General features: G+C 67.4%; 90 protein-coding genes and 2 pseudogenes (2 of these 92 cut by a window edge). 55 read left to right on the top strand and 37 right to left on the bottom strand.

The window, feature by feature from the left end:
- From J2848_RS13975 to J2848_RS13880, 20 genes are all read left to right on the top strand, one after another.
- On the top strand, positions 1-3,126 hold the 3' portion of the coding sequence (locus J2848_RS13975; RefSeq protein ID WP_211103130.1) for a beta strand repeat-containing protein. 2,844 nt of this gene lie to the left of the window's left edge; only the last 3,126 of its 5,970 coding nucleotides appear in the window; the start codon falls outside the window, past its left edge; it ends in the stop codon at positions 3,124-3,126.
- 198 nt (positions 3,127-3,324) lie between these two features.
- On the top strand, positions 3,325-4,686 hold the full coding sequence (locus J2848_RS13970) for a TolC family protein (protein WP_246193877.1): 1,362 nt from the start codon (positions 3,325-3,327) through the stop codon (positions 4,684-4,686).
- On the top strand, positions 4,683-6,365 hold the full coding sequence (locus J2848_RS13965; protein WP_149231577.1) for an ATP-binding cassette domain-containing protein: 1,683 nt from the start codon (positions 4,683-4,685) through the stop codon (positions 6,363-6,365). The genes J2848_RS13970 and J2848_RS13965 overlap by 4 nt, the downstream gene beginning before the upstream one ends.
- A complete protein-coding gene (locus J2848_RS13960) occupies positions 6,362-7,732 on the top strand; it encodes an HlyD family type I secretion periplasmic adaptor subunit (RefSeq protein WP_149231576.1) in 1,371 nt (456 codons plus the stop codon). The genes J2848_RS13965 and J2848_RS13960 overlap by 4 nt, the downstream gene beginning before the upstream one ends.
- 46 nt (positions 7,733-7,778) lie before the next feature.
- Positions 7,779-10,871, top strand: a complete 3,093-nt coding sequence (locus tag J2848_RS13955) for an ABC transporter substrate-binding protein (protein WP_149231575.1) — start codon at positions 7,779-7,781, stop codon at positions 10,869-10,871.
- A gap of 14 nt (positions 10,872-10,885) precedes the next feature.
- On the top strand, positions 10,886-11,269 hold the full coding sequence (locus tag J2848_RS13950; RefSeq protein WP_149231574.1) for a hypothetical protein: 384 nt from the start codon (positions 10,886-10,888) through the stop codon (positions 11,267-11,269).
- A 2-nt stretch (positions 11,270-11,271) separates the two neighbouring features.
- Positions 11,272-11,760 (top strand): hypothetical protein, encoded by a 489-nt coding sequence (locus J2848_RS13945; protein WP_149231573.1) that lies wholly within the window; start codon positions 11,272-11,274, stop codon positions 11,758-11,760.
- A complete protein-coding gene (locus J2848_RS13940; protein ID WP_149231572.1) occupies positions 11,757-12,512 on the top strand; it encodes a hypothetical protein in 756 nt (251 codons plus the stop codon). The genes J2848_RS13945 and J2848_RS13940 overlap by 4 nt, the downstream gene beginning before the upstream one ends.
- A complete protein-coding gene (locus J2848_RS13935) occupies positions 12,500-15,775 on the top strand; it encodes a type VI secretion system protein (protein WP_246193876.1) in 3,276 nt (1,091 codons plus the stop codon). Before J2848_RS13940 ends, J2848_RS13935 begins: the two co-directional genes overlap by 13 nt.
- Positions 15,776-16,164: 389 nt before the next feature.
- Entirely contained in the window at positions 16,165-16,668 is a 504-nt protein-coding gene (locus J2848_RS13930) for a YcjF family protein (RefSeq protein ID WP_149231571.1), read from the top strand.
- Between the two features lie 34 nt (positions 16,669-16,702).
- Positions 16,703-16,873 carry a hypothetical protein gene (locus tag J2848_RS13925; protein WP_170307039.1) on the top strand — a complete coding sequence of 57 codons (171 nt, stop codon included), beginning with the start codon at positions 16,703-16,705 and terminating at the stop codon, positions 16,871-16,873.
- Positions 16,874-16,881: 8 nt separating this feature from the next.
- Complete coding sequence (locus tag J2848_RS13920) at positions 16,882-17,640, top strand: substrate-binding periplasmic protein (RefSeq protein WP_149231570.1); 759 nt, start codon at positions 16,882-16,884, stop codon at positions 17,638-17,640.
- Positions 17,641-17,647: 7 nt separating this feature from the next.
- Positions 17,648-19,345: an ATP-binding cassette domain-containing protein gene (locus J2848_RS13915; RefSeq protein WP_149231569.1), complete on the top strand. Its 1,698-nt coding sequence runs from the start codon at positions 17,648-17,650 to the stop codon at positions 19,343-19,345.
- A 1-nt stretch (position 19,346) separates the two neighbouring features.
- The gene (locus J2848_RS13910) at positions 19,347-20,660 is read left to right on the top strand and encodes a prohibitin family protein (protein WP_149231568.1); all 1,314 of its coding nucleotides are present in this window, start codon (positions 19,347-19,349) and stop codon (positions 20,658-20,660) included.
- A gap of 7 nt (positions 20,661-20,667) precedes the next feature.
- Positions 20,668-22,341 (top strand): ATP-binding cassette domain-containing protein, encoded by a 1,674-nt coding sequence (locus tag J2848_RS13905; RefSeq protein WP_149231567.1) that lies wholly within the window; start codon positions 20,668-20,670, stop codon positions 22,339-22,341.
- A gap of 61 nt (positions 22,342-22,402) precedes the next feature.
- Positions 22,403-23,566 (top strand): SDR family oxidoreductase, encoded by a 1,164-nt coding sequence (locus tag J2848_RS13900; RefSeq protein WP_149231566.1) that lies wholly within the window; start codon positions 22,403-22,405, stop codon positions 23,564-23,566.
- Positions 23,567-23,599: 33 nt separating this feature from the next.
- Positions 23,600-24,028, top strand: a complete 429-nt coding sequence (locus J2848_RS13895; RefSeq protein WP_149231565.1) for an SET domain-containing protein — start codon at positions 23,600-23,602, stop codon at positions 24,026-24,028.
- Positions 24,025-24,771 carry a hypothetical protein gene (locus tag J2848_RS13890; RefSeq protein ID WP_211103129.1) on the top strand — a complete coding sequence of 249 codons (747 nt, stop codon included), beginning with the start codon at positions 24,025-24,027 and terminating at the stop codon, positions 24,769-24,771. Before J2848_RS13895 ends, J2848_RS13890 begins: the two co-directional genes overlap by 4 nt.
- Before the next feature lie 41 nt (positions 24,772-24,812).
- Positions 24,813-25,997, top strand: coding sequence for a porin (locus J2848_RS13885; RefSeq protein ID WP_246193875.1), 1,185 nt, complete (start codon positions 24,813-24,815; stop codon positions 25,995-25,997).
- A 289-nt stretch (positions 25,998-26,286) separates the two neighbouring features.
- On the top strand, positions 26,287-26,895 hold the full coding sequence (locus J2848_RS13880) for a MarR family winged helix-turn-helix transcriptional regulator (RefSeq protein WP_149231564.1): 609 nt from the start codon (positions 26,287-26,289) through the stop codon (positions 26,893-26,895).
- A 10-nt stretch (positions 26,896-26,905) separates the two neighbouring features.
- Here J2848_RS13880 and J2848_RS13875 read toward each other — a convergent pair whose 3' ends face one another.
- The 7 genes from J2848_RS13875 to J2848_RS13845 form a co-directional block, all read right to left on the bottom strand.
- Positions 26,906-28,270: an MFS transporter gene (locus tag J2848_RS13875; RefSeq protein WP_149231563.1), complete on the bottom strand. Its 1,365-nt coding sequence runs from the start codon at positions 28,268-28,270 to the stop codon at positions 26,906-26,908.
- 87 nt (positions 28,271-28,357) lie between these two features.
- Positions 28,358-29,968, bottom strand: a complete 1,611-nt coding sequence (locus J2848_RS13870) for an AMP-binding protein (RefSeq protein ID WP_246193874.1) — start codon at positions 29,966-29,968, stop codon at positions 28,358-28,360.
- Between the two features lie 103 nt (positions 29,969-30,071).
- On the bottom strand, positions 30,072-30,950 hold the full coding sequence (locus tag J2848_RS13865; protein ID WP_246193873.1) for a p-hydroxycinnamoyl CoA hydratase/lyase: 879 nt from the start codon (positions 30,948-30,950) through the stop codon (positions 30,072-30,074).
- Between the two features lie 73 nt (positions 30,951-31,023).
- Positions 31,024-32,493, bottom strand: a complete 1,470-nt coding sequence (locus J2848_RS13860; protein ID WP_149231561.1) for an aldehyde dehydrogenase — start codon at positions 32,491-32,493, stop codon at positions 31,024-31,026.
- Between the two features lie 116 nt (positions 32,494-32,609).
- Positions 32,610-34,046 (bottom strand): methyl-accepting chemotaxis protein, encoded by a 1,437-nt coding sequence (locus J2848_RS13855; protein ID WP_149231560.1) that lies wholly within the window; start codon positions 34,044-34,046, stop codon positions 32,610-32,612.
- A gap of 174 nt (positions 34,047-34,220) precedes the next feature.
- Positions 34,221-35,240 carry a phosphotransferase enzyme family protein gene (locus J2848_RS13850; protein WP_149231559.1) on the bottom strand — a complete coding sequence of 340 codons (1,020 nt, stop codon included), beginning with the start codon at positions 35,238-35,240 and terminating at the stop codon, positions 34,221-34,223.
- 8 nt (positions 35,241-35,248) lie between these two features.
- Positions 35,249-36,547 (bottom strand): aspartate aminotransferase family protein, encoded by a 1,299-nt coding sequence (locus tag J2848_RS13845; protein WP_149231558.1) that lies wholly within the window; start codon positions 36,545-36,547, stop codon positions 35,249-35,251.
- Between the two features lie 288 nt (positions 36,548-36,835).
- On the opposite strand from J2848_RS13845, the gene J2848_RS13840 reads away from it, so the two are divergent.
- The 7 genes from J2848_RS13840 (at position 36,836) to J2848_RS13810 (ending at position 46,035) form a co-directional block, all read left to right on the top strand.
- Positions 36,836-37,459: a TetR/AcrR family transcriptional regulator gene (locus tag J2848_RS13840; RefSeq protein ID WP_170307038.1), complete on the top strand. Its 624-nt coding sequence runs from the start codon at positions 36,836-36,838 to the stop codon at positions 37,457-37,459.
- Between the two features lie 96 nt (positions 37,460-37,555).
- Complete coding sequence (qhpR, locus tag J2848_RS13835) at positions 37,556-38,593, top strand: AraC-like transcriptional regulator QhpR (RefSeq protein WP_149231556.1); 1,038 nt, start codon at positions 37,556-37,558, stop codon at positions 38,591-38,593.
- A 501-nt stretch (positions 38,594-39,094) separates the two neighbouring features.
- Positions 39,095-40,543: an APC family permease gene (locus J2848_RS13830; protein ID WP_149231555.1), complete on the top strand. Its 1,449-nt coding sequence runs from the start codon at positions 39,095-39,097 to the stop codon at positions 40,541-40,543.
- Between the two features lie 73 nt (positions 40,544-40,616).
- Positions 40,617-42,125, top strand: coding sequence for an aldehyde dehydrogenase family protein (locus J2848_RS13825; RefSeq protein ID WP_246193872.1), 1,509 nt, complete (start codon positions 40,617-40,619; stop codon positions 42,123-42,125).
- 185 nt (positions 42,126-42,310) lie between these two features.
- The gene (locus tag J2848_RS13820) at positions 42,311-43,261 is read left to right on the top strand and encodes a SphA family protein (protein ID WP_246193871.1); all 951 of its coding nucleotides are present in this window, start codon (positions 42,311-42,313) and stop codon (positions 43,259-43,261) included.
- A 14-nt stretch (positions 43,262-43,275) separates the two neighbouring features.
- The gene (locus J2848_RS13815) at positions 43,276-44,505 is read left to right on the top strand and encodes an MFS transporter (RefSeq protein WP_149231554.1); all 1,230 of its coding nucleotides are present in this window, start codon (positions 43,276-43,278) and stop codon (positions 44,503-44,505) included.
- A gap of 87 nt (positions 44,506-44,592) precedes the next feature.
- A complete protein-coding gene (locus J2848_RS13810; protein ID WP_149231553.1) occupies positions 44,593-46,035 on the top strand; it encodes an amidase in 1,443 nt (480 codons plus the stop codon).
- 23 nt (positions 46,036-46,058) lie between these two features.
- Here the strand turns inward: J2848_RS13810 and J2848_RS13805 are convergent, their stop codons facing one another.
- Positions 46,059-47,063: a helix-turn-helix domain-containing protein gene (locus tag J2848_RS13805; RefSeq protein ID WP_246193870.1), complete on the bottom strand. Its 1,005-nt coding sequence runs from the start codon at positions 47,061-47,063 to the stop codon at positions 46,059-46,061.
- A gap of 192 nt (positions 47,064-47,255) precedes the next feature.
- Here J2848_RS13805 and J2848_RS13800 point away from each other — a divergent pair, with 192 nt between their 5' ends.
- From J2848_RS13800 to J2848_RS13760, 9 genes are all read left to right on the top strand, one after another.
- Positions 47,256-47,396, top strand: a complete 141-nt coding sequence (locus tag J2848_RS13800) for an aldehyde dehydrogenase family protein (protein WP_281288580.1) — start codon at positions 47,256-47,258, stop codon at positions 47,394-47,396.
- A 136-nt stretch (positions 47,397-47,532) separates the two neighbouring features.
- Entirely contained in the window at positions 47,533-48,540 is a 1,008-nt protein-coding gene (locus J2848_RS13795) for a LacI family DNA-binding transcriptional regulator (protein ID WP_149231551.1), read from the top strand.
- A gap of 141 nt (positions 48,541-48,681) precedes the next feature.
- Positions 48,682-49,782 carry an ABC transporter ATP-binding protein gene (locus J2848_RS13790; protein ID WP_149231550.1) on the top strand — a complete coding sequence of 367 codons (1,101 nt, stop codon included), beginning with the start codon at positions 48,682-48,684 and terminating at the stop codon, positions 49,780-49,782.
- Between the two features lie 48 nt (positions 49,783-49,830).
- Positions 49,831-50,994 carry an extracellular solute-binding protein gene (locus J2848_RS13785; protein ID WP_211103128.1) on the top strand — a complete coding sequence of 388 codons (1,164 nt, stop codon included), beginning with the start codon at positions 49,831-49,833 and terminating at the stop codon, positions 50,992-50,994.
- Positions 50,984-51,901: an ABC transporter permease gene (locus J2848_RS13780; protein WP_246193869.1), complete on the top strand. Its 918-nt coding sequence runs from the start codon at positions 50,984-50,986 to the stop codon at positions 51,899-51,901. The genes J2848_RS13785 and J2848_RS13780 overlap by 11 nt, the downstream gene beginning before the upstream one ends.
- Positions 51,898-52,719, top strand: a complete 822-nt coding sequence (locus tag J2848_RS13775; RefSeq protein ID WP_149231549.1) for an ABC transporter permease — start codon at positions 51,898-51,900, stop codon at positions 52,717-52,719. The genes J2848_RS13780 and J2848_RS13775 overlap by 4 nt, the downstream gene beginning before the upstream one ends.
- Before the next feature lie 5 nt (positions 52,720-52,724).
- Positions 52,725-53,498 carry an MBL fold metallo-hydrolase gene (locus J2848_RS13770; RefSeq protein ID WP_149231548.1) on the top strand — a complete coding sequence of 258 codons (774 nt, stop codon included), beginning with the start codon at positions 52,725-52,727 and terminating at the stop codon, positions 53,496-53,498.
- 460 nt (positions 53,499-53,958) lie between these two features.
- A complete protein-coding gene (locus J2848_RS13765) occupies positions 53,959-55,719 on the top strand; it encodes an ABC transporter permease (RefSeq protein WP_149231547.1) in 1,761 nt (586 codons plus the stop codon).
- 13 nt (positions 55,720-55,732) lie between these two features.
- Entirely contained in the window at positions 55,733-57,040 is a 1,308-nt protein-coding gene (locus tag J2848_RS13760) for an ABC transporter ATP-binding protein (protein ID WP_149231546.1), read from the top strand.
- Positions 57,041-57,164: 124 nt separating this feature from the next.
- On the opposite strand, the gene J2848_RS13755 is transcribed toward J2848_RS13760, so the two are convergent.
- Positions 57,165-58,082, bottom strand: coding sequence for a LysR family transcriptional regulator (locus tag J2848_RS13755; protein WP_149231545.1), 918 nt, complete (start codon positions 58,080-58,082; stop codon positions 57,165-57,167).
- Positions 58,083-58,206: 124 nt separating this feature from the next.
- On the opposite strand from J2848_RS13755, the gene J2848_RS13750 reads away from it, so the two are divergent.
- The 5 genes from J2848_RS13750 (at position 58,207) to J2848_RS13730 (ending at position 66,912) form a co-directional block, all read left to right on the top strand.
- Positions 58,207-59,361 carry a DSD1 family PLP-dependent enzyme gene (locus tag J2848_RS13750; protein ID WP_211103126.1) on the top strand — a complete coding sequence of 385 codons (1,155 nt, stop codon included), beginning with the start codon at positions 58,207-58,209 and terminating at the stop codon, positions 59,359-59,361.
- Position 59,362: 1 nt separating this feature from the next.
- On the top strand, positions 59,363-59,803 hold the full coding sequence (locus J2848_RS13745; RefSeq protein ID WP_149231543.1) for a RidA family protein: 441 nt from the start codon (positions 59,363-59,365) through the stop codon (positions 59,801-59,803).
- 86 nt (positions 59,804-59,889) lie between these two features.
- Positions 59,890-61,167, top strand: a complete 1,278-nt coding sequence (locus J2848_RS13740; protein WP_149231542.1) for an NAD(P)/FAD-dependent oxidoreductase — start codon at positions 59,890-59,892, stop codon at positions 61,165-61,167.
- A 69-nt stretch (positions 61,168-61,236) separates the two neighbouring features.
- Positions 61,237-62,673 carry an aldehyde dehydrogenase family protein gene (locus J2848_RS13735; RefSeq protein WP_149231541.1) on the top strand — a complete coding sequence of 479 codons (1,437 nt, stop codon included), beginning with the start codon at positions 61,237-61,239 and terminating at the stop codon, positions 62,671-62,673.
- Between the two features lie 666 nt (positions 62,674-63,339).
- A complete protein-coding gene (locus J2848_RS13730; RefSeq protein WP_149231540.1) occupies positions 63,340-66,912 on the top strand; it encodes an AAA family ATPase in 3,573 nt (1,190 codons plus the stop codon).
- Positions 66,913-66,931: 19 nt separating this feature from the next.
- On the opposite strand, the gene J2848_RS13725 is transcribed toward J2848_RS13730, so the two are convergent.
- Both J2848_RS13725 and J2848_RS13720 read right to left on the bottom strand, forming a co-directional pair.
- Positions 66,932-68,026, bottom strand: coding sequence for a glycosyltransferase family 2 protein (locus tag J2848_RS13725; protein ID WP_149231539.1), 1,095 nt, complete (start codon positions 68,024-68,026; stop codon positions 66,932-66,934).
- A 15-nt stretch (positions 68,027-68,041) separates the two neighbouring features.
- A complete protein-coding gene (locus tag J2848_RS13720) occupies positions 68,042-68,995 on the bottom strand; it encodes a tyrosine-type recombinase/integrase (protein ID WP_149231538.1) in 954 nt (317 codons plus the stop codon).
- Between the two features lie 427 nt (positions 68,996-69,422).
- On the opposite strand from J2848_RS13720, the gene J2848_RS13715 reads away from it, so the two are divergent.
- Positions 69,423-69,644 carry a hypothetical protein gene (locus tag J2848_RS13715; protein WP_211103125.1) on the top strand — a complete coding sequence of 74 codons (222 nt, stop codon included), beginning with the start codon at positions 69,423-69,425 and terminating at the stop codon, positions 69,642-69,644.
- 30 nt (positions 69,645-69,674) lie between these two features.
- On the opposite strand, the gene J2848_RS13710 is transcribed toward J2848_RS13715, so the two are convergent.
- From J2848_RS13710 to J2848_RS13630, 17 genes are all read right to left on the bottom strand, one after another.
- Positions 69,675-70,739 carry a malate/lactate/ureidoglycolate dehydrogenase gene (locus J2848_RS13710; protein ID WP_149231537.1) on the bottom strand — a complete coding sequence of 355 codons (1,065 nt, stop codon included), beginning with the start codon at positions 70,737-70,739 and terminating at the stop codon, positions 69,675-69,677.
- Positions 70,736-72,016, bottom strand: a complete 1,281-nt coding sequence (locus tag J2848_RS13705) for a threonine synthase (RefSeq protein WP_246193868.1) — start codon at positions 72,014-72,016, stop codon at positions 70,736-70,738. Before J2848_RS13705 ends, J2848_RS13710 begins: the two co-directional genes overlap by 4 nt.
- Entirely contained in the window at positions 72,017-72,940 is a 924-nt protein-coding gene (locus tag J2848_RS13700; protein ID WP_149231536.1) for an ABC transporter permease, read from the bottom strand.
- Complete coding sequence (locus J2848_RS13695) at positions 72,937-73,773, bottom strand: ABC transporter ATP-binding protein (RefSeq protein ID WP_149231535.1); 837 nt, start codon at positions 73,771-73,773, stop codon at positions 72,937-72,939. Before J2848_RS13695 ends, J2848_RS13700 begins: the two co-directional genes overlap by 4 nt.
- Before the next feature lie 4 nt (positions 73,774-73,777).
- Positions 73,778-74,809, bottom strand: a complete 1,032-nt coding sequence (locus tag J2848_RS13690) for an ABC transporter substrate-binding protein (RefSeq protein ID WP_149231534.1) — start codon at positions 74,807-74,809, stop codon at positions 73,778-73,780.
- A 173-nt stretch (positions 74,810-74,982) separates the two neighbouring features.
- The gene (locus J2848_RS13685) at positions 74,983-75,792 is read right to left on the bottom strand and encodes an HAD family hydrolase (RefSeq protein WP_149231533.1); all 810 of its coding nucleotides are present in this window, start codon (positions 75,790-75,792) and stop codon (positions 74,983-74,985) included.
- Positions 75,789-76,703: a TauD/TfdA dioxygenase family protein gene (locus tag J2848_RS13680; RefSeq protein WP_149231532.1), complete on the bottom strand. Its 915-nt coding sequence runs from the start codon at positions 76,701-76,703 to the stop codon at positions 75,789-75,791. Before J2848_RS13680 ends, J2848_RS13685 begins: the two co-directional genes overlap by 4 nt.
- Positions 76,704-76,712: 9 nt before the next feature.
- Positions 76,713-77,747, bottom strand: coding sequence for an ABC transporter substrate-binding protein (locus J2848_RS13675; RefSeq protein ID WP_246193867.1), 1,035 nt, complete (start codon positions 77,745-77,747; stop codon positions 76,713-76,715).
- A 187-nt stretch (positions 77,748-77,934) separates the two neighbouring features.
- The gene (locus J2848_RS13670) at positions 77,935-79,041 is read right to left on the bottom strand and encodes a CMD domain-containing protein (RefSeq protein WP_149231530.1); all 1,107 of its coding nucleotides are present in this window, start codon (positions 79,039-79,041) and stop codon (positions 77,935-77,937) included.
- A complete protein-coding gene (locus J2848_RS13665) occupies positions 79,038-80,495 on the bottom strand; it encodes an NAD(P)-binding domain-containing protein (RefSeq protein WP_149231529.1) in 1,458 nt (485 codons plus the stop codon). Before J2848_RS13665 ends, J2848_RS13670 begins: the two co-directional genes overlap by 4 nt.
- A gap of 29 nt (positions 80,496-80,524) precedes the next feature.
- Entirely contained in the window at positions 80,525-81,253 is a 729-nt protein-coding gene (locus J2848_RS13660) for an ABC transporter ATP-binding protein (protein ID WP_149231528.1), read from the bottom strand.
- 14 nt (positions 81,254-81,267) lie between these two features.
- On the bottom strand, positions 81,268-82,173 hold the full coding sequence (locus J2848_RS13655; RefSeq protein WP_149231527.1) for an ABC transporter ATP-binding protein: 906 nt from the start codon (positions 82,171-82,173) through the stop codon (positions 81,268-81,270).
- 7 nt (positions 82,174-82,180) lie between these two features.
- The gene (locus tag J2848_RS13650; protein ID WP_149231526.1) at positions 82,181-84,019 is read right to left on the bottom strand and encodes an ABC transporter permease; all 1,839 of its coding nucleotides are present in this window, start codon (positions 84,017-84,019) and stop codon (positions 82,181-82,183) included.
- Positions 84,020-84,039: 20 nt separating this feature from the next.
- Positions 84,040-85,221, bottom strand: a complete 1,182-nt coding sequence (locus J2848_RS13645; RefSeq protein WP_149231525.1) for an ABC transporter substrate-binding protein — start codon at positions 85,219-85,221, stop codon at positions 84,040-84,042.
- A gap of 30 nt (positions 85,222-85,251) precedes the next feature.
- Positions 85,252-86,439 (bottom strand): ABC transporter substrate-binding protein, encoded by a 1,188-nt coding sequence (locus J2848_RS13640; RefSeq protein WP_149231524.1) that lies wholly within the window; start codon positions 86,437-86,439, stop codon positions 85,252-85,254.
- A 168-nt stretch (positions 86,440-86,607) separates the two neighbouring features.
- A complete protein-coding gene (gene groL / locus J2848_RS13635; RefSeq protein WP_149231523.1) occupies positions 86,608-88,239 on the bottom strand; it encodes a chaperonin GroEL in 1,632 nt (543 codons plus the stop codon).
- An 86-nt stretch (positions 88,240-88,325) separates the two neighbouring features.
- Entirely contained in the window at positions 88,326-88,619 is a 294-nt protein-coding gene (locus tag J2848_RS13630; RefSeq protein WP_149231522.1) for a co-chaperone GroES, read from the bottom strand.
- A gap of 282 nt (positions 88,620-88,901) precedes the next feature.
- On the opposite strand from J2848_RS13630, the pseudogene J2848_RS13625 reads away from it, so the two are divergent.
- Positions 88,902-89,711, top strand: a pseudogene (locus J2848_RS13625) (aminotransferase class III-fold pyridoxal phosphate-dependent enzyme); the annotation flags it as partial.
- 228 nt (positions 89,712-89,939) lie between these two features.
- On the opposite strand, the gene J2848_RS13620 reads toward J2848_RS13625, so the two are convergent.
- Complete coding sequence (locus tag J2848_RS13620) at positions 89,940-90,563, bottom strand: TetR/AcrR family transcriptional regulator (RefSeq protein ID WP_149231520.1); 624 nt, start codon at positions 90,561-90,563, stop codon at positions 89,940-89,942.
- A 113-nt stretch (positions 90,564-90,676) separates the two neighbouring features.
- Between J2848_RS13620 and J2848_RS13615 the strand changes: the two genes are divergently transcribed.
- The 12 genes and pseudogenes from J2848_RS13615 to cas1 form a co-directional block, all read left to right on the top strand.
- Positions 90,677-91,771 (top strand): polyamine ABC transporter substrate-binding protein, encoded by a 1,095-nt coding sequence (locus J2848_RS13615; protein ID WP_149231519.1) that lies wholly within the window; start codon positions 90,677-90,679, stop codon positions 91,769-91,771.
- Between the two features lie 110 nt (positions 91,772-91,881).
- Positions 91,882-92,745 carry an ABC transporter permease gene (locus J2848_RS13610; protein WP_149231518.1) on the top strand — a complete coding sequence of 288 codons (864 nt, stop codon included), beginning with the start codon at positions 91,882-91,884 and terminating at the stop codon, positions 92,743-92,745.
- A complete protein-coding gene (locus J2848_RS13605; RefSeq protein ID WP_149231517.1) occupies positions 92,745-93,536 on the top strand; it encodes an ABC transporter permease in 792 nt (263 codons plus the stop codon). Before J2848_RS13610 ends, J2848_RS13605 begins: the two co-directional genes overlap by 1 nt.
- Positions 93,533-94,645, top strand: coding sequence for an ABC transporter ATP-binding protein (locus tag J2848_RS36135; protein ID WP_149231516.1), 1,113 nt, complete (start codon positions 93,533-93,535; stop codon positions 94,643-94,645). The genes J2848_RS13605 and J2848_RS36135 overlap by 4 nt, the downstream gene beginning before the upstream one ends.
- Positions 94,646-94,649: 4 nt before the next feature.
- The gene (locus J2848_RS13595) at positions 94,650-95,402 is read left to right on the top strand and encodes an MBL fold metallo-hydrolase (protein WP_149231515.1); all 753 of its coding nucleotides are present in this window, start codon (positions 94,650-94,652) and stop codon (positions 95,400-95,402) included.
- Positions 95,399-96,823, top strand: a complete 1,425-nt coding sequence (locus J2848_RS13590; RefSeq protein WP_149231514.1) for an aldehyde dehydrogenase family protein — start codon at positions 95,399-95,401, stop codon at positions 96,821-96,823. Before J2848_RS13595 ends, J2848_RS13590 begins: the two co-directional genes overlap by 4 nt.
- A gap of 16 nt (positions 96,824-96,839) precedes the next feature.
- Positions 96,840-97,766 (top strand): DNA polymerase beta superfamily protein, encoded by a 927-nt coding sequence (locus tag J2848_RS13585; protein WP_246193866.1) that lies wholly within the window; start codon positions 96,840-96,842, stop codon positions 97,764-97,766.
- 154 nt (positions 97,767-97,920) lie between these two features.
- Entirely contained in the window at positions 97,921-99,159 is a 1,239-nt protein-coding gene (gene cas7g, locus J2848_RS13580; RefSeq protein ID WP_149231512.1) for a type I-G CRISPR-associated RAMP protein Csb1/Cas7g, read from the top strand.
- The gene (csb2, locus tag J2848_RS13575; protein ID WP_149231511.1) at positions 99,156-100,664 is read left to right on the top strand and encodes a type I-G CRISPR-associated protein Csb2; all 1,509 of its coding nucleotides are present in this window, start codon (positions 99,156-99,158) and stop codon (positions 100,662-100,664) included. Before cas7g ends, csb2 begins: the two co-directional genes overlap by 4 nt.
- Complete coding sequence (gene cas3g / locus J2848_RS13570; RefSeq protein WP_149231510.1) at positions 100,661-103,750, top strand: type I-G CRISPR-associated helicase/endonuclease Cas3g; 3,090 nt, start codon at positions 100,661-100,663, stop codon at positions 103,748-103,750. Before csb2 ends, cas3g begins: the two co-directional genes overlap by 4 nt.
- Positions 103,747-104,763 (top strand): type I-G CRISPR-associated protein, Cas3-extension family, encoded by a 1,017-nt coding sequence (locus J2848_RS13565; protein WP_149231509.1) that lies wholly within the window; start codon positions 103,747-103,749, stop codon positions 104,761-104,763. Before cas3g ends, J2848_RS13565 begins: the two co-directional genes overlap by 4 nt.
- A 131-nt stretch (positions 104,764-104,894) precedes the next feature.
- A pseudogene (cas1, locus tag J2848_RS13560) lies at positions 104,895-105,806 on the top strand (CRISPR-associated endonuclease Cas1); the annotation flags it as partial.
- 822 nt (positions 105,807-106,628) lie between these two features.
- Here the strand turns inward: cas1 and J2848_RS13555 are convergent.
- The 8 genes from J2848_RS13555 to J2848_RS13520 all read right to left on the bottom strand — a co-directional run.
- Positions 106,629-107,378, bottom strand: a complete 750-nt coding sequence (locus J2848_RS13555) for an SDR family oxidoreductase (protein ID WP_149231508.1) — start codon at positions 107,376-107,378, stop codon at positions 106,629-106,631.
- A 92-nt stretch (positions 107,379-107,470) separates the two neighbouring features.
- Complete coding sequence (locus J2848_RS13550) at positions 107,471-108,184, bottom strand: ABC transporter ATP-binding protein (RefSeq protein ID WP_149231507.1); 714 nt, start codon at positions 108,182-108,184, stop codon at positions 107,471-107,473.
- Positions 108,185-108,218: 34 nt separating this feature from the next.
- Positions 108,219-109,421 carry an ABC transporter substrate-binding protein gene (locus J2848_RS13545; protein ID WP_149231506.1) on the bottom strand — a complete coding sequence of 401 codons (1,203 nt, stop codon included), beginning with the start codon at positions 109,419-109,421 and terminating at the stop codon, positions 108,219-108,221.
- Positions 109,422-109,462: 41 nt separating this feature from the next.
- Positions 109,463-110,464: a branched-chain amino acid ABC transporter permease gene (locus J2848_RS13540; protein ID WP_149231505.1), complete on the bottom strand. Its 1,002-nt coding sequence runs from the start codon at positions 110,462-110,464 to the stop codon at positions 109,463-109,465.
- A gap of 3 nt (positions 110,465-110,467) precedes the next feature.
- Positions 110,468-111,385, bottom strand: coding sequence for a branched-chain amino acid ABC transporter permease (locus J2848_RS13535; protein ID WP_149231504.1), 918 nt, complete (start codon positions 111,383-111,385; stop codon positions 110,468-110,470).
- Positions 111,382-112,131, bottom strand: a complete 750-nt coding sequence (locus J2848_RS13530) for an ABC transporter ATP-binding protein (RefSeq protein WP_149231503.1) — start codon at positions 112,129-112,131, stop codon at positions 111,382-111,384. The genes J2848_RS13535 and J2848_RS13530 overlap by 4 nt, the downstream gene beginning before the upstream one ends.
- Positions 112,132-112,229: 98 nt before the next feature.
- The gene (locus J2848_RS13525) at positions 112,230-113,873 is read right to left on the bottom strand and encodes an MFS transporter (RefSeq protein ID WP_149231502.1); all 1,644 of its coding nucleotides are present in this window, start codon (positions 113,871-113,873) and stop codon (positions 112,230-112,232) included.
- 138 nt (positions 113,874-114,011) lie between these two features.
- Positions 114,012-115,343: the 3' portion of an aldehyde dehydrogenase gene (locus J2848_RS13520; protein ID WP_149231501.1), read on the bottom strand. It continues 171 nt past the right edge of the window; the window shows 1,332 of its 1,503 coding nt (coding positions 172-1,503); its start codon lies off the right edge, out of view; the stop codon is at positions 114,012-114,014.

The following is a 115,343-nucleotide window of genomic DNA, read 5'->3' as shown; positions in this document are numbered from 1 at the left end:
CTGATGGTGCGTCTGGTCGACGAGTCCGCGGGCGCCATCGTCAGCGGCGACCATGTCGATCTGAAGAGCCTCGGCGTCGGCGGAACCACCCCCTACAGCGTTTCCGCCATCCTGCTCGACAGCCGCGTGACCGCCGTCAACGACGCACCCGTGGCGACCGGAACGGCGGCCACCCTGGCGCCTGTCGCGGAGGATTCCGCCGATCCCGCCGGGATGACCGTCTCCACCCTGTTCGGCGGCCTGTTCTCCGACCCCATCGACGCGGTTGCCGGCGGGTCGACGGCGAACGCCTTCGCGGGCGTGCTGGTGGTCGGCAATGCCGCCACCGCGGCCGAAGGGGCATGGCAATACTGGACCGGATCGGCCTGGACCGACATCGGTGCGGCCGGCGCCGGCAACGGCCTGCTGCTGGCCGCCGGCACGATGATCCGCTTCCTTCCCGCCGCCGACTGGAACGGTGCCACCCCGGCCCTGACGGTGCGGCTGGTGGACGATTCGCTGGGCGCCATCATCAGTGGCGAGCGGGTTACATCGACCATGGGCGGCGGGACCAGCCGTTACAGCGCCGACACCGTCACGCTGGCCGGCAGCGTCGACGCCGTCAACGACGCGCCGGTCGCCACCGGCACCGCCGCAACCCTGCCGGCGATCGCGGAGGACACCGCCGACCCGGCCGGAGCCACCGTCACCAGCCTGTTCGGCAGCCTGTTCTCCGACGCGGCCGACGCCGTGGCCGGGGGATCCACGGCCGACGGCTTCGCCGGAATCGCCATCGTCGGCAACGCGGCGACCACGGCACAGGGCGTCTGGCAATATTGGACCGGCACCGCCTGGGCGGCCGTGGGCTCCGTTTCGGAAGGATCGGCCCTGGTGATCGCTGCCGCCGACCGGCTGCGTTTCGTGCCCTCGGCCGACTGGAACGGCACCACCCCGGCCCTGACCGTCCGGCTGATCGAGGAGGGCGGAGGCTCCACCCTGATCGGCAGCCATGTCGATCTGACCCAGGGTGTCGGCGGCAGCACGGTCTACAGCGCCGACACCATCGTGCTGACCGGAAGCGTCACGCCGGTGAACGACGCCCCGCAAGTCACCGCCGGCACCACGTCGCTGTCGACGGTGAAGGGTGTGGCAGTCGCCGTCACCGGCCTTTCGGTGTCGGACATCGACGCCGGGTCGGCGCCGATGCTGATCACCCTGTCCGCCGGACACGGGACGCTGACACTTGCCGATGGCGGAACCGACGCCGTTATCACCGGCAACGGAACCGACACCGTCACCGTCCGCGCGACGCTCGCGACCATCAACAGCCTGCTGGGCGCCACCAACGGCCTTCTCTATACCGCGTCCTCCTACACCGGTGCCGACACCGTCCATATCCTGGTCGATGACCAAGGGAATGGCGGGGATGGCGGGCCGCTGACCGCCAGCGCTTCGGTTGCCGTCACGGTGGTGCCGCCCAACGCCTCCCCTGTTCTGGCCGACACCAGCCTGACGCTGTCCGTCGCGGCGGAGGCTCTTGCGGCCCCCACGGCCGGAACCGCGGGCATCGCCGTGTCGAAGCTGGTCGGTCTTAACGGCACCGGTCCGGCGAACGTCACCGACGGCGATGCGGGTGCCGTGACCGGCATCGCCCTGGTCGGCACCAACGAGAGCTATGGGCACTGGTGGTTCTCGACGGACGGTGGTTCGACCTGGAGCCTCGTCGGAACGGTCAATGACAGCGACTCCGCCCTGCTGCTGCGCCCGACCGACCGGCTGTATTTCCAGCCCAATGCATCGGTGCCCGCCACCGTCAACGCTGCCCTGACCATCCATGCCTGGGACCAGACCAGCGGAACAGCCGGCACCAAGGTGGCGATGGACACCAGCACCGGCAGCGCCTTCTCCAGCGCGACCGACAGCGTGACCCTGCACCCCGGCGTGCTGGTCCCGAACGGCTCCTTCGACAATGGGCTGAGCGGCTGGACCTACACCGGCGGCACCAGCATCGGCTCGACGGGCGACGGCCATGAGGCAACGCTCACCTCGGCGGTCGGCCAGACGCCGACCCAGCTTGAGGACTTCCTCGGCCTGACGCACGGTTCCATCGCCGCGGCGACCGGGACGGTTCCGTCGGCCGGCCATGCGATGAAGCTCGGCACGACCGTGACGGTGACGCAGGACACCACGCTGACCTTCGACTGGTCCTTCACCTTCTCCGACCCCGGCTATCATGATTTCGCCTTCGTCAGCGTCAACGGGGTGGTGACGCTGCTGGCCAAGGATGCGAGCGCCAGCGGCAGCTTCAGCGTGGTGGTTTCGGCCAACAGCACCCTGTCGCTCGGCTTCGGCACCTCCGATACGACCGACAACAGCGTCAACCCGATCCTGCGCGTCGACAACATCAAGCTGACCACCGTCGCCAGCGATCCCATCGTGCTGGACATGACCGGGAACGGGCTGGCCCTGCGCCCGCTGTCCGACGGCATCCATTTCGACGTGACCGGCGACGGCATCGCCGACAGCACCGGCTGGATCGGGCCGGGCAACGCCCTGCTCGTGCAGGACAGCAACGGGAACGGACGGATCGACGATGCTCACGAACTGGTCTCCGAACAGTTCGGCAGCGGCTTCAACAGCAGCCTGGACGCGCTCGCCTCCCTCGACCGCAACCATGACGGCCGCCTGGATGCGACCGACGAGACCTTCGCCACCCTGAAGGTCTGGCAGGACGCCAACAGCGACGGCATGAGCCAGGCGAACGAACTGCTCGGGCTGACGGAGGCGGGCATCCGCGCAATCGCCACCACCGCGAGCCCGAGCGACGCCGCCCTGGCCGGCAGCCGCATCCTCGGCACCACCAGCATGACGATGGCGGACGGCAGCAGCCATATGGTCGCCGGTGTCGCCTTCGACGTGAAGGCCTCCTCCGCCGCGCAGGTGCAAATCCAGCCACAGGCGGCACCGGCGGTCACCAACTTTGCGGCCCTGCTGACATCCGGCCTCGGCCTACCCGCCGAGGGTGCGATTGCACCGCAAGATGCTCTTTCTCACTTTTCGGATTCAGTCGCAGCACCTCACCTCTTCGACCAGCATCACCAGCAAAATAGCGACGCATCCAACGTGCAACACATCACGCATGCCTAATAAGACTGACAAATTTAGAGGATTTGTTAGGAATTTGAACACTGTTTTGTCTTAAAGCCCAGTAAGGGTTGTCGGCTATGTTCGCCATTGTCGCTAGCCACTAAGCTTAAGCCGACGGCGATCTCCAGGACCCTCATGCGCAAATTCTTTCTTTTTGCTACGGCCCTGCTTCCGCTTCTTGGCGGCATGACGCAACCTGTGTTTGCGTCACCGCGCGACGACGTGATCTCCCTGATCGGCAAGGCGACGGACACCCATGACCGGCTGAGGGGCGCGGAGGCGGCGGCCGAGTCCGCCCGCAACGCCCTGCGGGTCAGCCATGGCGGCTGGTACCCGACGCTCAGCCTGTCGGCCAATGGCGGGCGCGAGACCACCAACAAGCCGGCCGGCCTTCCCAACACCGACCTGAACGCCAAGCAGCTGTCGGTGCGCGCGACACAGCTGATCTGGGATTTCGACGCGACCAACGCCGATATCCGCCGGGCGCAGGTGTCCGTGGTGCGTGCCGACATCGCCGTGGAACGCACCCGTCAGGAACTGCTGGTGGAGGGACTCAGCGCCTACGCCACCCTCGTCCGCGCCCATCGTCTGCTCGCCTTCGCCCGCCAGTCCGAAGACAACATCCGCCGCCAGACCGGCCTGGAGGAGGTCCGCCTTCAGGAAGGCTACGGCTTCTCCACCGATGTTCTCCAGGCCAAGAGCCAGCTTGCCGGCGCCCAGGCCCGCAGGGTCGCGGCGGAAGAGGCGATGCGGACGGCCCTCAGCCGTTTCCAGGCCTATTTCGGCCATGTGCCCTTCCGGCTGGATGGCGCCGAGGTTCTGGCGATGACCAAGGCCGCCCTACCCGTGTCGATCGATGCGGCGGTGGAGGAGGCGCGCCGCCACAACCCGCGCCTCCAGGAACTGGCGCTGACCACGGCGGCGGCCCAGGAGGCGGTGGCGTCGGTGCGTGGCCGCAGCCTCTATCCGCGGGTGGAGGGCTATGTCGAGCGCAACATGAAGAACAACGTCGCCGGCCAGCCCGGACGGCAAGACGAGCTGCTGTTCAAGCTTCAGGTCACCTTCTCGCTGAACACCGGCCTGACCGCGATCAACAGCGTCCGCCTCGCCGAGGCCGACCTGCGGGCGGCCGATGCCAACTGGGCCGACCAGGAACGCAGCGTGCTGGAGACCGTCCGCAACAGCTGGAACCGGCTGGAAAGCGCCCGCTCGCAGGTGAAGCTGCTGAACGATCAGGCCAGCCTCGCCGCCGGATTCCTCGACGTGGCGCGGGCGGAGCGCGAGCTGGGTTCCCGCTCGCTGATCGACATCCTGTCGGGCGAGACGACGCTGATCAACGCGCGCAGCGATGCCGCCGCAGCGGAGACCGAACTGGTTCTCGCCAGCTACCGCATGCTGGCCGCCATGGGCCGGCTCAACGCCGCCGATATCCAGACCAAACCGATGCCGAAGCTGGCGGCGATGGGGCGCGGCCTGTTTGACGGGCCCGGCAAGACCGAGCCGGCGCCTCCCGCCAACAAGGATACGAAGCGCAAGCGCGGCAAGGGAGACCAGCAATGACCGGCGGCGCCATCGGACTGCTGCTCCTGCGGCTGCGCTCCAACCTGCGGCTGACGGCCCGCGTCTTCGCGGCATCGCTGGCGGCGAACCTGCTCGGCCTCGCCTCCTCCTTCTACACCATGCTGGTGCTGAACCGGTATGTGACGCACGGCGTCGATTCCACGCTGGCGGCGCTGACCGTCGGCGTCGTGCTGTCCATCGCCTTCGAACATCTGTTCCGCCATGTCCGCCTCGGCATCGCCGGCCGCATCGGCCGCACCGAGCATGAGAATCTCGCGACCGGCGCCTTCGGCATCCTGCTGACCGCGCGCAGCGGCGCCGGCTCGGCCGAAGGCGACGCCGCCCGGCGCGAGGCAATGCGGGCGCCCGAGCAGATCGACGCGGCGCTGGGCTCCGCCAATCTGGCGACTTTGTTCGATCTGCCCTTCGCGCTGGGCTTCATCCTCGTGGTGGCGCTGGTCTCCTGGCCGCTGGCGGCGATCTGCGTCCTCTTCACCCTGCTGTCGATCGCCGCCGGCCTGCTGGCCCAGGCCGACATGCGCTCGGTCGGCCGCGATGTGGCCCAGGCCGGCGCCGACGCGCAGGGCCTCGTCACCTCCGCCATCGTCGGCCGCGATGCGGTGGCGCTGTTCGGCGGCGCCAAGCCGCTGCTCGGCGACTGGCAGCGCGCGGCGAAGACGCTGAGAGCCCTGCGCGAACGCATGTCGATGCGCCAGGGCCGCGCCCAGTCGATGGCGCAGAGCCTCCAGGCGCTCCAGGGCGTGGCGGTGATAGCCACCGGCGCGGTGCTGGTGGTTCGCGGCGAACTGGACGTCGGTTCGCTGATCGGCGTCAACCTGCTGGTCGGCCGGGCGCTGGCCCCCTTCACCCGGCTGGCGCAGATCGGAGAATCGCTGGCGATGGCCCGGCAGGCGCAGAGCCGGCTGGAGCAGTTCGCCCGCACGGCGGTGGAGCCGCCGACCGGCACCAGCCTGCCCCGCTACGGCGGCACGCTGGAACTGCGCGACCTGACCTATACCCCGGCCGGCGCCGTCACCCCGCTGCTGCGCCGGCTGTCGCTGTCGGTTCCCGCCGGCAACATCCTGGTGCTGAAGGGCCGCAACGGGTCGGGCAAGTCGACGCTGATCCGCCTGATCGCCGGGCTTGCCGATCCGCAGGAGGGTGCCGTGCTGGCCGACGGCGTCGACATCCGCAAATTCGCCCCCCTCTGGTGGCGCCAGCAGATCGGCTACCTGCCGCAGGAACCCGTCTTCCTCAACCGGACCATCCGCGAGAACCTGCTGCTCGCCAACCCGCGTCTGTCGGAAACCGAACTGCAAGCCGTCCTGCACCGTGCCGGCGCCGACCGCGCGGTGGCCGACTGCGCCCAGGGGCTCGACACGCCGCTGCGCAACTTCGGCAATGAGTTGCCGGTCGGCCATCGCCGCCGGCTGGCGCTCGCCCGCGCGCTGGCGGTCGGCGGGCGGCTGATCCTGCTCGACGAGCCGACCGACGGGCTGGATGCCGACGGCACCGCCGTCGTCTACCGCACGCTGATCGACCTCGCCCGCGCCGGCCATACCGTGGTCATCGCCTCGCACGACCCGCGCATCCTCCAGGGAGCCTCGCTGGTGCTCGACCTCGACCAGCCGCAGGAACCGATGAAGAGCCGCGACCCGGCCGGACTGGTGGCGTCATGAAGCCGTTCCCCCTGCTGACCCGCAAGCCGGTCGCAAGTCCTGCTCTTCCCCTGGGAAGCGCAACGGCAGCGGCTCTGCCCTTCACCACCGCCACGGCACCGGAGACTGACAGCCGTTTCGGCGACGGCCTGTTCGCCGTCAGCATCGCCGCCTTCCTGGCCGCGTTGGGCTGGGCATCCATCGCCGAACTGAACGTCTCCAGCAGTGCGCCCGGCGACGTGGTGCCGCTCGCCTACAACCAGTCGGTCCAGCATTTCGAAGGCGGCATCATCCGCGATATCCTGGTGCAGGAAGGCGATTCGGTGAAGGCCGGGCAGGTGCTGGTCGAGCTGGACCAGACCAAGACCCGCGCCGATCTGGAGGAGCTGCGCCTGCGTCTCGGCTCGCTTTCCGCCGACATCGCCCGGCTGGAAGCCGAAGTGGCCCGGCGCGAAACCATCGACTTCCCGGAAAAGCTGGCCCGCGAACGGCCGGATCTGGTGGCGCAGACCCGCGACCTGTTCCGTGCCCGGCACGACCGGCTGGCCTCCGACCTCGACATCCAGCGCCAGGACATCGTCCAGCGCGAACAGCAGTCGGCCGCCGTGCGCGCCCGCATCTCCGGCTCCCAGGTGGCGCAGGGTCTGATCCGCGAACAGCTGTCGATCAGCGAAAGCCTGCTGAAACGCGAGATCACCAACCGGATGAAACATCTGGAGCTTCTGCGCGACGACGCCCGCATCACCGGCTCCATCGCCGAGGACCGCGCCACCCTGGCCCAGGCCGAGGCCGCCCTGGCCGAAGCCCGCAGCAAGCTGGTGTGGATCGGCCGCAAGTACGAGGAAGAGGGCCGCAACGCGCTGGACGAGGCGCGGCGCAACCACAACGAGCTGTCGCAGCGGCTGACCCGTTACCAGGACAGCCTCGACCGCTCCAGCATGCGGGCGCCGATGGACGGCATCGTCAAGACGCTGGCCGTCTCCACCAAGGGCGCCGTCGTCAAGGCGGGTGAGACGGTGGTGGAGCTGGTGCCGCGCGACGGCAATCTGGTGGTGGATGCCCGCCTGCCGGTGCAGGACATCGGCTATGTCCGCGCCGACCAGCCGGTGGTGGTGACGCTGGCCGGCAGCGACGCCTCGCGCTTCGGCCACATCGAGGGCCGGGTGCGGACGATCAGCCCCGACACGCTGCTCGATGCCAACAAGCAGTCCTACTACAAGGTCCGCGTCGAGCTGCCGGTGACCCGCTTCGACTATGGCGGCAAGACCTACGAGCTTTTCCCCGGCGTGCGGGTGACCTGCAGCATCCTGACCGGGCGCCGCACGATCCTCGACTATGTCTTCTCGCCGGTCCTCAACGGCCTCCAGCACGCGATGCAGGAGCGGTGAGGATGGTCCGGCCGATGAGAAATTCCCCTCTCCCGAGGTTCACCCGATGCTGAGTTCGCTCCAGCCCCGTTCCCGGCCGCCGCTGCGCTGGTCGCACATGACCAAGAAGGCGCGCTTCGCCCTGATCCTGGCGGCGGCGATGCTGGTCACCGTGCTGGTGTCGCTGGTGGTACGCGCCGGCTTCCTCGGCGAGCGGACCGGGGAGCCGCTGGCGCTCGCCGTGGTGGGGCCGCTGAGCGGGCCGGACGCGGCCCTCGGGCTGGCGCTGCGCAAGGGGGCCGCCCTGCGTGCCGACACCCTCAATGCGGCCGGCGGCATCGGCGGACGCCCGGTGGAGGTCAGGCCCTTCGACGACGAGGGCGACAAGGGCAAGTCGCTGGAGATCGCCCGGCGCATCGCCAACGACCCGGCCATCGTCGCGGTGATCGGCCACACACCCGACGCCACCGACAGCGCCACCGCCATCTATGCCCAGAAGAAGATTCCGCTGATCGCCCCGCGCCCGCTGGTCCGTCCGGCGGACACAGCACCCAGCCCGTGGCTGTTCAGCATCGGCTTCGACCGCACCCACGAGATCCGCTTCCTCGCCAACTATGTCCGCAACGTGGTGGGGGAGCCGACGGTCGCCATCATCCGCGAGGATAGCGAACAGGCGGCGTCACTGGCCGGCCAGTTCGACAGCATCCTCCAGCGCTTCGGCACCAAACTGGTCAACCAGTGGACCTACGCCCCCGGACGCGGCGGGACCGGCGCCCTGCCGGCGCTCGCCCAGGCGGTGAAGGAGCGGATGCCGACCGGTGCCATCGTCGTCATCGGCTCCGCGGCGGACAGCGCGCGGGTGGTGGTCGCCCTGCGCGATACCGGCCTGCGCAACCTGATCGCCGGCAGCTCGGAGATGGCGACCGCCGCCTTCCGGACCGAGATCGTCGCCCAGACCCAGGTGAACCCCAAGGCATTGACACCGGAGGCCTATGGTCATGGCCTGCTGGTCGCCTCGCCCGTGCTGTTCGACACGGCGAACGAGCGGGCGCAACGCTTCTACGGCCAATATGTGAAGCGCTTCAACGCGGTGCCCGACTGGGCGGCGGCGCTGGGGGCCGACGGCGTCGACCTGATCGCCGACGCCATCGCCACCGGACATCACGGCGGCGGCAAGCCGGACGGCGACGCGCTGCGCCTCGCCATCGCCGGCCATGACCGGGCCGAAACCGCCTTCCAGGGCAATGCCGGCACCTGGACCTTCGACGCCCGCGGGCAGGCGACCCTGCCGGTGATGATGGCGACCTACAACGGCCTGAACCCGGTGGCGGCGCTGACCCAGCTCCAGCCGATCCGCGAGGCCGGCGTCTCCAATTTCCTGGAGGAGGTGCAGCGCGGGCGGGCGCTCTATGTCAACGACCGCTTCATGTACAAGACGGACGTCATCTACACCGGCGTCCAGCTGCACGAGATCCGCGACCTCAACCCGGATGCCAACGAAGCGACGCTGAACCTGACCGTCTGGTTCCGCTACCGCGGCGCCTTCAACCCGGCCGACGTCGTCTTCACCAACGCGGTCAAGCCGGTGGAACTCGGCAAGCCCTACCGCGAGGAGCGCGGCGAGGTGACGACCTACGTCGCCTACCGGATCGAGGGGCGTTTCTCGCTGAACTTCTCCGACCAGCGGCCGCCCTACGGCAGCCATTCGGTCGGCATCAGCTTCCGCCACCGGACGCAGAACCGGAACACGGTGATGTTCGTCACCGACGTGCTCGGCATGTCGCTGGTGAACACCAATGACTTCGTCGAGAAGCTGAAGGCGATGGCCGCGGCGGAGACCGCGTCGGCCGCCGACCTCAGCCTCGCCGACCGCTTCCGCCGGGCGCTGGAGGGGGAGAGCGAAAGCTCGACCCTGCTTGACCAGCTGCGCGCCAAGCGGGTCCTGGCCGCGTCGCCCGGCTGGCGGCTGGCGCGCGCCTGGATCTCCCAGGACGTCACCAGCGTGAGCAGCGAGGGCGATCCCAACTATGTCGGCTTTGGCCGGCCGCAGCCGGACTTCTCCCGCGTCGATTTCGGCGTGGTGGCGACGCCCGACGCCCCGGCGGCGCGCGACTTCATCCACCGCGACTTCTTCGTCTACATCGCCATCTTCAGCGCCGTGCTGGCGGTCTTCGCAGCATTCATGGACCGGCGCGACCGCGGCCAGTTCTGGAAGATCCAGACGCTGTTCATGCGCATCCTGTCCTGGCCGCTCCTGCTGATGTCGGCCGGCAACATCGCGCTGGACCAGGCGGTGGCGACGCTGCCGCCCAGCGGCATCGCCATGGTGGTGAACGGCATCAACGTGCTGTGGTGGATCGTGCCGGCCATCCTGGTCGACCGCACGCTGGAACGCTTCGTCTGGACCCCGCTGGAGATCCGCACCCAGCGGCGCATCCCCGCCATCGTCCGCCGCTTCTCCACCCTGATCGTCTTCGGCTTCGCCGGCTGCGGCATCATCGCCTTCGTGCTGAAGCAGCCGATCACCAGCCTGCTGGCGGCATCGGGCCTCGTCGGCATGGTCGTCGGCCTCGCCATCCAGGCGAACATCGCCAACGTCTTCTCCGGCATCGTCCTCAACATCGAACGGCCGTTCCAGATCGGCGACAGCATCCAGATCACCGACATCGTCCGCGGCGTCGTGGTGGACATGACATGGCGGACGGTGCGGGTGCGCAACGTCGCCGGCTTCATCGTCGCCATGCCCAACGCCAAGGTGTCGGAGGCCACCGTCGTCAATTTCAGCGCGGTCGAGCGCGTCTCGATGAAGCTGGAATATTTCGCCGACGCCAGCATCGACCCCGGCCGGATGGGCGGCCTGCTGACCGCGGCACTCCGTGCGGCGGACCGGGTGATGCCCAACGCCACCGGCGGGCTGCCCTTCGTCCGCTATGACGGCTTCCGCGCCGTCAACGGCCAGTGGCTGTGCAAGTACAACCTGTTCTTCTGGGTCAAGGACCATGACGCCAGCTTCGCCGTGCCGGAACTGGTCTGGCGGTCCGTCTACCGGACGCTGGCCGACGCCGGCATCGACCCGACCCCGCCCGACCTGATGGAAGCGGGCGCCGCCGCAGCCGCCACGGCCATCGCGATCGGGCCGCAGACGACCGTTCCGGCATGAGCAGGAGCATCCCGATGACACGCCCCCTCCGTCGCTGCCTTGCCGTGGCGATGCTGCTGCCGGTCCTGCTCGCCGGGTCGGCCTGCGCTCCGTTCGGCAGCGAAAAATCCGCCGCGATCCTGGAACGGGTCGCCGACGGCGATTACGACGTCGGCATCCGCTATCCGTCCAAGCGCACCCGCTACGTGATGATCGTGGAGGAGGACGAGGAGTCCTTCGCCCTCACCAACCGCCCGGCGAACGGCCGGAGCACGGATGGCGCTGCACCGGCATCGGCCGCCGAACCGGCCATGCCGCAGCAGAACGACCGCGTCCTGGCGCCTTGTGCGGAGGCGGCAGGCAACTGGTACCGTCACACGCCGGCCGGCTATGTCTGCGCCGGCGGGGCGGGCGGCTGACCATGAGGCGTCTGGCTCTGACGATCGCCCTGCTGCTTGCCGGCTGCGCCGCGGACAAGGCCGCGCCGTCCACCATGGACGGCGGGATGGGAACGGCCCCGATGCTCCGCATCACCGCCGATGCCGACGCCAACGGCCGGCGCCCGGTCGCCGTCGACGTGGTGCGGGTGGCCGACCCGGCCCTGGCGCGCCGGCTCGGTACACTCGACGCCGCAAGCTGGTTCCGCGACCGGGTGGCCCTGAACGGCGAGGCCGCCGGCCGGATCGCCATCGCCTCGTGGGAGATGGTGCCCGGCCAGAGCGTGATCCTGCGCAGCCTTCCCCCTTTCGCCGCAACCCCGTCCGCGACCATCGTCTTCGCCCGGTATGGCACGCCGGGCGCACACCGCGCGTTGCTGGGCCAGTCGCCGGATGGTGCAAGCCAACTGGACATCCGGCTGGGACGCGACGGCTTCACCATGGCTCCGTTGCCGAGGGACACCGCGCCATGACCGTCCGGACCGCTCCTTCACCGGTTGCGCCGCCGACTGCGCCCGTCACCATCCTCGACACAACGCGTAGCGCCGGCCCGAATGTCCTGGCCCTGTTCCGCGCCTTCCACGCCGACCTGCTGGCCGCCTGTGCGCAGGAGCAGGCCGCCGCCGGTTCGGTCGCCGACCGGCTGGTCGCCACGCTCCACGGCATGAGCGCGGCGGCGACCGCCCAGGGTCCCGCTGCTCATGGCATGGTGGTGAAAGCGGTCTTCGCGATGGCGATGCTGGCGGATCAGGCATTGGCCCAGGTGAAGCCGGCGGATGCCGTCGTCGCCGGCCGCCTGTTCGGTGCGAACGCCAACCTCCAGACCCTGTTCGTCCAGGCCGACGACCTGATCCGCCAGGGGGCCAGGGCCGACCGCGGGCTTGCCGCGGTCTATCTCGCGGCACTGGCTCTCGGTTTTCCCGAGGATGCCCAGGCGACGGCGCGGCGCTCGCCGCTGCACCGGATCCTCACCGGCAAGGAGGGTGGAACGGAACCGCAGAAGGCCAGTCTTGCCAGCCCGCGCGCCTATGATCCGCCGGCGGGTGCGGTGCTCGGCAGCTTCCGTCCGTCGGCCCGGCGCTGGTGGATGGCGGTCGGCGGCGTGGCGGCGCTGTTCCTGCTGGTTTCGCATCTGCTCTGGAGCACCGCGGTGAACGATCTCCAGCGCGACCTGCGCGGCGCCCGCTCGGCGGTCGAGGATATGGGGCTGTCATGGTCCTACTGATCCTGACGCTGGAATTCCTGCTCTCCTCCATCGGGTCCGCCGTCGGCTGGATCCTGTCCTTCGTCTTCGCCTACCTGCCCTTCCTGCTGGCGGCGCTGCCGCTCTACATCCTCTACCGGGCGACCCGGTCGGTCTGGCCCAAGCTGCGCGCCCGGCTGCGGCGCATGCGCAAACCCGCCGCCAAGATCGCGGCCCGCGCCAAGGCACCCGCGCGCCGGGCCAAGCCGTCCTCGCCCCTGCATGTGCGGGCGGAGGCGCCGCCGCCGTCGAGGGCTGCCGCCGGCAAGCCGCCGCTGGCCCGTACCTATGGCGAGGGGCTGGACATCCTGACCCGGCAGATGCGCGGGCCCCTGCGGCGCGGCGACATCCCCTGGTTTCTCGCCTTCGGCGTCGGCGGTCCGGCGCTGCTCGCCACCGACCCGACCCATGTCAACTGGCCGGAGGACGGCAACAGCGAGAACGGCTGCTGGTGGTTCTGCGAAGGGGCGGCGATCCTGCATGCCGGCGCTGATTCGGCCGACGGGTCCAGGCTCGACGCCTCCTGGCCGTCCCTGGTCGCGGCGATCCGCAAACGGCCGACGCGCCGGCCGCTGGACGGCATCCTGCTGATGGTCGGCGCCGACGAACTGCGCGCCGCGGCGGAGCGCGAAGCCCCGCGCAAGGCGCTGGCAAAGCGGGCGGAGTCCCTGCGCATGCGCCTGCGAGCGATCCGCGACGAACTGGGCATGGTCTGCCCGGTGCATGTCGTGGTGGTGCGGGCGGAGTCCCTCGACGGCTTCGCCGATCTCTGCGCCGCCATACCCGCGGCCCTGCTCGACGGCGTGCTGGGATGGACCAGCCCGCATGACTGGCTGCTGCCCTTCGAACCCGGCCGGGTGGGCGAGGCGTTCGACGCCATCCAATCCGACCTGGCCCTGCTGGAGGCGGATGCCCTTGCCGGCGGTGTCGCCGGTGTGCGCCTGCCGCTTCTCCCCGCATCGCTGGAGACGGTACGCCACCCGCTGGCGCTGTTCCTGGACGGCGCGCTGGGCGGAGACAACGCTGCCGAGCCCCTCCCGCTGCGCGGCATCGCCCTGACCGGCGCCTGCGCGACGGCGACGGGCGGGCGCCGCCCTGCCTTCGCCCGCGACCTGCTGCCCGGCCGCGCCTTCGCCGAGCCCGGCTATGGCCGGCCGTCCGAAGCCGCCTTCCTGCAGGGCCGTCGCCGGCGCCGCATCGCCCAGGCCACGCTGGCCGCATCGGCAGCGGTCCTGTCGGTCGCCGCGTGGCAGGGCTTTGCCATGGTGTCCGCCGGGAGCGCCGCCGTCGCCGCACCGGTCGCCGACCTGCGGCGGGCCCTGCTGTCGCGCGACGCCGTCGTCGACGGTCCCATGGTAGGCCGCGTGATCGCCGCCACCGCCGTGATGGAGCGCGACCGGCTGGCGACGCCGCTGCTGCCGACCTCGCTGATCAGCGGGTTCGACGAGGACAAGCGGCGGCTCGCCTCGGTCACCCTGCGCCGTGCGGTGCTGCGGCCGATCCGCGATGCCCTGCTGCCGAGTGCCGCCCTGACCGACCTGCCGCCGGTCACCAATCCCCGGCGCGTCGAGGATCTGCCCGCCTTCCGCCGGCTGGCCGCGCAGCTGGATCGCATCGGCGGCCGGCGCGGCGCACTGGAGCGGTACGACCGCTTCCGCCGCAACAGCGGGTTCGATGAATTGCAGGCTCTGGCCGAAAGCGTCTATGACGCTGTGCCGCGCCCGCCGGTGGCGGCGACGGACGGCTTCATCACGCGAATCGCCGCCGGTGCCGACCTCCCCAACCTGGACGCCCGGACCATCGCCGTGGCCCTGCGGGCGGAATCGGTGCAGCTCGCCGCCCCGCTGGCCGAGGAACTCTACACCCGCAATCCCCTGCGCCTGCGGGCACAGGCCTTGGCCGACCGGCTGCGCGACCTGCCGCAAGCACCGGCCGAGGAGGATGTCACGGACCTCGGCCGGCTGGTCGATGCCGTCACCGAGGCCGCCGGCTGGCCGATCGCCGCCGCCTTGCAGGACCCCGCGCGCGGCCTGCCGGATGCCGTCAAGCTGGCTCTCCAGAAGGCGGCGATGGCCGACCTGCCCGGCCGCGACACCGCCGACCGCATCACCGAGGCGCTGTCCACCGCCGCCACTGCCGCCCGTGCCGCCGTCCTGTCGCTGGACACCCCGTCGTCCGGTTCGCTGCTCACCAGCGGCGAGGGAGGCGTGCTGGCCCTGAACCCGGCCGTCGCCGCCCTGCCGGCGCAATTGGCCACCCGCGTGGTCGCCAAGGCCCCGGAAGAGCCGGCACCGGCCAAACCCGCTGCTCCCGAAAGCAGGCGCCCAGAGAGCAAAGTGCCCGCTCCGGCAGCACCGGTTCCGGCTCCGCCCCCGGCCGCAACTCCCGCCGAGCCCAGGCAGGTGGCCGTCGCCAGCCCGCCGCCCGCGCCGATCGACACCCCTCCGCCGGCACGGCTGCCGCCCCAGCTGCCACCTTTGCCATCATTGCCGCCGCTGCCGGTCCCGCCGGCGGAACTGTCGGCGCCAGCCCTCGATGCGGCGGTGACGAAGCTCGACGCCCTCTTCTCGCAATCGCTGGCGGGCCGCTTCCCCTTCGTCCGCTCCGACCTTGCCCGCGGCGCGCCCGATGCCGACCCCAAGGAGGTTCGCCGCTTCTTCGAGCAGCTCGACGAGAACCGCGCCGTCGTCATGAAGGCGGCGACGCCCGAACTCGCGGCGTTCCTGGAAAAGATGGAGGCGGCGCGGCCACTGCTCGACGCGGTCGCCCGCTCCGCACCGGTGAGCGTCCGTTTCACCTACGGCACCAACCGCGCACAGGAACTGGGGGCGGAGCACATCATCGACTGGTCGGCCCGCTCCGGAACCAGCGCGGTCGGCGCGTCGGCCGGTTCCGAACCGCTGGTCTGGAAGGCGGGGCAACCGCTGCTGCTCAGCTTCCGCTGGGCCGCCGGTTCTCCCTATCGCCCGAAGAATGCGCTGGCGAGCGAAGCGGAGGCGGCGGCCGGCGATACGCTGACCCTGGTCGAGCGCGGCCCCTGGGCCTTGCTGCGGCTGCTGAAGGGCCGGTCGGCATCCGCGGCCGGGGACGGTGCGCTGCTGCGCATCGCCCTGCCGACCCAGACAATCGGCGGTGAGCCGGTGCGCGATACCGTTCTGTTCATGACGGCGTCCATTGCCACCGGATCACGCTCTGCCCTGTCAACGAAGACGTTCGACCTGCCGGTCAGGTTCCCTTCCCGGTAGAAAAAATCAATGCTCGCAAGAAAAGCTAATGAAAAATTTCGTCACACGCCGCAACAGGCCGATCCATATCACGGCAGAAAGCCTAATAACCCTGATAGTGACTTAACATGTTTTTAATCAATAAAAACGTATCAACGAAGTATCTTGAATAGCTTGGCGGGTTGATGCCTTCCGTCAAGCTTACGCTCTAATCATCATTAGGTAATTTCTTCGCTGCCGCGAGCAGCCAACGCCTTTCGTTTGTCAATCGCCGTGACTGCAATTGACGATCGGCTGCTGCTTTCCCCGGAAGGCTCGGCTCGGCGACGCGAACCACCCGGAAACGTGTGGTCAGCATCGAAGTTTCCACCACCGATCAACACTTCCCGACCCGAGAAAGGCTTCGGATCATGGTAGACCGTAAGAAGCGTGCCCAGGACCTGATCAAGTACCACAGCTACGCCTCGGGCGCCTTCGGGCTGATCCCGGTGCCGGGCGCCGACGTCGCCGCCGTCAGCGCAGCGCAGCTGAACCTCGTCCACAAGCTCGCCAAGCTCTATGAGGTCGAGTTCGCGCAGGAGCGGACCCGCGCCATCGTCGGCGCGCTGCTGGGTGGCGTCATGCCCGGCGCTCTCAGCTCCAGCGTGCTGGGTTCCGCCGTCAAGGCCGTTCCCTTCATCGGCACCGCACTCGGCATCGCGGTGATGCCGGCGCTGTCGCTGGCCGCCACCCAGGCGCTCGGCCGTGTCTTCGCCCAGCATTTCGAGACCGGCGGCACGCTGCTGGACTTCGACGTCGACACGATGCGCGAGTATTTCCGCAAGGAGTTCGAGGCCGCCAGGGGTGAAGCCGCCGCCGACGCTCCGGCCGCCGCACCGCAGATGGACGGGCAGCCGGTCCAGAAGGCCGGCTGAGGCCTGAACGCCGGGCAAGGAAGGAAGCATCGCCGTGTTCGAGCTGATCTATATCGGTCTCTGCCTGCTGGTCGGGTTCCTGGGGATCGGCCGCCGCGGCGGCTTCCTGCTTTACGCCTTCCTGGCGGTGGTGCTGACACCGCCCGGCGCCCTTCTCGTCATGATCCTGCTGACCACCCGCCGCAAGAAAGCGGCCAAGGCGTGACGGCAGCCATGACCCTGCTCCCCCCCGCCGCGCTTCGGCAACTGCTAGCCATGCTGCTGGCCCCGCTGGCGCTGCTTGTCCTGTGTGGTCCGGCTCGCGCCGAATACTGGACCGTGGCGTCGGAAGACCATTTCCCACCCTACAACTATTCCTTCAACGGCACCCGCACCGGCATCGACACCGAGGTCGTCAACGCGCTGCTGAAGGAACTGAACGTCACCCCGGTCCATCGCCCGCTGTCCTGGTCGGAGGTGGTGCAGTCGATGGACGAGAACACCGCCGACATCGGCTTCCAGTTCATCGCGTCGCCGGCCCGCTTCGCCCAGTACAACATGATCGGCCCGTTCCGCACCGGCACCACCGTGTTCATGGTGCGCAAGGACTCCCCCATCACCTTCGACCGGCTGGAGGATCTGACCCCCTACCGGATCGGCGTGGTCGACGGCTTCTCCTACGCGGCCGATTTCGACGCGGCAACCTATCTCGACAAGGTCGCGTCCAGCAGCAACGTGGTCAATTTCCGCCGCCTGATCCTGGGGCGGGTGGACGTCATCATCGGCGACCTGCATGTGCTGAACCACATGGCCAAGCAGGACGGCCGCCTGAAGGACGTGCGCGTGCTGCCCAAGCCGGTCGGGCTGATCCCCCGCTACATCGCCCTGCCCAAGGCGCGCAAGGAGAAGGCGGAGCGTCTGCAAGCCGCCTTCGTCAAGCTGCGCGACAACGGAACCATCGCCCGCATCGTCGACGGCTGGCTGGCGGAGTAAGCGGACGATGGCCAAGCGCATTCCCCCTCCGAGCAAGCCGCCGTCCTCGCTGCTGCCGCTGATCGGCCTCGCCGACCGCAGCATCCTGACCCGGCTGGTCCTGACCGGCTGCGTCGCCGCCACCGCCAACCTGATCAGTCTGATCAGTCTCAGCGCGGAGCTGAACGGCTGGATGCGCGGCGAGGTGCTGGACACGCCCTTCCTGGTCTTCTGCCTGTCGCTGCTGGTCTCCTATGCCTTCAGCAAGCGCTTCGTCGCCCTGACGCTGACCACAGCCTTCAGCGCGCTGGCCGGGGTGCGGCGGCGCTTCCTGCGCCACGTCACGCTGGGCGGCCACGCCGACATCCTGGATTTGCAGGCCAAGCGGTCCTTCGATCTCGGCAACCATCATCTGGAGCGCATCGCGGCACTGCTGCCCAACCTGTCGATCGCCGCCAACATGATGCTGGTGGCGTCGGTCGCCTATCTCTACCTGTGGACGCTATCCACCGTGGGTGCCACGCTGCTGCTGGTGGCAGCCCTGCTGGTCGGCGGCTGGTACGTGCGCGAGGCGCAGCGGACCCGCGCCCTGCTGGGCGATGCCAAGGTGTCCGAACTGCGGATGCTCCAGGGCTTTTCCGAGCTGGTCGGCGGCAATGCCGAGGTCAAGCTGGGCAAGGCCCGGCGCGACGAACTGAGTCAGGCGGTGGAGGCGGACGTCGCCCGCTGGGAAGAGCTGAAGCGCCGCCACGGCCGCAATTTGGGCGAACTGTTCTCCTGGATCGCGACGATCATCATCGGCTTCTCGGCGGTCTTCGTCTTCATCTTCCCGCGCATGGGCGCGATGTCGGTGGCCGAGCTGCCGCTGGTCACCTCGGTCATCCTGTTCCTGGCCCGTCCGCTGTCGAAGTTCCTCAACGCCGTGCCCGACTATGTGGCGGCGGAGGATGCGGCGGCGCAGCTGACGGCCCTGCTCGCCACCATGCCGGCGCTGGAATACGAGCCGTCGCGCACCGCCCGCGCGCCGCGCCGCTTCTCCAGCATCGAGCTGCGCGGCGTCAGCTTCGCCTACCGCGCCGGGCTGCGGCCGGAACCCTTCGTGATCGGCCCGGTCGACCTGACCATCCCGGCCGGCAGCGTCGTCGGCATCGTCGGTTCCAACGGCTCGGGCAAGTCCACCCTGCTGCGCGTCATCCCCCTGCTGTTCCGTCCCGACGAGGGGCAGGTGCTGCTCGACGGGCAGCCGGTGGAGACCGACCGGCTGGAGGCCTACCGCGACCTGTTCTGCGCCGTGTTCCAGGACCACCACCTGTTCACCCGGCTGCCGCAGGGTCCCGGCTTCGATGCCGAGCTGTTCCGCGAGATGCTGGCCTATCTGAAGATCGACCATCTGGTTCCGGACACCGGCGACGGGCTGCTGAACCGCGACCTGTCGAAGGGACAGCGCCGGCGCGTCGCCCTGGCGGTCGCGGTGGCGGAAGGCCGGCCGGTCATCATCCTCGACGAATGGACCTCCGACCAGGATGCCGAGTTCCGCACCCGCTTCGCCAACGAGATCATCGGCAAGCTGCGGTCGCTCGGCCGCACCGTGATCTTCGTCTCGCATGACGGCGACATGTCGTCGGTCTGCGACGTCACCATTCGGATGATCAACGGGCGCATGGACATGCCGGCCGACACGGCCGCGTCCCGACCCGCCATGGATTGCTTGCAGGAGACCGCGTGACATGGCTGACCAGGCCTTCACCATCGACGACGCCGATGCGCTGCCGAAGCCGAAGTCGCGCCTGCGCGCGCTGCTGGCCCACTGGTACGACGAACACCGCCGGTCCCTGCTGTGCACGCTGCTGGTCGGGATCCTGATCTTCCTCTATTTCGCCCCGTCCATCGTCGTCTTCATCCCCGCCGGCCATGGCGGCGTGCTGTGGAAGCGCTTCCACGAGGGCACCCAGATGGCGCCGGCCCTGCCCGAAGGCGTCCATGTCATCTTCCCCTGGGACAAGATCGAGATCTACGACCTGCGTTTGCAGGAGGACACGCGGTCCTATTCGGCCATCGCCAACGACGGCCTGAACGTCAGCATCGAGATCACGGTGCGCTACCGTCCCTATGCGGAGATGCTGGCCGCCCTGCACAAGAATGTCGGCCCGCGTTACCTGGAAGTGCTGCTGGTGCCGGAGGTCGGATCCGTCTCGCGCGAGATCGTGTCGCGCTTCAAGGCGGACGAACTCTACGCCCATCGCCGCCTGCGCGTTCAGACCGAGACCTACGAGCAGGTCGCCGACCGCGTGATGTACGCCCAGCTGATCGGTGCGGAAAACGTGCCGAAGCCGGACGGGCGGACCAAGACCGGCTACCTGCTGATCCAGGACATCCTGATCCGCAACGTCTCCCTGCCGGAAGCGATCATGGCGTCGATCGAACGCAAGATTCAGCAGGATCAGGCGGCGCAGGAATACCAGTTCCGCCTCCAGCGCGAACTGTTCGAAAGCCAGCGCAAGCAGCTGGAAGGCCAGGGCATCCGTGCCTTCCAGGAAACGGTGCAGGCCAACCTGACCGAGAACTACCTGCGCTGGCGCGGCATCGAGGCGACGCTGGAGCTGGCCCATTCGCCCAACGCCAAGATCGTCGTGATCGGCAACGCCGCCAGCGGCGGGCTTCCGCTGATCCTCGACGCCGCCTCCGGCCAGAACAGCCTGCCCGCACCGGGCACCCCAACAGCGACGCCGGGCGCACCGCCGGCCGGCCCGACCGCCAAGCTGACCTCGGTGCCCACCAGCACCGCCGTGCCGCCGGTCTCGCAACTGCCGTCCCTGAGCGGCGAGGGATCACCGGGGCAGACGCCCATCGGCCAGATGCCGAGCCTGAACACGGGTGGCGAATCCGCTCCCGCCACGGGACATCCGACGGCGCCCGCCCCTGCTGCCAAGCCCGAACCGGCGAAGGACGGAGCCAAGGACGGCTCCAAGACCGCGGCCTCGGCGCCGATCCTGTCGAAGGTGTCGCCGTCCAAGCTGCTCGACATGATCCAGTCGAAGTGAGGCCACGATGGATCTCTGGCGCATCCTGAGACGCGAGGCGTTGCGCAACATCCAGCCGCTGATGCTGCTGGCGGTGCTGGCGGCGGCGCTCAACCTCGCCCTGCTGACCTCGCTGAACGACGCGCTGCTCGCGCTGGACGACCCGGAAGGCTTGCAGCGGCTGCTGATCGTCTTCCTGCTGTCGGCCTTCCTCTGGCGGATCGCCCAGGGCTGGATGATGAACGCGGCGTCCAAGCGCATGCAGACCGCCCTTGCCGTGCTGCGCGTCGACCTGCTGCGCCGGGCCGTGGCCGCCGACCTGCCGGACGCGATGGCGGTCGGTTCCTCCCGCCTCGCCCAGGTGGCGGGACCGGAACTGCAACTGCTGGCGCAGGCGGTGCCGACGCTGGTCATCAGCTTCCAGTCGGTCGCCGCCATCCTGCTGTGCCTGCTGTATCTCGCCACCTTGTCGGGGGCAGCGGTGCTGATCGTGCTCTGCTTCCTGGTGACCGGCGGCATCCTGATCGGCCGTTCGGTCGTCCGGCTGGAACTGATGTCGGAGACGATCCACGAGGCCGAGAGCGCCCTGTCGGAACGGTCGGAGCACATCCTCCAGACCCTGCGGGAATGCAAGCTGAACCGCCGCCGCGCCGCCAACGCACTGGCCGACGCAACATCCTGCGCCGAAACCCTGCGCAAGGAACGCCACCGCTTCGGGGCGGAGTACAGCCACTACTTCACCATCAGCGAGCTGACCTATTACGCCGCACTGGCCGGAATCATCTTCCTGCTGCCGGCGGTCACAAACACCGACATCGCCACCGTCATCCTGGCCGGCCATGCCGCCGCCTTCATCGCCTATCCGGTCATCACCATCGTCGCCTCCTACCCCTCCTACATCAGCGCCGAGACCGCCGCCCGCTCCTATCTGGCGGTGGAAGCCGAGCTGAAGGCGGCGCCACAGGCAGCGGCCCAGGGTCGCAGCGGCGGAACGGACGACACCTTCTCCACCATCGCGCTGGAGGGTGCCAGCTTCCGCCATGCCGGCCGCGACGGGACGGGGTCCTTCACCGTCGGTCCGGTGGACATGTCGATCGAACGCGGCAGCGTCGTCTTCATCACCGGCCACAACGGGGCCGGCAAGAGCACGCTGATCCACATGCTGCTGGGCCTCTATCCGATCCAGCGCGGCAGCCTGTCGGTCGATGGCGTGCCAGTGGGGCCGGACGGCCTTGCCGCCCACCGCGACCGCTTCGCCGTGGTCTTCTCGGACAATCATGTGACCCGCCAGCTTTATGGCGCCACGACGCTCGACGACGGTTATGCTGAGGAGCTTCTCGACCTGCTGGAGATGTCGGACAAGGTTGCGGTCGATGGCCGCGCCTTCACCACCGTCGACCTGTCGCAGGGCCAAAAGAAGCGGCTCGCCCTGATCGCCGCCCTGCTGGAACGCAAGCCGGTGCTGGTGCTGGACGAATGGGCGGCCGACCAGTCGCCCTATTTCCGGCGCAAGTTCTACCGCGAGATCCTTCCCTGGCTGAAGGCGCGTGGCATCACCGTGATCGCGGTGACCCATGACGACGCCTATTTCGATGCGGCCGACGTGCAGCTTCAGGTCGACCGCGGCGGCATCCGCCAGCTCCTCACCACGGTTCCCCCGGGCGGCATTCCTGCCCCCGACCTCCTCCCCGCCTCCTCCTGAAGCGGGTTCCCTTCCTTCTCCCCCTGCCCCCATCCCTTCAGACGCGAGACAGAGGCACACCATGATCCTTCTCACCGGCGGCACCGGCTTCCTCGGCGGCTCCTTCTACCTCGACGCCGTGCGGAACGGGTCCGCGGCGGACTGCCTCCTGCTGATCCGCGGCGCCGACGAGGCCGCCTGCCGCGCCCGTCTCGCCGCAAACCTCGCGCGCTGCGTCGACCGCGCCACGGCCGAGGCCTATGCCGGTCTGTGCCAGATCCTGCCCGGCGACCTGCAATCGCTGGCGACCAGCACCGATCCGCGGCTGGACGCGGTGACCCACATCGTCCATGTCGCCGCCGACACCTCCTTCGACAGCCGCCATTCGGTCTGGCAGATCAACGTCGACGGTACGCTGGCACTCGCCGCCCGCGCCCGCCGGATGAAGCATCTCCAGCGCTTCCTGCACATCGGCACCGCCTTCTGCTGCGGCGAGACGCCGTGGCTGGAAATGGTGAGCGAGGCCCCGGCCCCCGGCCACGACACCCCGCACATCGTCGAATACACCCGCAGCAAGGCCGCGGCCGAGCGTGCCCTGGCGGCCGGCTTCCCCGACCTGCCGATCGTCGTCTGCCGCCCGTCGATCGTCGTCGGCCACACCCAGCTGGGGGTGCGTCCCAGCGCCAGCATCTTCTGGTTCTTCCGTCTGGTCGACCGCACCGGCGTGCTGCCCTGCTCGCCCGACGGCTTCATCGACATCGTGCCGGTCGACTGGGCGTCGGCCCGCCTGCACGACCTGCTGCGCAAGCCGGACCTGAAGCACAACATCTACCACATCTCCGCCGGCCTCGGCAGCCGCACCACCTGGGTCGATTTCCAGGAAGCCTTCGCCAGCCACGGCCATGAGGGCACCCGCCCCTACAGCTTCTTCGACCCGAAGGGACCGGAAGGCTGGAAGCCGTTCGACCGCGCCTATCGTCTCGCCTTCCCGCAACGCGACATCCTGCACCGGACGATGGCCGCCGGCGGGCGCAAGTACCACCGCTTCACCGCCCAGGACATCGCCTTCGACAACAGCCGCCTGCTGGGCGAAGGCTTCGCCCCGCCGCCGCGCTTCGCCGACTATATCGGCGTCTGCCTGCAGCAGCCGCGCACGACCATCGAGGAGCAGTTCGTCGACGACGCCGCCAGCTTCGAGTTCGACGAATCGCTGACGACCGCCGCCACCGACGTCGCAGCCGCCTGACGCATCACTGGGTCGCCGGGAACAAGAAACGCCATGCCGCTCCTCATCCCCACCCGCCTCGCAGCCAGCCCGATCCACGGGCTGGGACTCTTCGCCGAGGAGCCGGTCGCGGCCGGTACGCCGGTGTGGCGGTTCGATGCCCGCATCGACCGCCTCTTCGCCGCCGACGACACCCTGCTGGACGAGTTCCCCCAGGTCGCCCGGCTGGCCGATTTCCATGGCTGCGTGATCGACGGGGTCGGCGTCCTCCTGCCGGGGGACGACGCCCGCTTCCTCAACCATGACGACGAGCCGTCGATCGGACGGTCCGATCCCGGCGACTGGCGGATGTTCGTCGCCCGCCGCGCCATCGCCGCGGGGGAGGAGATCACCTGCAACTATGAGGACATCTGCGCCGATGTCCGCGATGCCGGTGCCGCCAGCTACCTGTCTGCCGGCCACCTGTCCGGAGGGCCGGCATGACGCCGCGCGCGTCCCATACCCCCCTGCGGACCAGCATCGTCGAACCCGCCGCCCTGACGGCGGAGCGGCGGGCGGTGATGTTCGCCCTGCTCAGCGTCTGGTTCGAAGGGTACGGCGAGGATTATTTCAACGAGGAACTGGGCGACCTCGACCACTGCGTCCTTCAGGAGGATCCGGAGACCGGCGAACTGGTCGGCTTCGCCACCGTCTATCGCCAGGAGACCGACATCGACGGCACGCCGGTCGGCGCCTTCCACACCGCCCACTGCATCCTGGAGCGCCGCTTCTGGGGATCGAACGGGCTGGTGCGGGCGATGGTCTCGGAGATGGTCGACCGGGCACGCGCCGACCGGTCGGGACGGCTGTGGTACTGGAGCTACAGCGCCGTCGGCTACCGCTCCTACCGCTACATGCCGATGCTGTTCATCCGCCATACGCCCAATGCCGACCAGACGCTCGACGGGCTGGACCGGGCGTTGCGCGACCATATCGGCCGCGAATGTTTCGCCCAGTATTACGACGCCGACAGCGGCACCGTGGACTGGAAATGGCAGGGCTACGGCCTGACGGAGGAAGCCCGCGCCATCAGCGAGGCCAAGCTCGACAGTCCGGCGGTCGCCCAGTTCCGCCGCCTCAACCCGCGCTGGGCCGACAGCGTCGAGATCCTCTGCCTCGCCCGCCTGACCAACGACAACCTCACCGCCTTCGGCCGCCGCTGGTTCCCTGCCACCCCGCCCGCCTGACGCCCCATCCCACGCCGCCCATTCCTGGAATGACCATCCCCATGCGCCCGATGCCCTCGCTCTCCCTCCTTCGCACCGCAGCCCTGGCCGGCACCGCCGCCGTCGCCCTTCACGCCGCACCGGCCCTTGCCGAGGCCGAATTCAGCCTGACCATCGGCGGCGACGCCTATTTCCAGGGCGCCTATATCAGCCAGAAGCAGGACAGCGGCCTGCGTTCGACCGAATTCTCCAACCGCCTGCGCCTGACCGTCACCCCGTCCGCCACCACCGACAACGGGCTGACCTACGGCGCCCGGCTGCGTCTGGTGTCCGGCAACGGCGACCCGTCGGTGTCGAGCCGGACGGTGGAGAATGACCGCGCCTATCTCTACGCCAACGGCGCCTTCGGCACGGTGCAGGCCGGCGTGGTCAATGGGCTGTCGGACGAATACGGCATCATCGGCCCCAACACCGAGGGCATCGCCGGCAGCCCGGACAGCAACGGCATCCTGTTCCTCCACGGCTCCTCCACCTACGCCGCCCTGCCGCTGGCGGCGACCAGCCTGCGCACGCTGGTGTCCTACGACACCGGGACCAAGTTCATCTATATCAGCCCCAGCTTCGGCGGCTTGCAGGCGGCGGTGTCCTACACCCCGCGCACCGGCGATTCCAACAGCTCGGTCAACCGCCGCAAGGTCGATGCCCTGGGCGACGCGCTCGGCTTCCGCGACGTGGTCGAAGCGGGTGCTGCGTTCCAGAACGCCTTCGGCGACGTGACGGTGGAGGCCAGCGCCTTCTACCAGACCGGCAAGGCGGTGCGGCAGAGCGACGGCATCGCCAGCCAGTCCTTCGAGGATCTGAACTCCATCCATGTCGGCGCCAATGTCGGCTACGGCCCGGCGAAAATCGGCGTCAGCTACGCGTACAGCGGCGACAGCGGCTATGCCAAGGGCATCGCGCAGTCGCGCGACCAGCAGAACCTGATCGTCGGTGCCCAGTATCTCAGCGGCCCGCTGCTGTTCGCCGCCAACTACATGCGCGCATTGGGCAACGACATGGCGACCATGACGACGCCGGCCAAGGCCGACATCTGGCAGGGCGGTGTCACCTGGACGGTGGCCCCCGGCCTGACCACCGGGCTGGAATATGACTATGTCCGCTCGACCCTGTCGGGCGGTGCGGCAGGCGGCGGCGACCTGACCGACCGGGCGCACATCCTGATGCTGGACACCCGTCTGGCGTTCTAAAGGCGGTCAGCCGCCCAATCGAGAAAGACGCACGGCAAAAAGCCCGCGCTCCGGTCCGGAGGCGGGCTTTTTGCCGCACCCGGCGTGTCAGTTCTGTCGCGCGGCGCCGATGCCGTATCATTTATAATTGATATCGATTATTACAATTTCTCCTGTGGTCCGTCATCGGCCCCGCTGCGTGGCATTCTCCGCAGGATGCGATTCTGCAAAGCCGGTCCGCCTGCTACTCTCCGCTCCACTCGCCGGGCCATGCGCCCATCGTCACACACTCGACACGGGTACAGATCCTATGGCCGAAGCCGTCCGGAAATCCTCTCGCAAGCGGGGCGAGGACAGCCAGCACCCCAAAACGGACCAATCCAAAACGGACGCAGCGACCGAGGACAAGGGCGCCGTCGATCTGGGGATCCTGGGCGAATCCGTGGGCTTTCTGCTGAAGCGGGCGCAGATGGCGGTGTTCGCCGATTTCATCGAGACCTTTGCCGCCGCCGATCTGCGGCCGGCGCAATTCTCGGTGCTGGTCATCATCGGCCGCAATCCCGGCCTGAAACAGTCGCAGGTCAGCGCGGCGCTGAACATCAAGCGCACCAACTTCGTGCCGCTGCTCGATTCGCTGGAGGAGCGTGGGCTGGTGGCGCGCAAGCTGGCGGCCGGCGACCGTCGCTCCCACGCCCTCCATCTGACCGCCAAGGGCTCCACCCTGCTGACCGAACTGCACCGGCTGTGGGCCGACCATGAACGGCGCATCTGCGAGCAGATCGGCACCGACGGGCGCGAACAACTGCTGAGCCTGCTCGGCCGGATGATCGCCGCCGGAAACGCATCGGCCTCGCCCGACGACGCGGACGAGGCCGATGCCGCCCCTGCCAAGGGACGGGGAAAGCGCAAGAGCGGGTGAGAGGGCGGCTTCAAGAACCCGGTGCCGTTGCCGCCTTGAGAGCTTTCGAGCTTTGCGGCACGCCGGCGGCCTGCTTCAGCCACAGCGCCGCCGCCGCCAGAAAGGCGGGCACGGCCAGTGCCGTGAGGATGCCGGAGAAGCTCAGCTGCCATCCGGCCAGCCCGGCGACCAGGAAGGAGCCGGCGATGCCGCCGAACCGGCCCAGCCCCATCATCCAGGCGATGCCGGTGGCGCGCGCCTGCGTCGGGTAATAGGCGGCGGCCAGTGCCCCAAGCGACGATTGCGCGGTGTTCATCAACGCCCCCGTCACCAGCACCGCGACCATCAGCATCCCGACCTGCCCGGCGATCTGCCCGATCACGATGAAGGCCAGTCCGGTCAGCGCGAAGAAGACGGCGACGATGCGGTTGCCGTCGAACCGGTCCATCAGCACGCCCGAGAACAGCGATCCGATGCCGCCCAGCGGGAACAGGGCGGCGACCAGCGCCGCGGTCGCCGGGGCCAGCCCGGCATCGCGGAACAGCACCGGCATCCAGTTGACCATGGCGTAGAAGATCGTCAGCCCCATGAAATAGGCGATCCACAGCATCAGCGTGCCGACGACGAAGCCGCGCGACAGCATCAGCCGGATGGCGCCACGGCGGTCGCCGGCCGCCGTCGCCGTTTCGGTCACCACGAAGCGGGTGGCGTCGGCCGCGGCGGCGGAGATCGGCGCCAGCAGCTTGCGGATCTGCTCCACCGGTCTGGCGCGGGCGACGGCGAAGCGTGCCGATTCCGGCAGCCACAGCAGCAGGAACAGCGCCAGCAGCAGCGGTGCCGCACCGCCGGCCAGCAGCACGCTGCGCCAGCCGAAGGCCGGGATGATCCAGGCGGCCAGAACGCCGCCCAGCGCCGCCCCCACGGGAAAGCCGCAGAAGACCAGATTGGTCGTGAAAGCCCGCGACCGCGCCGGGCAATATTCGCTGACCAGCGTCAGGGCGGTGGGCATGGCCGCCCCCAGGGCGATGCCGGTGACGAAGCGCCACGCGATCAGCGTGGCCAGATCGCCGGCGAAGGCGGAGGCCAGACAGGCCGCCCCCATGACAAGGACCGCGACGATCAGCACCGGACGCCGGCCGCCCCGGTCGCTCAGGGGACCGGCGGTGAGCGAGCCCAGCACCAGACCGAACAGGGCCGCACTCAGCACCGGGGCGAGGTCGGGGCGCTGCAACCCCCACTCCGTCAGCAGAGAGGGTGCGATGTAGGCAATGGCCGCCGTGTCGTAGCCGTCCAGCAGGACGGTGCACAGGCACAGAAGGACGATGCCGATCTGCCGGCGGGAGAACGGATGCGCGTTCAAAAAGCCTTGGACGTCGATGCTGCGTTCCGGGGGCATGGTGTCCTCTCCCTTCCATCGCGATCGTCGGTTTCGCTTCTGCCGCTGCCGGAAGTGTCTCCGGAACTGCTTCCAGCGGCCCGGAGGTCAGAGCGCCGTCTCGCTCCGGTACTGTTCGCGCAGCAGGTTCTTGCGCAGCTTGCCCGACGCGGTGCGCGGCAATTCATCGGCGATGACGATGCGCTTCGGTGTCTTGAAGCGGGCGAGACGGCTGCGGCAATGGTCGATCACCTCCTGCTCGGTCACCGGACAGCCGGCGCGCGGCACGACGAAGGCGCAGCCGACCTCGCCCCATTGCGGATCGGCGATCCCGATCACACAGGCTTCCGCCACCGTATCCAGTTCCAGCAGCACCGCCTCGACCTCGGCCGGATAGACGTTCTCGCCGCCGGAAATGAACATGTCCTTCTTGCGGTCGACGATATAGTAGAAGCCGTCGCCATCCCGGCGCGCCGTGTCGCCGGTGCGGAACCAGCCCTCCGCATCCGCGTCGGCGGGACGGTTCCAGTAGCCGGGCGAGACGTTCGGGCCACGCACCAGGATCTCGCCGACCTCGCCGTCGGCGACATCGTCGCCGGCATCGTCGACCAGCCGCAGCCGGACCGACGCCGGCGGCAGACCGGCGGATCCCGCCTTCGCCGCGATGCGCGGCAGGTCGCCCACCGGCATGCCCAGCACGGTGCCGCCCTCGCTGCTGCCATAACCGTCGGCCATCGGCACCCCGTCCTCGACGAAGCGCCGCACCAGCGCCGGCGGGTTGGGGGCCCCACCGGTGCCGAAGAAGACCAGCCGCGACAGCTTGGCCGGGTCGTAGCCCGGCTGCTGGCGCAGGGTCTGCGCCATCTGCGGAACGCACATGTAATGCGTCACCCCCAGCGCCGGATCGGACATCCGCTCCAGCGTCAGCACCGGGTCGAAGCCGGGCGACAGCAGCAGCGTGCCACCCTGGAGAAGCGTGGTGCGGCAGATCGTGACGATGCCGATCACATGGAACAGCGGCATGTCGCACAGGAAGACGCTGCGATGGTCGACCCGGTTCAGCAGGGCGAAGTTGGTCGCGGTGAAGAAGGCGGTCTGCTCGGTGTGGATGGCGCCCTTCGGCTGGCCGGAGGTGCCGGAGGTGTAGATGATGATCGACGGCGCCCCGGCATCGCGCGGCGGCAGCCCGGTGACCGGCTCCCCTCCCTCCTGAGCGCTGCGTACCGATTCAGCATCCACCAGACGCAGCCCCGGCACCGTTGCCCGCACGGTCTCGACGACGCCCTGCGCCGTGGCGGCGAACCCGTCGCCATGGATCAGCAGCGACGGCGTCGCGTCGGCGGCCAGCCCCGCCAGTTCCGGCACCGTCAGCCGCCAGTTCAGCGGCACGAACACGGCTCCGGCACGAACGCAGGCGAAGGCCATGGTCAGCTGGTCGATGCCGTTGCGGCCAAGCCAGGCGACCCGCCGGCCGCCGGCGCCCTGGCCCGGCTGCACATCCAGACACCGGATCAGCCACGCCGCACAACGGTCGATCCGCCGATGCAGCGCCTCGTAGGTCAGCCGCTCGCCGGTGGCGAGGTCGACGCAGGCCGGGGCACCCGGCTGAACCGCGGCCTGATAGGCCACGGGATCGGGCGCTTCCCAGCGCAGGCCGGCCCAGCGCAAGCCGGCAGCGCTCCCACCCTCCCCGGACTCTCCGGGTTCGGTCACAGACATTCCCACCCTCCCATTTCCGGCCGCGCCGGCCCTTTCCCGTTTGATCCGGCGTTCTGTCGCCGGCGCGGCCGATCATTGACCCGTCGGATTTCAGCCGCGGATTTCAGCCGCGCTTGTAGGCGCCGAGCCCCGGACGATAGGTCTTGTCGTCGATGAACTGCTTGATGCCCTGCTTGCGCCCCTCCGACTTGTCGAGGAAGTTCAGCGATTCCTGGCGGACCACCAGATAATCCTCCGCGGCGTCGAACGGCATTTCAACCACGCGCTTGAAGGCGTCCTTGGCCGCCTTCAGGGTGTGCGGGTTCTTTTCCAGCAGGTTGTCGGCAATGGCGCGGACCCTGGCGCGCAGCTCCGCCCGCGGGACGGAGAAGTTGACCAGCTTCATCTCCGCCGCCTTGCGGCCGTCGAAGGTCTCGCCGGTCAGAATGTAGTACATGGCCTCGCGCTGGCTCATCAGGTCGGCCACCACCTTGGTGACGTTGCCGCCGGGGATGATGCCCCAGTTGATCTCCGACAGGCCGAACTGCGCCTCGTCGGCGGCCACCGCCAGATCGCAGGCGAACAGCGGAGAGAAGGCGCCGCCGAAGCACCAGCCGTTGACCATGGCGATCGACGGCTTCTCGAACCAGCGCAGGCGGCGCCACCAGCCGTAGGAATCGCGCTGGGCGCGGCGGGTCGCCATGTGGCCCTTCGCCTCGGTCTCGCGGAAATATTCCTTCAGGTCCATGCCGGCGGAGAAGGAATCGCCGGCCCCGGTCAGCACCAGCACCTGACAGCGGTCATCCACCTCCAGTTCGTCCAGCACTTCGAGCATGCGGGCGTTCAGCGTCGGGTTCATCGCGTTGCGCTTGTCCGGCCGGTTCAGCGTGACCCAGGCGACGCCGTTGTCGAACTCGATGGAGACCACGTCGGCGGTGCTCTGCGGGGCGGTGCTCTGTGGGGCGGTGTCCGGAGTGGCGGTGGTCTGCGGCTGCGTCGTCATCTTTGGCTTCCTTTGGGATTCTTTGAAGTGCGTCGGGACGCCCCAAGGGCGTTAGTCGGGCGTCAGTCGGGCGTCAGATCGGGAAATGGCCGGGCTGGGTCTCGACGGTGATCCAGCGCAGTTCGGTGAAGGCGTCGATGCCGGCCTTGCCGCCGAACCGGCCATGGCCGCTCGCCTTGACGCCGCCGAAGGGCATCTGCGCCTCGTCATGCACGGTCGGGCCGTTGACATGGCAGATGCCGGAGCGGATGCGCCGGGCGACGCGCAGGCCGCGCGCCGTGTCGCGGGTGAAGACGGCGGCCGACAGGCCGTATTCGGTGTCGTTGGCGACGGCGACCGCCTGTTCTTCGCCCTCGACGCGGACGATGGTGACGACCGGGCCGAAGGATTCCTCGGCGTAGATCCGCATCTCCGGCGTGACATGGTCGAGGATCGCCGCCGGCAGCAGCGTGCCGTCGGGCGCACCGTTGCGGTGGAGCACCGCCCCCTTGGCCACGGCATCGTCGATCAGCGCCTGCACATGCCGGGCGGCGCCGAGGTCGACCACCGAGCCCAGCGGCGTGCGCCCGTCGCGCGGGTCGCCGGCGACCAGCGTGGCGGCCTTGGCGACGAACTTCGTCAGAAAGGCGTCGGCCACCTTGGCGTCCAGCACGATCCGCTCGGTCGACATGCAGATCTGGCCCTGGTTGAAGAAGGCGCCGAAGGCGGCGGCCTTCACCGCCTCGTCCAGGTCGGCGTCGTCCAGCACCAGCAGCGGCGCCTTACCGCCCAGCTCCAGCAGCACCGGTTTCAGTTGTGCCGCCGCCCGCTGGGCGATCAGCCGGCCGACGCGGGTCGATCCGGTGAAGTTGATGCGGGTGACGGCGGGATGATCGATCAGGGCGTTGACCACCTCGGCCGCATACTCCGGCGCGTTGGTGACGACATTGACCACCCCGTCCGGCAGGCCGGCCTCCTGAAAGGCTTGGCCGATCAGCGCATGGGTGCGCGGGCAAAGCTCCGACGCCTTCAGCACCACGGCATTGCCGCAGGCGATGGCGGTGGCGATGGCGCGCACGCCGAGGATCACCGGGGCGTTCCAGGGCGCGATGCCCAGGACGACGCCGACGGGCTGGCGCACTGCCATGGCGAGGCAGCCGGGCTTGTCGGACGGGATCACCTCTCCGGCGATCTGGGTGGTGAGCGCCGCCGCTTCACGGATCATCGAGGAGGCCAGCATCACGTTGAAGCGCGCCCACCCTTCCGTCGCCCCGGTCTCCGCCGCCATCGCCGTGACGAAATCGTCAGCGCGGGCGGCCAACGCATCGGCCGCCTTCAGCAGAAGCGCGCGGCGGGTGTTCGGCCCGGTTTCCGACCAGCCGGAGAAGGCAGCCAGTGCCGCCTCCGCCGCAGCACCGGCATCGGCCGCCGATGCGGCGGCGGCCACCGTCGCCACGCCGCCGGTGATCGGGTTGCGGCGCTCGAACCGGCGCCCGCCGGTCGCGGGAACCGCCCGTCCGCCGATCAGCAGGTCGGTCGGCGCGGCAACAGACATGTCTTCCATAGGGAGTCTCCAATCCGCTCCGCTGCCATCGGCAGCGGATGAACCTTCAGGCATATTGTTATGCTATATAACAGTTATGGGCGCGTCAACGCCTGAATCGCGCACCGGGCGCGATGTCACCCGGCGGCCGGCAGCAGCGCCATGCTGAAGGCGCCCCACTGGCGCCCACGCACCAGGATCGGCGCGTTCAGGATGGTGATGAGCACCCGTTTGCCGCCGCCCATGTCGCGGGGCATGGTGTGGATCGACGGACGCGGCGCGCTGGCCGCCTTCAACCCGGCACGGAAGCGGTACAGCCGGCGTCCGCGGCAATGCGCGGCGTTCCACACCGGGTCCGGTCCCTGCGGCTGATTGTATCTGCGGTTGTGGGTGGGCAGATAGCCGTTGCGGTCGGCGATGGTGGCGAAGGCGACGCGCGGATCGAGGTCCAGCAACGGCTCCTGCACCGCCGGCAGAACCCGGTCGGTGAAGGCGGTGAATCTGGTCAGGACCTGTTCGGGGTTGGTGCCGGGAACCGGCCGGTAGGTCTCGTCGAACAGATCGCCGAGAGCGATCTCGCCGGATTCTACCGCCTGCTCGAACAGGGTGGACACCCGGGCCGCCGCCTCCACCGTCGCGGCGAGGAAGGGACTGTCGTCGGTTGCGACCGGGCCGGTGCCGATATGGTCGATCAGCGTCTCGCTGAGTTCCAGCAGGTTTTCCAGCCGGCGGTTCGCCGCCGCCAGATGGCCGGAGGAGCCGCCGACGGCCTGTTCCAGCTCGTCCAGCTCCCGTTCGACCGCGGTGCAGTCCTTCAGATTGGCGCGCACCCCCTCGGCGATGGCATGGGTGGCGTCGTGGACGGTGGCGACCGTCCCCTCCATCCCCGCCACCACCCGCTCGATCAGCGCGGTGCCCTCGCGGGCCAGCGTGGCGCTGGCGGTCGCGGCGGCGCCGTCCTGGATCAGGCCCGACACCTGCGAGGTCAGGGCCTGCACCGTGTCGCCGATCTGCACGGTCGCCATCTGGGTCTGGCGGGCCAGTTCCTTCACCTCCGTCGCCACCACGGCGAAACCGCGCCCGGCCTCGCCCGCCCGCACCGCCTCGATGGTGGCGTTCAGCGCCAGCAGGTTGGTCTGCTTGGCGATGGCTTGGATCGCCCGCGACACCGACGCCACCTGCCCCAGCGAATTGCTGACGAGGGCCAGTTGCCGCTCCATGCGGGTGACGCCGTCGATCAGCTCGGCGATCTTGCGCACCGCGTCGGCGACCGCGCTGCGCGACCGGGCGATCTCGCCAGTTGCGGACTCGGCGGCGGCACTGGCCTGTTCGGCGGTGCGGTCGATGGCGGCATTGGTGGCGGTCATCGCCGCGGCGGCGGTTCGCAGGGTGCGGAACTGCGCGCCCTGCCGGTCCACCACCGCCGCCACCTCCTGCACATTGCCGGTGATGTCGGCCAGTTCCAGGCCGATGGCACCGACGCGGCGATAGACCTCGCGCACCACCGTCACGGCATCGTCGGCGGTTGCGGTGACGCCTGCCGCTGGAGACGGCAAGCCCGTGGCGGACTCCATAGGTTTCCCTCCCGATTTTTTGGATTTGTCCGGCAGCGATGCGGCACGCGGCCGGCGGTAAGGGGCCAGCGGCTTGCATCGTTTTGCTTTATGATTGTTATGAATTATAGCAAATATGCGCGGCCGTCAATTTCCTATCGATACGGGAGATGGTTGCCGACATGGAACCGGATCTCACCGCTCGGCGAGATAGGCCCCGGCCAGATCGACGGTGGTGCTGACGAAGTGCGGGGTCATGGCACGCGCGGTTTCCGTTTCGCTGCGGGTCTGGACCCAGCCGAGATAGGTCAGGCTGCGCAGCAGCAGGAACAGCCCCAGATGCCGCCACTGTTCGTTGGGAAGCGGCCGGACGGAACGGTATCCGGCGGCCAGCGCATCGCGGACGATCCCGAAGCTGGGGCGGCCGAAATGGAAATAGAGGGCGGTCGCCAGTTCGAACATGTGCCAGCCATAGCCGGCGTCGTCGAAATCGATCAGCATGACCCTGCCGTCGCCCCACAGCAGATTCTCCGGCACGAAATCGGCATGGATCAGCCCGAACCGGTCGGCCGACCGGCCGAACTCCAGCAGCTCGCGCTCCATCTGGGCACAGGCCCGGTCGATCAGTGCGCGGTGCGGCGCAAGCTCCGGCAGCGCGCGGAAATCGCCCCACAGCGGCCGGTCGCCCAGGATTCCCTCCGCCGTCCAGGCATGGCGGACGAAGCCGGCCGGACGCTGCCAGGACGCCGCATGGGCGTGCAGTTCCGCCGCAAGGCGGCCGACCTGCCGGTACAGCGCCGCCACCTCGTCCGGCGCCCCGGCGATCCCCGCCTCCACCGAGCCGACCGGCCGACCACCGAGCCAGCCGAGCATGTCCACCTGCAACGGCTCCGGCACCTCCGGGACGCGGACCTTGACCATCAGCGCCCCGTCGCGCGCCGGGATGACGCCCGGAACGGCGAGCCCGGCCTCGCGCAGTGCGGCCATCCATTGCAGTTCCGACAGCAGTGCGGCATCGCTGTGGTAGGCGAAGCGATGGATGCGCAGGGCGAAACGGGCGCCGCGGTCGTCGCGCACGCTGTAGACCGCGTTCTCGCGGTATTTGATCAGCTCCGGCTCCGCGAAGCGTCCGGGCCAGCGGGACAGGGCGCCGCGGGCCAGCTGGTGCATGCGGGCGATCTGCTCGGCAGGGGCGAGCGCGAAGAACTCCTTCATCGGTCGCCTCACAGGTCCGAAAGGGCGCTGTCGAGCGTCGACAGCAGCAGGTCGGCATCCGCGATGGAAAACGGCATCGGCGGCCGCATCTTCAGGATATTGTCCTGCGGCCCGATCCGGCTGATCAATACGCCGCGATCCCGCATGTCGTTGATCAGGCGCCTGGCCTCCCCCGCCGCCGGCCGCCCGTCGCGCATCAGTTCCAGCCCGAAGAACAGGCCACGCCCGCGCAGGCTGGCGATCAGGTCGTGACGCGACGCCAGCCGCTGCAACCCCGCCTGGATATGCGCACCGACACGGCGGGCATTGCCTTGCAAATCCTCGCCTTCGATGACGTCGAGCACGGCCGACCCGACCGCGGACGAGACCGGATTGCCGGCGAAGGTGTTGAAATACAGCGCCTTCGATCCGAAGGCGTCGACATGGTCCGGCCGTGTCACCAGCCCGGCCAGCGGGTGGCCGTTGCCCAGCGGCTTCCCCATCGTCACGATGTCCGGGACCAGATCATAGGCCTGATAGCCCCACATATGGTCGCCGGTGCGCCCCAGGCCGGGCTGCACCTCGTCGGCGATGAACAGGCCGCCGGCTTGGCGGACGATGGCGACCGCCTGTTCCAGCGCGCCCTTCGGCACGGCGGGCAGACCTTCGGTGGAGAACAGCGTGTCGAACAGCATCGCCGCCGGCCTGATGCCATCGGCCTGGAGCGAGCGGACCGCGTCCGCCACCTGCTCGGCGAACCGGGCGGCCAGCGCCGCCGGTTCGCCCTGCCAATGGGTCAGATCGGGAATCTCGACCGCCCGCACATGGGGCGCCAGCGCCTCGGGCGCCGGCAGTCCGGTAGTTGCCGCCGCAAGGCCGGCGGTGTTGCCGTGATAGCTGAAGCTGCTGACGATGATCCCCTGCCCGCCGGTCACGAACCGGGCGATGCGCAGCGCCAGCTCGTTCGCCTCGCTGCCGGTGCAGGTCAGCATCGCCATCGACAGTGGCGCGTCGAAGGTCGCGACGAGGCGCTCGGCATACTCCACCACCGCTTCGTGCAGATAGCGCGTGTGGATGTTCAGCTGCGAGGCCTGCCGGCACAGCGCCTCCACGACATGGGGGTGGCAGTGCCCGACATGCGGCACGTTGTTGTAGACGTCCAGATAGCGGCGGCCGTCGGTATCCTCGATCCACACCCCTTCGGCCCGGCGGACGTGAAGGGGTCTGTCGTAGAACAGCGGCGAATGCCGCCCCAGGACGTGCCGGCGGCGATCCAGCAGCGATGTGTCCGCAGGCAGTGGGGAAGCCGAACTGGGGGATGTGGGCATGGGAGTCTCTTTTTCCGGAGTCGCAGCGACGGGTTTGGGAAGAGCTTGCGGATAGGTGGGAATGGCCAACGGCATCCTGCCGGCTTGGCATCGCCAGCCCGTGGCGGATGGATAGACCGGTGCGTCAACGGTGATCCGGTCGGATCGGTAACCCATCGACGCCACGATACCCAGACAGCCCGCCCGGATCAAGAACGCGATATCCGATTTCTGAACTTTTTTTCCAGTTTTCGGCGGTGGCGTCGGATTTGGGTTTTTGCCGGCGGGGTGGCCCCCTATACTCCCGCCATGACGACCGACCGCCCGATCAGCCTGCGCGCGCGCAACCGCCTGAGAAACCGTCAGGAGTTGCTGAATGCCCTTCTCGACCTGTTTGCTGACGGCGGCCTGTCCGCCTGCTCGGTCGAGGCGGCGGCCCGGCAGGCCGGCGCCTCCAAGACGACAGCCTACAGCTATTTCCCCGGCGGGCTGGACGAGATGCTGCGCGACCTGTACCGCAGCATCGGGGAGCGGGTGCTGGAGCGCGGCCTCGAACTGCGGGCCGGTGCTGCGGATGCGGAAGGGCGGATCCTGGCCCTGGGGCGGGCTCTGCTGGACATCTGCGCCGAACCGCGGGTCGGGCGCTTCTACATGATGCTCAGCCCAGCACTCAGTCCCCTGCTGGAGCCGGTGATCGGCGAGACCTCCGGCCGCTTCACCGCGATGATCGCCGAGGATCTGGCCGGACTGGACTGGCCGCCGGACCTCGCCGGCGCCGGCGCGATCCTCCTCAACGGCTCCCTGCGCGAAGCGGCGACGGCGGTCGCCCGCGAACCGGCACAGCGCGCTCCGCTGCTGGCGGCCTTCACGATGATCCTGCGGGCCGCCCTGCCTACCGGTGCGGCGGCCGCCACCGCCAAGGGGGCAGGCTGATGTCCGCGACCTTGAAGGGCACAGCCGGATCGCGCAATCATCCGGATCGATCCCGATCGGGTCCGACATCCGCACTCGTCAGCGCCGAAGCCCACTATGCAGCCATCCGCGCCCTATGATCGCGAACCGAAGGCCTGGGCCGCCATCGTCCAGCCGCTGGTCGATGCGCTGAAGCGCCGGGGGCAGTCGCCCGACGCGCTGCTGGAACGCTTCGGCCTGTCGGAGTCCCTGCTTGCCGACCCTTACCGGGAAATACCGCTGCGCAGTTACGTCGCGGCCTTCGAAAGCGCCGCGACCCAGGTCGGCGATCCCAATCTGGGGCTGTTCGCCGCCCGCGACGTGACGCCCTTCACCCTCGGCCCGCTGGGGCTCCTGTTCATCAGTTCGCCGACCATCGGCGCGGCGCTGAAGGGCTTCACCGATTACATCGGCATGGTCCAGCAGGGGACGACCAGCAGCGTGGTGCGGGAGGGCGATGCCTGCGTCTTCCGCTACCGCATCGAGGATACCCGGATCGTCCGCCGCCGGCAGGACGCCGAACATTCGCTGGCCCTGGTCACCACGCTGATGCGCGCCATGGCCGGTCAGGGCTGGCGCCCGCTGGAGGTGCATTTCGAGCACAGCGCCCCGCCCAACCGCCAGCCGCACGAGGCGTTCTTCGGCGCGCCGCTCTATTTCGACCAGGGGGTCAACGCCCTGGTCTTCCCGGCCACCACCCTGTCGATCGCCGGCAACCTGATGGACCTTCGGGTCGGCTCCATCGTCGAGCACCACCTGCGCACCCTGCATGAACGCGCGATGCCGGTCCGCTCCATCGAGGACGAGGTGCGCCGCCTGATGGCCGACCATCTTCCCGACGGCAGCCGTTTCGACGTCGCCACCGCGGCACGGGCGGTCGGCGTATCGGCCCGCACGCTCCAGCGCGTGCTGCACAATTCCGGCGGCAGCTTCGCCGCGATCAAGCAGGACAAGCGTCGCAGCCTTGCCGAGACCTATCTGACCGACACCCGGCTGTCGGTCACGGAGATCGCCCACATCCTGGGCTATGCGGACGGCGCCTGTTTCACCCGCGCCTGCCGCCGCTGGTTCGGCTGCACGCCGTCGGCCTACCGCAAAGCCGCCCAAACCCGCTGACCGGCTTCCCTCTGTCAATTGGCGCAAACTATCAAAAGTTTGGCGCGCGCTATCAGGTATGCCAGCACGGCCAAGCAGATTATTGCTTGCATGACAAGCGTTCCGCCATGGCAGCTTTGTTTAAAAACGGGCAACCTGCATATTATTTAGTCGGCGAATGCCTCTGCTTAAACCTTTTGCAGAATGGCGTGTAATATCAAAAATATGGCGGCTTGGATCAAGTTGGCGCCCGGCGCCGATGTCATCCTTTCGTCAGATCGAGCCAGCGGACCTAACGGGTTCGGCGCCCCGGTCGGTTGCGGCCGGCTCTCCTGTACGAAAGGCCGCTGAAAGCCCGATCTTCACCAAGGATCTTCACCAAGAACCACTTCGCGGTGGCCTGATCTTACGGTTCGGTTCCGCAAGAACCCCCGGTCCTTCCATCCCGGACCGGGGGCTTTCCCCGCGGTTCCTCATTCGCCAATGCCGGCCCGACGAGGGCGGCCAGTCCGGAGAGGCCAAATGACGACACCGGTTCAGGGACATGCGTCCACAGAGTTGAGAAAAGGCGCCCTGGGCGTCGGCTTCATCGTATTCTTCGTCATCTCGGCCGCCGGCCCGCTGACCGCCGTGGCCGGCGGCATGCCCATCGGCTTTCTGCTGGGCAACGGCGCCGGCCTGCCGTCGCTTCTGCTGATCGTCATCGCCATCCTTCTGATCTTCTCCGCCGGCTACACCGCCATGGCCCGCCATGTCACCCATGCCGGCGGCTTCTATGCCTTCATCGCCCGCGGCTTCGGCGGCCAGCTGGGGGCGGCCGGTGCTGCGCTCGCCATTCTCGGCTACAACGCCATGCAGGTCGGGCTGTACGGGCTGCATGGTGTCGCCACCGCGGCCTTCGTCAAGGAGATGGCCGGCATCGACCTGCCCTGGTGGGTCTGGGCCTATTCGGCGATGGCCACGGTCGCCATCTTCGGCTACCGGCAGGTGGATCTGTCGGCCAAGCTTCTGGGACTGCTGGTGGCGGGCGAATATGTCGTCGTCCTCCTCCTCGACTTCCTTATCCTCAAAAACGGCGGTGCGGAAGGTCCCACCACGGTGTCCTTCACCCTGCCGGCCCTGATGGGCGGCGCACCCGCCATCGGCATCCTGTTCTGCTTCGCATCCTTCGTCGGCTTCGAAGCGACGACGATCTATGGTGAGGAAGCCAAGGATCCGGAGCGCACGATCCCACTTGCGACCTATCTGTCGGTGCTGCTGATCGGCAGTTTCTATGCCTTCTCCGCCTGGTGCATGGTGGTCGGCGCCGGGGCCGGGACGCTGGTCGACACCATCGCGGGCCTTTCCGACCCGACCCTGTTCATCTTCACCCTGACCGAACGCTATGCCGGCCCCTGGCTGTCCGCGGCCATGAGCGCGCTGCTGGTCAGCAGCGTCTATGCCGGGCTGCTGGCCTTCCACAATTCGGCCGCCCGCTATTTCTATTCCATCGGCCGGGAAGGGCTGCTGCCGGAAATCCTCGGCCAGACCCATGCGGTCCACAAGAGCCCGCATGCCGGGTCGGTGCTCCAGACCGGCATCGCCTTCTTCATCATGACCGCCTTCGTCATCGCCGGATCCGATCCGCTGCTCACCCTGTTCTCCTGGCTGACCAACCTCGCCACGCTCTGCGTCATTGCGTTGATGGCGCTGACCTCCTTCGCGGTGGTGCGGTTCTTCCGCAAGCGCGCCGACCTAGAACAGGGCTTCTTCAGCGCTCTGCTGCTGCCGGTGATCTCCGGGCTTCTGCTGTCGGTGGTCCTGGTGCTGGCGATCCTGCATTTCGACGTGCTGACCGGCAACTCCGGCCCGCTGTCCTGGGTCCTGCCGGCCCTTCTGCCGGCGGCAGGCATCGCCGGCATCCTGCGGGCCGCGGCGCTGCGCCGGCGCAACCCCGACCGCCATGCCCAGCTGGGCCTCGGCAAGGCCTGACCACAGATCCCTCACAACGAAAACGACAAGCTCCGCCCCGCATCGACGGGGCGGAGAGGGAGAGGATACGACCATGAGTGAGCTGATGCAGGACGGGCTCGTCCCCGTTCTTCCCGAAGTCGACGCCTTCCTGCGCAAGGACCACCGGCTGTTCATCGGCGGCAAGCCCGTCCCCGCCGCCTCCGACCGGACCATCGAGCTGCACGACCCGTCCACCGGCGCCGTCATCGGCCACGTCGCGTCGGCCACCACCGGCGACCTCGACCTTGCCGTCGCCGCCGCCCGCCGGGCACTGGCCGGCGACTGGAGCCGCATGCGGCCGGCCGACCGCGAACGCCACATCCACCGGCTGGCCGACCTGATCGAAGCGCATGGCGAGGAACTGGCGCAGATCGAGACGATCAACCAGGGCAAGTCGATCACCATCTCCCGTGCGATCGAGGTCGGGGCATCGGTCGAGTATGTCCGCTACATGGCCGGCTGGGCGACCAAGATCGAAGGCTCCACCCTGGACCTGTCGATCCCGATGCCGCCCGGCGTCCGCCACACCGGCCTGACCCTGCGCGAACCGGTGGGCGTCGTCGGCGCCATCGTGCCGTGGAACTTCCCGCTGATGATCGCGCTGTGGAAGATCGCCCCGGCACTCGCCTGCGGCTGCACCGTCGTCCTGAAACCGGCGGCGGAAACGCCGCTGACCGCCCTGCGTCTGGCGGAACTGGCGAGCGAGGCCGGCCTGCCCGATGGCGTGCTGAACATCGTCACCGGTGGCGGTTCGACCATCGGCGCCGCCCTGGCCCGCCATCCCGGCATCGACAAGGTCACCTTCACCGGATCGACGGCGGTCGGACGCGAGGTCGGCATCGGCGCGCTGACCAACATGACCAACTTCTCGCTGGAACTGGGCGGCAAGAATCCGCTGATCGTCCTCTCCGACGTCGATGTCGGCGCCATCCTGCCGGGGCTGGCCATGGGCTGCTTCCTGAACCAGGGACAGGTCTGTGCCGCCGCCAGCCGGCTTTACGTCCATGCGCCGCTCTACGACCGCGTGGTCGGCGATCTGGAAGCCGTGATGAAGTCGATGCGCCTCGGCCCCGGCCTGGATCCGTCGGCCGACCTGCAGCCGCTGGTGTCCGCCCGCCAGCGCAATGCCGTCGAATCCATCGTCGACGAAGCTGCCCGAGCCGGCGCCACGATCCTGACCGGGGGCCGCCGTCCCGACCGGCCGGGCTATTTCTTCGAGCCGACGCTGATCGTCGACGCCGACCATGCCAACCCGGCGATCCAAAAGGAGATCTTCGGCCCGGTGGTCACCGTCACGCCGGTGAGGGATCTGGACGACGCGCTCCACCGCGCCAACGACAGCGGCTATGGCCTCGCCGCCAGCATCTGGTCGAACGACTTCGCGGCGATCACCCGGGCCATCCGCGGATTGCGGGCCGGCACCGTGTGGGTGAACAGCCACATTCCCGTCGATCCCAACCTGCCCTTCGGAGGATTCAAGCAATCCGGCATCGGACGCGAGCATGGCCGCAGCATCATCGACCAATACACCGAGATAAAATCGGTCTGCATGGCGATGTAAAACCTGAAATCTCTTGTCCTTATCCGATGTCGATGCAGGCCAGTCCTTTGGGCTGGCCTGTTTGTTTTCTACTATTCCCCTCACCGTTTTCCATTCTGCGGCGATTTATGCCGATTCCGGATAACCGGGCTCAATTCTCCTGATTAAGATTTTCCTACAAACCAATTCAAAAAACAGGGAGCATCATGACCATCCCCCACACGATGTGCCGGGTCTGGAGACCGATTGCCGCCGCCCTTGCCCTCTGCACGGGCCTCTGGGCAAGCTTCGACAGCGCACCAGCGCTCGCCACCGAAGGCGGGGCGCCGACCGCCCCCTTCGGCGTGTTCGAATTCGGGGCCGGCATCCTGCCGCCGCCGACCCCCTACGGTACGCTCGGCATGCGCACCAATTTCTATACGGCCAGCTCGGTCAAGGACGGCAGCGGCAACACCCGGCTGTCGGACTTCCGCATCAATACCCTGTCGGTCGGCGCCGCCTACATCAAGATGACCGACATGCAGGTCCTCGGCGCCAATGTCGGCTTCGGCGGCATCCTGCCCTTCCTGGACATCGGCGGTCATCTGACGGTGCCGACGCCGGGCGGACCGCTGCGGCTGGAAAGCCAGACCTTCAAGCTGGGCGACATCCAGCTGTTCCCGGTGATGCTGCAATGGCAGTCGAAGTCGCTGTTCGTCAACGCCATGGCCCAGGTCCAGGCACCGACCGGCGCCTATGACGTCAACCGGCTGTTCAATCCGGGCACAAACCACTGGTCCTTCGCCCCGGTGGTCGGCGTCACCTATGTCACCGACGGCGGGTTCGAGGTGTCGTCCAACTTCGAACTGGACATCAACACGGTCAATCACAAGACCGACTACCGCAGCGGCATGGAGTTCAAGCACGAGTTCGCCGTCGGCCAGCATCTCGGCCCGATCACCGCCGGGCTCGGCGGCTATTGGTACCAGCAGATCACCGACGACCGCGGCCCGGGGGCGGGCGACGGCAACCGGGCGCGTGTCTTCGCGCTGGGGCCGGCGGTCAGCTATTTCGAACCCGGCATGCCGCTCGTCGCCTTCCACACCTACAAGGAGTTCGGGGCGCAGAACCGCGCCCAGGGCTACGCGACCGCGCTGCGCGTCGCCTATTCCTTCTGAGGAGGGCCATCCCGATGACCGAAACCCACCCCTCCTCCCCGCTCGCCGGACAGCCGCGCCGCGCCACCGCGCACCAGGGTACCGTGATCCTGCTGGGCAGCAGCCTGACCATCGTCGGCTCGGTGATGATCGCGCCGGTACTGCCCAAGCTCGGCGCCGAATTCGGCCCCACCACCCCGCAGGCCGCAGCGCTGATCCCGTTGGTCGTCGCCGGCCCGGCACTCGCCATCGCACTGTTCGCGCCGGTGGCCGGCTGGCTGGCCGACCGCTTCGGCCGCAAGTCGATGCTGATCCTGGGGACGCTGCTCTATGCGCTGCTGGGCGCCGCCCCCAGCCAGTTGAACGACTTGTCGCTCATCCTGGTCTCCCGCCTGCTGTTCGGCTGTGCCGAGGCGATGGTGATGACCTGCTGCACCACCCTGGTCGGCGATTACTGGAGCGGTGCCGAGCGTTCGCGCTACATCGGCCGGCAGGTGGTGACCATCGGCGTCGTCGGATCGCTGTTCTTCGTGATCGGCGGCGCCACCGGCGAAAGCTCGTGGCGGACGCCCTTCCTGCTTTACCTGCTGCCACTGCTGCTGATCCCGGCGATGGCGCTGGTCCTGTGGGAGCCGCAACGTGCCCCGCGCGCCCGGCGGCCGAAGGCCGCCTTCGGCCGTGGCATCCTTCGCAGCATGGCGGTCGCCTATCTGCTGGTCTTCGCCGGCATGCTCGCCAGCTTCGTCGTGCCGGTGCAGTCGCCGGGCATCGTCGTGGCGCTGGGCGTCACCTCCTCCACCCTGATCGGACTGTGCGCCGGACTGGGGCTGCTGGCGTCGCTGGCGGGGTCGATCCTGTGGCCGGTGCTGCGCCGCCGGCTCGGCACCCGCATCGTCAATGCGCTGCTGCTGGCGCTGATGGCGGTCGGGCTGTGGCTGCTGGTCCATGCCGGCAGCTACGAGGCGGTGCTGGTCGCCGTCGTCATCCACGGTATCGGCGCCGGCCTGCTGGTGCCCAACGCGCTGGCGCCGCTGCTGGAGTACCTGCCGGAAGCGACCCGGGCGCGCGGCGTCGGCGGCTTCACCTCCTGCCTGTATCTCGGCCAGTTCGCCAGTCCGCTGGTGATTGCGGCGGTCGCCGGCCCCGTCCAGGGCGTGCCGATGGCGATTACCGTCTTCAGCCACGCCACGCTGGCGCTGGCCGCCGTATGGCTGGTTCTCGGCCTGCGCCGCGGCACGCCGGCCTGCGAAGCCGGATCGGCCTGATATCCCCGCCTGGCCTTTGCCTCTCTCCCCTGCCGCGGGAGCGCCATCACACTCCCGCGGCCCTTTTCCTTTCCGGAGACCATTTCCATGCAGAATCTGGCCCCGACCGTTCCCTGGCGGGACGGCCTCGATCTGGCGGAGCAGATCCGCGCGGGCGCCGTCACGCCGCTGGAGGCGCTGGGCGACACCATCGCGCGGCTGGAGCGGGTCAACCCGACGCTGAACGCGATCGTGGAGACGCTGTTCGACAGGGCGCGGGAGACGGCGCGGCGCCCGGTCGCAGATAGCGCCCCCTTCGCTGGCGTCCCGACCTTCATCAAGGACCTGTTCATGCCCGTCGCGGGCGCCCGCATGACCAACGGGTCGCTGTTATGCGAAGGGGCGACCGGACCGTTCGACGCCGAGCTGATCCGGCGGCTGCGCCAAGCCGGTGTCGTCATCGCCGGCACCACCACCTCACCGGAGTTCGGCACCTCCTACAGCACGGAATCCCGGCTGTTCGGCGCCACCCGCAATCCCTGGTCGCCCGGCCATGTCGCCGGCGGATCCAGCGGCGGGGCGGCGGCGCTGGTGGCCGCGCGGGTGGTGCCCTTCGCCCATGGTAATGACGGCGGCGGATCGCTGCGGGTTCCGGCTTCCTGCTGCGGCGTCTTCGGCCTGAAGCCGACGCGCGGGCGCGTGCCCATCGGCCCGCTGGTGGGCGAGGGCTGGGCCGGGATGGGCATCAACCACGCCATCACCCTGTCGGTGCGTGACAGCGCCGCCCTGCTCGACGCCACCGCCGGCAGCGGCCCCGGCGACCCCTATGCCGCCCCGGCGCAGGACGGCCGTTTCCTCGACGCGGTGTCGCGTCCGCCGAAATCGCTGCGCATCGGTCTGGTACGGTCGCTGGCCCCCTGGCCGACCCATCCCGACTGCCTCGCCGCCATCGACCACACCGTCCGGCTGTGCGAAAGCCTGGGCCATCGGGTGGAGGAGATCGAACTGCCGGTCAGCGCCCCGGAATTCTACGACACCGTCTTCACCATCATCGGCGCCCAGACCCGAAGCCTGCTGACCATGATAAGCGCGATGTCCGGCCATCCCGCCGACGAGTCCGTGCTGGAGCCGCGCACCCGCATCCTGCTGCGGGCCAAGGGCGATGTCAGCGGCGCCGCCTATGCCGCCGCGGTCGACGGGATCCACGCGCTGGGACGGCGGATGGCCGGGATCCACGCCGACTTCGACCTGCTGCTGACACCGACGCTGGCGAAACCGCCGGTCGCCATCGGCACGCTGGACATGGAGGATTCGCAGACGCTGGACGATCTGATCGACCTGTTCCACAGCTTCTCGCCCTTCACCGCCCTGTTCAATGCGACAGGACAGCCGGCGATGTCGGTCCCGCTCCACTGGACGGCCGGCGGACTGCCGGTCGGCTCCCATTTCGCCGCTCCCTTCGGCGGGGAAAGCCTGCTGTTCTCACTGGCCGGCCAGTTGGAGGCCGCACAGCCCTGGAACGGCCGGGTGCCGCCGGTCAACGCGCTCTGACGCTGCGCACCGCCGCCCGTGCTTCACGCGCGCGGGCGGCGCAGCGTTTGCGACGGCAGCTCGCCATACAGGGCACGGTACTCCCCGGCGAAGCGGCTCCAATGCCAGAAGCCCCAGCGGGCGGCGATCTCGCCGATGGACACCGGCCCGCCGGCGGCGCGCAACTCCCGCCGCACCCCGTCCAGCCGCATCATCCGCAGGAACTGGGTCGGGCTGAAGCCGAAGGCGTCGTGGAAGCAGTTCTGCAGCTTGCGGCGGCTGACGCCGACATGGCGGCAGATGTCGTCGATGGTCGGCTGCCGTTCGGCATGCTCCATCACATAGGCCCGCGCCTTGTCGGCGATCTTCTTCTGGGGGGTCGCGATGGATACCGGGTCGCCCTCCTCCGCCGAAAGCGTATCGAGCAGCAGGTCGGCCAGCGCGTTTTCCAGCCCGGCGCGGCTGCCGGCATGGTCCAGGGCCTGGGTCAGCCGCGGCAGATCCGCGAACACGTCGGCGACGGCATGCTTCAGGCGCCGCATCGTCGGGGTGGAGCCATGCAGGCCGGACCGCCGGCTGCGCAGGCGTTGGGCAGCCAGCTTGCGGCCTTGCGTTTCCGCCATCTCCAGCAGCCAGGACCGCGCCACCGCGATGCAAGCGAGGTCGAGCGACTTCGGCGTGCAGAGTTCCACCAAATCCTGTCCGTCGGTAACGAGACAGGCCGGAAAGACCAGCGGCCGTCCGGCGAAGCGCCCTTCGCCCTGCGCCTCGATCGGCAGGCTGAACACGATGGATCCGTCCCACGCCCGCCCCTTCTTGGCGAGGGCGGTGTTGGCGGCATCGCGCAGGATCTGCATGCGGTCGAGGCGGATGTCGATCAGACTGCCGTCGAACCGGCCGGACGACAACTGCGTGAACTCCAGCGACCAGCCGCGCGTCAGTCCGGCATGTTCGGCGGCGTCGGACGAGCGGACCATGGTCACGCGCGGCTGTGTCACCTCCGGCTGGCCCGGCGGCTCTTCCGATGAATTGGACAGGACGTCTGGCAAAGAGGTCCTCCAGCAGGCACGAGAGGATCAAAACCGAAGGCTGACACCGGCTTCGCAGCCGCAACGGCAGTGATGGCGCTTAGCCTCGCACGGTCCACGCTACGGATCTATCACCAATCCCACCGCCAGTCCCACTGCCAATCCGCCCGGCGACCGATGGAGCCCTCGGACCGGTCCTGACCGCTATACCCTATCAGGGACGGGGCGGAGGCGGTCGCGATGGCCAACGGCGTCGTCTATGGCCTGACCGGCCATGTCTGGACCCGCGATATCGGCCGGGTCAACCGCGTGGCCCTGAAGCTGGAGGCCGGCATGGCGTGGATCAATTCATAAGGTACCGAAACTGGACGCCTGATCCATTGGATTTGCGCGGCGGAACCTGGGGAACACCACCGCACGCGATCAGCGATATGGCACCCCAACGGCGAAGCTCCTACACTAGGCCCTCGACCAATCGGCCGGAGGAACAGTGGCGGGGGAGCGTAGGCGGGCGACCGCGGTGGATGTGGCGCGGCTGGCGGGGGTGTCGCAGTCGGCCGTGTCACGGTGCTTTACCGAGGGGGGCAGCGTTTCGGCGGAAATGCGCACCCGCGTGCTGGAGGCGGCGCGACGGCTTTCCTACCGTCCGAACGCCATCGCGCGCAGCCTGACGACCCGGCGCACCAACCTGATCGGCGTCGTCATGGGCGATCTGGACGGGCCGTTCCAGCCATATCTGTTCGAAACACTCACCCGCGGTCTGGCTTCGCGCGGCAAGCAGCCGCTGCTGGTGCGCGGCGACCCGGCGGATGCGCTGGACGGCCCGGCGATGGCCGCTCTCGACTATCAGGTGGATGCGGTGGTGGTGACGGCCGGCAGCGTGTCTCCGGCGGCCATCCGCGGCCTGATGGCTCTCGGCGTCCCCTTGCTCCTCTATGGCCGGGCGGTGGAGGCGGACGGGGTGGACAGCATCTGCTGCGACAACCCGCTCGGCGCCCGTCTGGTGGCGCAGGCGCTGGTCGCGGGCGGGCACCGCCGCATCGCCTATCTCGGCGGACGCCCCTCCGCCTTTTCCGAGCAGGAGCGCGGCAGCGCCTTCCGGGCGGCGTTGGCGGAGCTGGGGCTGCCGCTGGCCGCCACGGGAGAAGGCGACTACACCTACGACAGCGGTCACCGGGAAGCCCTGCGGCTGCTGGCCGGTCCCGACCGTCCGGACGCCCTGTTCTGCGGCAACGACGCCATGGCCTTCGGCGCGCTCGACGCCGCCCGCACCGCGCTCGGCCTCCGGGTGCCGGAAGACCTGTCCATCGTGGGGTTCGACGATGTGCCGATGGCCGCCTGGCCGAGTTTTTCCCTGACCACCATCCGCAATCCGGTCGACAACATCGTGGCGATCCTCCTCGACATGCTGGAACGGCGGCTGGCGGATCCCGACGCGCCGACGGTCCTGCACCGCCCGGCACCGGTGCTGGTCAGGCGTGGATCGGCGCGCCTTTGACGCGCTACCCCGCCGCATTCACCAAAGCATCACAATTCCATCATTCGCGCTTCACGCTTCCCGCCTAAACCCTGCGTCAGCGGCTTTGCATACGCATGCAACGACGCTTGCCACTTTGGGAAATGCTGGAAGTCTGCGGCGATGGCGGAATTGCATGTCGAGAATCTGACCGTCGCCTATGGCGGCTCCCGCGTGCTGAACGGCGTCAGCCTGCATGTCCGGCCGGGCGAGTTCGTGGCGCTGCTGGGCTCGTCGGGCTGCGGCAAGACCACGCTGCTGCGGGCGGTATCGGGCTTCGTGCCGGTGGACGGCGGGCGCATCGCCATCGCCGGGCGGGACGTGACCCGGGCACCGCCGGAGCGGCGCGACACCGCGATGGTCTTCCAGTCCTATGCGCTGTGGCCGCACATGACCACCGCCCAGAACATCGGTTACGGCTTGAAGCTGCGCCGCTGGCCGCGCCAGCGCATCGCCGAGCGGGTGGCCGAGATGCTGCGGCTTCTGAAGCTCGACGGGCTGGCCGACCGCAACGTCACCCAGCTGTCGGGCGGCCAGCGCCAGCGCGTGGCGCTCGGCCGGGCACTGGCGATCAATCCCGACATCCTGCTGCTGGACGAACCGCTGTCCAACCTGGATGCCCGCATCCGGCTCGAACTGCGCCACGAGATTCGCGCGCTGCAACAGCGGCTCGGCATCACCGCGGTCCATGTGACGCATGACCGCGAAGAGGCCATGGTGATGGCCGACCGCATCGTCATCCTGAACGCCGGCAGCATCGCCCAGATCGGCACGCCCGAGGAGATCTACCGCCGTCCGGCCAGCGCCTTCGTCGCCAGCTTCCTCGGCGCCGACAATGTGGTGCCCTTGCAGGCGACGCGGACGGAGCGGACGCTGGAGATCGCCGCCGGCCCGGACCACGGCGCCGTCAGCCTGCCGCTCGGCAACGCAGGCGCACAGGTCGAATTGATCGGCAGCGGGCCGGTCGCCGCGCATTTCCGCACCGAATCCGTACGGCTGGCGACCGCCGGCCAAGCCCCGGCCGACGCGCTGGTCCTGCGCGGCCACATCACGCAGACAGCCTATCCCGGCGGCCGCTGGCGCTACGGCGTCGCGGTCGGCGGAACGGTCTTCCTGGTCGACGACGACGAACGCCGCATGGTCGGCGATGCCGTCGCCATCGTCATCCCGCCTTCGGCCCTGCATTGCTTCCCGCTCCGCCGGGAGGCGGCGGGAACGGCCTGAGGCGATCTCAACCATCCGGCCCACCATCGGGAAAGAAGGGGGATTTTCATGAAGCTCATGACGCTGAGGATGCTGCGCGCCGGTGCCGCCGGTCTGGCGCTCGCCGCCGGTCTTTCCGCCGCACCGCTGAAGGCCGAGACGGTGCTGACCGTGCTCACCGCCGGCGACCAGAACATGGTCGATTACGTCAACGAGTATCTGGCGCCGAAGTTCGAGGCGCAGAATCCGGGCGTGAAGGTGCGCGCCGCCGGCACCGGCCCGGGCGATGGCGGATCGCAGAAGATCTACGAGAAGCTGAGCGCCGAGGCCGCCGCCGGTGCGGCCAGGTGGGATGTCGACGTCGCCGTCATCCACCAGAAGATGGCCGGCCAGATGGTGCAGGAGAAGATGCTGTCGGCCTATGTCGGCGACGTCAAGACCGGCACGCTCGCCAGCCGCGACAGCGCGCGCAACGCGCTCGGCACTGATGTCACCGGCTATGTCCTGCCGATGTTCCACAGCCAGATCGCGCTGGCCTACAACCCGGACCTGGTGAAGGCGCCGCCGAAGACCTACGCCGAACTGGCGGAGTGGGTGAAGGCCAATCCGAAGGCCTTCGGCTACAACGGCATCAAGGGCGGCATGTCCGGCGTCGGCTTTGTCACCGGCTGGACTGCCGCCAACATCGGCGATGCCGCCAAGCTGGAGAAGGGCCCCTACGACGCCGCGATGAAGCCGGCGATCGAGAAGGCCCTGTCCGGCCTGAAGGACTTCAACAAGAGCGTCACGCTGACCCCCGGCAATGCCGGCACGCTCGACATGCTGAACCGCGGCGAGATCGCCATGGGTCCGGTGTGGGTCGACATGTTCTACAGCTGGCAGGCCGACGGCCGCCTCAACCCGGCGATGAAGCTGCAGCTGATCGGTCCGGGCATGCCCGGCCAGCCGATGTACTACGCCGTCCCGGCCAAGGCCGCCAACCAGGAGGCCGCCCGCAAGTTCATCGAACTGGCGACCAGCCCGGAGGTGCAGGCCGACGGCATCGTCAAGCGCTTCAACTGGTATCCGGGCATCGACGCCGCCTATGTGCAGCCGAAGCTGGACGCCCAGACCTGGGCAAAGCTGTTCACCGATGTGAAGCCGGACGAGCTGGCAAGCAAGGGCAAGCCCTTCCCGCTGTCGGGCTATTTCACCGACATCATGGAAGCCTATGAGCGCACCGTTGCCAACTGAGGCGGCCAACCGCCCCGCCCCCCTCCCCCGCTCGCGCGGGGGAGACGGCGCCCCCGCCCTGCCCGCCACCAGGGTGGTTCCCGACTGGGTGTGGGGCATGCTGCTGGTCATGCCGGCGCTGGCGATGGTGGCGTTGTTCTTTCTTTACCCACTGGGCCTGTCGGCGGTCAGCGCCTTCCAGGGCCGTGACGGCGGCTGGACGCTGGCGAACGTCGTGAAGGCGTTCGAGCTGTACAGCCTCGACATGGCCTTCACGCTCGCCATCGTGCTGCTGTCCTCGGCGCTGGTGGCGGTGCTGTCGGTGGCCATCGGCGGCTATCTGACGCTCGGCGAAAACCGGCTGGCGGTCACCCTGCTGCGCTGGCTTTACCGCTGGCCGCTCTTCATTCCCTTCATCGTCGCCGCCCAGATGATGCGCTCCTTCCTCGCCAAGAACGGGCTGATGAACAATCTGCTGATCGGCAGCGGCGTCATCGAGCCCCTACAGGCGGCGAGCCTGCTCGACTGGCGCGGCGTGGTGGTGACCTTCGTCTGGAAGCAGACCCCCTTCGTCGCGCTGATGGTGGCGGGCGCCATGGCCTCGCTGGACCGCTCGACCATCGAGGCGGCGCGCGACCTCGGCGCCGGGCGGCTGCGCATCCTGGCCGAGATCGTCGTTCCCCAGATCCGGCCGACGCTGACAGTCGGGCTGATCCTCAGCTTCGTGACCATGCTGTCGGTGATGTCGGTGCCGATGATGATCAACCCCAACAGCCCGACCATGATCACGGTGGACATGGCCTACCGCATCAACGCCCATGGCGATTACGGCGTCGCCAACGCTCTCGGCTTCGTGTCCTACGCCATGGCCGGCTTGGTCGGCTGGTTCTACCTGCGGCACGGCGTGCGCCAGGGCGGTGCACGATGACCTCCTTTACACCGGCGCGAACGCTCACCTGGATTCCGCGCGGGCTGGCCCTTGGGGTGCTGGCCTTCGTCATCTTCGGGCCGCTGACCAATCTCGGCCTGTGGGCGGTGGCGGAGAAATGGTACTTCCCCCATACCCTGCCCCTGCAATACGGCTTCTCCTTCTGGGAACGGGTGTTCGCCCCGCGCTCCAATGCCATGGCGTCGCTGGCGACCAGCGTCACCATCGCGCTGCTGACGGTGGCGGCCTGCCTCGCCGTGTCGGTTCCCGCCGGCTATGCGCTGGCCCGGCTGCGGCTGCCCTGGCGCGGGGTGATCCTGCTGGCCTTCCTGCTGCCCCAGGCCTTTCCCAGCGTCGCGGTCTACATCAATGTGGCGCGCATCTTCTACACGCTGGGGCTGAACGGCACGGTGGCCGGGGTGGTTCTGGTCCACACCGTCCATGGGCTGGTCTTCTCCGTCTGGATCACCGCCGCCGCCTTCGGCGCCGTCGACCGCTCGCTGGAGGAGGCGGCGCGCGACATGGGCGCCGGCCCCTTGCGCAGCTTCTTCGGCATCACCCTGCCGCTGGCGGCGCCGGGGGTGATGGCAAGCTCCATCTTCGTCTTCCTCGAATCGCTGGACGAGTTCACCGGCACCTATTTCGTCGGCGTTCCCGACATCTCCACCCTGCCGCTGCTCATGTTCAACGCGAGCATGGGCGGCAATTTCCAGATCGCCGCCATCACCGCACTGATCCTGCTGGTTCCCTCGGTGGGCTTCATGCTGGTGATCGAACGTTTCCTCAAGGCCGACGTACTGGCCAAAGTCGGACATTGACCTCCATGGACATCCAGGTGCTGGGCGTCGGCGAAGCGGCCGACCCCTCCTTCGCCAATTCCTCGCTGATCGTTGCCGCCGATGGCTTCCGCCTGATGATCGACTGCGGCCATTCGGTGCCGTCCGCCTTGTGGCGGGAGGTGCCGGATCCCGACGCCATCGACGCGCTCTATTTCACCCACCACCATCCCGACCATTGTTTCGGCCTGGTGCCGACGCTGATCCGCTGGACCGACGACCGCCGCAGCAAGCCGCTGGACATCGTCACCACCGTCGGCGGCTGGAAGCAGCTGGCATTGCTGTTCCAGGCAGGCGCCACCGATCCCGAACGGTCACTGTCCTTTCCCCTGCGCTGGATCGAAACACCGGAAAACGGCACGCTCGGTCCCTTCCGCCTACACACCGCCCTGACGCAGCATTCCATGCCCAACCGCGCCATCCGGCTGGAGACGGGCGGTGTCGCCTTCGCCTATTCCGGCGACGGCCGCGCCACGCCAGAGTCGGAAGCTCTCTTCCGTGGGGCCGACCTGCTGTTCCACGAGTGCCTGACGGTGGAGCCGGATCCGGTCCAGCCCTTCCACGCCGCCTACAGCCAGCTCGCCGATTTCCCCATGCGGCTCGGCGTCGGCGAGATGCGCCTCTACCATGTCCGCACGGGCGAACGGGAGCGGTTGGCTGCGGCTTGTGCCGCCGACCCGCGGGTGCGTCTCGCCCGGCCGGGGGAGCGGATCGTCCTGCCATCGGTCCCGCCGGCAACCGGGGCCATGATTCTTTCGTGAAGAGCACAGGGAAGCGTGTTCCCGCTCTTGACCTGATCCGGCCAGGGGAGTAGAGGGGCGCCATCGTCACCGCATGAATCGTCACCGCATGATCGATCCCTGTCCGCCCTTTCCTGCGGATCGGCGGCCGGATCGAAAAGGCACGAGATGGACAGCCCCAGTAGTCGATCTACTCACATACCCCTGACGACGTCGATCGCGGGCTGACCTGTTGCGTGGGTCCGCCCGCGGCCCGGCGTCGTCGGGCCGATCAGAGGTGGACCATGGTGAAGTTCCTCACCAGTCTGATTTCCGTGCACCGCCAGCCTGCCGGGCGCCGGTGCTTTTCCGTGACGGGCGACCTGCGCCCGCCAAGTCGCTGACCCCCATCCACCCCGTCTGAATCCCCCGGCGCTTCCGCGGCGCCGGACCCGTTCTGTCTGCCGGCCGGCCCCGTTCCGGGGCCGCGGGATGGTGTGTCATGGTCTGGATCAATACGAACATCTCGGTGAAGGCGGCCGACGCCGCACCGAACCGGTGGGACGTCGTCGCCCTGCCGCTGGTCATCGGCCTGCTGGCGCTGCTCGCCATCGGCGGCCATCAGATGGCCCTGCCGCTCGACAGCGTCGAAGAGGTGCCGATCACCCTGGACCCCTGGATGCTGCCGGAATACGCCCTGCGCTCGACCCTGCGGATGCTGGCGGCGATGGCGGCCTCGCTGCTCTTCACCTTCACCTACGCCACGCTGGCGGCCAAGAGCCGGCGCGCCGGCATGCTGCTGATCCCGGTGCTCGACGTGCTGCAATCGGTGCCGGTGCTGGGCTACATCTCCTTCACCGTCGTCTTCTTCCTGGGGCTGTTCCCCGGCAGCGTGCTGGGGGCGGAATGCGCGGCGATCTTCGCCATCTTCACCAGCCAGGCCTGGAACATGGCCTTCAGCTTCTACCAGTCGCTGCGCACCGTTCCGCGCGACCTGGACGAGGCGGCGACCGGCTTCGGCTTTTCCGGCTGGCAGCGCTTCTGGACGCTGGAGGCGCCCTACGCCGCGCCCGGTCTGGTGTGGAACATGATGATGTCGATGTCCGGCGGCTGGTTCTTCGTCGTCGCGTCGGAGGCGATCACCGTCGGCGACCGCAGCATCACCCTGCCCGGCATCGGCTCCTACCTCGCCAAGGCCATCGACGGGCAGCGTCTGGACGCCGTCGGCTGGGCGGTGCTGGCGATGCTGCTGGTCATCATCGCCTATGATCAGCTGCTGTTCCGTCCGCTGGTCGCCTGGGCCGACAAGTTCCGGGTCGAGCTGACCGGGGCGCAGGAGGTGCCGGACTCCTGGCTGCTCGCCCTGTTCCAGCGCACCCGCTTCTTCCGCGCCGCCTTCGCACCGCTCGACCGCCTGTTCGGCCGGCTGGTCTGGCTGCGCCTGCCGGCGGGCGGCCTGTCCGGGCACGCAACGGGCGGCATTCGGTCGGTCGGCGGCCTGCTCGACCGCGTGCCGTCACGGGCGGTCGACATGGTCTGGTACCTGCTGCTCGCGGGGGCGGGGCTGTGGGCCGGCTGGTCGATGATCGCCTTCGTCGCGTCCGCCGTCGGCTGGAGCGATGTCGGCACCGTGCTGCTGCTGGGCGGCGCCACGCTGCTGCGGGTGGTCGGGCTGATCGCGGTGGCGACGCTGGTCTGGGTACCGCTGGGCGTCCTGATCGGGCTGCGGCCACGGCTGGCGGAGAGGGTCCAGCCGGCGGCCCAGTTCCTCGCCGCCTTCCCGGCCAACCTGCTGTTTCCGGTGGCGGTGGTCGCCATCGTCCGCTTCGACCTGAACCCGGATGTCTGGCTCAGCCCGCTGATGATCCTCGGCACCCAGTGGTACATCCTGTTCAACGTCATCGCCGGAGCCACCGCCTTCCCCGGCGACCTGAAGGAGGCGGCGGCCAATTTCCACATCCGCGGCTGGCAATGGTGGCGCGACGTCATGCTGCCGGGCGTCTTCCCCTATTACGTCACCGGCGCCGTCACCGCGTCCGGCGGCTCGTGGAACGCCAGCATCGTGGCGGAGGCGGTGAACTGGGGCGACACCCAGCTGACCGCCCATGGGCTGGGCAGCTACATCGCCCAGGCCACCGCCGCCGGCGACTATCCGCGCATCGTGCTGGGCATCGTCGTCATGTCGCTGTTCGTCATCCTGTTCAACCGCCTGCTGTGGCGTCCGCTCTATGCGTTCGCCGAACGCCGCCTGCGCCTCGCCTGAGGAGGACCCCGCAATGCTGAACACCCGCAACACCACCATCTTCGAGCTGAGCGGCGTCCGTCAGGCCTATGCCAAGCCGTCGGGGCAGGATTACGTCGTGCTCGACAATGTCGACCTGAGCTTGCGCGATGGCGAGATCGTGGGGCTGCTCGGCCGCTCCGGCTCCGGCAAGTCGACCCTGCTGCGCATCGTCGCCGGGCTGGTGAAGCCGACCGGCGGCTCCGTCCGCCACCATGGCGAGCCGGTCACCGGGGCCGCCGACGGGGTGGCGATGGTCTTCCAGACCTTCGCCCTCTTCCCCTGGCTGACCGTCTGGGAAAACGTCATGGCCGGCCTGAAGGCCAAGGGCGTTCCGGCCCGGGAGGCCGAGGCGCGGACCGAGGAGGCCATCGACCTGATCGGCCTGTCCGGCTTCGAATCCGCCTATCCCAAGGAGTTGTCCGGCGGCATGCGCCAGCGGGTCGGCTTCGCCCGCGCCCTGGTGGTCCATCCGGAAATCCTGCTGATGGACGAGCCCTTCTCGGCGCTGGACGTCCTGACGGCGGAGACGCTGCGCACCGACCTGCTCGACCTGTGGATGGAGCGGCGGCTGCCGATCAAGTCGATCCTGATGGTGACCCACAACATCGAGGAGGCGGTGCTGATGTGCGACCGCACCCTGGTCTTCTCCTCCAACCCCGGACGGGTGGCGGCGGAGATCCGCGTCGACATCCCCCACCCGCGCAACCGTCTGGACCCGCAGTTCCGCGCCATGGTGGACGACATCTATGGCCGGATGACCGCACGCAAGCCGCTGGTGGCGTCGCCGCCGGCGGCGAAGCAGCCGCCGGCCCATGCCGTGCCGCTGGAGCATGTGTCGACCAACCTGCTGGCCGGCCTGCTGGAGACGCTGGCCTCGCCGGCCTATCACGGCAAGGCCGACCTGCCCCATCTGGCAGCGGCCCTCCAGCACGAGATCGACGACCTGTTCCCGATCGCCGAGACGCTGCAGATGCTGGGTCTGGCGGAGGTGGCGGAGGGCGACATCCATCTGACCGAACCCGGCCGGCTGTTCGCCGAATCCGGCCTGGAAGACCGCAAGCGGCTGTTCGCGGAACATCTGATCCGCTACGTGCCGCTGGCCGCCCACATCCACGGCCTGCTGAAGGAGTCGGCGACGCAGCGCGTGCCGAGCAGCCGCATCCGGACCGAACTGATCCCCTTCATGAGCGGGGGCTATGCCGAGGAGACGCTGAAGGCGGTCACCAGCTGGGCCCGCTATGCCGAGCTGTTCACCTACGACGACGAATCGGAGACCTTCGCGTTCGAGGATGCGGACTGATACCAACGGCTTTCCGTGGCGCTCGGCTCCATCCTGGCGAGCGGGGCGATCACGGTGGGCAAGTCCGGGTCGGGCTGTCCACCGGCAGCCTCGGATGGCGATGCAGGCGCAGGAGAAATGGTGGTCAGCGCTGATCGGGCTGGCGCCAGGGAAGCGGGGTCAAAGCATCACGCATCATCTCCAGAAACACCGTGGCCCTCCGGCTGCGGCCATGCCGTGCGTTCAACAGCGCGACGACATCCGCAGCCGGACAAGCCCAGCCCGGCAGGATCCGAGCCAATCGGCCCGCAGCGAGATCACCGGCCACATCCCACTCCGACCGGACGATGATGCCCAACCCTGCAATCCCCCAGGCACGCAGGATCGTCCCATCGTTGGTCGACATCGCAGGCTTGATGCGGACGGTCGTGGCACCGTGCTTCGGATGCGAAAAACGCCACAGCGTCACGTCCTCGTCGTTCTCCCGCAGGGCGAGGCAACGGTGATGCCGGAGGTCTTCCGGACTTTCGATGGGCGGATGCCCTTCAAGATAGGCCGGAGAGGCGCAGGCCACCCGTCCGTTCGGCGCGAGCGTCGTAACCAGCCGTTCGGCGGAATTGAGGGCGCCGATGTGGATCACGATGTCCCAGCTGTCGGAGGTCAGCACATTGGGATGGTCCGACAACTCCAGGGTAACGGTGGCCTCCGGATGCCGGCGCGCGAATTCCGCGGCGACCGGCGCGACATGGTCCCGCCCAAATCCATAAGGCGCCGCGACCCTCAGCCTGCCCCTGACCCGCGTCGTCCGCCGGCCGAGCGATTCCGCCAGCCCCTCTATCGCTTCGATGATCGCGGCCCCTTCGGCGACCAGCAATTCTCCCTCGTCGGTGAGGGCCAGGCCACGGGTCGTCCGATCCATCAGGCGGACGCCGACGCGCCGTTCGAGCGCCTTCAGCCGCTGCGTGATTGCCGGCGGCGTGACGTTGAGCTTCCGCGCGGCGTCTGCAAGCGAGGAGGAGCTGGAAACGACGTCGAAAAAGACAAGGTCATCGCTCGTCAGCATTAAGGTCTATCTGAATGAGGCCTTCATATACCGTTAATTGCATACTACCTGATGCCGGTTAGAATGCAAGGACCGTCCGGGCTGTGAGCCGTGGAACGGAACCTAGCCCTTGCTGGATGAAACGATGCGAAGCGTCTCCAAAGCCCAGAGCCTCAAAGACATCGGCACGCCCTGCCTCCTTCTCGACCGGGACCGCATGGACCGCAACGTCGGTCGACTTCGTGAGCGGCTTGACCGGCTGGGTGTGGCGCTGAGGCCGCATTTGAAGACGGCGAAATCCGTCGATGCCGCGCAGCGGGTGATGACCTCCCCCTCCGGTCCCGCGACGGTCTCCACCCTGAAGGAGGCCGAGCAATTCGCCCGCGCCGGCGTCACGGATCTGATCTATGCGGTCGGCGTTTCTCCGGACAAGATCGACCGTATTCTGGCGTTGCGGGCCGACGGCGTCGATCTGGCCGTCACGCTCGATACCGTGGAACAAGCGTGGGTCGTTGCCGAGGCATCCCGCCGGACCGGCGATCCGATCCCCGCCCTCATCGAGATCGACTGCGACGGTCACCGCTCCGGCGTTCTGCCAGGCGACGCAGCGAAGCTCGTCGGGATCGCCCGGGCGCTGGAGGAGGGCGGCCGCCTGCGCGGCGTCCTGACCCATGCGGGGGCAAGCTACGGTGCCGTCGGTGACGCAGCATTGCGCGCCTGTGCCGAGGTCGAGCGCGCCAGCGCGGTGCAAGCCGCCACCCTGCTGCGCGATGCCGGCTTCGCCTGCCCGGTGGTCAGCGTGGGCTCGACGCCCACCGCCCATTTCGCGGAAACGCTGGACGGGGTGACGGAGGTGCGCGCCGGGGTCTTCGTCTTCTTCGACCTTGTCATGGCGGGCATCGGCGTCTGCGCGATCGACGACGTCGCGCTTTCCGTGCTCGCGACGGTGATCGGCCATCAGCGGGAGAAGGGCTGGATCCTGGTCGATGCCGGCTGGATGGCCATGTCCCGCGATCGGGGAACCGCCAAACAGAAGATCGACCAGGGCTACGGCCTCGTCTGCGACATCGACGGAAAGCCCTTCGGCGACCTGATCCTGTCCGATGCCAACCAGGAACACGGAATCGTCACCGTGCGACCGGGGTCGAATGCCCGGCTGCCCGATCTGCCGATCGGCACGCGCGTGCGCATCCTCCCCAACCACGCCTGCGCCACGGGTGCACAGCATGGAGCCTACCAGGTGGTGCGGAGCGGCAGCGACGCAATCGAAGCCGTCTGGCCCCGTTTCGGTGGGTGGTGACATGACGGACTCGAAAGCACAGGGACTGGACGTAGCCCCCATATCCACCGACGGCGTGGCACCGGCCGGAGGTCATTATTCCCAGGGCGTCCGGCATGGCGACCTGATCTATGTTTCGGGCCAGTTGCCCATCGCGCCCGACGGCACGCACCATGCGGCCGCCGACTTCGACCGGCAGGCCCGGCTGGCGATCAGGAACATGATCGCGGTGGTGGAGGCCGCCGGCGGCACGACCGCGACCCTGCTAAAGGTGACCGTCTATCTGGTGGGCATCGCGAACTGGCCGCGCTTCAACGCGATCTACGCGGAGATGCTGGGGGACGCACGGCCGGCGCGATCGGTCGTGCCGGTGCCTGAACTCCATTACGGCTATCTGGTGGAGATCGACGCCGTCGCGGTTAGCAGCGGGACCAGCCCCCCATCCGCCGGGTCGAGTGTCTGAAGGAGTTGGAAGCACGCGCCCTCCGGTATCCGGACCGGGCCGCATCTATGGCCTTGCCGGCCAGTTCTTCGGTTGAGGCGAATACGATGAAACTGACACCTTATTGGCTCGACACCGCGCCCAAATTCCTCGGTTCCGACCGGGGCCCCGTCGAAGGCGACCATGACGTGGCGGTCGTCGGCGGCGGCTTCACCGGATTGTCCGCCGCACTCGCCCTGGCGAAGAAGGGGGCGCGGGTCGTTCTGCTGGAAGCCGGGCAGTTGGGTGGAAGCGCGTCCGGGCGCAACGGCGGCATGTGCAACAACGGTTTCGCCGGTGATTATGCCGGGATGGTCGGCCGGCTGGGCGCCGACGCCACCAAGCGCCTCTACCTGAGCTACGACGCCGCGGTCGACACCGTCGAGCGCATCGTCAGCGAGGAAGGCATCGATTGCGATTTCAAGCGCGTCGGCAAGCTGAAGGTGGCGGCGAAGCCCGCGCATTACGACAAGCTCGCGCGCTCGCAGGAGCTGATGGCGCGTGGCGCCGACCCGGACAGCTATATGGTTTCCAGGCAGGACCTCAAGGGTGAACTGGGCAGCGACCGCTATTTCGGCGGCCTGGTCTTCCCAAAGAGTGCCGCCATGCACATGGGCAAGTTCGCCCATGGCCTGGCGACAGCCGCCGGACGCCAGGGAGTCCGGCTGCATGAGAACACGCCGGTCATCGCCATGCAGCGGCTGAGCGGCTACGCGCATCGCCTCTCCACACCCGCCGGTTCGGTCACCGCCAAGCAGGTCCTTCTGGCGACCGGCACCTCGGCGATCGGCCCCCTCTCCTATTTCCGCCGCCGCATCGTGCCGGTCGGCGCCTTTCTGATCGCAACGGAGCCCCTGTCGCCCGCCCGCCTGGACGCCCTGCTGCCGCATCGCCGCAACGTGACGGACACCAGGAACTTCGTCTGCTATTTCCGCATCACGCCGGACAACCGGCTGCTGTTCGGCGGCCGGGCGCGCTTCGCCAAATCCAATGCCCGATCGGACGTCAAAAGCGGCACCATTCTCCGGCGCTCGATGCTCGAGATCTTTCCCGATCTGGCCGATACGAGGATCGATTACTGCTGGGGCGGCATGGTGGACATGACGGCGGACCGCCTGCCGCGGGCCGGCGAACGGAACGGCCTGTTCTATTCCATGGGCTACAGCGGCCACGGCACGCAGATGTCGACCCATATGGGCCGGATCATGGCCGAGGTCATGGACGGCAACACCGCCGCCAATCCATTGCGCGATTTCGACTGGCCGGCCATTCCGGGCCATTTCGGTCCCACCTGGTTCCTGCCCTTCGTCGGCGCCTATTACAAGCTGCAGGACATTCTGCACTGAGAGCCGGCTGCACTGAAAGCCGACCCGGGAACCGGATCGGTCCGCGACGGTCGCAAGAGGAGAGCGAGGATGGATCTGGAGGAAGCGCGGCACTTCTACATCGGCGGCCGATGGGTCGCTCCCTCCTCCGGCGCGACGGTGGCTGTGGTCGATCCGGCCACCGAAACGGTGATCGGCTCCATCGCGGCGGGCACGGCCGAGGATGTCGACAAGGCCGTTGCTGCGGCAAGCAAGGCTTTCGCTACATTCCCGGCGACCCCGGTGGAGGAGCGGCGAGCCCTGCTGCAGCGGATCGCGGGGTTGATGGAGTCGCGCGCCGAGGAACTGGCCTTCGCCATGACGGCAGAAATGGGAACCGCCATCGGCTTCGCCCGCAGCTCGCAGGTGCCGCTGGCCATCGCACACCTGCGGGCGATGGCCGAGGTCTTGGACGGTTATGATTTCCTCGTCCGGAAAGGGACGACGGCGATCGTCCGCGAACCGATCGGCGTCTGCGGCCTGATCACGCCCTGGAACTGGCCGCTCTATCAGATCACCGCCAAGCTGGCGCCAGCACTCGCCGCCGGCTGCACCGTCGTGCTGAAGCCCAGCGAACTCTCGCCGCTGAGCGCTCTGCTGTTCGCCCAAATCATGCACGATGCCGGGACGCCGCCGGGCGTCTTCAATCTGGTCAACGGCACCGGCGAGGAGGTGGGTGCGGCCATCGCCGCCCATCCCGGCATCGACATGGTCTCCATCACCGGATCAGTGCGGGCCGGGGTGCTGGTGGCGCAGGCCGCCGCCGTCACGGTCAAGCGCGTCGTTCAGGAATTGGGCGGCAAGTCACCCAACATCCTGCTACCGGACGCGGATTTCACAAGGGTTGTGCCTCTGGGCATCACCTCGGCCTTCCGCAATGTCGGACAATCCTGCAGCGCCCCCACACGGATGATCGTACCGGCCGGCCGGCTGGCCGAGGTGGAGGCACTGGCCGGGAGCCATGCCGGTACGCTCGTCGTCGGCGACCCGCGAAACCCGCGGACCACTCTGGGTCCGATCGCGAACAAGGCACAGTTCGACCGCGTGCAGCGGATGATCGCGGTCGGCCTCGCGGAAGGCGCCAAGCTGCTCTGTGGGGGGCGGGGCAAGCCTGCGGGACTAGATGCCGGCTATTTCGTGCGGCCCACCATCTTTTCCGACGTGACCAGCGGTATGCGGATCGCGCAGGAGGAGATTTTCGGTCCGGTCCTCTGCATCATTCCCTATGAGACCGAGGAGGAGGCCGTGGCGATCGCCAACGACACGGTGTTCGGGCTGGGTGGCCATGTCCAGTCGTCCGACCTGGACCACGCCCGGCGGGTCGCACGGCAAATCCGGTCCGGACAGGTCCACATCAATCATCCCGCCTGGGATGCCCATGCCCCCTTCGGCGGCTACAAGCAATCCGGCAATGGACGCGAGTACGGCGCCTTCGGGCTGGAGGAGTGTCTCGAAACCAAAGCCATCCTTGGCTATTACCCCTCGTGAACGGGCTTGTCCGCAAGCTCCCGCATTCATGTCACGAACCTTCGAACGCCTAATTGTCACGACATCGAGATTCCGCATATCGGAGCGCTGCCGGCCGTCGTTGGTCTCCAACATCCTGGCGATTGTGCTGCATTGACCGGCTCGACACCCAGGTCGACCATGTCGCGCAGGGTCGGAGGCTTGGGCGGCGACGGAAAGTGCTGGCCTATGCCCGCCTTCCTCACAAGCGGCGGGCCGGCCGCACGGTGGCGCCGGCCGGACAGACCGAGAAAGCGGCCAGCTTCGGGCGTGCACAGAAACCAGAGCGGCTGACCACCGGTTGGATCGGACATGCGTGAGCCTCCGTGATCGGAAGCGCACCGCCGGGAGGAACGGCGCGCATTGGCCGAAGGCTCGCGAAAAGGAAGAAGCGCCGGAGAGGGGAAAGACTGACGGGGATCACAGCCCCCGGGTCCTGCCGAATTTTCACAGGCACAAAGGAGATATCGGACATCTTTGAAGATAAACCAAGGCAGTTTGGCTACGCTCCGCATTTACATACTATAGTATGTTCTTAGAAAAATTGACTCCTGGCAGATTCTTTTGGAGTATAACTTTATTCGTGTCGCTCACCCCGCGAAGCGGCATGGATCTAGTCCAACCAGCTTATTTGGATAACTAATAATTATGGTGACCCTCGATCTGTCACTCTCCGAAGCCGTCTGGCAGTTTTTTTGCCGGAGTGACGGGAAGAGGGACGGCGATACGTTCGAGGAACTCGTGGAGATCATTCTCAACCGACGGATCGGGGTGCCGTGGCTTGACGGCACCCTGGAGAGTTGGGAGCGGACGCCGAGATCACACGATCAATCCCGCGACTTCATCCTGCAGAGGCTGGACGGCGAAGCCTGGGCGGAATGCAAGAACTACAAAAACTCGCCGTCCCGACACATTGTCAGCGCGACCTTGGCGATGGCAACGGTAAAACGCATCCGGACCATCCTCCTGTTCTCGCCGGAACCGTTCAACCGGCCAGCGCTCGCCTTCTTCTCTTCGTTTCAGGAAGTAAACGACATCAACATTCACGCCTATCACGGCGACACTCTTCTTTGGCTGGTGGCGGACAACGCCGAGCTGATCCAAGCACGGTTTCCCGATGTGTCCGGGCTGCTGCAACGCGAGCGGGCGCGTTTGCCAGTGCCGCAGAGGATCAACGTGGCTGTACGTGTGTCGAAGGACATCGACGATGACGAGAGGCTCGGCCGCAACCCGGAACCGCTGGGCGCGGGAGGTGTTCCCCTCCTGCCGCAAGGCCGATGCGTGGAAATCTATCAGGGGCAATTGGTTGCGCTGGATGTATACATCACCAACCATGACCCGTTGAATGACACGACCGGCAAACTTGAGATCATCATGCCCGAACGGTCGACCCTTACCCTGCTCAGTTCAGCCCAAGGGGCGGCCGCCAACGGCAGCCGGATCGACGTCAAACGCGCCGGCTTCAAATGGGTGAGGTACCTGCTCCGTGCCAGCGCCGGACGCGTGAACGGGCAGTTGCCAAAGATTACGTTTACCGCCGACACGGCCTATGAATCCGCAACCTTCGACACGTTGGTGATCACGCAGCGAATGGCTGCCGTATTCGTCGGCGGCGAACGGACCGCGATGAAGCGTGCGGCTGCCATTCTGTCCGGCGCACGCAACCGCACGGTCTTTCTCGTCGTGCACGGCAAGAGCGGTGTCGGCAAGACCCGCCAGCTCCAAGAGATGCGTGAGCCGTTCATCAGCACGGGACGGCTCGTCCATGCCATCGACTGCGAGGAGGCGGGGATCCGGAGTTTCCGGCATTTTGCGCGCCTCATATTTCGCAAGATCACGCCAGTGTATGTGCAAGAACATCCCCAAACCCTTTGCGAGGTTTCCGTCCCGAATTCCCGGTTCGCCATGGGGCGGGCGCAATGTCTCGCCGAATTGCTGGACGCGGAGGATGGTGAGGAGCCGGACATCGAGGAAATGGCCGATCTGTTCGAAGCCGTTCTTTCGGTCATCCGCCGTCCGCGCGCGTTCATGATCGACAACCTTCAGAGCCTGCCGCAATCCGGGATCAACTTTCTGCGTGCGCTGGACGAACGCGACATACGCAGCGCCGTGGCACCGCTGTTCGCTGTCACCGTCAACGAAGAGCAGGCCGGCCAGGGAAGCGCCAGCCGGGCCTTCCTGAACGACATGCTGACGCGCGGCGTGATCTGGTCGGATCGGAGCGGCGAGACTCCCCGCTATGTGACATTTCCCCTGACCGATTTCACGGCCGGCGAGATCGAGTGGTTCATCAACGATCATTTCGCCGTCAAGCACGGCAAACCCTTTTCCATGCGGTACCCGAACCTAATGCGCGAGTTGACCCGCGACGTGGTCAAGCGTCCCTTGTTCATCGAACAGTTCTTGAACTACCTGAGCGACATCGATGCCATCAAGTGGGACGGCGAGACGGGCCTGATGACCGTCGTCGACGAGGAGCGGCTCCAGGAGGCCATCCAGCGCGCCTACATCGGAACCAGTCTGGAACAGCTCTTAACCAAACGCTGGACGCTCATCTCCGCCGGGATGAAGCCTGGAGAGCGGGCCAATTTCCGTCTCTTCGCCCTGCTGGGGAGCATCGATCTCGATCATCTTCGGGATTTCAACATATCCTCGGGCCAGAAAGCCGACTGGGTGCTGCGCGGTCTCGCCCGGGTCGATGATGGCCGCTTGTGGTTCTACCACGGACAACTGCGCCGCTTCTTCTTCGACCTGTTCCAGTTTTCCGAAAGCGACATCAAAGAAAACGTCTCGTGTTTCAAGCGCGTCGTCACGCGTTCCGACGCCGCCGGCTTGGCCACACACTATCCTCTGGCGTACTTCACCGCCAAAGCGTCGCTGAAGCCCCTCACCCTCAACGACCGGCGGGCGGTCGTTCCGCAGGTTCGCAACGACGGACCGGATCATGGGCTGGCGCTGTTTCTGCGGCGCGTGTTCAAGAGTACCCTGGCAGCGTTGCAGGCCGGACCGGTTCTCGGGGAGGACATCGACCTCCTGCGGTGGACGGCCGAGCGCACACGGCACGACGTCCGCTACGACGTGGGCATCGCCCGGTACGACGAAGGGCGGGGGTGCCTGTCGGAGCTGATCGGGCGATGCGACGATCCGGCGGCCCACGCGGCCTTTGTCTGCTTCGCCATTGCAAACGCCAACTCCTACTTCACCGGGCACAGGGACCGCGAAGCGCTGCTGGTGCTGGACGAGGCCCAACAGCATGTCCGGCAGCATCCGCAGACATTCCCGAATTCGCTCCTCAGCCATCTGGCCGACCGGCGATGCGTTGCTCTTAAATCGCTGGACCGGTTGCCGGAGGCCGGCCGAGCCGGCCGGGAAGCGTTGCGGCTCGCCAAGCGGTCCGATGATACCGAACGTGCCGCGCGTCTGGTGTTTGCCTACATCGACATCGGCAACATCTTCCAGAACGGTCGAGCGCTGATTCCTTCAGCCACTTTCACCACCGATGGGAAGTCGCGGGTAAAGAACGCCCTGTATTACTGGGCAAAGGCACGGGAGGTTTTCCTGCGAAACCCGAAGTCGGCCGCCTATGATGCCGACACCGGGCCGATGGTCGAGCTCTATCATATCCAGTCCAGACTGTTGACTCAGGATCTGAATGGGCTTGCGGACCAGATGGACGAGCAGATCCGCGAATGCCGAAGACGGAATCGCGCCTTTTTCGGTGTGAAGCACCTGCTTTTGAAGTGCATTGCCTCTCTGCTGCATCCGACGCTGTTCTCCGCGGGCTCACCGCCGGTCGACCTTGCACTTGAGACGGTGCAATGGGCCATTGGCCACGACGTCCGGCGGTACATCTGGATGGCCCGCTACATGGAGGCCAAAGTATTCCTTGCGTCGGGGCAACATGACAACGCCCGTAAATCGTTCCTGACGGCTGCCAAGGCGTTGCGTGGCGTTGCGACGCACCAGGGCATCGAGGAGTATCACTATCACTTCTACGATGACTTGGTCTTGGCCTCCAGAAGCTTTGGCTGGAACATTTTCGGCGATATTCTCGATCTGTTGCGGAGCCCGACGCTGCAGCAACGGATCCGCAGTGTGCGCGACCTGGACGAACCGGGTTTTGCCCGCCTGACCGCGTCCTACACGGCAACGGCCAGGTTTCATGTCGGCGACGACAGCCCCTACCCCAGCCTGCGCAACCGCAACCTGCCGTCCCCGTGACGCGCCGGCGCATTGATTTTCAATTCCGATCCACGAGATTGAGCATCTCGATGTTGGCGTTCCGGTCGACGACGATATCCCCGCTGTGCCGACGCAGGCGTTTCCACAGCGCGTTGCCCTGGAGCGCAATGAAACGGTCGACGAAATAGATGATCGGATTCTGTGTTTCCAGGAGCCCCCCATCAAGCTGCGTTATGAGTTCGATGGCCTTTTCATCGCGTTCCTTTGCCGGAACCTCACAAGGCGAGATAATTGGCAGGACTTGTCCCACCACCTCGCGGTGCCAATCGCGGTCAGCGACACTGGACAAGTCGACCCACAAGTATCGGTTATCAAGATCGGTCCTGCCGGCCAGAAACCTGTAGCTTTCCTGATAGTATTTTTCCATATCGACCGACATGCGGTGCGCGTTCTTGGCAACGTACCAGCCCTTCACGTCGGCACGATAGGGCGACCTGTTCGTCTGCGCGGAATCACCGCGATGGTAGGCCATGGCATCGGCGGCAATCCAGCATTCCAGCCCGGCCTCATTGACCCTGAGGCACAGATCCGTGTCCTGATAGAAGTTGTAAAGCTCTGTGTCCATGCCACCGACGCGTTCGAACACGTCTCGGGATATCATCATGCATGCCGAGCAGGCCATTTGAACGCGCCTGTCGACACAGGTCAGCGGATGATCGATCCGGCGATCTTTGAAGGGGTGCGCATTGTTGTATTTTGTCAGCCCCATGCCGTAATCGGTGACCCGATCGCTGTTGGGATCGATAAGCTTGCAACTCGTCAGCCCGATTTTTCGTGAAGAGTTATGAAGTTTGTACAGGGCCTCAAGCCAGTGTTTTTTTAGGAATGTATCGGAATCGCAAAATACCAGGAAATCGCCCTTTGCCCTTTTCACGCCAAGATTGATGGCTTTGGAATATCCCAGATTGGCGCACTCCCGTTCAACCCTGATCCGTGGATGCTTTATCTCAAAATCGATCTGTCGCGAATCCGCGTTATTAAGGACAACGATGATTTCAACTTCATCAGGGGTGGTTACAGTCAGGGTGGAGAGGCAGATATCCAGCAACCTTTTGTTGCTATGGAATGGCACGATGATGGAGATGTTTTTCATGATAATTATTAGTTATCATTTCCCCTTCATGCGTTTGGCTGCCGATGCGATCGCCGCCTTCAGGCTCGCGTCCGTCACCGTTGTGTACAATTCCGTCGTCGAAACGCTCTGGTGGCCCAGCAGACGTTGGACAAAGCGCAGATCAACGCCGTTCTCCAGCAACCGGGTCGCCGCGGTGTGCCGGAGCATGTGCGGAGTGATGCGCCGTGGCAGATCGGCTTCCGTTGCCGCCTTGCGTACGAGATTGCGTATGTGCTGGGTGGAAGCCGGACCGCCTTGGACCGTTATGATGAAATGGTCATGCGACTTCCGCCGCCCATCGGTCACCGTGCGATAGGCCGCCACCAGCGTTGCCGTCTCGTCGTCGGGAAGGAACACGCGGCGCTGACGGCTGCCTTTGCCCAGAATCGTTATCACCCGCTCGGTCAAATCGATGTCTTCGAGACGGATGCTGGCCAGTTCGCCAACCCGCATTCCCGTGTCCAACAGTACCTCCAGCACCACCAGCGTCGTGAAGGCGTCGAAATCCGTGCGGCGGGCGACACGTAGTGCTTTGGCTTCCGTGATCCGTCCGGACAAGCCGACACGCTGCAAGGCCATGCGGCGCAGACGGCGCACCTCGTCGTCGGACAGGTTGCGCGGCAAACGTCTGGGGAGTCGGATACGCGCATCCAGCCGGTGAAACGGGCTGACCGGGATTGCCTCATCCAGTTCCAGCCAGCGGAACATCACCTTCAGACAAGCCAGCCGCCGCTTGACGCTGGTTTCCTTCAGTTTCCGTGCTTCAAACAAGTGGCTCAGATAGCGCCGCAACAGCGGCCTGTCGATGGCGCTAACCGGCGTACCGACACCGACAAATCGCTCGAACTCTGACAGATCGATGGTGTAGGCACGAAGGGTGTGAGGGGAGAGATTCTTCGCAACCCGGCAGTGGGTCAGGAAGTCAGCGCAGGCGAGAGCCACATCCATCCAGACTTACCCGACGCCAGAGAGCCAGACATACATGCCACCGATCACCTGCGATCGTAGCCGCACATGCTGAGATAGCGATGGGTCTAAAAAGCAATAGACATCATGGCAAGCATTAACCTCCTCGCCAGATCATTTTACCCGTCACGCCGCCGGTCAGGAGCGATTATGAAAGCGGTGGAGGTATTGTTTCACTGACTACACTCTCCCAAGGATTTTCTAGTCTGCCTTCTGGAATCTGAGGTATAGGTCCCGCGAAGCTTTACAGAACTCCCTCAAGCGTGGAACTCCCTGTCAACCCGGCTGATTCGCAACGGGGCGCGGACGGATCGACATCCCTCGGAATCGCCTGGAGCGTGAATGACACGGAAAACCAAAAGATTGGAGTCTGTCTGGTGCTTCAATAAGCACCAGACAGACTCTCGTCGTGATCGGCCCGGCCCTGCCGCCGGTCGGGGCCGGCGGGTTGGTCGCGCTGTCCACCTGCGCCAAAGGTCGGCGGACCCTGGTCAAATCGGCGGCGTGCCAATCCGCGACTCCTAATCTGGCGAATTTTCCGCCCGGCCACATGGGGCACCCCACCGAGGACATCAGCATGGCCGTCATGTTCCTGGAGGATGGCATTCTGCGGAACCGCATCACCGCCTGACGGGTGAGGCGGGAATAGCCGCCGGCACCCTCACCCCGCCAGCAGCGCGTTCACGTCCAGCCCGAGCCTGCTGCCGATACGGTACAACGCGGCGATGGTGTCGGGGTCGAGTGCGATGCCGCGCTCCATGGCGGCCATGCGGTGCAGTGCCTCCGGTTCGCCGGGGATGCTGACGCCGTCGCTGCCCGGGGCGGCCGGCGTGTCGGCGACATGGTCGAGGACGGCGTCGGTCAGGGTCTGCCATTCCGGGCCGGCTACCCGGTTGGGGTCGATGACGAAGGCCAGCGCGTTGTTCACCACCCGCCCCGGCCGCAGGCTTTCCGGCAGGGCGGGCAGGCCGCCGGCCAGGGCGCCCGCCAGGATCTCGCAGGCCAGTGCCAAGCCATAACCCTTATGGCCACCGAAGGGCAGGATGGCGCCGGTCGGCTCGGTGAACATCACGCCGGGATCACGGGTCGGCCGTCCTTCCGGATCCAGCAGCAGGCCGTCCTCCACCTCCTTGCCCAGCGAGGCGGCGACCCGGCATTTGTTGGCGGCGATGGCGCTGGTGGCGAAATCCAGCAGGAAAGGCGCATAGCCCGGCGTTCCGGGCACGGCGATGCAGACGGGGTTGGTGCCCAGACGCGGCCGTCCGCCACCATGGGGAGCCGCCAGCGGCCGGCTGACCACATTGACGAAGAACAGGCCGATCAGTCCGGCGGTGATGCATTGCTCGCCATAGGATCCGACCCGGCCGATATGGTGGGCGTTGCGCAGGGCGAGGATGCAGGCGCCGCCGGCTCTGGCGCGTTCGATGGCGAGGTCGGTCGCCTCCCGCGCGATCACCTGCCCATAGCCGACATCACCGTCCACCACCAGGAAAGGCGCCTCGTCGCGGACGATGCGGGCATGGCGGTTGGGCTGGAGATGGCCCAGCTCCAGGCTGCGGGCATAGACGGCGATCTGGCAGACGCCGTGGCTGGCATGGCCGCGCGCGTCGGCCTCCACCAGATTGGCGGCGACGATGGCCGCCTCCTCCGCCGAGCTGCCGCTGCGGCGGAGGATGGCGTCGAGCGCTGCGACCAGCCGGTCCGGTCGGTAGCGGACCTCGCTCATCGACTGCTTTCCTGAAAAAGCGAATAGTCGATGGGCTTGTTGCGGTCGAGCGTGCGGTGCACCGGCGGCAGCGGGTATTTCAGGCCGGTGGCGCAGTTGAACAGCACCGCCCGCTCCTCCTTGCCGACCCGGCCGTCGGCCAGTGCCTGGCGGTAGGCGGCGTAGGTCGCGGCCCCTTCGGGGCAGAGCAGGAAGCCTTCCTCCCGCGCCACCTCGTTCAGGGCGGCCTGGATGGCGTCGTCGGGCACGGCGATGGCGAAGCCGCCGCTCTCGCGCACGGCGCGCAGGATCAGGAAGTCGCCGACGGCCTGGGGAACGCGGATGCCGGATGCGACTGTGTGGGCATCCTCCCAGCGCGGGGCATGCTCCTCTCCCTGTTCCCAGGCCCGGACCATCGGGGCGCAGCCGGCGGCTTGCACCGCCACCATGCGCGGGCGTTTCGATCCGATGAAGCCGATGGCCTCCAGCTCGTCGAAGGCCTTCCACATGCCGATCAGGCCGGTGCCGCCGCCGGTGGGATAGAAGATGACGTCCGGCACCTCCCAGCCCAGCTGTTCGGCCAGCTCCAGGCCCATGGTCTTCTTGCCCTCGATCCGGTAGGGCTCCTTCAGGGTGGAGACGTCGAACCAGCCGACCTTGGCCTTGCCCTCGCCGACGATCCTGCCGCAATCGTCGATCAGACCGTTGACGCGGTAGACGGTTGCGCCCTGCAGCTCGATCTCCGACACGTTCACCTCCGGCGTGTCGGCCGGGCAGAAGATGGTGGTGCGGATGCCGGCGCGGGTGGCGTAGGCGGCCAGCGCCGCCCCGGCATTGCCGTTGGTCGGCATTGCCATGTGCTTGATGCCGAAGGACTTCGCCATCGACACCGCCATCACCAGACCGCGCGCCTTGAAGGAGCCGGTGGGCAGCCGCCCCTCGTCCTTCACCAGCAGTTCCGCCGTGCCCAGCCGCTTCGCCAGCCGGTTCAGCGGCACCAGCGGGGTCACCGCCTCGCCCAGGCTGACGATGTCCTCCACCCGGCGGACAGGCAGAAGCTCACGGTAGCGCCATAGATCCTGCGGGCGCTCGGACAACGCACCCTTCTTCAGTGCCTGCCTCACGCCGTTCAGATCGTAGCGGACCAGCAGCGGCTTGCCGGCGCGCGACAGGTTGTGGACGGTGTCGGCCTCGTACCGTTCGCCGGTATAGGCGCATTCCAGATGGGTGACGAAGGTCGGGCGCTCGACCGTCAGGTTGGAATCGAAGCGCACCGGATTGATGTCTTGGAAAGCCATTTAGCGGACCATGCCCCATTTGCGGACCGTGTGGACCTCGATCCAGCGGAAGACGACATTTTCGACCAGCAGGCCGATCAGGATGACGGTGACGAGGCCGGCGAAGACCTTGTCGATGTAGAGTTCGTTGCGGTTCTGGAAGATGAACCAGCCCAGCCCGCCCTTGCCGGACGACACGCCGAAGACCAGCTCCGCCGCGATCAGCGTGCGCCAGGCGAAGGCCCAGCCGACCTTCAGCCCGGTCAGGATCGCCGGGAAGGCGGCGGGGATCAGCAGCGTGACGACGTAGCGCAGGTTGCCCAGCCCGTAATTCCGCCCGGCCATGCGCAGCGTTTCCGAGACGGAGGTGAAGCCGGCATGGGTGTTCAGCGCCAGCGGCCACAATACGGCATGGACCAGCACGAAGATCAGGCTGACCTCGCCCAGCCCGAACCACAGCATGGCGATCGGCAGCAGGGCGATGGCCGGCAGCGGGTTGAACATGGAGGTCAGGGTCGACAGCAGGTCGTTGCCGATACGGGTGGAGACGGCGACGGTGGTCAGCAGCACGGCGAGCACCACCGCCACCGCATAGCCCTTCAGCAGCACCGACAGCGAGGTCCAGGCCATCGACAGCAGGCCGTCGCGCCGGATGCCGTCCCACAATGCCGCCATAGTGTCGGTGAAGGTCGGGAACATCAGCGGGTTGTTCTGCCAGACCGCCGCCGCCTGCCACAGCGCCGCGACCGCGGCCAGAACCAACAGCCGGCGCAGCGCCGTGACGTTGCTCAGCCGCTCCCACGGGGACAGCGGGCGGGCGACGTCGCCGATGGGGCCGGTCGCGGTGACGGTGCGTTCATATTCCGGACGCAGCGGCGGCTCGCGCCTGCCACCGGAGAAGCCGCCGCGCGGAAGAGGGCGCGGGGAGAAGGACAGGTCGGTCATGCGCTTGGTCCTTTTCCGCTACCTTCGACATCCTCGGCGAACAGCATGGTGTGGATGCGGTTGGCCAGCGCCTGGAACTCCGCGCCGCCGACCGCGCCGTGATCGTAGCCGTCGCAGTTGATCTCCGCCTTCACCTGTCCGGGATGGGGCGACAGCACCAGGATGCGCGAGCCGACGACCAGCGCCTCCTCGATGGAGTGGGTGACGAACAGCACGGTGAAGCGCAGGTCGTCCCACAGTTGCAGCAGTTCCTCCTGCATCTTGCGGCGGGTCAGCGCGTCGAGGGCGGCGAAGGGCTCGTCCATCAGCAGGATGTCGGGTTCCATCGCCATGGCGCGGGCGATGGCGACGCGCTGCTTCATGCCGCCCGACAGCATGTGCGGGTGGACGTCGGCGAACTTGGTCAGGTTCACCCGCGCAATGCAGTCGAGCGCCTTTTCCTCCGCCTCGCGCCGTCTGGCCTTGCCGCTGGCGAGCAGGGGAAACATGACGTTCTCCTTGACCGTCTTCCAGGGCGGAAGCTGGTCGAACTCCTGGAAGACCATCATGCGGTCGGGACCGGGCCTGGTCACGGTGTGGCCGTTCAGGCGGATGGCGCCCTCGACCGGCTGGAGGAAGCCGCCGACCGCCTTCAGCAGGGAGGATTTGCCGCAGCCCGACGGTCCCAGCAGGACATAGCGCTCGGCCTGGAACACTTGGAAATCGACGCGGTAGGTCGCGGTGACGAGGTGCCGGCGCGTCTTGTATTGCAGGGTGACGCCGGAGACGTCCAGCAGGGAGCGTTCGGACAGGCCGTCGCTGTCGATGCTGTGCGGGTAGGTCAGCGCGTTCATCGCCTCAGCTCCCGGCGCCGGCATGCAGGTCGTCGAAGAAGTAATCCTTCCAGGAGGCCGGCTTGTTCTTGATCGCGCCGACCTTGTGCATGAAGTCGGCGAAGGCTTCCGTCCGGTTCGGGGTGACGGTGAAGCGGATGTCGGAGTCGTTCAGCAGGCGCAGGATATAGGCCTTGTCCAGGCTGCCCTTGTTCTGTGCCAGATAGGCGTCCGCCGCGCCATCGTGGTTGGCGTTGATATAGTCCATCGCTTCCCGGAGCGCGTCGAGGAAGGCCCGGTAGGTCTTCGGGTTCTCGTCGCGGAAGGACTGCTTGCTCCAGATCAGGTTGAAGCTGTGCGGACCGCCCAGCACGTCGTAGGAGCTGACGACCTTGTGGATCTTCGGGTCGTCCAACTGCTGGTACTGGAAGGGCGGGCTGGAGAGGTGGGCGGTGATGCCGCCACTGCCTGACAGCAGCGCTGCCGTCGCGTCCGGGTGCGGCATCGACACCGTCAGCTTGTCGAGCGCGTCGTATTTGCCGGCACCCAGTTCCTTCTCCGCCGCCATTTGCAGGATGCGGGCCTGGACGCCGACCTTCACCGCCGGCAGCGCAATCTTGTCGGCATCGGTGAAGTCCTTCAGCGACTTGACCTTGGGATTGGCGGTGGTCAGGAACAGCGGCATGTCGTTGAGCGACGCGATCGCCTTGACGTTGGCGTTGCCCTTGGTGCGGTCCCAGATGGTCAGCAGCGGGCCGACGCCGGCGGAGCCGAGATCGATGCTGCCGGACAGCAGTGCGTCGTTCATCGCCGCCCCGCCCGACAGCTGGACCCAGTCGACGGCAATGTCGAGGCCCAGCGCCTTGCCGTGCTTCTCGATCAGCTGGTTGTGGCGCAGCACATGCAGAGGCAGATACCCCAGACCATATTGCTCCGCGATGCGGATCCGCCCCTCGGCAGCAGCCGGCGTGGCGATGGCCGACGTCATCAGCAGCCCCAACACCGACGCGGCGATCGCCGCGACGGCACGGCGGCTGGGGCGTTCTGGCTGTCGCATGGTGATGCTCCCCTATAACTCCATAAATCTACTAGAATTTAGGGGAACATGATTCAGTGCGAGCGTCAATGGTGTAAAATTATCGGAAGGCCCGAATATATTTTACATGGTGATGCCGCTGTTTCCGGTGAGGCCTCATCCGGCAAGGGTGGCGTGGCCAGGGAAAGGGTCGATCAGGGCTCCCGACGGTCTCGTGCCGCGAGCAGCGCGTCGGCCAGTTCGACGAAGCCGTCACCGCCGGGGCCGCGTGTGATCCAGGCCGGTGGCCGGGGGATGTCGGACAGGAAATCGATGACCGTGCTGACGCCGACGGAGGTCGGGAAATGGGCGAACATCGGGGCGTCGTTGACCGAATCGCCGGCATAGGCGACGGCATCCGGTGTCGCGTCGATGTCGAGGCCGTGAACATCGCGCATCACCCGGCGCGCCATGCCGAGCTTGTCGTAGCCGCCGAACCAGCCGAGCACCCACAAGGAATTGACCGTCACCTCCGCCCCGGCGGCCTGGAAGTGCCGGACCAGCGCCGTCCGCAATCCGGGATCGGACGGGACGCGGAAGGCGAGGCTGCACAGGCGGAACGGCTGGTCGCTCGCCAGTTCCACCTGCGGAAGGTCGGCTTGGATTGTCTGGCGCAGGCGCTCCAGCCGTCCGGCCGCCACCGTCCGCTCCTCCTTCCCGTGCCAGAAGCGGCGCTCGACGTCGTCATCGTCGGTGCGGCGCAGGAAAAGACCGCCGTTTTCGGCAATCACCCCATCCACCGGCCACATGCGCGCCATCTGGTCGGCCCAGCCCGCCGGGGCGGCGGTGACAGGCAGCACCGGAATTCCGCCGTCGCGCAGCCGCTCGATAGCGTCATAGGTACGGGCGGACAGGCGGCCCTCGTGGGTCAGCGTGTCGTCCATGTCGGTCAGGACGAAGCGCACGCGGGCCAGGGCCGCTGCCGGCGCCTTCGCCAACGGACGCAGGGCGGCGATGACGGTCATGCCGCCTCCGTCTGCTGCCGGTCCTGCTGCCGGCCCGGGCGCCGGCCTGGGCGCCGGTCGGCCGGCACGGCGATCTGGGTGCGGTGCATGCGGCGGCGCTGGTCGTCGGGGAAAGGGTCGCGGCGGTGCATGGTCCAGCGATTGTCCCACATCACCAGATCGCCGACCCGCCAGTGGTGGTGCCAGGCAAGCTCCGGCCGCACCGCCGCCGCCCAGATTTCGTCGAGCAGGGCGTCGCTCTCCGTCACCGACAGGCCGGGGATGTGGGCATGGGGCCGGCGGCCGAGCAGCAGTGCCCTGGCCCCGGTCACCGGGTGGGCGATGACCAGCGGATGCACGGTGCCGGGCGAGGTGGCGACATCGGTCGGCGGAGCGAAACCCTGGCGCAGGTAGCCGCCGCTGTTGGTGGTGCTGTCATGCTTGATCGACAGCCCCTCCACCCGCCGTTTCAGCGGTTCGGGCAGGGCGTCATAGGCGGCGAACATGCTGAGAAAGCCGGTGTCACCACCCTCGGCCGGCACCTCGAGTGCATAGAGGCTGCTCGCATAGGGCGGCGTCTCCAGATAGGTCATGTCGGCATGCCACACCGACTCCCCCGCCCCAAGAGCGCCGATGGGACGGCCATTCTCCGTGATGTTGGAGATAACGTAGACCTCCTCGCAGCCCGGCGCGTGCAGCCGTCCGTTCTCGGTGATCGGTGCCTTGTCGAGTGGACCGAAATGGCCGGAGACGCGGACAAGGTCGGCATCGGACAAGGTCTGGTCGCGGAACACCAGCACCAGATGACGGTCCAGCGCGTCGGCCAGCGCCGACGCCGCGGCGGGGCTGAGCGGCTGTGACAGGTCGAGGTCGCGGATTTCGGCGCCCAGCGTGGGCGAGACCGGATGGACGGTGAAGTCGGGGTCGGACATGTCGGGACCTCAGCTGCCGGTGCGGTCGTGGATGTCGGCGAAGAACAGGTCGCGCCAGTCGGCCGGCCTGTTGCGGATGGAGCCGATGCGCGCCATGAAGTCGGTGAAGGTGCCGATGCCGCGCGGGGCAAGGTCGTAGGAGATCTCCGGATGCGCGATCATCGCCGCCACCTCCTCCACGCCCAGCTTGGAATTCTCGATGCGGATGTAGGCGCGGGCGGCCTCCTGCGGGTCGGCCTTGATTTGCGCCACCGCCTCTTCCAACGCCGCCAGCACCGCCTTGGTCAGCTTCGGGTTCGCATCATGGAAGGCGGTGGAGGTCCACAGCGCGCTGAAGGAGGCCGGGCCGCCCAGCACGTCGTAACTGCTCAGCACCTTGTGGATCTTGGGATCGCGCAGCTGCTGGTCCTGGAAGGGAGGGCTGGTGAAATGGGCGGTGATCTCCGTCCGGCCGGACAGCAGGGCTGCGGTGCCGTCAGGATGGGCCAGCGAGACGGTCTGGGAGTCGAGCCTTGCATGCTGGCCGGGACCGAAGGTCTGCTCCGCCGCGATCTGCAGCACGATGGCCTGGTAGGAGGCGCGGACCGACGGGACGACGATGCGGTCCTTCTCGGTGAAGTCCTTCAGGCTCTTCACCTCAGGCCGGTTGGTGTTGAGATAGGCCGGCTGGGCGTTCAGTGCCGCAAGACCGCGCAGGTTGGCGTTTCCCTTCGTTTTATCCCAGGCGATGATGAAGGCGGGCACCCCGGCCGCACCGAAATCCGCGTTGCCGGACAGGGTGGCCTCGGTGATCGTCGTCGGGTTGCCGAGCGGGGTGTAGCTGGCCTTGACCTCTCCCAGCCCGGCGGTGCGCGCCTGCTTTTCCACCAACCCCTTGTCCTGCATGACGTAGAGCGGCAGGTAACCGAGACCGAGATTGCGGGCGAAGCGGACTTCCGTCGCCTCCGCCAGCACCGGAGCCGGCATCAGGATGGCGACCCCGGCGGCCAGCAGCAGAGCGGCGCCGAGCCTGGAGTGGCGCCTGATGGAAAAGGGCTTGGTCATGGTGTGTCTCATTGGGCGGATCTCACCAGGGTCGATCAGATGACGTGGAGGTGATGGGCGCCGTCGCGCTTCAACCGGCCGAAACGGCGCGTCACGAATTGGGCGGCGTATGGTGCGCTTCTGCGTCGACGCGTTTGATTTTGACAGGTCAGGATCAAACGCCACTGGTATGACAACACGGAGCCGATCAGCGCACAGGCTCCCCCAGGCTCAGCATAAGGCGGTTGGCCCAGGAGAAGATGGCGACCGCCAGGATCAGGTCGAGAATTTCACCCTCTTCCAATCCGGCTCGGCGAAGCTCCGCAACGTCTTCTGCCGCCAGGGAAGCGGGCGTGGCCGTCAGGCGGGCGGCGGCGACGGAGAGCGCCTGCTGGCGCGGGTCGCCCAGCCCGGCGATCCCTTCCACGAACAAAGCGTCGACCACTTCCCTGCCGCCGGTCAGCTCCACAAAGCGGCGGGCGTGGACGGAAGCGCAATAGACGCAGCCGTTCAGCACCGACTCAACGGCCGTCACCAGTTCGCGCTCCGCCCGCGGCAGGCCGCGCGGGGCGTACATGATGCCGTTGAACAGCGGCGTGCGATGGAGCAGCGCTTCGGGTTCATGCGCCAGCACCAGCGAATAGGCGCCGATCGCCGTGTTCGACGGCGTCACCGCCAGCGCCACGCGTTGTTCCTCGCTGGCATTCTCCAGCACCACGGGCGGGAGCCATGGCTTCCAGTCCAGGACGTCGGTGGTGAAACCGATCGCCGGATCGGCCGGGACCGGAGGGCCGGACGGCGGATCGCCTTGCCGTGAGGCTGCACTGCCCGCCTTCAACGCGTGCAGTCCGGCCAGCAGCCGGACTTGATAGTTCACCAGCGCGATCAGCTGCGACAGCGCGACAATGCCATGGGCGTCCAGCCCCGCATCCTCCAACGCACGCAGATGCTGCGGCCGGGAATCGCGCGGGGAGAGGGTGACACGCTCCGCATGGGCGATCAGGGCCGGGCGGGCACCGGCGCCACCGGCAAGCCCGCGGTAATGGGCGGCAAGCGCCTCATCCCCAGCCAGCGTGGCAATGCGTTCCGCCACAGCGGCACGCTCGGAGGCGGGAAACAGACCGGGCCGCCGCGGCGCCAGCAGGGCGTCGTGCGCAGCCTGGGTGCGGGTGCGGATTTCCGCCCGGCGGGCACGCAGCACCAGCAGCGGAGAGGCATCGGACAGGCCGGCCAGCTGGTCGATCAGGTCGGGGACGATCCGGTCAGGGACGGCCTGGGCGATCCTGCCGCCGGCATCGATGGTGGTGGCGCTCATCGGAAGTCCTCCGCTTCGGTCCATTCGTCGCCCAGCAGTTCCGGCGTCTCGAACCCGATCAGCCGCTGCCAGTGGTGGTCGTAATCCTCGGTGAACAGCGCCGCGGTGATGCTGTCGGCCAGACGCTCCGCCCCGGCGCTGATGCCGGGGATGTCGCCCGTCACCTTGCCGTGGCTCAGCACCGCGGCGTAGTTGAAGGCATGGATGCGGTTCAGCCAGGGCGCCTCGCCGGGGCGGCGCTCCAGAAACTCGAAATCCGGCCCCAGATAGGGATGCAGGGCGAACTCACTGTTCTCATGGCCGGGCAGGACATAGCGGTCGCGCCACAACAGGGTATGGCGGGCGATCTCCGCCAGTTCCGGCCGCTGCGCCCAGTCGACGGAAAAGCCGGTGGCGAGGATGACATGGTCGACCGTGACCGCGCCTCTGCCGGTGCGCAGCGCCAGACGGTCCCCCTCCTCCTGCGCAGCCTCGATCGGGCAGCGGGTCAGCAGGGCGAAGTTGGAATGGCGGGAACAGCGCAGCATGGAATTGTGCGGCGCCGGCACGCCGGTGTCGGCGATATACTGGTTGTAGGCCCAGCGCCGCTCGTCCGACAGGGTGTGGAAGCCCAGCACAATGCCGGGATGGCCGGCGCCCAGCCCTTTGTTGATGCGCGGCAGCTCCGCCCGGCGGACCAGCATGTAGACTTTGGCGGCGCCACGCTCCAGCGCTTCCGCCGCATTGTCCACCGCGCCAGCGCCGGCACCGAGCACCGCCACCGTCCTGTCCTTCAGGGCGGCGAAGTCGATGGCCTCGTGGGCATGGCTCCAGAACCGTTTGTCCACCGCCTTCCAGAATGGCGGGACGAAGGGGCCGCCCAGACCGTCGCGCCCGTTGGCCAGGATCACCCGGCGCGCCCGCACCCGCTGCACCCCCTCCGGCCCGTCGAGGTCGAGGGACACGCCATCGGCATCGCCGGAAATGGCGGTCAGCGCGGTGTCGTTCTGCACCGGTGGGTTGGTGACGCGCCGGTACCAGTTCAGGTAATCGAGCCATTGCAGGCGTGGGATGCGGTGCAGAACCTCCCAAGCGGCAAGGCCGAACTGTGCCTCGTACCAGGCGCGGAAGGTCAGGTTGGCGAAGCCCAGCGCCGGCCCGGTCAAGCTCTTGGGCGAGCGCAGCGTCTCCATGCGGGCATAGGTCGCCCACGGCCCCTCGCGCCCGGCGGGTGCCCGGTCGAACAGCCGGATGTTGGCGATGCCAACCTTGCGCAGGGCGAAGGCGGCGGTCAGCCCGGCCATGCCAGCGCCGACGATGGCGACGTCCAGCACGCCGTCGCGCGGCGGCACCCAGTCGGCCGGCGGCAGGGCGAGAATGTCGAGATCGCGGGCAAGCCGGGACTCCAGCTCCGCCAGGGAACGGGGACTGGGGTCTGCAACGGTGGAAGGCACGGTGGAACTGTCCTTGGTCATCGGAATGGGGTCCTATCGGAAATGCGGCGTCAGGCGGCCTGGGCACCGCCCAGATAGGCGTCGCGAATCTGCGGGTCGCGGGCGAGGGCGGCGGCGGCACCGGACAGCACGATGCGCCCGGTCTGCAGCACATAGCCGCGATGGGCGATCTGCAGGGCGAGGCTGGCGTTCTGTTCCACCATGAAGACACTGACGCCCTGCCGGTTGATGGTCTGGATCATCTCCAGCACGCGGTCGACATGCAACGGCGAAAGGCCCATCGTCGGCTCGTCCATCACGATCAGGCGGGGCCGACCCATCAGGGCGCGGGCCATCGCCACCATCTGCTGCTCGCCGCCAGACAGGGTGCCGGCCTGCTGGGCATGGCGCTCGCGCAGCTTGGGGAAAAGGTCGAGGATGCGCTCGTAATCCTCCGCCACCGCGTGCGCGTCACTACGGGTGTAGGCGCCCATCAGCACATTCTCGCGCACCGTCATGGTGCCGAACAGGCGGCGGGATTCCGGGACCGAGCCGATGCCGCGCCGGACGATCTGCGGCGTGGTCAGGCCGGTCAGCGGCTGGCCGTCGAAGACCACCTCGCCGGAGCGCGGCTTCAGCAGCCCCAGGATGACTTTCATCGAGGTGGATTTGCCGCTGGCGTTGCCGCCCAGCAGACAGACGATCTGCCCGCGCGGCACCTCCAGCGACAGGTCGAAATGGACCTGCACCGGGCCATAGAAGCTGTTCACGCGGTCGAGCCGCAGCAAGGCGTCGGTCATTCCGCCGGTCCCCCTCAATGCGCGACCAGGATGCGGGAGGCGTCGCCCTCCGCATCCCGCCCGCCGTCCTGGTTCGCGCTGTCCTGATTGGCGGCCCCCACCGCCTTATGGCCGAGATAGGCCTCGATCACCGCCGGATCGCTGGCGACGGCAGCCGGCAGCCCTTCGGCGATGCGGGCGCCATGGTCCATCACCACCACCCGGTCGGACAGCTGCATGACGAGGTCCAGCTTGTGCTCGATCAGCAGGATGGTCAGGCCACGCGCCTTCAGGCTGCGGATGATCTCCAGCATTTCCGCCGTCTCGGTCGGGTTCATGCCGGCGGTCGGCTCGTCCAGCAGCAGCAGGCGCGGATGCAGGGCCAGCGCGCGGGCGATCTCCACCCGGCGGCGGTTGGCGTAGGACAGGCTGTGCGCCGGCTTGTCCAGGCGCGGGGTCAGCCGCTCACCGAACAGGGCGATGATCTCCTTGGCCTCGGCACGCAGCCGCTCCTCCTCGGCCCGGACCGACGGTGGCCGGATCAGGGCGAGCGCCAGCTCGACCAGCGGACCCACCACCGGAATCCGCGGCTTCACCGCACGCAACCGGGTGTGGGCACCGACCAGTACGTTGTCGAGCACGCTGAGGTTGCCGAACACCCGGCCGTGCTGGAAGCTGCGGGCCAGTCCGAAAGAGGCCAGCCGTTCGGCGGTGAAGCCGGTGACGTCGCGCTCCTCGAAGGTGACGGTGCCGGCATCCGGCGCATCAAGGCCGGAAATCAGGTTGAACAGGGTGGTCTTGCCGGCGCCGTTCGGGCCGATGACGCTGACCAGTTCCCCCTCCCCCACCGTCAGGGACAGGCCGTTGACCGCGGTCAGCCCGCCGAAGCGGCGGGTCAGGCCGGTGATCTCAAGCAGGGGTTTTTTCGGTTCGTTCGCCATGGCGTCCTCACACCGTTCCCAGAAGGCCCTGCGGGCGGAAGCGGATCAGCAGCAGCAGGACGACGCCGTAGATCAGCATGCGGTATTCGGCCGCTGCGCGGAACAGCTCCGGCAGCCCGACCAGCACCGCCGCCCCCAGCACCGCTCCGGCGACATTGCCGAGCCCGCCGAGGATGACCATGGTCAGCGCCAGCATCGACACCGGCGCCGGAAAGGTCTCGTGGTTGATGTAGGAGTAGAAATGCGCCATTAGCGCGCCGCCCACCCCGGCGATGAAGCCCGCCACCGCGAAGGCCAGCCCCTTGTAGCGGTTGAGGTCGACGCCATAGGAGCGCGCCGCCACGTCGTCCTCGCGGATCGCCCGCAGCGTGCGGCCGAGATGGGAGTTCAGCAGGCGGGATTGCAGCGCCGCGAAGGCCAGCAGGACGGCCAGCGGCACCCAATAGACCCACTGGCCGCTGACCAGCGGCTTGCCCGCAACCGACAGCGGCGGAATGCCGGTGACGCCGATCGGGCCGCGGGTCAGGCTTTCCCAGTTGAGGATGACCAGCGTCACGATCTCGCCCACCGCCAGGGTGGCGATGGAGACGTAATGGCCGCGCAGCCGGAAGGCGGGATAGACCAGCGCCGTGCCCAGCGCCGCCGCCACCAGCCCGGCCAGCGGCACCGCCAGCAGCACCGGCACCCCGGCATCCAGCGCCAGCAGCGAGGAGGCATAGGCGCCGATGGCGAGCAGCCCGGCATGGCCGAGCGACACCTGCCCCACCGTGCCGGCGACCAGCGTCAGGCTGAGCGCCAGCAGGGCGTAGAGCCACGCATTGCCCAGCGTCTGCAACAGGTAGGGCTGCTGCACCGCCAACGGCAGGGCGAGCGCCAATGCTGCCAACCCCCAAACGGCCCATTTCGGCAGGACCAGCGGCCGGCTGGGGGCGATGAAGGTGCCGGTCAGCGGCTCCGGCGGCAGGCGGCGGGCCTGGGCGAACAGGCCGTTGGGCCGCAGCACCAGGATCAGGATCAGCGCCACGAAAGCGAACAGGTTGCGGTAGCTGGTGCCGAACAGGGCGATGCCGTAGCTCTCGATCAGGCCGAGCAGCAGGCTGCCGGCGATGGCGCCCGGCACATTGCCGACGCCGCCGATCAGCTGGGCGACGATGCCCTTCAGCCCGGCCTGGAAGCCCATGTTGGGATCGATGGTGTTGTAATACATGCCGACCAGCAGGCCGCTGACCCCGCCCAGCGCCGAGGCGATGGCGAACACCGTCCGGTTCACCTTGTCGACGTCGACGCCGCACTGCTGCGCCGCGTCGCGGTCGAGCGCCGTCGCCCGCACCGCCCAGCCCAGCTTGGTGAAGCGCAGGAAGCCGTAGAGCAGCCCAGCGCTGCCGATGCCCACCCCGGCGATCAGCAGGTCGAGCGCGCCGATGCTGCCGCCGCCGATGGCGATCCGCCAGGTCGGCAGCTGGGTCGGCAGCGCGCGCGGGTCGGGGCTGAACAGCAGCTGCGCCGACTGGTCGAGCACCACCGACAGGCCGATGGTGGCGAGCAGCGGGGCGATGCGCGGGGCGTTGCGCAGTGGGCGCAGGCCCACCCGCTCGATCACCGCCCCCAGCAGCCCGCAGCCGGCGGCCACCGTGACGAAGGTCACCGGCAGCGGCAGATTGAGCTTCGTCACGCACAGCCAGCCGATATAGGCGCCGACCATGTAGACCGAGCCATGCGCAAAGTTGATCAGGTGCGAGACGCCGAAGATCAGCGCCAGCCCGACCGCCAGCAGCGCATAGATGTTGCCGATGACCAGCCCGTTGATCGTGTAGTCGAGCCACGGGCCGAGAGTGGTTGGAAACACGATGATCGGTCCTTCCGGCGTCAGTTCGAAACCTTGGCCGTACCCGGCTCCCACAAGGCAAATCCGCCGTTCTTCACGACGAGCCGCGTGCTCAGCGGCTTGTCGACGCGGCGGGTCTGCGGATCGAAGCGGACGGTGCCATAGACGACGCTCGGCGCATCCTTGACGGTGGCGAGCCCGTCGCGGACGGCGGTGCGGTCGGTGCCGCTCTGCCGGATCACGGTCGCCAGCAGCAGAAGCGCGTCGTAGGCGCGGCTGGAATAGGCATCCGGCTCGATACCGTATTTGCCGGTGTAGGCCTTGACGAAGGTCTGGACCTCCGGCCGCGGGTCGCCGGGGAAGAAGGGGGTGGTGGTGTGGACGCCCTCGACCGCCGCCCCGCCCAGTTCCAGGAACTTGGGCGAATAGACCGACCCGGCGGCGACCACCGGCTGGGTCAATCCGGCCTCGCGCAGCTGGCGGGTGATCTGGGCGCCGTCGGCATAGTAGGAGACCAGGACGATGCCGTCCGGCCTGGTGTCCCGCACCCGCACCAGGGCGGAGCGGAAATCCTTCTCGTCGGCCAGATAGCCCTCGGCGCCGACAACTTCCGCCCCGCGCTCCCTGGCCGCCTTGGCGAACAGGTCCTTGCTGGTGCGGCCCCAGTCGTTGTTGATGAACAGCAGGGCGACGCGCTTCAACCCCAGCGCCGTCACCGCATAATCGGCCAGGACCGGCATCTCCTCCGCCTGATTGAGCGCGTTGCTCCAGACGAAATCGCCGCCCCTGGTGAAGTCGGGGTGCGAGTTGGTGAAGCCGAACTGCACCAGCCCGCCATTCTGGTAGATCGGCGAGGCCGCCATCGATGCAGCACTGGTGAAGTCGCCCAGTTCGGCGACGATGCGGCTGTCGGCGACGAATTTGCGGGCGATGGCGACGGTCTGCTTGGGATCGCTCTGGCTGTCCTCGAACTGGACGCGCAGCGGCCGGCCCTGGATGCCGCCGCCGGCATTCACCTGCTCCAGCGCCAGATCGAAGCCGCGCTGCCACTGCGCGCCATACTGCGCGTACTGGCCGGTCAGCGGCCCGCTGACGCCGAGCACCACCGGTTCCTTCGCCGGATCGGCGGGCTGCGAGAAGGCCGGCTGGACGACGCCGAGCGCGGTCAGCAGCGACAGGGTGCCGGCAACCAGGGCGGTGGAACGGAGGATCAGATCGAGCATGGAAATCGCTTTCAGACGCTGAAATTCGGATCAGTTGGCGGCGGCGGGAACGCTGCCGTCCCACAGGGCGAAGGCGCCGTCCTTGACCACCAGCTTGACGTTGCGCACGCCGGACACGCGGCGGGTTTCGGGATCGAAGGTCGCCTTGCCGAAGATGACGCTGGGGATGTCCTTCACACGGGGGAAGGCGTCGCGGATCGCGGTGCGGTCGGTGCCGCCGGCCTCGATCACCCGCTGCGCCACCAGCACCGCGTCATAGGCGTAAGCGGAAAAAGCGTCCGGCTCCTCCTGGTACTTCGCCCGGTAGGCGGCGACGAAGCCCTGCACTTCCGGACGAGGTTCGGCTGGAAAGAAGTTGGCGCGGGTGTGGACGCCGTTGACCGCCTCGCCGCCCAGTTCGAGAAACTTGGGCGAATAGACCGACCCCACCGCGACCACCGGCTGGTTGAGGCCGACCGGCTTGAGCTGCCGGGCGATCGCCGCCCCGTCGGCATAGTAGGAGATCAGGACGATGCCATCGGGGTTGGCCTCGCGCACCCGCACCAGGGTGGAGCGGAAATCCTTCTCGTCGGGCAGGTAGCCCTCGGTGGCGACGACCTCCGCCCCGCGTTCCCTGGCCGCCTTGACGAAGATGTCCTTGCTGGTGCGGCCCCAGTCGGTGTTCAGGTGCAGCACCGCCAGCCGTTTCAGCTTCAGCGACGTCACCGCGAAATCGGCGACGTTCGGCTGCTCCTCGGCCTGGCTGATGGAGTTGCTCCAGATGAAGTCGCCGCCCTTGGTGAAGTCGGGGTGCGAGTTGGTGAAGCCGAACTGCACCAGCCCGGCCCGCTGGTAGATCGGCGAAGCCGCCATCGACGCCGGGCTGGAGAAGTCGCCCAGTTCGATCAGGATCTTGGGATCGGCGACGAATTTCTGCGCGATGGCGATGGACTGGCGCGGGTCGTTCTGGCTGTCCTCGAACACATAGCGTAGCGGACGGCCCTTCACCCCGCCGGCGGCGTTGATCTGGTCGAGCGCCAGATCGAAGCCCTTTTTCCATTGCGCGCCATACTGCGCGCTGGGACCGGTCAGCGGCCCGCTGACCCCGAACCACAGCGGCTCGCCAGCGGCCTCCGCCGCGTTTGCCAGTCCGCCGGACATTGTGATGCAGGCGAGCGCCAAGCCCCCAGCCAGGGTGTCGAACAGCACTGAACGTCGCGAAAGCTTAGGCTGGGACATGGCGTCGTCTCCACTCGGGGCACGAATTCAAAAAAGGCCGCCGCCCGGAACCGGGGCGTGGACCCGCTGACGGGCGGCGGCTTCAGGCACGGGAGGACGGGATACCGACGGGGCGCTGCGCCGGAAGGACATTGGTCACGGCGCCCGCCGGCACCCGGACGGTCGCGATCAGAAATCGTAACCGCCGCCGGCCCCGGCCGGTGCCGCCGGGGACTTCGGTTCCGGACGCTCGACGATCAGCGCCTCGGTGGTGATCAGCAGGCCGGCGACCGACGCCGCATCCTGCAGGGCGATGCGCACGACCTTGGCCGGATCGATGATGCCGGCCTTCAGCAGGTCGGTGAACTCGCCGGTCTGCGCGTCGTAGCCGAAGGCGGTGTCGCCCCCCTCCAGCAGCTTGCCGACGATGACCGAGCCGTCGGCTCCGGCATTTTCGGCGATCTGGCGCACGGGGGCCTGAAGCGCGCGGCGGACGATGTCGATGCCGACGCGCTCGTCGTCGTTGACCGGGACCACCGCGTCGATGGCGCGGGTGGCATAGAGCAGGGTGACGCCGCCGCCCGGAACGATGCCCTCGGCGATGGCGGCGCGGGTGGCATGGACGGCATCGTCCACACGGTCCTTGCGCTCCTTCACCTCGACCTCGGTCGAACCGCCGACGCGGATCACCGCGACGCCGCCCGACAGCTTGGCCAGCCGCTCCTGCAGCTTCTCGCGGTCGTAGTCCGAGGTGGTTTCCTCGATCTGGGCGCGGATCTGGGCAATGCGGGCGTCGATGGCCTCGCGACCGCCGGCGCCGTCGATCACCGTCGTCTCCTCCTTGGCGATCACCACCCGCTTGGCGGTGCCGAGATCGGCCAGCGAGACGGTCTCCAGCTTGATGCCGATATCCTCGCTGATCACCTGCCCGTTGGTGAGGATGGCGATGTCCTCCAGGATCGCCTTGCGGCGGTCGCCGAAGCCGGGCGCCTTCACCGCGGCGATCTTCAGCCCGCCGCGCAGCTTGTTGACCACCAGGGTCGCCAGCGCTTCGCCTTCGACATCCTCGGCGATGATCAGCAGCGGACGGGAGGACTGCACCACCGCCTCCAGCACCGGCAGCAGCGGCTGCAGGCTGGACAGCTTCTTGTCGTGGATCAGGATGTAGGGGTTGTCGAAATCGACGACCAGCTTCTCGGCATTGGTGACGAAGTAAGGCGAGAGATAGCCGCGGTCGAACTGCAGCCCTTCGACGACGTTCAGTTCGGTTTCCAGGCTCTTGGCCTCCTCCACCGTGATGACGCCGTCGTTGCCGACCTTGGCCACCGCCTCGGCGATGATGGCGCCGATGGCGCGCTCGCCATTGGCGGAGATGGTGCCGACCTGCGCCACCTCGTCGTTGGTGGAGATGGTCTTGGCCCGCGCCTTCACGTCGGCGATCACCGCGGCGACGGCGCGGTCGATGCCGCGCTTGAGATCCAGCGGGTTCAGTCCGGCGGCGACGGCCTTGGCACCCTCCCGGACGATGGCCTGGGCCAGCACGGTGGCGGTGGTGGTGCCGTCGCCGGCCAGATCGGCGGTCTTCGACGCCACCTCGCGCACCAGCTGCGCGCCGAGATTCTCGAACTTGTCGGCCAGTTCGATCTCCTTGGCGACCGACACGCCGTCCTTGGTGATGCGGGGGGCACCGAAGGATTTCTCGATCACGACGTTACGGCCCTTCGGGCCCAGCGTGACCTTCACGGCATTGGCGAGGGTGTCGACGCCGCGCAGGATGCGGTCGCGGGCATCGGCAGAGAATTTGACGTCCTTGGCGGCCATGGCGATGTCCTTTTTATCGAGGTCTTTTTTGGGTGGGTTCCAGCGGAAACGGGCGGGTTTGCTCAGGCGCCCCCTCAGGCGGCCCCTCAGACGGCCTCGACCACGCCGACAATGTCGGATTCCTTGATGACCAGCAGATCCTCGCCCTGCACCTTGATCTCGGTGCCCGACCATTTGCCGAAGACCACCCGGTCGCCGACCTTCACGTCGAGCGGATGGATGCGGCCCTGGTCGTCACGCACGCCGGGGCCGACCGCGATCACCTCGGCCTCCTGCGGCTTCTCCTTGGCGGTGTCGGGGATGATGATCCCGCCCTTCGACTTCTCCTCCTGCGCCACACGGCGGACGACGACGCGGTCGTGCAACGGACGGAACGCCATTCCTGATCTCTCCTCGTTCGAGCTTGGTTTGGGGTCGTGTGCGGCGCCCCGCATTCACCATAGGAGGAGAGCTTAATCACTCTTTATTCCTACTGTAAAGATAGTGATTTTAGTTTTTATTATACAATTTACTATTGTTATTTTTTGTCGAGCCGGAACGGCCGGCACCCGCCTCATTTAAAAAGCTCAACAGAATCAAAAGCATTCCAAAATTGATGAGGCGGCACCGCGATATTTTAAGAAAAAATAAGCACCAACACGCGCTATCTGCATCCGGAAACCGTGAGGCTGGGCGAACGGCTGTCGGCGACGCTTCCGGACGGTCTGGATACCTGGTTCTTCGTCTGCATGGGCTCGGAAGCCAACGATCTTGCGGTCAGGATGGCTCAGCTCGTCACCGGCAGAAGCGGCGTCGCGGTGATGGGGCACAGCTACCACGGCAACACCTCCGTTCTCGCCCCGCTTTCCCTGCTCGACTATGACATCGCGGACAAGCCGGACTGGGTCGAGGCTCTGCCGCCGCCAAATGTCTATCGTGGCCTCTATCGCGCCGGAGACTCCGACCTCGGCGCCCGCTACGCCGCTCATGTCCCGGAGGCTGCCGGGCGCCTGCGCGCCAGAGGGCGACCCATGGCGGCATTGCTGATGGATTCGATCTTCGACGCCAATGGCGCACTGGTTCCGCCGCAGGATTACATGCGCCTCGCCTACGACGAGGCCCACCGCCTGGGCGCGCTGACGATCGCCGACGAGGTGCAGATGAGGTTCGCCCGGTCGGGAACCCACATGTGGGGCTTCCAAGCCTATAACGTTCGCCCCGACATCGTCACGATGAGCAAGCCGATGGGCAATGGCCACCCCATCGCGGCCGTCGTGACGCACCGGGAGATCACTCTGGAGTTCCAGCCGAGGAATGGATACTTCAACACCTTCGGCGGAAATACCGTGTCGGCCGTGGTCGCCAACGCCACGCTCGACGTTCTTCAAGGCGATGCTCTCCAGGACAACGCGCTACGGGTGGGCACATGCTTGGAGACGTCGCTGAGAAACATGATGCAGCGCCATGAACTCGTGGGCCACATCCACGGGCGCGGCCTTTTCTACGAGGGTCGAACTCGTGGAGGACCGTGTCACCCAAAAGCCGGCGAAACTCGCCGCACGTTGGGTGCGAGAACGAATGAAGTCGCTGAACGTCCTCCTCGCCTCGTCGGGCCCGTTCGGCAACATCATAAAGATAAGACCCCCGCAATGCCTCGACATTCACGAAGCGAATGCCTGTCTCGCGGCGCTCGAACAATCTCCCGCGGAAGTCCGATCTGTTCACACCATGGGGCGGCTGATCAACCGGGCAAGTGGCCGATTCTGACGCAGGACGCGCTCCTTCAGGATCTCCAGCGTCATGGCTTCATCCTTGACGTATTCGATGAACATCATGTTGAGGTTGTTGAAAACCATCTGGCCCACGGCGACGGCGTCGATGTCGGGGATGATCACGCCGTGCCTCTGCAGCTTCTGGATCAGTGTTGAAACTTGATCGCACAGCTTGACGTCGAGTTCGGTGTACCGGCGGCTGAACGGGCTTTCCGGTTGCTGGATCGAAATCGCCATCGCCGTGCGCCACATCGCCTTGCTGAAATAGACGAGCGAGTGGTCGAAATATTGGTTAATGAGCGACTGCAGGGCGTCGAGCGCCGAGGTGGGCGGAGCCTCGACGATGGCCTTGCCCGATTCCAGCACCTCCTCAACTTCCATGGAGACCGCGGCGACCAGGATGTCTCCCTTGTTTTCGTAATAATTATAAAGGGTTCCTGGCGACACCCCGACTCTCTCGGCAATGTCCTCGATGCGCGTGCTGTCATAACCGGCGTCGCGGAACAGGGTGGTCGCCGCCTCCAGGATGCGCCGATTCCGGTCCGCCTTCTGCCTCGCGCGGAGCCCCGCCATATCGAATCCTTAAATGTTGAACGCATTCAGATTTCATATTGACGCAAAACTGAATCCATTCAATCTTTTTGTGAGGGCGCGAACGGGAGCGCCGCCGAGCGGAGAGCGAAACGATGAATCCTGCATTGGAAGGCGCGTTGGCGCGCCGGCTTCTGTCTTCGATTGCCGTGCTGTCGTTGGGCGCCATGTCCGCCATGATAGGGACCGCGCCCGCCGCCGCGCAGACCACGCTGAATGCACTCGTCTGGTGCGATCACACCGATCCGGCGCTGATCGAACCGTTCGAGAAGGCGAACAACGTCAAGGTCAACCTGAAGGAATACGAAGGCACCGGCACGGCGCTGTCGATCATCAGCCAATCGCGCCCCGGCGACTGGGATGTTCTTGTCATCGACGGCGTCGACGTGCAGCAGGCGGTCGACAAGAACATCCTCGGCGAACTCCCGGCGGGGACGCTGCCGACCGCCGACATCTTCCCGGAAGTGCGCATGGAGGCCAACAACACGCGCAACGGCAAGACCTACGCGGTCACCGAGAAATTCGGCTACAACACGGTCTCCTACGACAAGGCCAAGGTCGATCCCGCCGACATGCGTGACATGTCGAAGCTCTGGTCGGACACGTACAAGGGGCGGATCGCCGTCTACGACTATTATCTGCCGATGATCGGGCTGACCGGCATCGCGCTCGGCAAGGCGACCGCGGACCTGAAGGAGGCCGATCTGCCGGCGATCCGGTCCAAGCTGTTCGATCTCAAGAAGAACGCCAAGCAGGTGAGCGACGTGGTGTCGTCGCAGACGGCGCTCGCCACCGGCGAGGTCGACATCGTCTTCGGCGGCGGCGAATGGCTGACGGCCGGCCTCGTCAAGGACAAGCCCAATCTCGACTGGGTCATTCCCGATCAGGGCGCCGTCCGCTGGGCGCAGTCGATCGGCGTCATGAAGGACTCGACCCGCAAGGAACTGGCACTGAAGTTCGTGCAATATATCGTCAGCCCCGAGGGGCAGGCGCGTCTGGCGACGTCCGCCTGCTATTGGGCCATGCCCGCCAACCAGAAGGCCGGCGCGCTGCTGACGGAGACGCAGAAGACCGCGCTGCGCTGGAACGAGCAGGCGGACTATCTGAAGAAGACGCAGCTCTATCCGATCCCCACGCCGGAACTGGACGCCAAGATGCAGGATGCCTGGACCGAGATGCTGCAGAAGTAGCCTCCGGTGACGCGAGGGTTGCGTCTGGACGACGATGGCGGCGCTCCGATCCCATTCTCCCCGCCAGCCGGCGGGCGGGACCGGAGGCCGACGGCACGGAGCTAGCGCCGATGACGGCTCGATCCCTGAAAGATAAGGAACAGCGCAAGGCCTGGGCGTTCGTCGTCCCGGCGCTTGTGTGGACGCTCGCCTTCTTCGTCACGCCCTTTCTGTTCATGGTCGCGATGAGCCTGTGGACACAGCAGGGCGGCATGATCGTCCAGAGCTGGACGCTGGCGAATTACCTCGCCTTCTTCGAAAAGAGCGCCCTGTTCAAGGGGTTGGTCAACTCGCTGGAGATCACGGCGATCGTGACCGTCCTGTCGGTGCTGCTCGCCTATCCGCTCGCCTGGATCATCGCCGAACGGGTGCCGCGGCGGTTCCAGCGACTGGCGCTGACGCTGGCCGTGCTGCCTTTCTGGACCTCCTATGTGGTGCGGTCCTATTCCTGGCTGCTGGTTCTGTCGAAGACCGGCGTCATCAACCAGACCCTGATGCAGATCGGGTTGATCGGCCAGCCGCTGGAGCTGGCGAGCAACCGGACCGCGACCGTCATCGGCTTCGTGCATTTCTTCGTCATGCTGCTGACGCTGACGATCTATGCCAACCTCGTGCAACTGTCGCCGAACTACCGGCGGGCGGCTGCCGATCTGGGCGCCAACGGGCTCCAGACCTTCTGGCATGTGATCCTGCCGCTGACCTTGCCGGGCATCATGACCGGCGCGTTCCTGACCTTCGTGCTCTGCATCGGCGACTATGTCACGCCGCAGATCCTCGGCGGCAACAACGAGCTGGTCCTGCCGCAGATCATCATGCTGCAACTCGGCCGCCGCGCCGATTTCCCGATGGCCGCGGCCCTGTCCATCATCCTGATGCTGGTGATCACCGCCGCCTACATCGCCTGCGCGCGCTGGCTGAAGATCGAGAGGGCCTGATGACGCGCAAGCTTCTCGCCGCCCTGGCATCCTGGCTCTACGCCGCCCTGCTCTTCGGCTTCATCTTCCTGCCGGTCGTCGTGCTGGTGCTGTTCTCCTTCCAGGACGGACGTCTGCCGGTGCCACCGTTCAACGGCTTCTCGCTGCGCTGGTACGAAGCGGTGTTCGCCGACGGCAAGCTGATGGCCGCGCTGCTGCATTCCTTCCTGGTGGCGACGGTCTCGTCCCTCGTCGCCTGTCTCTTCGGCTTTCTCGCCGCCTATGCGCTCGCCCGCTACCGGCTGCCCGGCTCGGCATTACAGCGCGGGCTGCTGATCGCGCCGATGACCGTCAGCTACCTGATCATCGCGCTCGGGCTTCTGACCGTGCTCAACGCGCTCGGCGTCGGGCTGTCGCTGTGGACGGTCGGCATCGGCCATGTGGTGATCAACCTGCCGCTCTGCTTCGCCCTCATCTACTCGTCGATGGGCGCGCACCACGTCAACATCGAGCGCGCCGCCCGCGATCTCGGTGCCGGCGAGGTCAAGGTCATGCTGCTGGTGACGGCGCCGATGCTGCTGCCCTCGCTGCTGGCGGCATTCTTCCTGTCGGTGACCTTCAGCTGGGACGAGTTCATCATCGCGTTCCTTCTGTCGCGCTTCGACGTGACCTTGCCGGTCGAGATCTGGAGCCTGCTGCGCTCCGGTCTCAACCCGAAGACCAATGCCATCGGATCGCTGGTCTTTCTGGTGTCGGTCAGCGTGCTGATGGTGCTGGAGCTGTGGCTGTTCAGAAGGACCAGGAAATCATGACCGCGCCGGTTTCAATCATCAATGCCACGAAGACCTTTGTCGGCTTCACCGCGCTCGACAATGTCTGCCTCGACATCGCAGCCGGCGAGTTCATCGTGCTGCTCGGGCCGTCCGGCTGCGGCAAGACCACGCTTCTGAGCATCCTCGGCGGCTTTCTCTCGCCGACCTCGGGCCGCGTCATGATCGGTGGCAAGGATATGACCCATGTCGCGCCGGCCAAGCGGCCGACGACGACGATGTTCCAGGACTACGCGCTGTTTCCGCACATGCGGCTGAAGGACAATGTCGGCTTCGGTCTCAGGATGCGCGGTGTCGCCAGGGCCGCGCGCGACGAGCGGGCGAAGGCGCTGCTCGATCTCGTCGGCCTCAAGGAGTCGGCCGAGAAGAAGCCGCATGAGCTGTCCGGCGGCCAGCGCCAGCGGGTGGCGCTGGCCCGCGCCCTGGCGGTCGATCCCGACGTGCTGCTGCTCGACGAGCCGCTCGGCGCGCTCGACCTGCAGCTTCGCCGCCAGATGCAGGATGAGTTGAAGGCGATCCAGAAGCGGGTCGGCACCACCTTCGTGCATGTCACCCACGATCAGGAGGAGGCGATGGCGATCGCCGACCGCATCGCGGTGATGAATCGGGGGCGTGTCGAGGATTTCGGCCCGCCGGCCGAGATCTACATGCGCCCGCGCTCCCTGTTCTCCGCCGGCTTCCTGGGCGAGACGAACTTCCTTCCCGGCGTGGTCGAAGCGCTGGATGCGGCGACGGCCAAGGTCGTGACCGCGATCGGTGACCTTGTGCTTCCCCGGCGCAACTTCACCGCCGCGGAACCCGACCCGGGACAACAGGTGACGCTCTGCATCCGGCCCGAACATTTCCGCCGCGCCGGCGAGGCCGTCCGTCCGCTCACGCCGCTCGGGCAGGCACGCATCGCCGATGCCGCCTTCTTCGGCACCCATTATCGCTGTCATCTGAAGCCCGCCGCGGCCGGGGATCCGGCCGGGGACCTGACCATCATGGCGCATATGCCGCCGTCGGCGATGGTCGCGGACGGCCAGGACATTGTGCTCGCGGTCAATGCCGAGGATGTCGTCGCCCTGCCCACCCCGGCCGGGAGGGCCTGATCCGATGGAGCGTGCCCGCGCCGAAGACTGGTATGCGCTGCGCCGTCTCGATGACGGCATCACGGCGATTTCCGAGCCCTTCATCCAGGAATTCTACCGCTGCAACATCTGGCATGTGCGCGGCCGGGACCGCGACATGCTCGTCGACAGCGGCATGGGCGTCGTCTCGCTGCGGGACTGGGTGCCCCTTGTCACCGAACGCGCCGTGATCGCGGTGGCCAGCCACACCCATTTCGACCATATCGGCTGCCATCACGAATTCGACTGCCGCGCGGTGCACGCCGCCGAAGCCGAAATCATGGCCGGTCCGACGCGCGCCAACACGCTCGCCGCCCCCTATGTCAGCGACGGCATCTTCGACAGGCTGCCGCCCGAACCCTATTGCTCGACCTGCTATGCGGTGAAGAAGGCGCCGGCGACCCGCATCCTCCAGGACGGCGACAGGATCGACCTGGGCGACCGCAGCTTCGAGATCATCCATACGCCCGGCCATTCCCCCGGCGGCATCGCGATCTGGGAGGAAAGGACGGCGACCCTGTTCTCGGGCGACATCCTCTATGACGGGCCGCTGATCGAGGACACCTATCATTCGAATGCCGAGGACTATCTGGCGTCGATGGAGCGGCTGCTGAAGCTCCCCGTGCGGGTGGTGCATGGCGGACATTTTCCCAGCTTCGGCGGCGAGCGCTTTCGCGAACTGATCACCGGCTGGCTGAATGACAAACAGAAACATCTTCAACGGGAGGGAGAGCAATGATCGACCGGCGGAAATTCTACATCAATGGCGAATGGGTCGCCCCGCTTGCGATGAACGACCGGCAGGTTCTGAACCCGGCGACCGAGCAGCCGATTGCCGTGATCTCGATGGGGACAGCCGCCGACATCGACCGCGCCGTCGCCGCGGCGAAGACGGCCTTCGTCCCCTACAGCCGCACCAGCGTCGAGGAGCGTCTGGCGCTGCTGGAGGCTTTGCTGTCGATCTACAAGCGCCGGTACGAGGAGATGGCGCAGACGATCACGCTCGAACTCGGCGCGCCGATCAGCATGAGCCGGGAGCAGCAGGCCGATGTCGGCGTCGGCCATCTCCAGGGCTACATCGATGCCTTGAAACGGCTGTCGATGCGCGAGGTGCTGCCGAACGGCGATGTCGTCCTGCGCGAACCGGTGGGTGTCTGCGGGCTGATCACGCCCTGGAACTGGCCGATCAACCAGATCGTCCTGAAGGTCGGCGCGGCGCTGGCGACCGGTTGCACCTGCGTGCTGAAGCCGAGCGAGCTGACGCCGCTCAACGCCATGCTGTATGCGGAGATGATCGAGGAAGCCGGCTTTCCCGCCGGCGTCTTCAACCTCGTCAACGGTGACGGTCCCGACACGGGCGCGGCGCTGTCGAGGCATCGGGATGTCGACATGATGTCCTTCACCGGATCGACCCGCGCCGGCATCGCCGTCAGCAAGGACGCCGCCGACACCGTCAAGCGCGTGACGCTCGAACTCGGCGGCAAGTCGCCGAACATCCTGTTCGAGGATGCCGACCTCGAAGACCGCGTCGCCGGCAGCGTTCTCGAATGCTTCAACAATTCCGGCCAGTCCTGTGACGCGCCGACGCGTCTTCTGGTGCAGAGGTCGGTCTATGACCGGGCTGTCGAGATCGCCAGACGCGTCGGGGAAGAGGTCAAGGTCGGCAATCCCGCCGAGGAAGGTCCGCATGTCGGGCCGCTGGTCAGCGACGTCCAATATGGCCGGGTTCAGGCACTGATCGAGGCGGGGATCGCCGAAGGGGCCCGGCTGCTCGTTGGCGGTGCTGGAAAGCCGGAGGGCTTCGAGACCGGCTATTTCGTCAGGCCGACGATCTTCGCGGACGTGGACAACACCATGCGCATCGCCCGCGAGGAGGTGTTCGGACCGGTGCTGGCGATCATCCCATTCGACGGCGAGGAGGAGGCTATCGAGATCGCCAACGACACCGAGTACGGCCTTGCCGCCTACATCCAGACCGGCGATCCGGCCCGTGCGGAACGGGTGGCAAGCCGGCTGCGCGCCGGCATGGTGCATATCAACGGGGCGCCGCACCGCTACGGCAGCCCGTTCGGCGGCTACAAGCAATCGGGCAATGGACGCGAGGGCGGCCGGTTCGGTCTGGAGGATTTTCTGGAGATCAAGACGCTTCACCGGCCCTAGAGTCTGTCTGGTTAAGGTGCGTTTTCTGTATATCCGGCCGCTCGACCGCTATCTGACCCTGACCAGGGAACGGGACGTCATCGAACTGCCCATCGAGGACGATCTCGACATCAACGGCTGGGACATCGCCAAGGCGCTCACCCTGCTGGGCAAGGCGAATCCGGTCCTGTTCGAATGGTTGGCCTCACCCATCCGGTACCGTGCCGACGAGGAGCCGGTGCGGATGGTACAGGCGTTCGCCGGCCGGGTCGCCCACCGGACGGCGGCGACACACCATGACCGGAGCCTGGCCGCCGGCAACCTGAGACGTCACATCGACGGCCAGGACCGGGTCCGCCTGAAGAAATACTTCTACGGCATTCGGAACCTCCATGTCCGCACCATCTCCGGATCCGTCCCCTGGCTCTCCGCCCATCCCCCGTTGGAGTGGAACGTGGAGCTTGCCCGCTGGCTCGACGAGCGTTTCAGCTTCGCCCGGCCCAGCCGCCGGCAGGCCGGCACACCGGACATCCCGCGTCCCAGCCGGCGCCCGGCCTTCGGCACGGTGGAGGACCGCACCTTCGGCGTCCTGCTCGACAGTTCAGGATCGATGGACCGGGTCCTGCTGGGCAAGGCGCTGGGCGCCATCGCCAGCTATGCCACGGCCAAGGATGTCCGCCATGTCCGGGTGGTGTTCTGCGACGCAGCCACCTACGACCAGTGCTATGTCGACGTGCTGGAGATCGTCGGCCGCCTGACGGTGCGCGGACGCGGCGGCACCGTGCTGCAACCCGGCATCGACCTGCTGGAGGATGCCGAGGATTTCCCCAGGGACGCCCCGCTGCTGGTCATCACCGACGGATACTGCGACACGATGTCCATCCGCCGCGACCACGCCCTGCTGATCCCGGCCGGCGGGCACCTGCCCATCGTGCCAAGGGGGCCGGTGTTCAGGGTGAGATAGCTTTTCATATTGCCAGTTCGCCCTTATGGACTTTCAATGCGGCGATACCTCATCGATTCTGAGGCGACCGATTTAGTCAAGACAACTTATTATAATCCGACCCGCCTAACTGCTTCTGCTTAACGGAAGCGAATCCAAGCCTGGGGGAACGCTTATGGACATCACCACGCTCACGCGCATGGTCGCGGAGAATGCCGCCCTGCGCCGTCGTCAGCCCCTTCAGCCCATCGGCGGCAGGAATGATAAAATCTTCCCGCCGACCTATCCCGGCGAAGGCCGCAATCCCCAGCCGACCCATGTCTATGAATGGCGCCGCATCGGAGACGAAAATATTGCCTGTGTGCTGGTCGACAGCCCGCAATCCCAGGCGAACCGGCTGGAAGAATCCCTGCTCGCAGCCCACCGCGACGGGATGGTGCGCATCCCCCATGTCGTGGTCGATTTCAAAGGCTTCGATCTGGCGGGCCTGTCGGAACTGACCTCGCTCGACGCGCCGCACCGCGTCTATGACGCCATCCTGCGCGACAGCCTGCTGGGCAACGAGCCCTTCATGGACAGCGCGCTCGGCAAGCGGCTGGCCAAGGCGAAGGCGGAGGATGCCAACGCACTGCTGGAAACCTCGCCCAACGCGCTGCTGTTCGGTTCCTGGCACTCCACCGGCGAGGGCGGCGGGCTGGGCGCCAAGTTCGCCCGCTGCCTAGTGTCGGAAATCGTCGCCATCGGCGTGCCGGTCGAAGGGGTGAAGAACCAGAAGACCGGCGAGATCGAACCGCGCACCGCCGGGCGCCGCACCGGCAGCCGCATCGACCCGTTGGGTGTGCTGCGCAAGGTCGAGGTGTTCAAGGGGCCGGCCGGCTGGGACATCACCGCCGACGGGGCCGGCAAGAAGTCGAAGAAGGTCCGCCCCTCCGAGATCAACCACGGCAACATCGCGCCGTCGATCTCTGCCCTTGGCATCACCTGCGACCATCTGGAACAGACTGTGGTGATCAGCTTCGCCGCGCTGCGGCGGCTGCGCTTCGGCTCGCCGGAGCGGGATGCCGCCGGGCGGGCGCTGCTGGCGGCCCTCGGCCTGCTCGCCATCGTCGAACAGGATGCCCAGGGCTATGCGCTGCGCTCGCGCTGCGATCTGGTCTGCGACGGCCGGGCGCCGCTGGAACTGGTCCATCCGGACGGGACCACGACCAAGATCGACATCGACCGCGAGGGCGCCCGCGCGCTTTACCGCGACGCCGTGGCGGCGGCGATCGAGGCCGGTTTCGCCCTGCCCGAGGAGCCGATCCGGCTGGTTCCGCAGAACAAGCTGATCGCCATCGTCCGCCGCAGCCAGGAACTCGCCCTGGAAGGCAAGGGCGGCGAGGAGGACGGCGAGGGCGATGGGGCCGGGTCATGACGGCGACGCCCACCGCCCCGAACCCGACCGTCCCAACGGCCACCGCCCTGGTGCTGGAGATCGACTATCTGCTGGGCGTCGCCTTCGCGGCGTCCGGCCCGGAAGCCGGCCAGCCGGATTGGCCGCCCCAGCCGCCGCGCGTGTTTTCCGCCCTGGTCGCCTCCTGGGCGGCGCGCGGCCGGCGCCCGGAGGAAACCGCGGCGCTGGAATGGCTGGAGAAACAGCCGACGCCGCGCATCGTCGCGTCCGGCCACATCGCCCGCTCCGCCCCCGTCCGCTTCGTTCCGCCCAACGACGCGGAAAGCGGGCGGTCCGGCGACAAGGCGGTCCTGCCGTCGCTGCGTTCCCGCCAGCCACGCCGTTTTCCAGCCACCCGGCCCTTCGACTCAAAGGTCAGCCTGCACTGGTCCGACACCGATCCGGACGACGGGACGATGGCGGCGCTGGAGGCGTTGGCCGCCGACACTGCCTATGTCGGCCATTCCACCAGCCTGACCCGCTGCCGCTTCCTGCGTGAGGATGGCGCTCTTCCGGAAAACGCCCGCTGGCCGGCGCTCACGATCTATCCCGGACGGCTCGACGAGCTGCGTCGCGCCTATGACGCCAAACAACGGCCCGGCCCCGGCAATCCCTTCAAGCCGCCGGCAGCCCCGCGCGGCGAGACCGTCGGCGTCTTCGCCGACCGCTGGCTTCTGCTGGAGCATGTGGTTTCCAAGACGGGCGGCACCGAGATGCCCGACCTGCGGGCCGCCGCCCTGGTCGCCAAGAAAATCCACAAGACCCTGCTCCACGGCTACGGCGAGATCGGCCGGCACGGCGATGCCATCCCCGAAATGGTCAGCGGCCACCAGCCCGACGGCAGGCCGTCCCGTGCGCCGCACATCGCCATCGTGCCGATGAGCTTCACCGGCTTTCCCCATGCCGACGGCCACGCCCTCGGCTTCGCCGTCATTCCGCCACGCGGCAGCAACCTGTTCGACGACCCCGAGTTCCTGAAGGCGCTGCGGATGGTGGCGCCGGTGGATCCCGACAGCGAACGCCGGCTGATGCGCCTGGACGGCTTCGACCTGACCTTCGCCCCCACCTTCGATCCGCCGGAAAACCGCCGCTCGCTCGATCCCGCGCTCTACACCGCAGCGGCGACGACCTTCGCCACCGTGACCCCGATCGTCCTCGACCGCCACCTGAAGGAACGGGGGGAGGCGCGGCAGAGGGAGATCACCGACCAGATCGCCGCCGCCTGCCGCAACGCCGGGCTGCCGGAACCGGTTGACGTGGTGCCCGACAAGCATTCCGCCCTGGAAGGGGCGCCGTCGGCCTATCCCTCCAGCAACGCCCCGGCCTGGATGCGCTGGAAGCTGCCCGACGCACTCGCCAGCCGTCAGTTGACCCATGCGGTGATCCGCTTTCCCAAGCCGGTGCGGGGACCGGTGCTGCTCGGAGCCGGCCGCTTCCTCGGCTTGGGCCTTTGCCGCCCGCTGGACAGCAGGGAGGAGCGGTCATGACGTCTCTCACCGCCGACCACTTCACCGCCTTCTTCACCGAGATCCACGGCCACCTGCCCTTTCCCTGGCAACAGCGCCTCGCCACCCAGGTGACGGCGGACGGCGACTGGCCCGACCAGCTCGCCCTGCCCACCGGCTTCGGCAAGACGGCAGCCCTCGACATCGCTGTCTTCCTTCTGGCACTGGAGGCCGACCGGGGAGCGCAGCGGCGGGCGCCGATGCGCATCGCCTTCGTCGTCGACCGCCGTCTGGTGGTGGACGATGCGTTCGAGCGGGCAGAAAAAATTGAGAAGGCACTCAAAGACGCCCTGGTCGAGCCGAAGGGACCCATCACCACCCTGGTCGCCGAGCGGCTACGCAAGCTGACCGGCGAGACGGACGCACCGCCGCTGGTGGTCCAGCGCCTGCGCGGCGGCATCCCGCGCGAGGATGGCTGGGCGCGCAGCCCGGCGCAGCCGACCATCCTGTGTTCCACCGTTGATCAGGTCGGCTCGCGGCTGCTGTTCCGCGGTTATGGCGTGTCCGACGCGGCCAAGCCGATCCATGCCGGGCTGATCGGCGCCGATTGCCTGATCCTGCTCGACGAGGCCCATCTGGCCGAACCGTTCCGGCAGACGCTCCGCCGGATCGCAGGGCACAAGGGCGACGGCCCGGAAGCCGTCTCGGCACCCTGGCGGGTGGCCCTGCTGTCGGCAACGCCGCGCCCGGAGGAAGGAGCGACGCTGTTCGAACCGGATGCGGAGGATGCCAACAACCTGATCCTCGCCGCCCGCCGACACGCTCCCAAGCCGGTGCGGCTGATCGCTCCACCCAAGGGCAAGGCCGAAGCCGTCGAAGAGGAGGATAGCAACGCCAAGGCGGACGCCGCTGCCGAGAGGCAGCGCGTCACTGTCCTCGCCGACGAGGTGACTGCCGCCATCACCGCCTTGCGCGCGCAGGGAATCGACCGTCCGGCGGTGGCGGTGGTGGTCAACCGCATCGCCCGCGCCCGGCAGCTGTTCGAACGGCTGAAGGCGGAGATCGGCACCGATGCCAGCCTGACCCTGATGATCGGGCCGACCCGCGAGTGGGAGCGTAAAGAGGCGGCGGGCAAGCTAGGCCCGTTGCGTACCCAGTCCCGGTTGTGGAAGGCAGGCGAGACGCGGGTGCTGGAGCACACGACCATCGTCATCGCCACCCAATGCCTGGAGGCCGGCGCCGATCTCGATTTCGACGGGCTGGTCAGCGAGGCGGCGCCGCTCGACGCGCTGCGCCAGCGCTTCGGCCGGCTGAACCGGGCCGGGCGGCCCTTCGTCGCCCATGGCGCGGCGGTCGCCGGAAAGCCGGAGCTGTCGACGCGCCACGACGACCCCGTCTATGGCCGCTCGATCAAGGCGGCGTGGGATTGGCTCTCCGAACGGGCCGCGGGTGGGACGGTCGATTTCGGACCGGCGGCCTTCGATGCGTTGTCGAAGGAGGCTCCACCCCCCGAGAATCCATCTCCCTATTCGCCGCATGCCGACGCGCCGGTGCTGATGCCGGCCCATCTCGACCTGCTCAGCCAGACCGCGCCGGTGCCGGCCTGCGATCCCGAGGTCGCCCTCTATCTGCACGGCCCCCGCCGCCAGCCCGATGCGGTTTCGGTGATCTGGCGGGCCGATGTCGAACCGGGCCGACCGGACGACGCCAACCTGCGCCGCCTGCTGCTGCTCGTGCCGCCCCGCTCCGGCGAGGCGGTGGAACTGCCGGTGTGGACGGTGCGCCGCTGGCTGACGAACGGGGCACGGGAAAGCGGTCAGTTGGCCGATCTTCCCGCCACCGCACCGGACGAGCCCCCCTTCCATCGGCCGGATGCCCCGGTGAAGCGGGTCTTCCGCTGGTCGGGCGATGACGACCGGTCCGGCTGGATCGACCCGTCGGCGCTGCGCCCCGGCGACACCATCGTCGTTCCCGCCGGTTATGGCGGCCTGGACCGCTTCGGCTGGAACCCCGAAGCCGCCACCCACGTTCCAGATATCGCCACAAAGGTGGCCCAGCCGTTCGTCGGGCGCCGCTTCGCCGTGCGCGTCGCCCCCGGCTTGCTGATGCCCTATCCCGAGGGGGCTCTCGACAAGGACGAGCGCAAGCGGCTGGAGGCCAAAGCCGATGCCGCGGCCGCCCGTCTGCGCCAAGCGCTGGCGGAAACAGGAAGCGTCACCGATTGGGCGCGGGTGCGGGATGCCGTCCTCGCGCTTGGCCTGCCTGCGGAATTGAAAGAGTCGCTGAACCGGCTGGAGCACGCCAAAGGCCGCCGTCGGCGGGTGGAGATGCATCGCGACCTGTATGGCGAGGACGGGGACCAGCCGCGCGGCATCGTCTTCGTCGCGCCGCTGGGCCTGAAGGACGTGACGGCGGAAGAAGACAAGGCGGACGGTGGGTCGACCGAGGACGACATCGCCGGGTCGCTGCCCGGCTACGCCCAGCCTCTGGCCGAACACAGCGGAGAGGTGGAGGCGATGACGACCCGCTTCGCCCTCGCCGCCGGACTGGCGGAAGAGCGCGTCGCCGACCTCGCGGTCGCCGGCTATCTGCATGATCTCGGCAAGATCGATCCGCGCTTCCAGCGCTGGCTGGCCAGCGACCCTCTGGCCGATCCGGACCGCGTGCTGGCGAAATCCGGCCGGAAACTGCCGCGCGACGCCCGCGAGCGCGCTGGACTGCCACCCCACTGGCGGCACGAAGCGCTGTCGGTGCGGCTGGCACGGGAAACGCCCCGGCTGGAGGAGGCCAAGGACCGGCAACTCGTCCTGTGGCTGGTCGGCACCCATCACGGCCATGGCCGCCCGCTGTTCCCGCACAGCGATCCGCCAAACGGCCAGCCGCCGACTCTGCCGGCGGTTCTCGGCAATCCGACCACATTGCCGCCGGGCTGTGGCCCGCAATCACTGGGCTTCGAGTTGGACGGGCTGGACTGGCCCGGCCTGTTCGAACATCTGAAGGCAAAGTACGGCCTATGGGAATTGGCCCGGATGGAAGCCATCCTACGGCTCGCCGACCAGCGCGCCTCGGCGGCGGCGGCGAAACGGAAGGGCAGCGAGGCCGGCAAGACGGAAGGAGACGCCGCATGACCACGGCCCGACAGGCTCCCGCCACCGAACATCGGCTGACCGGGCTGGAAGCGGACAATCTGCTGGCCTTCCTGGCCCTGCTCGGCCTGCTGCGCGCGCTGGAAGCCACCGACCGGGCGCGCGAGGCGGCGGACCGCCTGCACCCCCGCGCCTGCTGGAGCCTGGACGAGCCGCCGCTGCGCCCGGTGCTGCGTCTGACCCACCCGCTCTCGCAGGACGAGGTGTCAACCGAGGCGGCGCGGGGGATAGGGATCCTGGCCGAAGCGCATGATTTCGGCGGACGAGAAAAACTGGACTACAACAGTAACGACGCTCGATCTCTGCTTAAAAGCGCGACAACAAGAGATCGTGCAGATCTTCTAGCAGCACTTATGACTGACGCAGCAATCAAGGATTCAGACAAGCCACACACGTCGCCCATAGACCCGACGCCATTCTGCTTGATGTCTGGTCAAGGGAGGCAACTTTTCCTGGAGAGGATATCTCGCGTTCCAAAAGAATCCACACCAAAATTGCAAGGCCGTAGCAGGAAAGCTGCACCATTGACCGAGATAACCTGTCTGTCCGACACCTTATTCAGGGCTTGGCATCGTACTGATCCAACCACGGCTTCTTTCCGCTGGGATCCAGAAGAGGACGTTCGGTACGCGCTAATGGCAGGTAACCCCACGGATGACGCCTACAAGCTCGGCACCCAGCATGGGGCGAACCGGCTGGCGGCGATCGGGCTGGCGGCGCTGACGCTGGCGCCGGAAACCCGGGCCGGACGGGTGCGGCCCACCCTGCCCGGCGGCGCCTGGAAGGACGGCTTCTCCTTCGCATGGCCGGTCTGGCGCGACCCGGCGAGCCTGTCGGCCATCCGCGTCCTGCTCGGCCATCCCGATCTGCGGGAGCCGGGCGGCCTGTCCCATCTTGGCGTCGAGCATGTCTTCGCCGCCCAGCGCATCTCGGTCGGCAAATTCATGAACTTCACCCGCGCCCGGCTGATCGGAACGCCGGACGATCCATCCTGACAGCCACTCACCCCACCTCCAGCACCCGCCCGGCCACCGGCATGTGGATGAAGCATCCCAGCACCGGCCGGCCGCTGGCCTCCGCCACCAGCCGGGCGTAAAGCGCCAGTTGGGCCGCATGTTCCAAAGCACCGCCGCTCGACAACAGCCGCAAATGCGCGAAATGCTCGCTGCTGCCGATCTGCCTGCCGGACGAGGTCAATCTGTTCCGCCGCGGCGGCCCGCCGCGCACGCCGCCACCGGCCGCCGATTCGGCCATGCCGCTCTATGTCCAGCAGCCGGGCGCGCGGGTCGGCAGGAAGGGCGACCTGCTGGTCAGCACGGCGGAGAACGAGCCAGACCGCGAGGTGCCGATCGGCGAGGTCTCCGAACTGGTGCTCTCCGGCCCGGTGTCGCTGTCCCCGTCGGCCCTGCATGCACTGGTGCCGGAGGAAACCCCCATCGCCTGGATGTCGAGCGGCTTCTGGTTCATGGTCACCACAGGCGGCCGCGGACCGCGCAGCGTGCATGCGCGCGAGGCGCAATATGCGGTGCGCGGCGACGCCTTCCGCCGGCTGCTATTCGCCCGCGACCTCGTCCGGGCGAAGCTGCGCAACCAGCGCACCATCCTGCGCCGCAACTGGCGGGCGACCGAGGCCGAGCGCGACCATGCCGCCGAAACGCTGAAACGGCTGGCCGAGCGCACCGCGAAGGTCGCCTCGCTGCCGAAACTTCTGGGGGTCGAGGGCGAAGGGGCCGTGGTCTATTTCCCCGCCTTTCCCTCTCTGTTCACCGACAAGGTGGCGGGGTTGCCGGAATTCGGCTTCGATTGGCGATCGCGGCGTCCGCCGGCCGATCCGGTTAACGCCTGCCTGTCGCTGTGCTATTCGCTGCTGGCGCGCACCTGCGCCACGGCGCTGGAGATCGCCGGGCTGGATCCCTGGGCCGGCCTTTACCATGCCGACCGGCCGGGTCGCCCCGCCCTGGTGCCGGACCTGATGGAGCCCCAGCGGCCGATCCCGGCCGATTCCACGGTGCTGATGGGGCTGAACAATGGAGAACTCTCGCCCGGTGGAGCGCTTTTACATAGTGACCTACGACATCGGCGACCCGAAACGGGGGCGGCGGGTATTCAAGGTGATGGAGGGATATGGCCGCTGACTTCAGCTTTCGGTTTTCCAATGCCGCCTGCCCCCACGCCGGCGGGCGGCCTTGGGCGCCCGGCTGGACGGCCTGATCAAGCCGTCGGAGGATCATGTCCTGATCATGGACATCGATCCGGCCGAAACAGTGGATTTGCGGATAGAGAGCCTTGGCCGTCCATTCGACACGATCCGACGCGAAGCGATCGTGGTGTGAGCATTGTGGGTGATGCTATCCTGGAAGCCCGCCGCCCCTTTTGCGAGGGGTCCGGCACGCATGAAAATGCCGACACCGCTCGAATTTGCCAAGTGGTTGTCCGCACGCGGCTCTTTGACATCGTGAAGAACGAATAAGGATCGAAAACCGGCCGGACCATCTTCGAAATGAGAAACCCCTCGAAATCGGCGCCATTTCTGGCTATTAAACAAGAAGGTAGAGTGGTGGGTTTCTTCCTGGGTGGAAACGCCCAGGCCTCATTGAAGCATGGGCGACGTGCACATCGAGGGCACGCGGACCTACATTCTTCCTGGGTGGAAACGCCCAGGCCTCATTGAAGCGGAAGTGAACCGCCTGGGGGCTGTGAGCCGCTGGCTGCAAAGTCATCAACGTCGTGACCAGCATCGGCATGCCGCTCTTTCTCGAGGTCGTGCATTGGCCGGAGCAACAGAGCGGAAGCCGCCAGAACGCCCTATTCTGCAATAAAGTCGTCATTGCGACTTCCGCGGAGCTTCAACCGGTAACGGTCAGATGGTTCTACCGCCATCCACCTCCAAGACGACGCCGGTGATGAACTCGGCTTCGTCCGACGCCAGATAGAGGCAAGCGTTGGCGATATCCTCCGGCCGCGAGAGACGGCCCAGGGGAATGGTGGCGAGGAACTTCGCCCGGTTCTCCGGCGTATCCGGAACGCCCATGAGCGGTTCAAGCATATTGGTGGCGCCGATCACCGGGGCGACGCAGTTGACACGGATGCGGTCGGGCGCCAGTTCGGCCGCCATGGACCGTGACAGCAGGTTGACCGCTCCCTTGGAGCCGTTGTACCAGGTCAGGCCCGGGCGCGGCCGGATCCCGGCTGTCGAGCCTATGTTGAGGATCACACCGCCGCCCTGCCCCTTCATCACCGGGACGGCTGCCTGGGTCATCAGGAAGATCGAGCGCACATTGACGTTGAAGACACGATCGAATTCCTCGCCGGTAACCTCGAGCAGGGGCTTGTTCCGGTGGGTCCAACCGGCGTTGTTGACGACGATGTCGAGCCTGCCGCCGAAATCGACCGCCACCTGAACCGCGCGGGCGATGTCCGGGGCGGAGGTGACGTCGCCTTGGACCGCCGTCGCCGCGTTCCCGATCGAGGCCGCGACGGACTTCGCGCCATCGCCGTTGAGGTCCATCAGGACGATTTTGGCCCCTTCACGGGCGAAGGTCCGGGCGATGCCGGTTCCAAAGCCGGACGCAGCACCGGTCACGAGGGCGATCTTTCCTTGCAGACGCATGATACTCTCCAGACACATGTTCGTTGGATGGGGGGACGATCGGACCCGCCGAAGTTCGGAGGGATGCCGCCGACGGGCCGGTTGATGGCGGGTCAGTTGAGGTAGATGCGCTGAAGCCGCTCCTCGGTCATTTCGGACGGCGGGGCGTGCATCACGATCCGGCCGCGCGAGACGACATAGACGTCGGTGGCGAGTTTCAGCAGCCGCGGCACCGTCTGCTCCGCGACGATCACCGTCAGGCCGGCCTCGCGGTGCAGCCGCTCCACCACGTCGAAGACGCTTTGGACCATGACCGGCGACAGGCCCAAACTCGGCTCGTCCAGCATCAGCAGCTTGGGCTTGCTCATGATTGCCATGCCGATGACCAGCATCTGCAATTGCCCCCCTGACAGGACGCCCGCCGGCCGGTCCAGCATCTCCTTCAGGAAGGGGAAATAGTGCAGCACCATCTCGAACCGGTCGGCCGCTCCCTGGCGGCTGACCAGCGAGGCGGCGCGCAGATTCTCCGCGATCGAAAGCTCGCGGAAGCACTGCCGGCCATCCTGGACCAAGGCGATGCCGCGCCGGGACACCACGGCCGGGTGGCAGCCCCGGACCGAGGCGCCCTCGAACAGGATGTCGCCGGCGGTGACCTCGCCCCGCTCGAACGGCAGCATGCCGACGATCGCCTTCAAGAGCGTGGTCTTTCCCGCCCCGTTCGGGCCCAGCAGCGCGACGAGGCTGCCGGGACCGATCGACAGGCTGACCTGTTCCAGCGCGGTGATCGCCCCGTCATAGACCGCGAATACATCGTTTACTGCAAGCATCTCCGCCGCCTTTCCTGCATCGGTCCGGTAGCGGTCAGCGCGCGTCGATCCAGTCGCTGACCGGCACGTACCGGCCATCGCGGATCTCCGCGATGCGCGCCAATGTCGTGCCCTGATGGGTGTCGTAGTTCGCCTCCGGGACGATCCCGCCGACATCCAGGCTGCGCAGGCTGGTCATCTCGGTGCGGACGGCCTTGCGGAAGGACCGGATGTCGTCGGGGATCTTGCCGCCATTCTTCGCAATGGCATTCTCGATGGCCTTGGCCATGACAATGCCCTGGAACCAGCCCTTCATGTAATAGACGTCCTGCTTGGCGATCTCGTTCTTCGTCCGGAAGGCGTCGATCTCCTTCATTGCCGGAATGTCGGCACCGAAGTCGGCATAGATTTGGATCGTCCTGAATCCTTCCGCCCCCTTGCCCAATTGTTCCGGGATCGCGGCGCTGATGTTGTACATGTTGCCGACGAAGAGCTTCGCCGGCAGCCCGACCTTGGCAGCATCGCGCAGGATGACGAGAAGCTGCGGCGTGCTGGCCTGGACATAGACCATGTCGGGATTGCGGCTCTTCAGCCGCAGCATCTGGGCCGTCAGATCCTGGGTGTCGAAGGGGAATTCGATGGTATCGGCCAGCTTCAGTCCGGTCTTCTCGATCAGACCGGATTGGCGCACGACGTTGACCGGGCCACGGCCGTATTCGTTGTCCGGATGCATCACCGCGACCGTCTTGCCGCCCTGCTGTTTCAGAGCGCGCAGCGCGATGACCATCTGCTGCTCGTAGGTCGGCCCCGGGATGAAGATGTAGGGCAGCTTGACCGGGTCGAGCACCTCGCTGGAATGGCTCTGTGCCATGAAGGGGATCTGGTCCTGCGCGATCTGGTCGCGCAGCGCCTTGACCGCACCGGTGGACCAGCCGCTGACGAACACCGCCTGTTCCTGATCGACGCAGCGCCGGTAGATCTTCAGCTCCTCATCGAGCTTGTAGCGCCCGTCCAGCAGCAGGGTCCTGACCTTCTGCCCGGCGATGCCGCCCTTGAACTGGTTGAGATATTCGAAATAGTCGCGGGCGCCGTAGCTCATCCCGTTCAGGATGGCGTCGGGTCCGGTGATGGTCCCCCACAGGCACACCGAGACGTCCTGGGCGGCGACCGCGGTGCTGCCGCTGCCGGGCGCGAATGCACCGGCGGCAAACAGGGTGCCGGCCAGTACCGACACCTTCAGAGCCCGGATGATCGACATGGTTTCCTCCTCATCGTCTTTTGTTTTGGCGGGTTTGGCCGTCAGACCGCTTCGGTCGTCGCGGCCGGCGATTTGCCGCCCGGCTTCGACGCGGTCAGCCGCAGGCGCAGCTTGCGGACGACGGCCATCAGGCCGAGCGGTTCAAAGATCAAAAACAGGATGATCAGCATCCCGAAGGCGAACTCGCGCAGCGCCGACAGGATCGAGGGGGTGTTGAAGAGTTCGCCGATGCGCTGAATCGCTTCCGGCAAAAGCGTGACGAAGGCAGCCCCCAGCAGCGGCCCGGTCAGCGTCCCCTGTCCGCCGACGATGATCATCGCCACGTAATCGACCGACAGCGCGAAGGAGAAGGCTTCGGGATTGGCGAGCCGGGACGCGATGCCGGACATCGCACCGGCGATCCCGGCGATGAAGCCGGACAGCAGGAAGGCCCAGAACTTGGTGCGGGCGACGTCGATGCCCATGCCGCGCGCCACGATCTCGTTCTCGCGCACCACCAGGAACGAGCGGCCGAGATTGGTGGCGCGCAGGACGCCGATGCCGCTCCAGACCAGGAACAGCAGCGCCACCGCCAGTCTGGCATAGGCCCGGTCGTCCTGAATGGCGAAGCCGAGGACCGTCGGCGGCCGGATCAGCAGGCCGGAGATGCCGTGGGTCAGCGGCTCCAGGATCTTGAACAGATATTCGAGGATGAACTGGGCGGCGAGCGTGGCGATGGCGAAATAGAGGCCGCGCAGACGCAGGGCCGGCAGTCCGATCACCACGCTGGCGGTCGCGGCGGCCAGACCGCCCAGCGGAATGGCGAACAGGCCCAGACCGGCATTGCAGAGATTGCCCGCGGTATAGGCGCCGATCCCCATCAGGGCGGCCTGGGCGAAGCTGATCTGCCCGCACAGCCCCGTCAACAGGTTGAGCCCGAGCGCACCGATGCTGCTGATCGCCACGATGGTGACGAGATAGGCGACATAGCGGTCGAGAAAGGGCGTGACCGCGAGAACGGCGGCGGCAACCGCCACCCCGACGATGAAATGCGCGCGTTTCATTGCTTACAGCCTTTCGGAGCCTTTCCGGCCGAAGATCCCCTGCGGCCGCAGGAGCAACACCGCGACCAGAAGGGCATAGGGGACCACCTGCTGCAGGGCGCCGACCGAATAGATCCTGGTGTGGGCGCGCAGCAAATCCTCGATCATCGGGGACAGCAGGCCGTCGGTGAAGGATTGCAGCAGGCCCAGCAGAAGGCCGGCGACCAGCGCGCCGCCCAGGCTGGTCAGCCCGCCCAGCACGATGACGGGAAAGGCGATCAGCCCGATGTCGGCCAACCCCAGCGACAGCCCGTTGAGCGTCGCCAGCAGCGTTCCGCCCACCCCCGCCAGCCCCGCCGACATTGCCCAGGCCAGCGAAACCTGGTTGCTGGTATGGATGCCGATGGCCAGGGCCGCCCGCGGATTGTCGGCCGCACACCGCTGCATCAGGCCGACCGCGGTGAAGCGGTAGAAACCGAGAAAGCCGAGACTGAGCAGGATCGAAAGAACCCCTGCCGTCAGATAGTTGTAGGTGATGAAGACGCCGAACAGCTCCAGCGCGCCGTCGGGGAAGATCCGGGGAAAGGCCAGCGGATCGGGCCCCCAGACGGCAAGGCAGGATGCCCTGATCATGATCAGCATGCCGAGCGTCACCATCATCACGGCAACGACCGGCGCCTTCAGCATCGGCCGCAGGACGACGCGTTCGGCAAGCACGCCGATCCCCGCCATCAGCACCAGCGCGAGCGTAACCGCCAGGACCGGTGGAAGGCCCAGCCGGGATGCGGCGAAAGTCAGGTACGCCCCCATCATGACAAAGGCGCCCTGCGCGAAGTTCACCACGCCGGAGCATTTGTAGATCAGCACGATCCCGATCGCGATCAGGGCATAGACGCTGCCGACCGCCAGGCCGGCGGTGACCAGTTGCAGGATGTAGGTCATGGTTCACCCAAATAGACTCGGCGGACTTCGGGATCGACCTGCACCTCGTCGGAGGAGCCGTCGAAGATGCGCGACCCGGCGGCCATGACGACGATGCGGTCGCAGGTCCGGTTGACGACGTCCATCTTGTGCTCGACCATCAGGATGGTGCAGCCGTGGCGCTCCCGCACACCGCGGATGACGTCGGCCAGCTCGTGCGCCTCGCGCGACGAAAGGCCGGCGACCGGCTCGTCGAGCAGAAGCAGTTCCGGCTCGGCCGCGATGGCCCGTGCCAGATCGACCGCCTTGCGATGCCCGTAGGAAAGCATCTGGATCGGCCGGTGCCGCGCGTCCGCCAGACCCAGAGGCGCCAGCAGCGTCTCGGTCAATTCCTCGGCCAGCGGATCCCTGGTGGTGAACAGGCCGAGGGATCGTCGCTCCGTCCTGCCCCGTCCGAGCGAACGGCCCAACCGGACGATGTCGAGAACCGTCAGATCATGCAGCGAGGCGACATTCTGGAAGGTCCGGCTGACGCCGCGCTGACCAAGCGCGTTGGGCGTCAGGCCAAGGATATCCCCGCCCTTCCATGTCACCCGGCCGGATTGCGGGACATAGGCGCCGGAGACGCAATTGATGAAGGTCGTCTTTCCGGCGCCGTTGGGACCGATCAGGGCGACGATCTCCCCCTGCCGGACATCGAGGTCAAGTCCGTTTACGGCGACCACGCCGCCGAAGCGGATGGTGACGCCACGCGCCTCCAATGCCATGGAACGCTCCTCCCCAGAACTTGGCTGACTGTTTTTTTGAGAATTAATCTTCTATAGTAGAATATCGTGCATGAAGAAGCCCACGGACGCAAGCCTCCTCAGTCCGGATCGGTCCTGCGTTCGCGATAGAAGAGTCCGGTGATGACGATGCCGACGATCAGCCAGCCAACCGTGTACCAGAGGCCGGCGAAGATGTTGCCCTGCGCCACCGCGATGGCGAAGGCGAAGGTCGGCAGCAACCCGCCGATCCAGCCGCTGGAGAAATGATAGGGAAAGGACATCGCCGTGTAGCGGATGCGCGCCGGGAACATCTCCGCCATCGCCACACCGACCGGCGAATAGCCGAGCGCCATCGCCAGCAGCAGCACCAGCAGCAACCCGACGATCTTGACCTGCGCCGCCCCGTCCGGATTGCCGAGAACGCCGAACCCCGCCTGCTTCAGGGCATCCTTCAGGTCCCGCGTGAACTGCGCCTGATCGAAGCCGGCCGAGCCGTTGGCGGTGATCACCCGGTCGCCGACCTGCACCTCGGTCGCCGCCGAACCCGGACGGTCGGTCCGCTCGTAATTGACGGAGGAGCCGGACAGAACCTGCCGCGCCACGTCGCACGGGGCGGTGAAGCTGCGGTTGCCCAGCGGGTTGAACATGAAGGAACAGCCCGCCCCGTCGGTCCGGATGGTGACCGCCGTCCTCGCTTGGGTCTCCGCCAGCGCCGGGTTCGCCAGTTCGGCGATCTGATGGAAGACCGGGAAGGTCGCCACCGCCCCCAGCAGGAAGCCGGCCAGCATCACCGGCTTGCGCCCCACCCGGTCGGACAGCCAGCCAGCGAACCAGATCATCGGGATGGAGCACAGGGCCGCCACGGTGGTCATCAGGTTGGCGACCGGCATCGGCACACTCAGCGTCCGGCTGAGGAAGAACAGGGGGTAAAGGACGGCGTTGTAATAGACCACCGACATGCCGCCGCCGATGCCGATCAGCGCGATGGCCATCAGCTTGACGTTCTCCCAACTGCCGAAGGTCTCGCGCACCGGGCTGGTGGACAGGCGCTTCTCCTCGGCCATCTTCTTGAAGACGGGGGATTCGTGCATCTGCAGCCGGACCTTGATCGAGACGGCCAGCAGGACGATCGAGACCAGGAAGGGAATCCGCCACGCCCAGGCATCGAACACCGCCTGCGTCACCACCGCCTGCACCAGTTGGATCGACAGCAGGGCCATCAGGAAGCCCAGCGTTCCGGTCATCTGGATGAACGACGTGTTGAGACCGCGCCGGTTCCTGGCGACATGCTCGGTCACGTAGATGACGGCGCCGCCATATTCCCCGCCCAGCGCCAGCCCTTGCAGAATGCGCAGCGTGACCAGCAGGACGGGTGCGACGATCCCAGCGGTCTCATAGGATGGCAAGAGGCCGACGGCGAAGGTCGCCAACCCCATGATCATGATGGTGATCATGAAGGTGCGCTTGCGTCCGATCCGGTCGCCCAGGCGGCCGAAAACGAGGGCGCCGACCGGCCGGACGATGAAGCCGATGCCAAAGGTCAGCAGGGCGAAGAGGAAGCCGATCGAAGGATCCAGCCCGCTGAAGAACTTGCCGGCCAGGACCCCGGCCATCGCCGCGTAGAGCGTGAACTCGTACCATTCGAAGACCGTCCCGAGTGCCGCGGCGGTGACGGTACGGATCTGTGCGCCGACCGGCTTGGCGGAGGCCAAGGGGGCGGCGATCGCTTCTGAAGCATCCATCGCGAAACCTCCGCTTCTACCAGTCGACGGGGATTTGAAGTTCGGACGAGCGCGTCCGTGGGCCGAGCATGATCATGCCTCCCTGTTCGATTTTTCTGATTGTGGAACCGGCGGACCGGATAGGATGCCGCGCGGCGGTCAGCCGCCGAAGGACTCGACGCTTGGCAGCCGCATCACGAACGGCGACGGCACGCCGCGCCGGGTATTTATGAAGACGCTCTTGGCTTCGAGATAATCGCGGATGGCGTCCTTGCCGTTCTCGCGCCCGATGCCGGAATTCCTGAAACCGCCGAACGGGGCCAGATAGCTGACGACCCGGTAGGCGTTGACCCACACCGTCCCGGCCCGCAGCCGCGGCGGCAGGTTGATCGCCCGGTCAAGGCTCTGGGTCCACACGCCGGCGGCGAGGCCATAGGGCGTGTCGTTGGCGATCTGCACCGCCTCGTCGTCGGTGCGGAAACGGATGACCGACAGGATCGGCCCGAACACCTCCTCCTGCGCGATCCGCATGCCGTTGTGGACGTTGGTGAAGATGGTCGGCTTGACGAAGAGGCCGTTGCCGAGGCCCTGCCCTTCCGCCCGTGTACCGCCCAGCACGCAGGTCGCCCCCTCGCCCTTGGCGATGTCGATGTAGTCGAGGATCTTGCGGAACTGCGGCGGCGTGGCGATCGGACCGATGTCGGTGTCCGGCAGCAGCGGGTCGCCCAGCTTCGCCTGCGAGACGAAGGAGACCAGCCGGTCCACGAAGGCATCGTGGATGCTGTCCTGGACCAGCAGGCGCGAACCGGCCATGCAGGTCTGTCCGGCGGCGGCGAAGATGCCGGCGACCGCTCCCTTCACCGCATCGTCGAGGTCGGCGTCGTCGAACACGATGTTGGCCGATTTGCCGCCCAGTTCCAGCGACACGCGCTTGAAGGATTTGGCAGCCGCCTGGTAGACCGCGCGCCCGCCCCCCTCGCCGCCGGTAAACGCGATCCGCTCGACCAACGGGTGGTTGGCCAGCGCCTCTCCCACTTCGCTGCCGACGCCGGTGACGACGTTGAGGACGCCCGGCGGGAACCCCGCCTCCCCGAACAGGCTGGCGAGGTAGAGCATCGAGGCCGAGGAGTATTCCGACGGCTTGACCACCACCGTGTTGCCGGCGGCGAGCGCCGGAGCCAGTTTCCACACGGTCAGCACCAGCGGGGAGTTCCACGGGACGATCGCGGCGACGACGCCGATCGGCTCGTAGCGGATGTGGTGCATGATGCCGGGCCGTTCGGCCGGCGTCACGGCGCCCTCGATTTTATCGGCAAGTCCGCCATAATAGCGGAACCATTCCGGGAGATAGCGCACTTGGCCAAGCATCTCGGCAAGCAGCTTCCCGTTGTCGCGGACCTCCAGCTCACCCAGCCGGTCGGCGTTCGCCTCGACGAGGTCGCCCAGCCGGTAGAGCAGCCGCCCGCGTTGTGTCGGCGTCATCTCCGCCCA

The organism is Azospirillum lipoferum, assembly GCF_024170005.1.
Lineage (GTDB): Bacteria > Pseudomonadota > Alphaproteobacteria > Azospirillales > Azospirillaceae > Azospirillum > Azospirillum lipoferum.
Note: the sequence above shows the minus strand (reverse complement) of the source record. Positions and strands in the feature narration are given on the sequence as shown.

Bases quoted from the DNA above. Each gene is read 5' to 3' on its own strand.
- J2848_RS13965 (WP_149231577.1), top strand. From the start codon at position 4,683: ATGACCGGCGGCGCCATCGGACTGCTGCTCCTGCGGCTGCGCTCCAAC.
- J2848_RS13960 (WP_149231576.1), top strand. From the start codon at position 6,362: ATGAAGCCGTTCCCCCTGCTGACCCGCAAGCCGGTCGCAAGTCCTGCT.
- J2848_RS13955 (WP_149231575.1), top strand. From the start codon at position 7,779: ATGCTGAGTTCGCTCCAGCCCCGTTCCCGGCCGCCGCTGCGCTGGTCG.
- J2848_RS13950 (WP_149231574.1), top strand. From the start codon at position 10,886: ATGACACGCCCCCTCCGTCGCTGCCTTGCCGTGGCGATGCTGCTGCCG.
- J2848_RS13945 (WP_149231573.1), top strand. From the start codon at position 11,272: ATGAGGCGTCTGGCTCTGACGATCGCCCTGCTGCTTGCCGGCTGCGCC.
- J2848_RS13940 (WP_149231572.1), top strand. From the start codon at position 11,757: ATGACCGTCCGGACCGCTCCTTCACCGGTTGCGCCGCCGACTGCGCCC.
- J2848_RS13935 (WP_246193876.1), top strand. From the start codon at position 12,500: ATGGTCCTACTGATCCTGACGCTGGAATTCCTGCTCTCCTCCATCGGG.
- J2848_RS13930 (WP_149231571.1), top strand. From the start codon at position 16,165: ATGGTAGACCGTAAGAAGCGTGCCCAGGACCTGATCAAGTACCACAGC.
- J2848_RS13920 (WP_149231570.1), top strand. From the start codon at position 16,882: ATGACCCTGCTCCCCCCCGCCGCGCTTCGGCAACTGCTAGCCATGCTG.
- J2848_RS13915 (WP_149231569.1), top strand. From the start codon at position 17,648: ATGGCCAAGCGCATTCCCCCTCCGAGCAAGCCGCCGTCCTCGCTGCTG.
- J2848_RS13910 (WP_149231568.1), top strand. From the start codon at position 19,347: ATGGCTGACCAGGCCTTCACCATCGACGACGCCGATGCGCTGCCGAAG.
- J2848_RS13905 (WP_149231567.1), top strand. From the start codon at position 20,668: ATGGATCTCTGGCGCATCCTGAGACGCGAGGCGTTGCGCAACATCCAG.
- J2848_RS13900 (WP_149231566.1), top strand. From the start codon at position 22,403: ATGATCCTTCTCACCGGCGGCACCGGCTTCCTCGGCGGCTCCTTCTAC.
- J2848_RS13895 (WP_149231565.1), top strand. From the start codon at position 23,600: ATGCCGCTCCTCATCCCCACCCGCCTCGCAGCCAGCCCGATCCACGGG.
- J2848_RS13890 (WP_211103129.1), top strand. From the start codon at position 24,025: ATGACGCCGCGCGCGTCCCATACCCCCCTGCGGACCAGCATCGTCGAA.
- J2848_RS13885 (WP_246193875.1), top strand. From the start codon at position 24,813: ATGCGCCCGATGCCCTCGCTCTCCCTCCTTCGCACCGCAGCCCTGGCC.
- J2848_RS13880 (WP_149231564.1), top strand. From the start codon at position 26,287: ATGGCCGAAGCCGTCCGGAAATCCTCTCGCAAGCGGGGCGAGGACAGC.
- J2848_RS13875 (WP_149231563.1), bottom strand. From the start codon at position 28,270: ATGCCCCCGGAACGCAGCATCGACGTCCAAGGCTTTTTGAACGCGCAT.
- J2848_RS13870 (WP_246193874.1), bottom strand. From the start codon at position 29,968: ATGTCTGTGACCGAACCCGGAGAGTCCGGGGAGGGTGGGAGCGCTGCC.
- J2848_RS13865 (WP_246193873.1), bottom strand. From the start codon at position 30,950: ATGACGACGCAGCCGCAGACCACCGCCACTCCGGACACCGCCCCACAG.
- J2848_RS13860 (WP_149231561.1), bottom strand. From the start codon at position 32,493: ATGGAAGACATGTCTGTTGCCGCGCCGACCGACCTGCTGATCGGCGGA.
- J2848_RS13855 (WP_149231560.1), bottom strand. From the start codon at position 34,046: ATGGAGTCCGCCACGGGCTTGCCGTCTCCAGCGGCAGGCGTCACCGCA.
- J2848_RS13850 (WP_149231559.1), bottom strand. From the start codon at position 35,240: ATGAAGGAGTTCTTCGCGCTCGCCCCTGCCGAGCAGATCGCCCGCATG.
- J2848_RS13845 (WP_149231558.1), bottom strand. From the start codon at position 36,547: ATGCCCACATCCCCCAGTTCGGCTTCCCCACTGCCTGCGGACACATCG.
- J2848_RS13840 (WP_170307038.1), top strand. From the start codon at position 36,836: ATGACGACCGACCGCCCGATCAGCCTGCGCGCGCGCAACCGCCTGAGA.
- qhpR (WP_149231556.1), top strand. From the start codon at position 37,556: ATGCAGCCATCCGCGCCCTATGATCGCGAACCGAAGGCCTGGGCCGCC.
- J2848_RS13830 (WP_149231555.1), top strand. From the start codon at position 39,095: ATGACGACACCGGTTCAGGGACATGCGTCCACAGAGTTGAGAAAAGGC.
- J2848_RS13825 (WP_246193872.1), top strand. From the start codon at position 40,617: ATGAGTGAGCTGATGCAGGACGGGCTCGTCCCCGTTCTTCCCGAAGTC.
- J2848_RS13820 (WP_246193871.1), top strand. From the start codon at position 42,311: ATGACCATCCCCCACACGATGTGCCGGGTCTGGAGACCGATTGCCGCC.
- J2848_RS13815 (WP_149231554.1), top strand. From the start codon at position 43,276: ATGACCGAAACCCACCCCTCCTCCCCGCTCGCCGGACAGCCGCGCCGC.
- J2848_RS13810 (WP_149231553.1), top strand. From the start codon at position 44,593: ATGCAGAATCTGGCCCCGACCGTTCCCTGGCGGGACGGCCTCGATCTG.
- J2848_RS13790 (WP_149231550.1), top strand. From the start codon at position 48,682: ATGGCGGAATTGCATGTCGAGAATCTGACCGTCGCCTATGGCGGCTCC.
- J2848_RS13785 (WP_211103128.1), top strand. From the start codon at position 49,831: ATGAAGCTCATGACGCTGAGGATGCTGCGCGCCGGTGCCGCCGGTCTG.
- J2848_RS13775 (WP_149231549.1), top strand. From the start codon at position 51,898: ATGACCTCCTTTACACCGGCGCGAACGCTCACCTGGATTCCGCGCGGG.
- J2848_RS13770 (WP_149231548.1), top strand. From the start codon at position 52,725: ATGGACATCCAGGTGCTGGGCGTCGGCGAAGCGGCCGACCCCTCCTTC.
- J2848_RS13765 (WP_149231547.1), top strand. From the start codon at position 53,959: ATGGTCTGGATCAATACGAACATCTCGGTGAAGGCGGCCGACGCCGCA.
- J2848_RS13760 (WP_149231546.1), top strand. From the start codon at position 55,733: ATGCTGAACACCCGCAACACCACCATCTTCGAGCTGAGCGGCGTCCGT.
- J2848_RS13755 (WP_149231545.1), bottom strand. From the start codon at position 58,082: ATGCTGACGAGCGATGACCTTGTCTTTTTCGACGTCGTTTCCAGCTCC.
- J2848_RS13750 (WP_211103126.1), top strand. From the start codon at position 58,207: ATGCGAAGCGTCTCCAAAGCCCAGAGCCTCAAAGACATCGGCACGCCC.
- J2848_RS13745 (WP_149231543.1), top strand. From the start codon at position 59,363: ATGACGGACTCGAAAGCACAGGGACTGGACGTAGCCCCCATATCCACC.
- J2848_RS13740 (WP_149231542.1), top strand. From the start codon at position 59,890: ATGAAACTGACACCTTATTGGCTCGACACCGCGCCCAAATTCCTCGGT.
- J2848_RS13735 (WP_149231541.1), top strand. From the start codon at position 61,237: ATGGATCTGGAGGAAGCGCGGCACTTCTACATCGGCGGCCGATGGGTC.
- J2848_RS13730 (WP_149231540.1), top strand. From the start codon at position 63,340: ATGGTGACCCTCGATCTGTCACTCTCCGAAGCCGTCTGGCAGTTTTTT.
- J2848_RS13725 (WP_149231539.1), bottom strand. From the start codon at position 68,026: ATGAAAAACATCTCCATCATCGTGCCATTCCATAGCAACAAAAGGTTG.
- J2848_RS13720 (WP_149231538.1), bottom strand. From the start codon at position 68,995: ATGGATGTGGCTCTCGCCTGCGCTGACTTCCTGACCCACTGCCGGGTT.
- J2848_RS13710 (WP_149231537.1), bottom strand. From the start codon at position 70,739: ATGAGCGAGGTCCGCTACCGACCGGACCGGCTGGTCGCAGCGCTCGAC.
- J2848_RS13705 (WP_246193868.1), bottom strand. From the start codon at position 72,016: ATGGCTTTCCAAGACATCAATCCGGTGCGCTTCGATTCCAACCTGACG.
- J2848_RS13700 (WP_149231536.1), bottom strand. From the start codon at position 72,940: ATGACCGACCTGTCCTTCTCCCCGCGCCCTCTTCCGCGCGGCGGCTTC.
- J2848_RS13695 (WP_149231535.1), bottom strand. From the start codon at position 73,773: ATGAACGCGCTGACCTACCCGCACAGCATCGACAGCGACGGCCTGTCC.
- J2848_RS13690 (WP_149231534.1), bottom strand. From the start codon at position 74,809: ATGCGACAGCCAGAACGCCCCAGCCGCCGTGCCGTCGCGGCGATCGCC.
- J2848_RS13685 (WP_149231533.1), bottom strand. From the start codon at position 75,792: ATGACCGTCATCGCCGCCCTGCGTCCGTTGGCGAAGGCGCCGGCAGCG.
- J2848_RS13680 (WP_149231532.1), bottom strand. From the start codon at position 76,703: ATGTCCGACCCCGACTTCACCGTCCATCCGGTCTCGCCCACGCTGGGC.
- J2848_RS13675 (WP_246193867.1), bottom strand. From the start codon at position 77,747: ATGACCAAGCCCTTTTCCATCAGGCGCCACTCCAGGCTCGGCGCCGCT.
- J2848_RS13670 (WP_149231530.1), bottom strand. From the start codon at position 79,041: ATGAGCGCCACCACCATCGATGCCGGCGGCAGGATCGCCCAGGCCGTC.
- J2848_RS13665 (WP_149231529.1), bottom strand. From the start codon at position 80,495: ATGACCAAGGACAGTTCCACCGTGCCTTCCACCGTTGCAGACCCCAGT.
- J2848_RS13660 (WP_149231528.1), bottom strand. From the start codon at position 81,253: ATGACCGACGCCTTGCTGCGGCTCGACCGCGTGAACAGCTTCTATGGC.
- J2848_RS13655 (WP_149231527.1), bottom strand. From the start codon at position 82,173: ATGGCGAACGAACCGAAAAAACCCCTGCTTGAGATCACCGGCCTGACC.
- J2848_RS13645 (WP_149231525.1), bottom strand. From the start codon at position 85,221: ATGCTCGATCTGATCCTCCGTTCCACCGCCCTGGTTGCCGGCACCCTG.
- J2848_RS13640 (WP_149231524.1), bottom strand. From the start codon at position 86,439: ATGTCCCAGCCTAAGCTTTCGCGACGTTCAGTGCTGTTCGACACCCTG.
- groL (WP_149231523.1), bottom strand. From the start codon at position 88,239: ATGGCCGCCAAGGACGTCAAATTCTCTGCCGATGCCCGCGACCGCATC.
- J2848_RS13630 (WP_149231522.1), bottom strand. From the start codon at position 88,619: ATGGCGTTCCGTCCGTTGCACGACCGCGTCGTCGTCCGCCGTGTGGCG.
- J2848_RS13620 (WP_149231520.1), bottom strand. From the start codon at position 90,563: ATGGCGGGGCTCCGCGCGAGGCAGAAGGCGGACCGGAATCGGCGCATC.
- J2848_RS13615 (WP_149231519.1), top strand. From the start codon at position 90,677: ATGAATCCTGCATTGGAAGGCGCGTTGGCGCGCCGGCTTCTGTCTTCG.
- J2848_RS13610 (WP_149231518.1), top strand. From the start codon at position 91,882: ATGACGGCTCGATCCCTGAAAGATAAGGAACAGCGCAAGGCCTGGGCG.
- J2848_RS13605 (WP_149231517.1), top strand. From the start codon at position 92,745: ATGACGCGCAAGCTTCTCGCCGCCCTGGCATCCTGGCTCTACGCCGCC.
- J2848_RS36135 (WP_149231516.1), top strand. From the start codon at position 93,533: ATGACCGCGCCGGTTTCAATCATCAATGCCACGAAGACCTTTGTCGGC.
- J2848_RS13595 (WP_149231515.1), top strand. From the start codon at position 94,650: ATGGAGCGTGCCCGCGCCGAAGACTGGTATGCGCTGCGCCGTCTCGAT.
- J2848_RS13590 (WP_149231514.1), top strand. From the start codon at position 95,399: ATGATCGACCGGCGGAAATTCTACATCAATGGCGAATGGGTCGCCCCG.
- cas7g (WP_149231512.1), top strand. From the start codon at position 97,921: ATGGACATCACCACGCTCACGCGCATGGTCGCGGAGAATGCCGCCCTG.
- csb2 (WP_149231511.1), top strand. From the start codon at position 99,156: ATGACGGCGACGCCCACCGCCCCGAACCCGACCGTCCCAACGGCCACC.
- cas3g (WP_149231510.1), top strand. From the start codon at position 100,661: ATGACGTCTCTCACCGCCGACCACTTCACCGCCTTCTTCACCGAGATC.
- J2848_RS13565 (WP_149231509.1), top strand. From the start codon at position 103,747: ATGACCACGGCCCGACAGGCTCCCGCCACCGAACATCGGCTGACCGGG.
- J2848_RS13555 (WP_149231508.1), bottom strand. From the start codon at position 107,378: ATGCGTCTGCAAGGAAAGATCGCCCTCGTGACCGGTGCTGCGTCCGGC.
- J2848_RS13550 (WP_149231507.1), bottom strand. From the start codon at position 108,184: ATGCTTGCAGTAAACGATGTATTCGCGGTCTATGACGGGGCGATCACC.
- J2848_RS13545 (WP_149231506.1), bottom strand. From the start codon at position 109,421: ATGTCGATCATCCGGGCTCTGAAGGTGTCGGTACTGGCCGGCACCCTG.
- J2848_RS13540 (WP_149231505.1), bottom strand. From the start codon at position 110,464: ATGAAACGCGCGCATTTCATCGTCGGGGTGGCGGTTGCCGCCGCCGTT.
- J2848_RS13535 (WP_149231504.1), bottom strand. From the start codon at position 111,385: ATGACCTACATCCTGCAACTGGTCACCGCCGGCCTGGCGGTCGGCAGC.
- J2848_RS13530 (WP_149231503.1), bottom strand. From the start codon at position 112,131: ATGGCATTGGAGGCGCGTGGCGTCACCATCCGCTTCGGCGGCGTGGTC.
- J2848_RS13525 (WP_149231502.1), bottom strand. From the start codon at position 113,873: ATGGATGCTTCAGAAGCGATCGCCGCCCCCTTGGCCTCCGCCAAGCCG.